Annotated in this window: 113 protein-coding genes, 1 tRNA gene, 5 pseudogenes and 1 riboswitch (2 of these 120 running past the window's edge); of the genes and pseudogenes, 63 read left to right on the top strand and 56 right to left on the bottom strand. The window is 72.8% G+C overall.

Translation table 11 applies throughout. The annotated features are described in order from the left end of the window. The 4 genes from cobA to FIV44_RS29285 all read left to right on the top strand — a co-directional run. On the top strand, positions 1-961 hold the 3' portion of the coding sequence (cobA, locus tag FIV44_RS29300; protein ID WP_246086707.1) for a uroporphyrinogen-III C-methyltransferase. It extends 266 nt beyond the left edge of the window; only the last 961 of its 1,227 coding nucleotides appear in the window; its start codon lies beyond the left edge, outside the window; its stop codon occupies positions 959-961. Between the two features lie 10 nt (positions 962-971). After that, entirely contained in the window at positions 972-1,787 is an 816-nt protein-coding gene (locus FIV44_RS29295; RefSeq protein WP_141007516.1) for a TrmH family RNA methyltransferase, read from the top strand. A gap of 171 nt (positions 1,788-1,958) precedes the next feature. Beyond that, a complete protein-coding gene (locus FIV44_RS29290; protein WP_141007515.1) occupies positions 1,959-3,083 on the top strand; it encodes an NAD(P)H-dependent amine dehydrogenase family protein in 1,125 nt (374 codons plus the stop codon). Beyond that, positions 3,083-3,574 carry a carboxymuconolactone decarboxylase family protein gene (locus FIV44_RS29285; RefSeq protein WP_141007514.1) on the top strand — a complete coding sequence of 164 codons (492 nt, stop codon included), beginning with the start codon at positions 3,083-3,085 and terminating at the stop codon, positions 3,572-3,574. Before FIV44_RS29290 ends, FIV44_RS29285 begins: the two co-directional genes overlap by 1 nt. 3 nt (positions 3,575-3,577) lie before the next feature. Here the strand turns inward: FIV44_RS29285 and FIV44_RS29280 are convergent, their stop codons facing one another. Both FIV44_RS29280 and def read right to left on the bottom strand, forming a co-directional pair. Beyond that, complete coding sequence (locus FIV44_RS29280) at positions 3,578-4,492, bottom strand: alpha/beta hydrolase (RefSeq protein ID WP_141007513.1); 915 nt, start codon at positions 4,490-4,492, stop codon at positions 3,578-3,580. A gap of 29 nt (positions 4,493-4,521) precedes the next feature. Beyond that, positions 4,522-5,112 (bottom strand): peptide deformylase, encoded by a 591-nt coding sequence (gene def / locus FIV44_RS29275; RefSeq protein WP_141007512.1) that lies wholly within the window; start codon positions 5,110-5,112, stop codon positions 4,522-4,524. An 85-nt stretch (positions 5,113-5,197) separates the two neighbouring features. On the opposite strand from def, the gene FIV44_RS29270 reads away from it, so the two are divergent. The 6 genes from FIV44_RS29270 to FIV44_RS29245 are packed head-to-tail and all read left to right on the top strand — an operon-like array spanning position 5,198 to position 9,858. Continuing rightward, positions 5,198-6,568, top strand: a complete 1,371-nt coding sequence (locus FIV44_RS29270) for an acyl-CoA dehydrogenase family protein (RefSeq protein ID WP_141007511.1) — start codon at positions 5,198-5,200, stop codon at positions 6,566-6,568. Next, positions 6,568-7,791, top strand: coding sequence for an acyl-CoA dehydrogenase family protein (locus tag FIV44_RS29265; protein ID WP_141007510.1), 1,224 nt, complete (start codon positions 6,568-6,570; stop codon positions 7,789-7,791). Before FIV44_RS29270 ends, FIV44_RS29265 begins: the two co-directional genes overlap by 1 nt. A gap of 49 nt (positions 7,792-7,840) precedes the next feature. Beyond that, on the top strand, positions 7,841-8,350 hold the full coding sequence (locus FIV44_RS29260) for an RNA polymerase sigma factor (protein ID WP_141007509.1): 510 nt from the start codon (positions 7,841-7,843) through the stop codon (positions 8,348-8,350). Further along, entirely contained in the window at positions 8,343-8,906 is a 564-nt protein-coding gene (locus FIV44_RS29255) for a hypothetical protein (protein ID WP_141007508.1), read from the top strand. Before FIV44_RS29260 ends, FIV44_RS29255 begins: the two co-directional genes overlap by 8 nt. After that, positions 8,903-9,334 carry a hypothetical protein gene (locus tag FIV44_RS29250; protein WP_141007507.1) on the top strand — a complete coding sequence of 144 codons (432 nt, stop codon included), beginning with the start codon at positions 8,903-8,905 and terminating at the stop codon, positions 9,332-9,334. The genes FIV44_RS29255 and FIV44_RS29250 overlap by 4 nt, the downstream gene beginning before the upstream one ends. Then, positions 9,322-9,858: a carboxymuconolactone decarboxylase family protein gene (locus FIV44_RS29245; protein WP_141007506.1), complete on the top strand. Its 537-nt coding sequence runs from the start codon at positions 9,322-9,324 to the stop codon at positions 9,856-9,858. Before FIV44_RS29250 ends, FIV44_RS29245 begins: the two co-directional genes overlap by 13 nt. Here FIV44_RS29245 and FIV44_RS29240 read toward each other — a convergent pair. After that, entirely contained in the window at positions 9,842-10,855 is a 1,014-nt protein-coding gene (locus FIV44_RS29240) for a galactokinase (RefSeq protein ID WP_141007505.1), read from the bottom strand. The two genes, FIV44_RS29245 and FIV44_RS29240, sit on opposite strands and share 17 nt — an antisense overlap. Before the next feature lie 41 nt (positions 10,856-10,896). On the opposite strand from FIV44_RS29240, the gene FIV44_RS29235 reads away from it, so the two are divergent. After that, complete coding sequence (locus FIV44_RS29235; protein WP_141007504.1) at positions 10,897-11,454, top strand: nucleosidase; 558 nt, start codon at positions 10,897-10,899, stop codon at positions 11,452-11,454. A gap of 10 nt (positions 11,455-11,464) precedes the next feature. Here FIV44_RS29235 and FIV44_RS29230 read toward each other — a convergent pair whose 3' ends face one another. The 3 genes from FIV44_RS29230 to FIV44_RS29220 form a co-directional block, all read right to left on the bottom strand. Further along, the gene (locus tag FIV44_RS29230; RefSeq protein WP_141007503.1) at positions 11,465-12,058 is read right to left on the bottom strand and encodes a LysR family transcriptional regulator substrate-binding protein; all 594 of its coding nucleotides are present in this window, start codon (positions 12,056-12,058) and stop codon (positions 11,465-11,467) included. Positions 12,059-12,094: 36 nt separating this feature from the next. Then, complete coding sequence (locus tag FIV44_RS29225) at positions 12,095-12,370, bottom strand: Fe-S cluster assembly protein HesB (RefSeq protein WP_141007502.1); 276 nt, start codon at positions 12,368-12,370, stop codon at positions 12,095-12,097. Between the two features lie 62 nt (positions 12,371-12,432). Further along, a complete protein-coding gene (locus tag FIV44_RS29220) occupies positions 12,433-12,804 on the bottom strand; it encodes a hypothetical protein (protein ID WP_219996216.1) in 372 nt (123 codons plus the stop codon). A gap of 119 nt (positions 12,805-12,923) precedes the next feature. Between FIV44_RS29220 and FIV44_RS29215 the strand changes: the two genes are divergently transcribed. Together FIV44_RS29215 and FIV44_RS29210 are read left to right on the top strand one after the other, a co-directional pair. Continuing rightward, positions 12,924-13,012: transfer RNA gene (locus FIV44_RS29215), tRNA-Leu, on the top strand. 94 nt (positions 13,013-13,106) lie between these two features. Further along, the gene (locus tag FIV44_RS29210; protein ID WP_181410885.1) at positions 13,107-13,637 is read left to right on the top strand and encodes a DUF1990 domain-containing protein; all 531 of its coding nucleotides are present in this window, start codon (positions 13,107-13,109) and stop codon (positions 13,635-13,637) included. Positions 13,638-13,651: 14 nt separating this feature from the next. Here the strand turns inward: FIV44_RS29210 and FIV44_RS29205 are convergent, their stop codons facing one another. After that, complete coding sequence (locus FIV44_RS29205) at positions 13,652-14,275, bottom strand: hypothetical protein (RefSeq protein ID WP_141007501.1); 624 nt, start codon at positions 14,273-14,275, stop codon at positions 13,652-13,654. 41 nt (positions 14,276-14,316) lie between these two features. On the opposite strand from FIV44_RS29205, the gene FIV44_RS29200 reads away from it, so the two are divergent. Then, positions 14,317-15,690, top strand: a complete 1,374-nt coding sequence (locus FIV44_RS29200) for a M20/M25/M40 family metallo-hydrolase (protein ID WP_141007500.1) — start codon at positions 14,317-14,319, stop codon at positions 15,688-15,690. Between the two features lie 74 nt (positions 15,691-15,764). Here FIV44_RS29200 and FIV44_RS29195 read toward each other — a convergent pair whose 3' ends face one another. After that, positions 15,765-15,998 carry a DUF5703 family protein gene (locus tag FIV44_RS29195; protein WP_219996215.1) on the bottom strand — a complete coding sequence of 78 codons (234 nt, stop codon included), beginning with the start codon at positions 15,996-15,998 and terminating at the stop codon, positions 15,765-15,767. Beyond that, positions 15,995-16,948 carry an aldo/keto reductase gene (locus FIV44_RS29190; protein ID WP_141007499.1) on the bottom strand — a complete coding sequence of 318 codons (954 nt, stop codon included), beginning with the start codon at positions 16,946-16,948 and terminating at the stop codon, positions 15,995-15,997. The genes FIV44_RS29195 and FIV44_RS29190 overlap by 4 nt, the downstream gene beginning before the upstream one ends. Positions 16,949-17,035: 87 nt before the next feature. Between FIV44_RS29190 and FIV44_RS29185 the strand changes: the two genes are divergently transcribed. Continuing rightward, positions 17,036-17,878, top strand: a complete 843-nt coding sequence (locus tag FIV44_RS29185) for an undecaprenyl-diphosphate phosphatase (protein WP_141007498.1) — start codon at positions 17,036-17,038, stop codon at positions 17,876-17,878. Between the two features lie 126 nt (positions 17,879-18,004). Here FIV44_RS29185 and corA read toward each other — a convergent pair. Continuing rightward, positions 18,005-18,870, bottom strand: a pseudogene (gene corA / locus FIV44_RS29180) (magnesium/cobalt transporter CorA). 154 nt (positions 18,871-19,024) lie between these two features. Between corA and FIV44_RS29175 the strand changes: the two are divergent. From FIV44_RS29175 to mshC, 4 genes are read left to right on the top strand one after another with little or no spacing between them, the layout of a single operon-like run. Then, positions 19,025-19,741, top strand: coding sequence for a histidine phosphatase family protein (locus FIV44_RS29175; RefSeq protein ID WP_141007497.1), 717 nt, complete (start codon positions 19,025-19,027; stop codon positions 19,739-19,741). A 24-nt stretch (positions 19,742-19,765) separates the two neighbouring features. Further along, positions 19,766-20,320: a DUF3090 domain-containing protein gene (locus tag FIV44_RS29170; RefSeq protein WP_141007496.1), complete on the top strand. Its 555-nt coding sequence runs from the start codon at positions 19,766-19,768 to the stop codon at positions 20,318-20,320. A gap of 8 nt (positions 20,321-20,328) precedes the next feature. Then, the gene (locus FIV44_RS29165) at positions 20,329-21,069 is read left to right on the top strand and encodes an SCO1664 family protein (protein WP_246086706.1); all 741 of its coding nucleotides are present in this window, start codon (positions 20,329-20,331) and stop codon (positions 21,067-21,069) included. A 24-nt stretch (positions 21,070-21,093) separates the two neighbouring features. Further along, positions 21,094-22,329 (top strand): cysteine--1-D-myo-inosityl 2-amino-2-deoxy-alpha-D-glucopyranoside ligase, encoded by a 1,236-nt coding sequence (gene mshC / locus FIV44_RS29160; RefSeq protein ID WP_141007495.1) that lies wholly within the window; start codon positions 21,094-21,096, stop codon positions 22,327-22,329. A 138-nt stretch (positions 22,330-22,467) separates the two neighbouring features. Here mshC and FIV44_RS29155 read toward each other — a convergent pair whose 3' ends face one another. Next, positions 22,468-23,313: a PAC2 family protein gene (locus tag FIV44_RS29155; RefSeq protein ID WP_425465141.1), complete on the bottom strand. Its 846-nt coding sequence runs from the start codon at positions 23,311-23,313 to the stop codon at positions 22,468-22,470. A gap of 144 nt (positions 23,314-23,457) precedes the next feature. Between FIV44_RS29155 and metH the strand changes: the two genes are divergently transcribed. Continuing rightward, complete coding sequence (metH, locus tag FIV44_RS29150) at positions 23,458-27,225, top strand: methionine synthase (protein ID WP_141007493.1); 3,768 nt, start codon at positions 23,458-23,460, stop codon at positions 27,223-27,225. A gap of 13 nt (positions 27,226-27,238) precedes the next feature. Here the strand turns inward: metH and FIV44_RS29145 are convergent, their stop codons facing one another. Next, complete coding sequence (locus FIV44_RS29145) at positions 27,239-27,868, bottom strand: TetR/AcrR family transcriptional regulator (protein ID WP_141007492.1); 630 nt, start codon at positions 27,866-27,868, stop codon at positions 27,239-27,241. A 77-nt stretch (positions 27,869-27,945) separates the two neighbouring features. Between FIV44_RS29145 and FIV44_RS29140 the strand changes: the two genes are divergently transcribed. Both FIV44_RS29140 and FIV44_RS29135 read left to right on the top strand, forming a co-directional pair. Continuing rightward, entirely contained in the window at positions 27,946-28,416 is a 471-nt protein-coding gene (locus tag FIV44_RS29140; RefSeq protein ID WP_141007491.1) for a cupin domain-containing protein, read from the top strand. A gap of 49 nt (positions 28,417-28,465) precedes the next feature. After that, positions 28,466-29,152: an HAD family hydrolase gene (locus tag FIV44_RS29135; RefSeq protein WP_342778921.1), complete on the top strand. Its 687-nt coding sequence runs from the start codon at positions 28,466-28,468 to the stop codon at positions 29,150-29,152. On the opposite strand, the gene FIV44_RS29130 is transcribed toward FIV44_RS29135, so the two are convergent. Beyond that, positions 29,112-31,181 (bottom strand): PD-(D/E)XK nuclease family protein, encoded by a 2,070-nt coding sequence (locus tag FIV44_RS29130; RefSeq protein ID WP_141007489.1) that lies wholly within the window; start codon positions 31,179-31,181, stop codon positions 29,112-29,114. The two genes, FIV44_RS29135 and FIV44_RS29130, sit on opposite strands and share 41 nt — an antisense overlap. Before the next feature lie 50 nt (positions 31,182-31,231). Between FIV44_RS29130 and FIV44_RS29125 the strand changes: the two genes are divergently transcribed. The 4 genes from FIV44_RS29125 to FIV44_RS29110 all read left to right on the top strand — a co-directional run bounded on the left by FIV44_RS29125 (position 31,232) and on the right by FIV44_RS29110 (position 38,268). Next, entirely contained in the window at positions 31,232-32,362 is a 1,131-nt protein-coding gene (locus tag FIV44_RS29125) for a site-2 protease family protein (RefSeq protein WP_141007488.1), read from the top strand. A gap of 82 nt (positions 32,363-32,444) precedes the next feature. After that, positions 32,445-33,326 (top strand): tRNA (adenine-N1)-methyltransferase, encoded by an 882-nt coding sequence (locus FIV44_RS29120; RefSeq protein ID WP_141007487.1) that lies wholly within the window; start codon positions 32,445-32,447, stop codon positions 33,324-33,326. Positions 33,327-33,453: 127 nt separating this feature from the next. Further along, a complete protein-coding gene (arc, locus tag FIV44_RS29115) occupies positions 33,454-35,217 on the top strand; it encodes a proteasome ATPase (protein WP_141007486.1) in 1,764 nt (587 codons plus the stop codon). A gap of 6 nt (positions 35,218-35,223) precedes the next feature. Further along, positions 35,224-38,268, top strand: a complete 3,045-nt coding sequence (locus tag FIV44_RS29110; RefSeq protein WP_141007485.1) for an AfsR/SARP family transcriptional regulator — start codon at positions 35,224-35,226, stop codon at positions 38,266-38,268. A 48-nt stretch (positions 38,269-38,316) separates the two neighbouring features. On the opposite strand, the gene FIV44_RS29105 is transcribed toward FIV44_RS29110, so the two are convergent. After that, positions 38,317-39,534 carry a serine protease gene (locus FIV44_RS29105; protein WP_141007484.1) on the bottom strand — a complete coding sequence of 406 codons (1,218 nt, stop codon included), beginning with the start codon at positions 39,532-39,534 and terminating at the stop codon, positions 38,317-38,319. A 323-nt stretch (positions 39,535-39,857) separates the two neighbouring features. Here FIV44_RS29105 and dop point away from each other — a divergent pair, with 323 nt between their 5' ends. The 14 genes from dop to tatC all read left to right on the top strand — a co-directional run bounded on the left by dop (position 39,858) and on the right by tatC (position 50,236). Further along, positions 39,858-41,366, top strand: coding sequence for a depupylase/deamidase Dop (dop, locus tag FIV44_RS29100; RefSeq protein ID WP_141007483.1), 1,509 nt, complete (start codon positions 39,858-39,860; stop codon positions 41,364-41,366). Between the two features lie 33 nt (positions 41,367-41,399). Further along, the gene (locus FIV44_RS29095; RefSeq protein ID WP_141007482.1) at positions 41,400-41,597 is read left to right on the top strand and encodes a ubiquitin-like protein Pup; all 198 of its coding nucleotides are present in this window, start codon (positions 41,400-41,402) and stop codon (positions 41,595-41,597) included. Between the two features lie 5 nt (positions 41,598-41,602). Beyond that, positions 41,603-42,463: a proteasome subunit beta gene (prcB, locus tag FIV44_RS29090; RefSeq protein WP_141007481.1), complete on the top strand. Its 861-nt coding sequence runs from the start codon at positions 41,603-41,605 to the stop codon at positions 42,461-42,463. Beyond that, complete coding sequence (gene prcA / locus FIV44_RS29085) at positions 42,460-43,272, top strand: proteasome subunit alpha (protein WP_141007480.1); 813 nt, start codon at positions 42,460-42,462, stop codon at positions 43,270-43,272. Before prcB ends, prcA begins: the two co-directional genes overlap by 4 nt. 184 nt (positions 43,273-43,456) lie before the next feature. Continuing rightward, entirely contained in the window at positions 43,457-44,419 is a 963-nt protein-coding gene (locus tag FIV44_RS29080; protein WP_141007479.1) for an acetate and sugar kinases/Hsc70/actin family protein, read from the top strand. Positions 44,420-44,512: 93 nt separating this feature from the next. Beyond that, entirely contained in the window at positions 44,513-45,874 is a 1,362-nt protein-coding gene (gene pafA / locus FIV44_RS29075; RefSeq protein WP_141007478.1) for a Pup--protein ligase, read from the top strand. Positions 45,875-45,907: 33 nt separating this feature from the next. Next, positions 45,908-46,081: a hypothetical protein gene (locus FIV44_RS30965; RefSeq protein ID WP_181410883.1), complete on the top strand. Its 174-nt coding sequence runs from the start codon at positions 45,908-45,910 to the stop codon at positions 46,079-46,081. Then, complete coding sequence (locus FIV44_RS29070; protein WP_141007477.1) at positions 46,078-47,013, top strand: FKBP-type peptidyl-prolyl cis-trans isomerase; 936 nt, start codon at positions 46,078-46,080, stop codon at positions 47,011-47,013. The genes FIV44_RS30965 and FIV44_RS29070 overlap by 4 nt, the downstream gene beginning before the upstream one ends. Further along, on the top strand, positions 46,994-47,350 hold the full coding sequence (locus tag FIV44_RS32940; protein ID WP_246086705.1) for a hypothetical protein: 357 nt from the start codon (positions 46,994-46,996) through the stop codon (positions 47,348-47,350). Before FIV44_RS29070 ends, FIV44_RS32940 begins: the two co-directional genes overlap by 20 nt. After that, a complete protein-coding gene (locus FIV44_RS29065) occupies positions 47,314-47,955 on the top strand; it encodes a WYL domain-containing protein (protein WP_246086704.1) in 642 nt (213 codons plus the stop codon). Before FIV44_RS32940 ends, FIV44_RS29065 begins: the two co-directional genes overlap by 37 nt. Positions 47,956-48,061: 106 nt before the next feature. Beyond that, positions 48,062-48,502, top strand: a complete 441-nt coding sequence (locus tag FIV44_RS32935; RefSeq protein WP_246086703.1) for a hypothetical protein — start codon at positions 48,062-48,064, stop codon at positions 48,500-48,502. After that, positions 48,451-49,068 (top strand): helix-turn-helix transcriptional regulator, encoded by a 618-nt coding sequence (locus FIV44_RS32930; protein WP_246086702.1) that lies wholly within the window; start codon positions 48,451-48,453, stop codon positions 49,066-49,068. Before FIV44_RS32935 ends, FIV44_RS32930 begins: the two co-directional genes overlap by 52 nt. Before the next feature lie 77 nt (positions 49,069-49,145). Then, a complete protein-coding gene (gene tatA / locus FIV44_RS32925) occupies positions 49,146-49,397 on the top strand; it encodes a twin-arginine translocase TatA/TatE family subunit (protein WP_425465140.1) in 252 nt (83 codons plus the stop codon). A 2-nt stretch (positions 49,398-49,399) separates the two neighbouring features. Beyond that, positions 49,400-50,236, top strand: a complete 837-nt coding sequence (tatC, locus tag FIV44_RS29050; RefSeq protein ID WP_141007475.1) for a twin-arginine translocase subunit TatC — start codon at positions 49,400-49,402, stop codon at positions 50,234-50,236. Between the two features lie 21 nt (positions 50,237-50,257). Here tatC and FIV44_RS29045 read toward each other — a convergent pair whose 3' ends face one another. Continuing rightward, on the bottom strand, positions 50,258-50,992 hold the full coding sequence (locus FIV44_RS29045; protein WP_141007474.1) for a hypothetical protein: 735 nt from the start codon (positions 50,990-50,992) through the stop codon (positions 50,258-50,260). A 395-nt stretch (positions 50,993-51,387) separates the two neighbouring features. On the opposite strand from FIV44_RS29045, the gene FIV44_RS32920 reads away from it, so the two are divergent. Continuing rightward, positions 51,388-51,609: a hypothetical protein gene (locus FIV44_RS32920; RefSeq protein WP_246086701.1), complete on the top strand. Its 222-nt coding sequence runs from the start codon at positions 51,388-51,390 to the stop codon at positions 51,607-51,609. 175 nt (positions 51,610-51,784) lie between these two features. On the opposite strand, the gene FIV44_RS32915 is transcribed toward FIV44_RS32920, so the two are convergent. The 4 genes and pseudogenes from FIV44_RS32915 to FIV44_RS29030 all read right to left on the bottom strand — a co-directional run bounded on the left by FIV44_RS32915 (position 51,785) and on the right by FIV44_RS29030 (position 56,109). After that, a complete protein-coding gene (locus FIV44_RS32915) occupies positions 51,785-52,030 on the bottom strand; it encodes a hypothetical protein (RefSeq protein WP_246086700.1) in 246 nt (81 codons plus the stop codon). Positions 52,031-52,407: 377 nt separating this feature from the next. Further along, positions 52,408-52,773: pseudogene (locus tag FIV44_RS34255) on the bottom strand (hypothetical protein); the annotation flags it as partial. An 81-nt stretch (positions 52,774-52,854) separates the two neighbouring features. Beyond that, a complete protein-coding gene (locus tag FIV44_RS29035) occupies positions 52,855-54,732 on the bottom strand; it encodes a purple acid phosphatase family protein (protein ID WP_219996214.1) in 1,878 nt (625 codons plus the stop codon). A 162-nt stretch (positions 54,733-54,894) separates the two neighbouring features. Continuing rightward, positions 54,895-56,109 carry a HupE/UreJ family protein gene (locus FIV44_RS29030; protein ID WP_141007472.1) on the bottom strand — a complete coding sequence of 405 codons (1,215 nt, stop codon included), beginning with the start codon at positions 56,107-56,109 and terminating at the stop codon, positions 54,895-54,897. A gap of 143 nt (positions 56,110-56,252) precedes the next feature. Here FIV44_RS29030 and FIV44_RS29025 point away from each other — a divergent pair, with 143 nt between their 5' ends. The 3 genes from FIV44_RS29025 to FIV44_RS29015 are packed head-to-tail and all read left to right on the top strand — an operon-like array spanning position 56,253 to position 60,611. Continuing rightward, positions 56,253-56,945: a type 1 periplasmic-binding domain-containing protein gene (locus FIV44_RS29025; protein WP_219996213.1), complete on the top strand. Its 693-nt coding sequence runs from the start codon at positions 56,253-56,255 to the stop codon at positions 56,943-56,945. 10 nt (positions 56,946-56,955) lie between these two features. After that, entirely contained in the window at positions 56,956-57,825 is an 870-nt protein-coding gene (locus FIV44_RS29020; RefSeq protein WP_141007471.1) for a diacylglycerol kinase, read from the top strand. Further along, positions 57,822-60,611 (top strand): DEAD/DEAH box helicase, encoded by a 2,790-nt coding sequence (locus tag FIV44_RS29015; RefSeq protein WP_141007470.1) that lies wholly within the window; start codon positions 57,822-57,824, stop codon positions 60,609-60,611. Before FIV44_RS29020 ends, FIV44_RS29015 begins: the two co-directional genes overlap by 4 nt. On the opposite strand, the gene FIV44_RS29010 is transcribed toward FIV44_RS29015, so the two are convergent. Next, entirely contained in the window at positions 60,566-60,955 is a 390-nt protein-coding gene (locus FIV44_RS29010; RefSeq protein ID WP_141007469.1) for a MarR family winged helix-turn-helix transcriptional regulator, read from the bottom strand. The genes FIV44_RS29015 and FIV44_RS29010 overlap by 46 nt on opposite strands. A gap of 122 nt (positions 60,956-61,077) precedes the next feature. Between FIV44_RS29010 and FIV44_RS29005 the strand changes: the two genes are divergently transcribed. Further along, positions 61,078-62,154, top strand: coding sequence for a substrate-binding domain-containing protein (locus tag FIV44_RS29005; RefSeq protein ID WP_141007468.1), 1,077 nt, complete (start codon positions 61,078-61,080; stop codon positions 62,152-62,154). Positions 62,155-62,257: 103 nt separating this feature from the next. Here the strand turns inward: FIV44_RS29005 and FIV44_RS29000 are convergent, their stop codons facing one another. The 12 genes and pseudogenes from FIV44_RS29000 to FIV44_RS28945 form a co-directional block, all read right to left on the bottom strand. Continuing rightward, positions 62,258-63,004: an urease accessory protein UreD gene (locus tag FIV44_RS29000; RefSeq protein ID WP_141007467.1), complete on the bottom strand. Its 747-nt coding sequence runs from the start codon at positions 63,002-63,004 to the stop codon at positions 62,258-62,260. Next, positions 62,988-63,686, bottom strand: coding sequence for an urease accessory protein UreG (gene ureG, locus FIV44_RS28995; RefSeq protein ID WP_141007466.1), 699 nt, complete (start codon positions 63,684-63,686; stop codon positions 62,988-62,990). Before ureG ends, FIV44_RS29000 begins: the two co-directional genes overlap by 17 nt. Beyond that, positions 63,679-64,338 carry an urease accessory protein UreF gene (locus FIV44_RS28990; RefSeq protein ID WP_141007465.1) on the bottom strand — a complete coding sequence of 220 codons (660 nt, stop codon included), beginning with the start codon at positions 64,336-64,338 and terminating at the stop codon, positions 63,679-63,681. The genes ureG and FIV44_RS28990 overlap by 8 nt, the downstream gene beginning before the upstream one ends. Next, positions 64,338-66,043 (bottom strand): annotated as a pseudogene (locus tag FIV44_RS28985) (urease subunit alpha). The gene FIV44_RS28990 and the pseudogene FIV44_RS28985 overlap by 1 nt, the downstream one beginning before the upstream one ends. A gap of 90 nt (positions 66,044-66,133) precedes the next feature. After that, on the bottom strand, positions 66,134-66,535 hold the full coding sequence (ureB, locus tag FIV44_RS28980; protein WP_141007464.1) for an urease subunit beta: 402 nt from the start codon (positions 66,533-66,535) through the stop codon (positions 66,134-66,136). Positions 66,536-66,554: 19 nt separating this feature from the next. Next, complete coding sequence (locus FIV44_RS28975) at positions 66,555-66,857, bottom strand: urease subunit gamma (protein WP_141007463.1); 303 nt, start codon at positions 66,855-66,857, stop codon at positions 66,555-66,557. Position 66,858: 1 nt separating this feature from the next. Further along, the gene (locus tag FIV44_RS28970) at positions 66,859-67,539 is read right to left on the bottom strand and encodes an ATP-binding cassette domain-containing protein (protein WP_141007462.1); all 681 of its coding nucleotides are present in this window, start codon (positions 67,537-67,539) and stop codon (positions 66,859-66,861) included. Next, entirely contained in the window at positions 67,532-68,332 is an 801-nt protein-coding gene (urtD, locus tag FIV44_RS28965; RefSeq protein ID WP_141007461.1) for an urea ABC transporter ATP-binding protein UrtD, read from the bottom strand. Before urtD ends, FIV44_RS28970 begins: the two co-directional genes overlap by 8 nt. Further along, positions 68,329-69,402, bottom strand: a complete 1,074-nt coding sequence (urtC, locus tag FIV44_RS28960) for an urea ABC transporter permease subunit UrtC (protein WP_141007460.1) — start codon at positions 69,400-69,402, stop codon at positions 68,329-68,331. The genes urtD and urtC overlap by 4 nt, the downstream gene beginning before the upstream one ends. After that, positions 69,399-70,283 carry an urea ABC transporter permease subunit UrtB gene (gene urtB / locus FIV44_RS28955; RefSeq protein WP_141007459.1) on the bottom strand — a complete coding sequence of 295 codons (885 nt, stop codon included), beginning with the start codon at positions 70,281-70,283 and terminating at the stop codon, positions 69,399-69,401. Before urtB ends, urtC begins: the two co-directional genes overlap by 4 nt. A gap of 89 nt (positions 70,284-70,372) precedes the next feature. Beyond that, the gene (gene urtA, locus FIV44_RS28950) at positions 70,373-71,593 is read right to left on the bottom strand and encodes an urea ABC transporter substrate-binding protein (protein WP_246086698.1); all 1,221 of its coding nucleotides are present in this window, start codon (positions 71,591-71,593) and stop codon (positions 70,373-70,375) included. Positions 71,594-71,756: 163 nt separating this feature from the next. Further along, positions 71,757-72,686 (bottom strand): 5'-3' exonuclease, encoded by a 930-nt coding sequence (locus tag FIV44_RS28945; RefSeq protein ID WP_141007457.1) that lies wholly within the window; start codon positions 72,684-72,686, stop codon positions 71,757-71,759. A 27-nt stretch (positions 72,687-72,713) separates the two neighbouring features. Between FIV44_RS28945 and FIV44_RS28940 the strand changes: the two genes are divergently transcribed. The 4 genes and pseudogenes from FIV44_RS28940 to FIV44_RS28925 all read left to right on the top strand — a co-directional run bounded on the left by FIV44_RS28940 (position 72,714) and on the right by FIV44_RS28925 (position 76,639). Continuing rightward, positions 72,714-73,178 carry an Lrp/AsnC family transcriptional regulator gene (locus tag FIV44_RS28940; RefSeq protein WP_246086697.1) on the top strand — a complete coding sequence of 155 codons (465 nt, stop codon included), beginning with the start codon at positions 72,714-72,716 and terminating at the stop codon, positions 73,176-73,178. Positions 73,179-73,826: 648 nt separating this feature from the next. Then, positions 73,827-75,395, top strand: coding sequence for an apolipoprotein N-acyltransferase (lnt, locus tag FIV44_RS28935; RefSeq protein WP_141007456.1), 1,569 nt, complete (start codon positions 73,827-73,829; stop codon positions 75,393-75,395). A 28-nt stretch (positions 75,396-75,423) separates the two neighbouring features. Continuing rightward, positions 75,424-76,172 (top strand): annotated as a pseudogene (locus FIV44_RS28930) (polyprenol monophosphomannose synthase). Then, the gene (locus tag FIV44_RS28925; protein ID WP_141007455.1) at positions 76,169-76,639 is read left to right on the top strand and encodes an FxsA family protein; all 471 of its coding nucleotides are present in this window, start codon (positions 76,169-76,171) and stop codon (positions 76,637-76,639) included. The pseudogene FIV44_RS28930 and the gene FIV44_RS28925 overlap by 4 nt, the downstream one beginning before the upstream one ends. Positions 76,640-76,650: 11 nt before the next feature. Here FIV44_RS28925 and FIV44_RS28920 read toward each other — a convergent pair whose 3' ends face one another. The 4 genes from FIV44_RS28920 to FIV44_RS28905 all read right to left on the bottom strand — a co-directional run bounded on the left by FIV44_RS28920 (position 76,651) and on the right by FIV44_RS28905 (position 80,810). Next, a complete protein-coding gene (locus FIV44_RS28920) occupies positions 76,651-77,040 on the bottom strand; it encodes an RNA polymerase-binding protein RbpA (RefSeq protein ID WP_141007454.1) in 390 nt (129 codons plus the stop codon). A 72-nt stretch (positions 77,041-77,112) separates the two neighbouring features. Then, complete coding sequence (locus tag FIV44_RS28915; protein WP_141007453.1) at positions 77,113-78,468, bottom strand: MFS transporter; 1,356 nt, start codon at positions 78,466-78,468, stop codon at positions 77,113-77,115. Next, entirely contained in the window at positions 78,465-79,253 is a 789-nt protein-coding gene (locus FIV44_RS28910) for a glycerophosphodiester phosphodiesterase family protein (RefSeq protein ID WP_246086696.1), read from the bottom strand. The genes FIV44_RS28915 and FIV44_RS28910 overlap by 4 nt, the downstream gene beginning before the upstream one ends. Positions 79,254-79,268: 15 nt before the next feature. After that, entirely contained in the window at positions 79,269-80,810 is a 1,542-nt protein-coding gene (locus tag FIV44_RS28905) for a UDP-N-acetylglucosamine 1-carboxyvinyltransferase (RefSeq protein WP_141007452.1), read from the bottom strand. A 64-nt stretch (positions 80,811-80,874) separates the two neighbouring features. Here FIV44_RS28905 and FIV44_RS28900 point away from each other — a divergent pair, with 64 nt between their 5' ends. Beyond that, the gene (locus tag FIV44_RS28900; RefSeq protein WP_141007451.1) at positions 80,875-81,891 is read left to right on the top strand and encodes a zinc-binding dehydrogenase; all 1,017 of its coding nucleotides are present in this window, start codon (positions 80,875-80,877) and stop codon (positions 81,889-81,891) included. Between the two features lie 129 nt (positions 81,892-82,020). Here the strand turns inward: FIV44_RS28900 and FIV44_RS30960 are convergent, their stop codons facing one another. Next, on the bottom strand, positions 82,021-82,173 hold the full coding sequence (locus FIV44_RS30960; RefSeq protein WP_181410882.1) for a hypothetical protein: 153 nt from the start codon (positions 82,171-82,173) through the stop codon (positions 82,021-82,023). Positions 82,174-82,296: 123 nt separating this feature from the next. On the opposite strand from FIV44_RS30960, the gene FIV44_RS28895 reads away from it, so the two are divergent. Next, positions 82,297-83,145: an SDR family oxidoreductase gene (locus FIV44_RS28895; RefSeq protein ID WP_141007450.1), complete on the top strand. Its 849-nt coding sequence runs from the start codon at positions 82,297-82,299 to the stop codon at positions 83,143-83,145. Here FIV44_RS28895 and FIV44_RS28890 read toward each other — a convergent pair. Together FIV44_RS28890 and FIV44_RS28885 are read right to left on the bottom strand one after the other, a co-directional pair. Next, the gene (locus FIV44_RS28890) at positions 83,123-84,697 is read right to left on the bottom strand and encodes an FAD-binding oxidoreductase (RefSeq protein WP_141007449.1); all 1,575 of its coding nucleotides are present in this window, start codon (positions 84,695-84,697) and stop codon (positions 83,123-83,125) included. The two genes, FIV44_RS28895 and FIV44_RS28890, sit on opposite strands and share 23 nt — an antisense overlap. Beyond that, positions 84,697-85,092, bottom strand: a complete 396-nt coding sequence (locus FIV44_RS28885; RefSeq protein WP_141007448.1) for a hypothetical protein — start codon at positions 85,090-85,092, stop codon at positions 84,697-84,699. Before FIV44_RS28885 ends, FIV44_RS28890 begins: the two co-directional genes overlap by 1 nt. A 42-nt stretch (positions 85,093-85,134) precedes the next feature. Here FIV44_RS28885 and FIV44_RS28880 point away from each other — a divergent pair, with 42 nt between their 5' ends. From FIV44_RS28880 to FIV44_RS28870, 3 genes are read left to right on the top strand one after another with little or no spacing between them, the layout of a single operon-like run. Further along, positions 85,135-85,617, top strand: coding sequence for a helix-turn-helix transcriptional regulator (locus FIV44_RS28880; RefSeq protein WP_246086695.1), 483 nt, complete (start codon positions 85,135-85,137; stop codon positions 85,615-85,617). A 5-nt stretch (positions 85,618-85,622) separates the two neighbouring features. Beyond that, complete coding sequence (locus tag FIV44_RS28875; RefSeq protein WP_181410881.1) at positions 85,623-86,033, top strand: VOC family protein; 411 nt, start codon at positions 85,623-85,625, stop codon at positions 86,031-86,033. 7 nt (positions 86,034-86,040) lie between these two features. Continuing rightward, complete coding sequence (locus FIV44_RS28870; protein WP_141007446.1) at positions 86,041-86,493, top strand: pyridoxamine 5'-phosphate oxidase family protein; 453 nt, start codon at positions 86,041-86,043, stop codon at positions 86,491-86,493. Between the two features lie 141 nt (positions 86,494-86,634). On the opposite strand, the gene helR is transcribed toward FIV44_RS28870, so the two are convergent. Continuing rightward, complete coding sequence (helR, locus tag FIV44_RS28865; RefSeq protein WP_141007445.1) at positions 86,635-88,803, bottom strand: RNA polymerase recycling motor ATPase HelR; 2,169 nt, start codon at positions 88,801-88,803, stop codon at positions 86,635-86,637. Between the two features lie 135 nt (positions 88,804-88,938). On the opposite strand from helR, the gene FIV44_RS28860 reads away from it, so the two are divergent. The 3 genes from FIV44_RS28860 to FIV44_RS28850 all read left to right on the top strand — a co-directional run bounded on the left by FIV44_RS28860 (position 88,939) and on the right by FIV44_RS28850 (position 90,659). After that, positions 88,939-89,400 carry a VOC family protein gene (locus tag FIV44_RS28860; protein WP_141007444.1) on the top strand — a complete coding sequence of 154 codons (462 nt, stop codon included), beginning with the start codon at positions 88,939-88,941 and terminating at the stop codon, positions 89,398-89,400. A gap of 94 nt (positions 89,401-89,494) precedes the next feature. After that, on the top strand, positions 89,495-90,181 hold the full coding sequence (locus tag FIV44_RS28855; protein ID WP_141007443.1) for an SDR family oxidoreductase: 687 nt from the start codon (positions 89,495-89,497) through the stop codon (positions 90,179-90,181). Positions 90,182-90,236: 55 nt separating this feature from the next. Beyond that, the gene (locus FIV44_RS28850; protein WP_141007442.1) at positions 90,237-90,659 is read left to right on the top strand and encodes a DUF3224 domain-containing protein; all 423 of its coding nucleotides are present in this window, start codon (positions 90,237-90,239) and stop codon (positions 90,657-90,659) included. A gap of 55 nt (positions 90,660-90,714) precedes the next feature. On the opposite strand, the gene FIV44_RS32905 is transcribed toward FIV44_RS28850, so the two are convergent. The 8 genes from FIV44_RS32905 to FIV44_RS28815 all read right to left on the bottom strand — a co-directional run bounded on the left by FIV44_RS32905 (position 90,715) and on the right by FIV44_RS28815 (position 94,739). Further along, the gene (locus tag FIV44_RS32905; RefSeq protein ID WP_246086694.1) at positions 90,715-91,095 is read right to left on the bottom strand and encodes an LOG family protein; all 381 of its coding nucleotides are present in this window, start codon (positions 91,093-91,095) and stop codon (positions 90,715-90,717) included. Continuing rightward, a complete protein-coding gene (locus tag FIV44_RS32900) occupies positions 91,017-91,307 on the bottom strand; it encodes an LOG family protein (protein WP_246086693.1) in 291 nt (96 codons plus the stop codon). Before FIV44_RS32900 ends, FIV44_RS32905 begins: the two co-directional genes overlap by 79 nt. Positions 91,308-91,363: 56 nt before the next feature. Then, entirely contained in the window at positions 91,364-91,702 is a 339-nt protein-coding gene (locus tag FIV44_RS28840) for a type II toxin-antitoxin system PemK/MazF family toxin (RefSeq protein WP_141007441.1), read from the bottom strand. After that, positions 91,686-91,883 (bottom strand): hypothetical protein, encoded by a 198-nt coding sequence (locus FIV44_RS28835; RefSeq protein ID WP_141007440.1) that lies wholly within the window; start codon positions 91,881-91,883, stop codon positions 91,686-91,688. Before FIV44_RS28835 ends, FIV44_RS28840 begins: the two co-directional genes overlap by 17 nt. A gap of 471 nt (positions 91,884-92,354) precedes the next feature. Further along, entirely contained in the window at positions 92,355-92,912 is a 558-nt protein-coding gene (locus FIV44_RS28830) for a mycothiol transferase (protein WP_246086692.1), read from the bottom strand. Beyond that, the gene (locus tag FIV44_RS28825) at positions 92,909-93,544 is read right to left on the bottom strand and encodes an HD domain-containing protein (RefSeq protein ID WP_141007438.1); all 636 of its coding nucleotides are present in this window, start codon (positions 93,542-93,544) and stop codon (positions 92,909-92,911) included. Before FIV44_RS28825 ends, FIV44_RS28830 begins: the two co-directional genes overlap by 4 nt. A gap of 21 nt (positions 93,545-93,565) precedes the next feature. Continuing rightward, entirely contained in the window at positions 93,566-93,859 is a 294-nt protein-coding gene (locus FIV44_RS28820; RefSeq protein WP_141007437.1) for an antibiotic biosynthesis monooxygenase family protein, read from the bottom strand. Positions 93,860-93,872: 13 nt separating this feature from the next. Beyond that, the gene (locus FIV44_RS28815; RefSeq protein WP_141007436.1) at positions 93,873-94,739 is read right to left on the bottom strand and encodes an LLM class F420-dependent oxidoreductase; all 867 of its coding nucleotides are present in this window, start codon (positions 94,737-94,739) and stop codon (positions 93,873-93,875) included. Positions 94,740-94,790: 51 nt separating this feature from the next. On the opposite strand from FIV44_RS28815, the gene FIV44_RS28810 reads away from it, so the two are divergent. Continuing rightward, complete coding sequence (locus tag FIV44_RS28810) at positions 94,791-95,567, top strand: peptidylprolyl isomerase (protein ID WP_141007435.1); 777 nt, start codon at positions 94,791-94,793, stop codon at positions 95,565-95,567. Here the strand turns inward: FIV44_RS28810 and FIV44_RS28805 are convergent. Further along, positions 95,554-96,453, bottom strand: coding sequence for an SDR family NAD(P)-dependent oxidoreductase (locus FIV44_RS28805; RefSeq protein WP_141007434.1), 900 nt, complete (start codon positions 96,451-96,453; stop codon positions 95,554-95,556). The two genes, FIV44_RS28810 and FIV44_RS28805, sit on opposite strands and share 14 nt — an antisense overlap. A 72-nt stretch (positions 96,454-96,525) precedes the next feature. Here FIV44_RS28805 and pepN point away from each other — a divergent pair, with 72 nt between their 5' ends. From pepN to FIV44_RS28785, 4 genes are all read left to right on the top strand, one after another. Further along, the gene (pepN, locus tag FIV44_RS28800; protein WP_141007433.1) at positions 96,526-98,958 is read left to right on the top strand and encodes an aminopeptidase N; all 2,433 of its coding nucleotides are present in this window, start codon (positions 96,526-96,528) and stop codon (positions 98,956-98,958) included. Beyond that, the gene (locus FIV44_RS28795; protein ID WP_246086691.1) at positions 98,955-99,776 is read left to right on the top strand and encodes a formate dehydrogenase accessory sulfurtransferase FdhD; all 822 of its coding nucleotides are present in this window, start codon (positions 98,955-98,957) and stop codon (positions 99,774-99,776) included. Before pepN ends, FIV44_RS28795 begins: the two co-directional genes overlap by 4 nt. Before the next feature lie 319 nt (positions 99,777-100,095). Continuing rightward, positions 100,096-100,620 carry a hypothetical protein gene (locus FIV44_RS30955; protein ID WP_181411274.1) on the top strand — a complete coding sequence of 175 codons (525 nt, stop codon included), beginning with the start codon at positions 100,096-100,098 and terminating at the stop codon, positions 100,618-100,620. A gap of 223 nt (positions 100,621-100,843) precedes the next feature. Continuing rightward, positions 100,844-102,202, top strand: a complete 1,359-nt coding sequence (locus FIV44_RS28785; protein ID WP_141007431.1) for a DNA recombination protein RmuC — start codon at positions 100,844-100,846, stop codon at positions 102,200-102,202. Positions 102,203-102,457: 255 nt separating this feature from the next. On the opposite strand, the gene FIV44_RS32895 is transcribed toward FIV44_RS28785, so the two are convergent. Continuing rightward, positions 102,458-102,772, bottom strand: coding sequence for a thioesterase family protein (locus tag FIV44_RS32895; RefSeq protein ID WP_246086690.1), 315 nt, complete (start codon positions 102,770-102,772; stop codon positions 102,458-102,460). A gap of 27 nt (positions 102,773-102,799) precedes the next feature. Here FIV44_RS32895 and FIV44_RS32890 point away from each other — a divergent pair, with 27 nt between their 5' ends. Next, positions 102,800-103,111, top strand: a complete 312-nt coding sequence (locus FIV44_RS32890) for a hypothetical protein (protein WP_246086689.1) — start codon at positions 102,800-102,802, stop codon at positions 103,109-103,111. Here FIV44_RS32890 and FIV44_RS33750 read toward each other — a convergent pair. The 6 genes and pseudogenes from FIV44_RS33750 to ftsR form a co-directional block, all read right to left on the bottom strand. Continuing rightward, positions 103,030-103,203: pseudogene (locus FIV44_RS33750) on the bottom strand (acyl-CoA thioesterase domain-containing protein); the annotation flags it as partial. The gene FIV44_RS32890 and the pseudogene FIV44_RS33750 sit on opposite strands and share 82 nt — an antisense overlap. A 103-nt stretch (positions 103,204-103,306) precedes the next feature. Further along, on the bottom strand, positions 103,307-104,620 hold the full coding sequence (locus tag FIV44_RS28775; protein WP_141007430.1) for a serine hydrolase domain-containing protein: 1,314 nt from the start codon (positions 104,618-104,620) through the stop codon (positions 103,307-103,309). Beyond that, entirely contained in the window at positions 104,617-107,454 is a 2,838-nt protein-coding gene (gene gcvP, locus FIV44_RS28770; protein WP_141007429.1) for an aminomethyl-transferring glycine dehydrogenase, read from the bottom strand. Before gcvP ends, FIV44_RS28775 begins: the two co-directional genes overlap by 4 nt. An 80-nt stretch (positions 107,455-107,534) precedes the next feature. Then, positions 107,535-107,625, bottom strand: a riboswitch (glycine riboswitch). 24 nt (positions 107,626-107,649) lie between these two features. Then, positions 107,650-108,249, bottom strand: a complete 600-nt coding sequence (locus FIV44_RS28765) for a MerR family transcriptional regulator (protein ID WP_246086688.1) — start codon at positions 108,247-108,249, stop codon at positions 107,650-107,652. Positions 108,250-108,390: 141 nt separating this feature from the next. After that, on the bottom strand, positions 108,391-108,861 hold the full coding sequence (locus tag FIV44_RS28760; RefSeq protein WP_141007427.1) for a bifunctional nuclease family protein: 471 nt from the start codon (positions 108,859-108,861) through the stop codon (positions 108,391-108,393). Between the two features lie 58 nt (positions 108,862-108,919). After that, positions 108,920-109,546: the 3' portion of a transcriptional regulator FtsR gene (ftsR, locus tag FIV44_RS28755; protein ID WP_141007426.1), read on the bottom strand. It continues 60 nt past the right edge of the window; 627 of the gene's 687 nt are visible here — the last part of the coding sequence; the start codon falls outside the window, past its right edge; the stop codon is at positions 108,920-108,922.

Here is a 109,546-nt window from a genome sequence, read left to right as displayed (position 1 = left end):
CGATCACATCTCGGAGCTCTGCGAGCGGCAGCGCGTGTTCTGCGTCCGCTCCGACGACGCGACCCTCGGCACGGCCTGGACCCCGGCGGTCGGTCGCGAGGCCGGCATCACCGTCGCCGTGGTGGGCAACCGTGACCCGCGGCGCTCCGCCTCGGTGCGCGACGAGATCGTCGCCGGGCTGCGCGACGGCACCATCGCCGCGCCCCACCACCGCGACCGAACGCCGGGTGTCACGCTCGTGGGCGGCGGTCCGGGCGACCCGGAGCTGATCTCGATCGCCGGCCGCAAGGCGCTGATGTCCGCCGACGTCGTGGTGGCGGACCGGCTGGCGCCGCGCGAGCTGCTGGGCGACCTGCCGAGCGACGTGGAGCTGGTGGACGTCGCGAAGCTGCCCCGCGGCCGCTCGGCCATGCAGGAGGAGATCAACCGCGTCATCGTCGACCGTGCCCTCGCCGGCAAGCGGGTGGTGCGCTTCAAGGGCGGCGACAACTTCGTCTTCGGCCGCGGCTACGAGGAGATCATCGCCTGCCGCGAGGCCGGCGTACCCGTCACCGTGATCCCCGGCCTCACCTCGCCCGTGGCCGTGCCCGGCATCGCCGGCATCCCGGTCACCCACCGCGGCGTCACGCACGAGTTCACCGTGGTGTCCGGCCACCTGCCGCCCGGCCATGCCGAGTCGCTGGTCGACTACGACGCGCTCGCCCGCATGCGGGGGACCGTCGTGGTGATGATGGGCGTCGAGAACGCGCCGCACATCGCCACCGCGCTGGTGGAAGGCGGCCGCGACACCGGCACCCCGGTCGCCGTCGTCTGCGACGGCACCATGCCGACCCAGCGGACCGTGCTCGCGACGCTCGGCACCCTCGCCGAACGCCTCGCCGCCGAGGACGTGAAGCCGCCCGCGATCATCGTGGTCGGCGACGTCGTCGCCATCGCCCACCCGGACGCCTTCCCGGGCTGAGCCCAGGACGATGGCCGAGCTCGTCGAGATCACCGACCCCGCCGATCCCCGGCTGGGCGACTACCGCGACCTGCGCGACGTCGAGCTCCGCAAGCACCTCGAGGCCGAGCACGGGCTCTTCCTCGCCGAGGGCGAGAAGGTCGTACGCCGCGCCGTCGAGGCCGGCTTCGCTCCGCGCTCGTTCCTGATGGCCCCGCGTTGGCTCGACGGCCTGGCCGACGTCCTCGACCGCTCGCCTGCGCCCTGCTACGTCCTCTCCGAGGAGCTGGCCGAGCAGGTCACCGGCTTCCACGTCCACCGCGGTGCCCTCGCCTCGCTGGAGCGCCGCCCGCTGCCCTCGCTCGACGAGGTCCTGGACGGCGCCCGGTCGGTGCTCGTGCTCGAGGACATCGTCGACCACACCAACGTCGGCGCCATCCTGCGCTCCGGGGCCGCTCTCGGCTTCGACGCCGTCCTCCTCGCCCCGCGCTGCGCCGACCCGCTCTACCGCCGGGCGATCAAGGTCGCCATGGGCGCGGTCTTCGCGCTGCCCTGGACCCGCCTCCCGGACTGGCACGACGCCCTGCCCGCACTCAGCGGGCGCGGGTTCACCACCGTGGCGCTGACGCTCGCGCCGGACGCCGTACCGATCGAGGAGGCGGTGGCGGACGTCGACAGGGTGGCCCTGGTCCTGGGCTCCGAGGGCCACGGCCTCTCCGCGCGCTGGGAGCAGGCCGCCGACCGCCGGGCGATCATCCCGATGGCCCGCACCATCGAGCACGGCGTCGACTCGCTCAACGTGGCCGCGGCGACCGCCGTCGCCTGCTACGTCGCCGCCCGCCGCTGACCCGCCCGGCAGCGTCGCGATGTTGCGGTTTGGTCCCAAACCGCATGCGACACGCCGGAGGAGCATGCAGTCTCTGCCCAATCGACGCGTCCGTCGCCGCACGGGACGACCCGCGAAATCGGACACGCTGTCGCACTACCGCAACGGCGCCGGGCCGCCTAACCTCCCCCCATGGCGGATGAGAACACGTTCTACCCAACCGTCCCGGTCGTGGTCTGGGGCACCGGCAACATGGGCCGCGCGTCCATCCGGGCGGTCGCGGCGCACCCGGGGCTGAGCCTGGCGGCGGTCGTGGTCAACGACCCGGCGAAGGCCGGCCGCGACGCCGGCGACCTGGCGGGCCTGGGCCGCTCCCTCGGGGTGAGCGCCACCGACGACGTCGAGGCGGCGCTGGCGACGCTGGCGGCGCTCGAGGGCGGGGGAGCGGTGGCGTACGCCGCGTCCGGCGAGCTGCGGCCCGACGAGGCCGTGGCGGACATCGCCCGGGCGCTCGCGCAGGGCGCCGTCGTCGTGACGCCGTCCGTGTACGCGCTCTACGACCACCGCAGCGCGCCGGCCGAGATGCGCGACCCGCTCGAGAAGGCGTGCGCCGAGGGCGGCAGCGCGCTGTTCGTCAGCGGCATCGACCCGGGCTGGGGCAACGACCTGCTGCCCGCCCTGGTCAGCGGCCTGGCCTCGGAGATCGAGCAGGTCCGCTGCCAGGAGATCTTCGACTACTCGACGTACGACGCCGAGGACTCGGTCCGCTACATCGTCGGCATGGGCCAGCCGATGGACTACGAGCCGCCGATGGTCGCGGCCGGCATCCCCTCGATGGTCTGGGGCGGCCAGGTCCGGCTGATCGCCCGGGCCCTCGGCGTCGAGCTCGACGAGCTGCGCGAGACCGTCGAGCGGCGCGCCCTCGACAGCACCGTCACCACCGCGCTCGGGGCGTTCGAGGCGGGCACCCAGGGCGCGCTGCGCTTCGAGGTGCAGGGCATCGTCGCCGGCGAGCCGAGGATCGTGATCGAGCACGTCACCCGGATCAGCGCGTCCTGCGCCTACGACTGGCCGATGCCGCCCGACGGCGGCGACGGCGCCCACCGCGTCATCGTCGAGGGCCGGCCCCGGATCGAGATCAACGTCGAGGCCACCGACGAGGGCGGCAACCGCGCCGCGGGCGGCAACGCCACCGCCGCCAACCGGCTCGTCAACGCCATCCCGTGGCTGCGTACCGCCACCCCGGGCCTGTACGACGGCCTCGACGTGCCGCTCGTCCCGTCCACCTACCTGCGCACCGTCGCCGAGGAGGCGTGATGTTCATCGAGATCCCCGAGGGCACGGACCCGATCATCCACGTCTGGGGGGAGCTGGTGCCCGGCATCGGCCCCGCCGCGTCGGCGCTGGCCATGAGCGTCTACGAGCACAGCACGCTCGGCCTGCGCGAGTTCGAGGCCGCCCGGCTGCGGATCGCGCAGATCAACGGCTGCCTGTTCTGCCAGGACTGGCGCACCGAGCGGGACGGGCAGAAGGTCGAGGAGACCTTCGACCGCGCCGTCCAGGACTGGCGCACCACGCGGGACTTCGACGACCGGACCCGCCTCGCCGCGGAGTACGCCGAGCGCTACGCCCTCGACCACCACGGCATCGACGACGGCTTCTGGCAGCGGATGCGCACCCACTACTCCGACCGGGAGATCGTCGAGCTGTCGATGTGCCTGGGCTCGTGGCTCTCCTTCGGGCGCCTCAACCGGGTGCTCGGCCTCGACGCCGCCTGCGTCCTGCCGAACCACGCCGCCCGGGCCTGACGGTCACCCGCGCAGGAGATCCGCGAACTGTGCGACCGTGTCGTCGACCGCGTCCTGGCACGCCGTCGACCACGGGCCCATGTCGAAGAACCCGTGGATCAGGCCCGGGTACGTCGTCTGCCGCACCGGCACGCCCGCGGCGGCCAGCGCGTCGGCGTAGGCGATGCCCTCGTCGCGCAGCGGGTCGAACTCGGCCGTGACCACGACCGCCGGCGGCAGGCCGGCCAGCTCGCCCCGCAGCGGCGAGATCCGCGGGTCGGCGAGGTCGGTGTCGGCGGTGGCGTAGCTGCCGAGGAACCAGGCCATCGTGGGCTCGTCGAGGAAGTAGCCGTGCGCGTTCTCGGTGCGCGAGGGGAAGTCGCCGAGGACGTCGGTGGCCGGGTAGACCAGCAGCTGGGCGGCCAGGCCGGGCACCTGCTGGGCGACCACGGCGGAGAGGTTGCCGCCCGCGGAGTCGCCGGCGACGGCGAGCACGTCGCTGCCGCCGTACGCCGCCAGCCGCGACTGCACGTCGCGCACCGCCGCGATCGCGTCGTCCGCGGCGGCAGGGAACCTCGCCTCCGGCGCGAGCCGGTACTCGACCGCCACCACGACGGCGCCCGCGCCCGCGCAGATGGCGCGGGCCATGGCGTCGTGGGTGTCGAGGTCGCCGATCACCCAGCCGCCGCCGTGGAGGAGGACGACGGTCGGGAACGGGCCGGTGCCGTCGGGCCGGTACACGCGCGCGGCGAGCGGACCGTCACCGCCGGCCACCTTGTCGTCCTCGACCGACGCGACCGGCGGCAGGGTGCCCGGCGGCCGGCCGTCCACGGTCATCGCCCGGAACATCGCGCGGGCGTCGGCGGGGGAGAGCTCGCACAGCGGCGTACCGGCCTCGATCGCCTCGAGGAGGCCGGCCAGGGAGGGGTCGACGGGCATGCGCCGACGCTAGCCGAAGACCACGGTCCTCAGGTCGGCCACTCCGGCGGATAGTCCTCGGCAGCCGCGTCGTGCTGCTTGCGCAGCCGCTTCATCGCCTTGGCCGAGATCCGGTCGCCGAAGACGGTGCCGAGCGTGTGGTCGGTCTCGTGCTGCAGGCACTTGGCGAGCAGGCCGTCGCCCTCGAAGCGCACCGGCGCGCCGTCGAGCCCGGTGCCCTCGACCACGGCGTAGTCGGGCCGGGCGCAGTCGACGAACGCGCCGGGGTACGACAGGCAGCCCTCGGGGCTGTCGTCGAGGTGCCGCTCGACGCCCTCCGGCTCGACGAGGACCGGGTTGCACACCACCCCGACCATCCGCCGGCCCTCGGCGTCGGGGCAGTCGAAGACGAACATCGCCACGTCCTCGCCGATCTGGCAGGCGGCGAGGCCGACGCCGTCGGCGGCGTACATGCTGGCGACCATGTCGGCCGCGAGGGCGCGGAGCGCGTCGTCGTACACCTCGACCCTGGCCTGCGGCCGGTGCATGACCGGCGTGCCCCAGCGCGTCATCGGCCGGACGCTCCCGTTGCGGGGCAGGGGGCCGTACGGCGCATGCACGGTCTCGGTCGGCTCGTCCATGCCGCGCATCGTAGGGGTGGGGATCACAGTGGGCCGATTCGGCCAAGATGTAGCGCCGTGTGTAACTCACGGTTACAGTTGCCGCATGTCCCTGATCAGCAACCTCAAGCCGGGCGGCAAGCACGGGGTTCCGAGCAGCGAGAGCCGCGACCCGATCGGCTACCTCGTCGCCGGCCTCAACCGGCTCGCCCAGACCGACCTCCTCGACAAGGTTCGCCTCCGCAAGCCGGCCGAGCAGGCGGTGTTCTCCGTGACCCGGAGCGGGTTCAAGACCATCACCAACGCCAGCCGCACCTTCGCCAAGGCCGGCAAGAAGGGCCAGCCGGGCACCCGGCCGACCCCCGCCGCCGCGAGCGGCGTCTTCGACCTCACCCCGGGCGAGGACGAGCAGATGCTCGTCGACGTCGTCACGGAGTACGCCGAGGAGCTCGTCCGGCCCGCCGCGGCCGAGGCCGACAAGGCCTGCGCCGCGCCCGACGAGCTGCTCAAGGCGAGCCTCGAGATCGGCCTGCCGATCCTCGGCCTGCCCGAGGCGCTCGGCGGCGTCTCCGAGGAGCGCTCGGCCATGGCCGGCACGCTGGTCGCCGAGGCGCTCGCCAAGGGCGACATGGGTCTCGCCGTCGCGACGCTCGCGCCGGGCTCGGTCGCTACCGCGATCGGACTGTGGGGCACCGACGCGCAGCAGCAGACCTACCTCCCGGCGTTCAGCGCCGAGGACGGCACGGTGCCCGCCGCCGCGCTCGCGCTCAACGAGCCCACCGTGCTCTTCGACGTGCTCAGCCCGTCGACCACCGCCGGGAGGACCGCTGACGGGTACGTGCTCAACGGCGCGAAGAGCCTGGTCGCCCGGGGCGACAGCGCCGAGCTGTTCGTCGTCGGCGCCGAGCTCGACGGGGCGCCGGTCCTGTTCCTCGTGGAGTCCTCGACCGAGGGCCTCTCCGTCGAGGGCGACCCGGCCATGGGCGTGCGCGCCGCCTCGATGACCAAGCTCGTCCTGGAGGACGTGAAGGTCTCGGCCGACGCGGTGCTCGGCGAGACCGACGGTTCGACGTACACCGAGTGCGTCCGCCTCTCCCGCCTCGCCTGGTGCGCGCTCGCGGTCGGCACCGGCCAGGCCGTGCTCGACTACGTCACGCCGTACGTCAAGGAGCGCGAGGCCTTCGGCGAGCCGATCGCCAACCGCCAGTCGGTGGCCTTCATGGTCGCCAACATCGCGATCGAGCTGCAGGGCATGCGCCTGCTGACCTACCGTGCCGCCTCGCGCGCCGCGGCCGGCAAGGACTTCTCCCGCGAGGTCGCGCTCGCCCGCAAGGCGTGCACCGACAAGGGCATGCAGATCGGCCTCGACGGCGTCCAGCTGCTCGGCGGCCACGGGTTCGTCAAGGAGCACCCGGTCGAGCGGTGGTACCGCGACCTGCGTGCCATCGGGATCATGGAAGGGACGGTGCTCGTCTGATGGCGATCAACCTGGAAGTTCCGAAGAAGCACCGGGCGCTGGTCGACCAGGCCCACCAGGTCGCGATGAACATGCTGCGGCCGATCTCCCGCAAGTACGACATCGCCGAGCACGAGTACCCCAAGGAGCTCGACATGCTCGCGGCGATGATCGACGGGCTCTCCGAGTCCGGCGCGAGCGAGGGTGCCGGCGCGACCGGCGTACGACGTGACAACGGCGACGACGACCGCGCCAAGGACGCCGTCAAGAACGGCGCCAACCTCGCGTCCGTGACGTCCGTGGCCGAGATGTGCTGGGGCGACACCGGGCTGCTGCTCTCGATGCCGCGCCAGGGCCTCGGCAACTCCGCGATCGCCTCGGTCGCCAACGACGAGCAGTTGGAGCGGTTCAAGGGCCGGTGGGCCTCGATGGCGATCACCGAGCCGTCCTTCGGCTCGGACTCCGCCGCCATCTCCACCACCGCGGTGCTCGACGGCGACGAGTACGTCATCAACGGCGAGAAGATCTTCGTCACCTCCGGCGAGCGCTCCGACTGCATCGTGGTGTGGGCGACCCTCGACAAGTCCCTCGGCCGGGCGGCGATCAAGTCGTTCGTGGTCGAGAAGGACACGCCGGGTGTGAAGGTCGAGCGGCTGGAGGAGAAGCTCGGCATCCGCGCCTCCGACACCGCCGTCATCACCTTCACCGACGCCCGGGTGCCCAAGGAGAACCTCCTCGGCAGCCCGGAGATCAACGTCGAGCAGGGCTTCGCCGGCGCGATGGCGACCTTCGACAACACCCGGCCGCTGGTGGCCGCGATGGCGGTCGGCTGTGCTCGCGCGTCGCTCGACCTGACCCGCGACCTGCTCAAGGAGGCGGGGATCGAGGTCGACTACGACCGGCCGGCGATCCTCCAGCACGCCGCCGCGGCGAGGTTCCTGCAGCTCGAGGCGGACTGGGAGGCCGGGCGCCTGCTCACCCTCCAGGCCGCGTGGATGGCCGACAACCGCAAGCCGAACTCGCTCGAGGCCTCGATGGCCAAGGCGAAGGCCGGTCGCGTGGGCTCCGACGTGACGCTGTCCTGCGTCGAGCTGTGCGCCTCGGTGGGCTACAGCGAGGAGGAGCTGCTCGAGAAGTGGGCGCGCGATTCCAAGATCCTCGACATCTTCGAGGGCACCCAGCAGATTCAGCAACTGATCGTCGCCCGCCGGATCCTGGGGCTGTCGAGCGCGGAGCTCAAGTGATCCGAACCCGGGCGTGACACCTCGGCGATCCCGTGCGAAGAAGGTCGGGATGCAACCAGGGACCGGCGGGTTCGCCGAGGTGTACGCCGAGCACGTGACGCCCGTGTGGCGCTACGTGCGCCTGCGCGTGCCCGCGGATGCGGATGCGGAGGACGTCACGAGCCAGGTGTTCGAGCGCGCGATGCGCTCCTGGGACCGGTACGACGGCACCCGGGGCGCCGTCGGCGCGTGGCTGATGGGCATCGCCCGGCACACGGTCGCCGACTGGTGGCGCCGCCACGGCCGGGAGCTGCCGACCGACCCGGCGTCGCCGGGCCTGTCCGGCGGCGTCGCGGAGGACGACCCGGAGGGGGAGGCGCTGCGGAGGATCGGCGCCGACGAGGTACGCCGCCGGCTGGGCCACCTCACCGCCCGGGAGCGCGAGGCGGTGGCGCTGCGCTTCGGCGGCGAGCTGACCTCGGCCGAGGTCGCCGCGGTGCTGGGTGTGACGCCCAGCGCGGCCCGGATGCTGGTGCACCGGGCGATCGGCCGGCTGCGGGAGGTGATCGGCGATGAGTGAGGACGAGCCGCTCGGCGCCGAGGTCGACGCCGAGGTCGACGCCGAGGTCGACATCGTGCTCTGGCTGGCGGCGAGCGCGCGGCCGGATCCGCCGGCGAGGCTGCGAGGGCGGATCGACGCCGTCGTCGCCCCGGCTCGGGCGCCCGAGCCCGTGGCCCGGGACCGCCCGGGCCGTCTCCTCGGCGCGGTGGCGCTGGCGCTGTGCGGCGCCTTCCTGTTCCAGGGGGTCGGCAACCTGGTCGCCGGCGACTGGATCGCGGACAACCTCGGCGAGCCGTTCAGCGGCCATGCCTACCGGGAGGGCGCCATCGCGCTGATCGCGGCCGCCGTCTGCGCGGCCGCCGGCGCCGTACGCCGCTCGTGGTCGGGGGTGTCCGTGCTGGCCTGCGTGCCGCTCGCGGTGAGCCTCGGCGTGCACGGCGTCGGCGAGATCGGGGTGTTTGCCGCGGGCGTCGCGCTGCACCTGACCCAGGGCCTGCTGGGTCTGCTTCTGGTCGCCGCCTGGTGGCGGGACCGACGTGACACCCCGGGTCGCTCGCGCGAAGAGGGGGCATGAGCAACCTGCCCGCGGTGCGGGCCTTCGGCGTCGCCGTCGCGGCCCCCCAGGCCGCGATCGGCGCGTGGGCGGTGCTGACGCCGCGTGGCTGGTACGACGACTTCCCCGGGATCGGGCCGGCGCTCGCCGCAGCGGAGCCGCCCTTCAACGCCCACCTGGTCACCGACGCCGGCGCCGGGTTCCTGGCGACCGGCCTGCTGCTGCTCGGCGCCTGCCTGCTCGGCGGGCTCGTGGAGATCCGGGTGGCGGCGATCGGGTACCTGCTGTTCACCGTGCCGCATCTCGTCTACCACGCGGCGCACCCGTCGCCGCTGCCGCCGGCGCTCAACGACGTCCTCAATGTCGTCCTGCTCGGCGCCGAGGCGGCGGCCGGGCTCACCCTCGTCGTCCTCACCACCCACCGGAAGGCAGTCGCATGGGCATCCTGAAGCGGATCTGGGTCCATCTCCGCGTCCTGGGCAAGGCGAAGCGCCACCGTGGCGACCTGCTCGGCTGGCTGGTCCGCCGCCCGCAGCTGCTGGTCGCCCAGGGCGCCTACGAGTCGTCGATGCTGCTCATGGGGCGGCTGCCGGCGCAGCTGAAGACCCTCGCGGTCGCGAAGGCGGCGATGGTCGTCCACTGCGAGTTCTGCCTCGACATCGGCGCCGAGATGGCCCGCACCGAGGGCATCCCGGAGGACAAGCTGCTCGCCCTGCTGGAGCCGGACGGCAACCAGGCGCTGAGCGCGGACGAGCAGCTCGTGGTGGCCTTCGCGGCGGCGATCAGCGGCTCGCCCGCGGTCGTGCCGGACGAGCTGCGGTCCCGCCTGGAGGCGCGGTTCACCCGTGCGCAGCTCGCGGAGCTGGCGGCCGAGGTGGCGTGGGAGAACCAGCGAGCCCGGCTCAACCAGGCGCTCGGCGTGCGACCGGCCGGGTTCTCCGACGGGTCCTTCTGCCTCATCCCGCAGCGCTGAGCACCTGCGCGCCGGGTCCCGGCTCGACGAGGTGGTGGACCGGCGCGGTCCACCCGCGGTCGCGATAGGCGGCGTCGACGGCCGCCCGTACGGCGGCGACCCGCTCGGCGCGGAGGAGGGTGATCGTGCAGCCGCCGAACCCGCCGCCGGTCATCCGGGAGCCGAGGGCGCCGGCGCCGATCGCGGTCCCGGCCGCGACGTCGAGCTGCGGTACCGACACCTCGTAGTCGTCGCGCAGCGAGGCGTGGGAGGCGGTCATCAGCGCGCCCAGCCCCGGCCAATCGCGCGCCGTGATGGCCGCGATCGCGGCGCGGACCCGGTCGTTCTCGGTCTGCACATGCCGGAGGCGGCGCGGGTCGCCTGCGTCGCACTCGCGCCGGCGCTGGGCATAGCCGCCGTCGCCGGCGGCCAGCGCGTGCCGCACCCGGGTGTCGGTGACCAGCAGAGCCAGTCCGTCCTCGGTCACCGGGAGCGGGACCGGTGTGGTCGCGGGCGCCGCCGGGTCGGCGAAGTCGAGGAGCAGCGCGTGGCCGTCGGCACCGAGCATGCTGGCGAGCTGGTCCATCCCGCCGGTCGGCGCGCCGACGTGGTCGGTCTCGGCGCGGCGGCAGGCCGCGGCGAGGGTGCGGCGCGCGGCGTCGTCGAGGGGTACGCCGAGCAGGCCGGCGATCGCCGTCGCCACCGCGCACTCCAGGGCGGCCGAGCTGGACAGGCCGCCCCCGAGCGGGACCGTCGAGGTGAGCTCGATGTCGAGGCCGGGCACCTCCCAGCCGAGCCGGCGGAGCTCCTCGACCACGCCCACGACGTACTCGCGCCAGTGGGGGTCGCGGTCGTCCGCCTCCCGGCTGGCGATGCGGAGCGCGTCGTCCGGACGGACGGTCACCCGGGCGGTGGTGGCCAGCCGGATCGCGAACGGCAGGCAGAGGCCGCCGTTGTAGTCGGTGTGCTCGCCGATCAGGTTGACCCGGCCGGGGGCGCGGGCGACGACGGTGACCACGGGTCCATCCTGCCCGGTCGCCGCGGACTAGGGTGACGGCCGTGCCCCGCCCCCTCATCGTCGCCGCCACCCGCGCCGAGGCCGCCCACGTGCCCGCCGGGCTCGAGGTGCTGGTGACCGGCATCGGCAAGACCGCCGCCGCGACCGCGCTGGCCCGTCACCTCGCCGGCCGCGGCGATCTCGCCGATCTCGAGGTGGTCAACCTCGGCACCGCCGGGGGTCTGCACGACGGGCTGGACGCCGAGCAGGGGCTGTACGAGATCGGCACCGTGCTCAACCACGACATCAACGCCGACGCGATCCGCGCCCTCGGGTACGACCCGCGCGAGCGGCTCGTCGTCGGTCCGGCGGAGACCGTGCTGGCGACCGGCGACGTGTTCGTCACGGACCCGGCCGTGCGATCCCGGCTGGCCCGGCGGGCGCAGCTGGTCGACATGGAGGGCTACGCCGTCGCATACGTCGCGCAGGAGCTCGGCGTACCCGTCCGGCTGGTCAAGCACGTCTCCGACAACGCCGACGAGGGTGCCCTGGAGTGGGTGGCTCTGGTCGACCGCAGCGCCCGGATCCTGGGGGAGTGGGCGGCCACCCACCTCGGCTGACCGCGGGCGCTCAGCGGCTGCTGCTCGCCCGGCGGCCGCGGACCACGCCCACGAAGTCCTGGTGGACCGGGCCGTCGGCCTCGCGCAGCCAGACCAGCGCGACGGTCGTCGGCTCCATCTCGACCGGACGGTGCACGACGTCCTTGCGGCGGTGCAGCCGGGCCAGCGACATCGGGACGATCACGATCCCGGTCCCGGCGGCGGCGACCTCGATCGCGTCCTTGACCGTCATCCCGGGGAAGGGGAGCTGCTCGGTCGCCGGCGTCCACCCGGACGGATGCGGCAGCACCAGCTGCTCGTCGGCGAGGTCCGCGAGCGGGATCGGGCTGTCCGGGTCGGCGGCCGCCACGAAGTGGTCCCGGCTCGCCACGACGACCGGCACCTCGTCGTACAGGCGGACGCAGTGCAGCGGCGCCGGCGACTCGAGGTCGACCGGCAGCCGGGCCAGCGCCATGTCGGCGGTGCCGTCGTCGAGGACGGCGCGCTGCCGCTCCTCCTCGACGGGGAGGAGGCGGAGCCGGATCCGGGGGTTGCGCTCGCGCCAGACCCGGGCCCACTTGTCGGGGGTCACTCCGGGAACGAAGGCGACACGCAGCTCCTGCATGCGCCCACGATCCCAGAGTGGACCCCGTCGGGCGTCCTAGGCCTGGGCGACCAGGCCGAACTGGAGCGTGCCGGTGTCGTCGACGCCCGCGTCGAGGACCATCGCGTCGAGCTTCTGGGCGGAGTCCTGGTCGAGGTAGACCGTGGCGCCGTCCTGCTCGACGACCTGGTCGCCGGGTTCGGCCTGTTCGGCCGCGGACACGGCGAAGCCGGCCTCGGCCTGGGTGATGCGCAGTCCCGCAGAGTCGGGTACGTCGGGCGCGTCGGTCATCTGCTTGACGATCGTGCAGGCGTTCTCGGTGAGGGTGAGCATGGCTTGCCTTCTCGGTTCGAGGTCAGAGACCTTTCCCACCGTTGCAGGTGGGCCGACCTCGTTCAAGGCTGCCGGGCGTGTCGCCGGAGCGCCCGCACCGCGCCGACCGCCGCATAGCTCCCGGTCAGCACCGTGACCATCACCATGCCCCGCAGGCTGCTGTCGCGCCGTACGAGATGGCCCAGCCCGGTCACCGTGTCGGAGACGTCGACGCCCAGCGAGAGCAGCTGGAGCCGGTCGCGCTCCGCGGGACCGGCCAGGAGGTACGCCGTACCGAGGGCGAGGGCTCGGCCGCCGTAGATCCGGGTGAGGTAGCCGACCTCCGGCGAGTGCGCGACCCCGAACGCCCGGCTGGTCGCCGCCGGCGACACCAGCGACGCCGCCCCCAGCCCGATCCGTCCCCATGCCAGTACCTCGAGGCTGTCTGTGCTCATGGCGCCATGCTCCTGCGGCACGGGACCGTCGGCCATGACCCGGGAGGTCATGGCGCCCGCGAAAACGGGGCGCCGATGCGGTGTCTACGCGCAGCCTTTGCTACGGTTTCTCCGCACTCGTCCGGGTGGCGGAATTGGCAGACGCGCTAGCTTGAGGTGCTAGTGCCCGTATTAGGGCGTGGGGGTTCAAGTCCCCCCTCGGACACCAGCACGGCCCCGAGTTCCTGCAGGTCAGGAGCGCGGGGCCTGTTCTCATTCGGTGCCGGGCACGACGAAGGGGTAGCGCCGGATACCGTCGGACGGTGCGGATCACCACGCTCGACCCGGCACGCGCGGCGAGGCTCGGCGCCGCCGAGCTGACCTACCGGCCGGCGGGCGGCACGCCGCACCCCCGCCCCGGGTACGACGCCTTCAGCCGGTCCCGGCGGCTGGGCCGGCGCGACTTGGAGGGTGCGGCGGCCGAGCTGCTCGGGTGGGAGGTGCATGCGCGGGCGGGGCTCGCGGTCGCGGCGTCGGCGCCGCGGGCCGAGGTCGGCGTGGTGGTGGAGATGCGCCTGGGGGTCGGTCCGCTGGGGATCCGGATCCCGTGCCGGGTGGTGCGGGTGGTGGACGAGCCCGATCGGAGGGGCTTCGCCTACGGGACGCTGCCGGGGCATCCCGAGGCCGGGGAGGAGCTCTTCGTGATCGAGCGCGGTTCGGACGGCGCGCTGACCTTCACGGTGGCGGCGTTCTCCCGGCCGGCGTCGCTCCTGGCGCGGGCGGGCGGGCCGCTCACCCGGTGGGTGCAGGCGGCGATGACGGGCCGCTACCTCCGCGCGCTCGACGCACCCTGAGCCCGCGGCGGGGCTCAGGGGGTGTGGCGCTCGACCTCGGCCCCGTCGAGGTCGTACTCGATGTAGCTGCTCTGGCCGAACTCGTTGCTCGTGTACGCCGAGATCCAGCCCGGCGTCTCGTCGTCATCGTCGGGGCGCCGGATGCTGAGGTAGCACTTCCCGGGGTCGTCGACCGTCGCGAGGACCTCCTCGCACATGCGCTCGAACTGGCTGCTGTCGGCACCGGCCAGGTCAAAGGACGGGTCGTCGTTGGTCGTCTTGTTCCACTCGTCGAGACCGCCGTCCCAGCGATAGCTGATCACCCGCTCGTCGCCCTCGGCGACCGCGACGTCCACGATGGCGTAGCCGGGGTAGATCACGGCGCTGAGCACGGTCGTGCCGCCGGTCTCGTCCGCCAGGTCCTCGAGCAGGGCGGCGAAGCCCTCCGCCGTCTGCGGGTCGTCCGGGCCGGCCAGGCTGCGCGCGGCGACCGCCACGCCCACCCCGACGACGGCGACCGCGCCCGCCACGGCCAGGAGGACCACGCCTCGTCCCCGGCCGGCCCGGGCGCTGGGCGGGGTGTACCGCTGGATCGTCTCCCTGGGCTCGTCGGCCGGGGACGGGTCGGGGTCGTAGTTCTTCCAGTCGGGAGGGGCCACGGTGAGAACGCTAGTCCCGAGCGGCGTGCGACGATGGCGACATGCCCGATTCCAGCACCCCCGAGACCAGCTCTGAGACCGGTGCCGAGACCACGCGCGGCGCCGCGGTCGACGTCGCCGGCGAGGTGGTCGAGCTGTGCCGCGAGCTGATCCGGATCGACACCTCCAACTACGGCGGCGGCGAGGGCCCGGGGGAGCGGAAGGCGGCCGAGCACGTCGCGGGACTGCTCGACGAGGTCGGGATCGCCGCCGAGGTGGTCGAGACCCGGCCGGGTCGGGCGAACGTGCTGGCCCGCTGGGGCGGCAGCGGCACGCCGGCGACGACGGAGCGCGGCGCGCTGCTGCTGCACGGCCACCTGGACGTCGTACCGGCTGCGGCGGAGGACTGGCAGGTGCACCCGTTCAGCGGCGAGGTCCAGGACGGCTACGTCTGGGGCCGGGGCGCGGTCGACATGAAGGACTTCGACGCGATGCTGCTCTCGGTCGTCCGCGCGCGTCAGCGTGCCGGCCGGGTCCCCGAGCGGGAGGTCGTGCTCTGCTTCACCGCCGACGAGGAGGCCGGCGGCCACGAGGGCGCCCAGCTGCTCGTCGAGGACCATGCGGAGTGGTTCGACGGCTGCACCGAGGCGGTCGGCGAGGTCGGCGGCTTCAGTACGACGATCCGCGGGCGCCGCTTGTACCTCATCGAGGCGGCCGAGAAGGGCATGGCCTGGATGCGCCTGAGCGCCCGCGGCCGCGCTGGTCACGGCTCGATGCTCAACGACGACAACGCGGTGACCCGCCTCGCGGCCGCGGTCGCGAGGATCGGCGCCCACGACTGGCCGGTCCGGCTCACGCCCACCATGCGGACCCTGCTCGCGACCGTCGGCGAGCTGGCCGGCGTCGAGGCGACCCCGGAGAACGCCCCCGCGCTGGTGGAGGAGTTCGGCGGCGCCGCGCGGATGCTCGGCGCCGTGCTGCGCAACTCGACCAACCCGACCATGCTGGAGGCCGGCTACAAGGTCAACGTCATCCCCACCGACGCGACCGCCCACGTCGACGGCCGGTTCCTGCCGGGATTCGAGGACGAGTTCTTCGCGACCCTGGCGGAGCTGACCGGCGAGGGCATCGACATCGACTTCGTCTCCAACCAGCCGCCCTGGGAGACGCCGTACGACGGCGCGCTGGTCGACGCGATGACCCGAAGCCTGCTGGCGGTGGACCCCGGCGCGCTGGTCGCGCCGTACCTGATGAGCGGCGGCACCGACGCCAAGCACTTCACCAAGCTCGGCATGCGCTCCTACGGCTTCGCGCCGCTGCGGCTGCCCGACGACCTCGACTTCACCGCGCTCTTCCACGGCGTCGACGAGCGGGTCCCGGTCGACGCGCTGGAGTTCGGGGCGCGGGTGATGGACAGGTTCCTCGACCAGGTCTGACCAGTTCGGGATTGGGCACAAACCGCACGTCCCGGGCCCGAATTGTTGCGGTTTGGGACCAAACCGCAACAATTTCAGGCGGTGCGGACGGCCCGGATGATCTTGCGCCGGAGCACGACGCGGCGACGTCCGTCCGGCCCGATCTGCACCCGGTCGAGCTCCCAGCCGCCGTGCTCGGCGCGCTCGGTGAGCAGCTTGGCGACCGTGTTGCGGGAGAACTCCCGGTCGAAGGTCACCCGGTCGAACTCCCACTCCACCCCGCGACCCAGGCCGCGCATCACGCCGGGACGCAGCAGGGACCGGCTCATGCCGCACCTCCCGAGACGTCGTCCAGCGCCGCCCGGATCTCCGGTGGCAGCACCTTCTCCTCCGAGCCCAGCGCGCCCACGAGCTGGGCGGCGGTCCGGGCGCCGACGACCGGCGCGGTGACCCCGGGGGAGTCGCGGACCCACACCAGCGCCACCTCGAGCGGCGTCCAGCCGAGGCCGTCGGCCGCCCGCGCGACGGCCTCGACGATGCCGCGGCTGTCGTCGTCGAGATAGGCGTCGACGAAGCCGGCGAAGACCGGCGAGGCGGCGCGGGAGTCCGACGGCGTGCCGGTGCGGTACTTGCCGGTCAGCACCCCGCGGCCCAGCGGCGACCACGGGAACAGGCCCAGGCCGAGCGCCTCGGCGGCCGGCAGCACCTCCCGCTCGACGCGCCGGTTGACCAGGGAGTACTCCATCTGCGTCGACGCGATCCGTGCCCGTCCCGCGGCGGCCTCCTGCAGGGTCACCGCGCGGGCGGTCTGCCAGCCGTTGAAGTTCGAGATGCCGACGTACGTCGCCCGGCCGCTGGCGACCGCGTGGTCGAGGGCCCCCAGCGTCTCCTCGAGCGGTACGTCGTCGCTCCAGATGTGCACCTGCCACAGGTCGACGTGGTCGGTGCCGAGCCGCTTGAGGGACGTGTCGAGCCCCCGCAGCATCGCCCCGCGGGAGGTGTCGGTCACCCGCTCGGAGCCGCGGCGCCAGATCCCCGCCTTCGTGGCCAGCACCAGCTCGTCGCGGCGTACGACATCGCCCAGCAGCGACCCGAGCAGCGCCTCGGAGCGGCCGTCGGTGTACCCGGCGGCGGTGTCGACCGTCGTCCCCCCGGCCGCGACGAACGCCGTGAGCTGGTCGCGGGCCTCGTGCTCGTCGGTGTCCTTGCCCCAGGTCATCGTGCCGAGGGCGAGGCGCGAGACCCGGAGGCCGCTGGCGCCGACGTACCGCTGCTGCATGGGGCACAACGTAGCCGCCCGGCCGAGCGGGACGCGCCGGGCACGCCGATGACGGACGTGACCGCCGACTCCCTAGGATGGCGCGTCGTGGCGGACTTCCTGCAGGCGGTGTTCCTCGGCGTGCTCCAGGGGCTGACCGAGTTCCTGCCGATCTCGAGCAGCGCGCACCTGCGGATCTTCCCGGAGCTGTTCGGCTGGGGTGACCCGGGCGCCGCCTTCACCGCGGTGATCCAGATCGGCACCGAGCTGGCGGTGCTCGTCTACTTCCGCAAGGACATCTGGCGGATCGCCCGGGCGTGGGTGCTGTCGCTGTTCAAGCCGGAGTACCGCGGCGCCCTCGACGCCCGGCTGGGCTGGTACATCATCGTCGGCTCGCTGCCGATCGTGATCCTCGGCGTGCTCCTCAAGGACGTCATCGAGCGCGACTTCCGCAACCTGTGGATCATCGGCTGCACCCTCATCGTGCTCGGCCTGGTCCTCGGGCTCGCCGACCGGGTCGGGAAGAACGAGCGCGCGATCAAGCAGATGACGCTGCGCGACGCGGCCCTGATGGGCGGCGCCCAGGCCCTCGCCCTCGTGCCCGGTGTCTCACGCTCCGGCGCGACCCTGTCGATGGGCCGCTTCCTCGGCTACGAGCGCGAGGCGGCCACCCGGTTCGCCTTCCTGCTCGCCATCCCCGCCGTGGTCGGCGCCGGGCTCTTCGAGCTCAAGGAGATCGCGAACGTCGGCAAGGCCCACCCCGGCGAGGCCGACTACGGCTGGGGTCCGACCATCACCGCCACGGTCGTCTCCTTCGTCGTCGGGTACGCCGCCATCGCCTGGCTGCTGCGCTGGGTCAGCACCCGCTCGTACACGCCGTTCGTCGTCTACCGGGTGCTGCTCGGCGGGGCCGTGCTGGTCCTGCTCGGCGCGGGAGTGCTGAGCTCGTGATGCTCGTCGATTGGGCAGAAACTGCATGCTCGTGCGGCGTGTCGTTGCGGTTTGGGACCAAACCGCAACATTCAGCGGTCCACGATCCGAGCCGGCCGTCCACGATGTGGAAACATCCCACCCTCGTCAGAACCAGCCCGACTTCTTGAACAGCACCCACAGCCCGCCGACGGCGGCGGCCATCAGCAGCAGCGCGAACGGGTAGCCGAAGGTCCAGTCCAGCTCGGGCATGTGCGTGAAGTTCATGCCGTAGACCCCGCGATCAGCGTGGGGACGACGACCAGCGCGGCGCCGGCCGAGATCTTGCGCATGTCGTCGTTCTGCTGCATCGCGATCCGCGACACGTGGGCGTCGAACGCCGACGACAGCAGCGAGTCGAGGGTGTCGATCTCCTCGGCGGCCTGGGCGAGGTGGTCGCTGACGTCGCGGAAGAACGGGCCGGCCTCGGCCTCGACCAGGTCGACCGAGGCGGTGGCGAAGCGGCGCATCGGCTCGCGCAGCGGGAGCACGGCGCGTCGTACCTCGGACAGCTCGCGCTTGAGGACGTAGATCCGGTCGCCGTCCTGGGTGCGGCGGTCGGAGAAGACGGACTCCTCGACCTCGTCGACGTCGACCTGCAGCTCGGCGACGACCGCGGTGTAGCCGTCGACGACGGCGTCGCACACGGCGTAGACGACGGCGGACGGGCCGTGGTCGAGCACGGACTGCTTCTGCTCGAGGGCGTGCCGGGCGTCGCTGAGGGCGGAGCCTCGGCCGTGGCGGACGGTGACCACGAAGTCGGCGCCGATGAAGACGTTGATCTCGCCGGTCTCGACGGCGTCGTCCGCGTCGACGTACCAGAGGGTCTTGAGGACGAGGAACAGGCTGTTCTCGTACCTCTCCAGCTTCGGCCGCTGGTGCGCCACGACCGCGTCCTCGACCGCCAGCGGGTGGAGGTCGAAGGCCTGGGCGATCTCGCCGAGCTCGACGTGGCTCGGCTCGTAGAGCCCCACCCAGACGAAGTCGTGCTCCTTGCTGGCCGCGGCCCGGAGGGCGGCGTAGTCGTGCAGGTGGCAGTCCACCGGGAGGCGGACGCCGTGCCGGTAGACGGCGCTGTCGACGATCACGCTCCCACGCTAGTGCGTACGGCTGGCTAGGCTCGCGCCCATGGCCACTCTGCTGCTGGTCCGCCACGGCCGGACCACCGCGAACGCCTCCGGCCTGCTCGCCGGCCGCACCCCCGGCGTCCGGCTCGACGAGCTCGGCACCCAGCAGGCGGCGCGGGCCGCGACGCGGATCGCCACCCTCCCGGTCGCCGCGCTCGTCACCAGCCCTCAGGAGCGCTGTCGCCAGACCGCGAAGGCGGTCGCCGAGGGCCAGCGGGACGCCGGGCACCCGGCGACGAAGGCGGTCACCGAGCGGGCCCTCGCCGAGTGCGACTACGGCGAGTGGCAGGGCCGGCCGATCAAGGAGCTGCTCCGCGAGCCGCTGTGGAAGACGGTCCAGCGGCAGCCGTCCGCGGCGGTGTTCCCCGGCGGCGAGTCGATGGTCGCGATGCAGCACCGCGCCGTGGCCGCCGTACGACGCCTCGACGCGGCGGTCACCCGCGAGCACGGCCCCGACGCCGTGTGGGTGGCGGTCAGCCACGGCGACATCATCAAGTCGGTGTTGGCCGACGCGCTGGGCATGCACCTCGACCTGTTCCAGCGGATCAGCGTCGACCCGGCGTCGGTGTCGATCATCCGGTACGCCCCCGACCGGCCCTACGTGCTCGCCAGCAACACGCACGACGGCGACCTCTCCTGGCTCGCCCCGAAGCCCGGCCGCCGGCGGCGGACCCGCGGCGAGGGCGCCGTGGTCGGTGGTGGCGCCGGGCCGGCCTGACGGAGCGCCGATAGGCTCAGGACCATGCCGATCGTCCACGGATTCGACCCGCCCGAGCGCTTCGTCGCCGGCACCGTCGGCGAGCCCGGCAGCCGTACCTTCTTCCTCCAGGCCCGGGCCGGCTCCCGGATCGTCTCGGTCGCCCTGGAGAAGCAGCAGGTCACCGCGCTGGCTGAGCGCATCGACGAACTGCTCGACGAGGTGATCGCCGACGGGCGCGCCCGCGGCGTCGTACCGGCGATGGCGCCGTTCGGGATGACCGACGACCAGCCGCTGGAGCTGCCCATCGAGGAGGAGTTCCGCGCCGGGACCATGACCCTGTCGTGGGACCCCGACGACGAGCGGGTGGTCGTGGAGGTGTTCCCCGTCGGCGAGGAGCCGGTGGAGCTGACCGACGGCGAGGACCCGGCCGAGCTGCTCCTGGTCCGCCTCGAGCCCGGCCAGGCCCGGGCATTCGTACGCCGCGCCGAGCACGTCGTCGGCGCCGGCCGGCCGAGCTGCCCGTTCTGCGGCCAGCCGATCGACCCCGACGGCCACCTGTGCGTGCGCGCCAACGGGTTCCGCCGCCGCGACCCGTGATCCGGCCCGTGAGCCTGGAGATCAAGGGCCGGATCATGCCCGCGTCCAACGCGACCTTCCTCGCCGAGCTCGACGGGCGCGAGGTCGTCTACAAGCCGGTGGCGGGGGAGCGGCCGCTGTGGGACTTCCCCGACGGCACCCTCGCCGACCGCGAGGTCAGCGCCTACCTGGTCTCCGAGGCGACCGGCTGGGACCTGGTGCCGCGCACCTGGTGGGGCGACGGTCCCCACGGCCCCGGCATGGTCCAGGAGTGGCAGGAGGTCGACCCCGAGGACGAGGCGGTCACCCTGGTCCGCACCGGCGACGCCCCCGCGGGCTGGCTGGAGGTCGTCGAGGGTCTCGACGAGCGCGACCACCCGGTCGTCCTGGTCCACGAGGACTCCCTCGCGCTGCGCCGGATCGCGGTCTACGACGTGCTGGTCAACAACGCCGACCGCAAGGGCGGCCACGTGCTCGCCATGCCCGGCGGCCACCGGTACGGCGTCGACCACGGCGTCGCGTTCCACCACGAGGCCAAGCTCCGCACCGTCCTGTGGGGCTGGGCCGGCAGCCCGCTGACGACGGAGGAGGTCGAGGTCGTCTCCGCCGTGCTGTCCGCGGTCCGCGGCGAGCTCGGCGAGCGGCTGACCACCCATCTCGCCGAGCACGAGATCCGGGCGCTGGAGCGCCGTACCGAACGGCTGCTGGCCGCCGGCGAGCTCCCCGGGCCGTCGGGCGGGTGGCCGCCCATCCCGTGGCCGCCGTTCTGACGGCCGGTCGATAGCATCACCTGCATGCGCGCATGGAACGCACCGGGCCTCCCGGTGCTCCCGGTCTCCGGCCCCCCGGTCGTCCTCCACGACACCGCCTCCGGCGGCAGGGTCGCGAGCCGTCCGGAAGGCACTGCGCGCCTCTACGTCTGCGGCATCACGCCGTACGACGCCACGCACATCGGCCACGCCAACACCTATGTCGCCTTCGACCTGCTCAACCGCGCGTGGCGCAACGCGGGCCACGACGTCCGCTACGTCCAGAACGTCACCGACGTCGACGACCCGCTGCTGGAGCGCGCCGCCAAGGTCGGCGTCGACTGGGTGGAGCTCGCCGAGCGCGAGACCGAGCTGTTCCGCAAGGACATGGAGGCGCTGCGGGTCCTCCCGCCGGTCGAGTACGTCGGCGCAGTCGAGTCGATCCCGCTGGTGATCGAGCTCATCGAGCGCCTCGAGGCCGCCGGCTCGATCTACCGGGTCGAGCAGGACCTCTACTTCTCGGTCGCGGCCGACCCCGCCTTCGGCGAGGAGTCCAACTACGACCGCGAGACGATGCTCCGGCTGTTCGGCGAGCGCGGCGGCGACCCGGACCGCGCCGGCAAGAAGGACCCGCTCGACTGCGTCGTCTGGCGTGGCGAGCGCGACGGCGAGCCCTCCTGGGAGAGCCCGTTCGGCCCTGGCCGCCCCGGCTGGCACATCGAGTGCGCCGCGATCGCGCTGACCCACCTCGGCGGCGCCTTCGAGGTCCAGGCCGGCGGCAGCGACCTGGTCTTCCCGCACCACGAGATGTGCGCCGGCCACGTCCAGGTCGCCACGGGCGAGCCCTTCGCGCAGGCCTACGCCCACGCCGGCATGGTCGCCTACGACGGTGAGAAGATGTCGAAGTCCCTGGGCAACCTGGTCTTCGTCTCCGCCCTGCGCAACAGCGACATCGACCCGATGGCGATCCGGCTCGCCCTGCTCCGCCACCACTACCGCACCGACTGGGAGTGGACCGACGCCCACCTGTGGCAGGCGGTCGACGACGTCGCCGACTGGCGCCGTGCACTCGCCCTCGGCGCCGGCGCCCCGGCCGGCCCCGTGGTCGAGGAGGTCCTCGCGGCCCTCGCCGACGACCTCGACGCCCCCCGCGCCACCGCCGCCGTCGACGCCTGGGTCCGCGCCACGCTCGGCACCGACGGCCTCGCCGACACCAGCGACGACCACGCCGCGGTCACGCTGCTGCCGGTGCTGGACGCCGCGCTGGGGCTGGCGCTCTAGCGGCCGTCGTACCGGTCGGTCTGCCGGACGCAGGGTGGTCGAGACCTGCGTCGATTGGGCAGAGACTGCATCCGATCGGCCCGAATTGTTGCGGTTTGGGACCAAACCGCAACAATTTCACGCGGCCTCGGGGCCGGCTCAGGTGTCCTCGCCGCGCCGCTTGAGGTACCGCTCGAACTCCCGGGCGATCGCCTCGCCGGAGGCCTCGGGCAGGTCGGCGGTGTCGCGCGACTCCTCCAGCGAGCGCACGTAGTCGGCGATGTCCTCGTCCTCCTCGGCGAGCTCGTCCACCCCGCGCTCCCAGGCGCGGGCCTCGTCGGGGAGGTCGCCGAGGGGGATCGACGCCTCGAGCAGGTCCTCGAGCCGGGTGAGCAGGGCGAGGGTGGCCTTGGGGCACGGGGGCTGCGCGACGTAGTGGGGGACGGCGGCCCAGTACGACACGGCCGGGATGTCGACCCGGCTGCACGCGTCCTGCAGGACGCCGACGATGCCGGTCGGGCCCTCGTACGTCGACTGCTCCAGCACCAGCCGGTCCATCAGGTCGGCCTCCGTGGTGGAGCCGGACACTGGGATCGGTCGCGTGTGGGGGCTGTCGGAGAGCAGCGCGCCCAGGGTGACGAACAGCTCGGCGCCGAGGTCGTCGATCGTCGCCAGCAGCTCGGCGGTGAACTGCCGCCACCGCATGTTGGGCTCGATGCCGCGCACCAGCACGACGTCGCGGTCCAGTCCCGGGGGAGAGGCGACGGCGACGTGCGTGCTCGGCCAGGTGAGCTTGCGGAACCCGTTCTCGTCGATGCCCACCGTCGGGCGGTTGACCTGGAAGTCGTAGTACTCCTCGGGGTCGATCGCCGCGACCACGGTGGCGTCCCACACCTTCGTCAGGTGGTCCACGACCGCGGTCGCCGACTCGGCGGCGTCGTTCCAGCCCTCGAACGCAGCGATCACCACGGGCCGGACCAGCTCGGGGACCGTCTCGATCTCCATCACTCCTCCAGCCTAGTCACGCGAACACGGGTAACATCGGCCGCAGCCGAGAGGCGTTGCAACGGACGCGGTCCCCCACGGTCGCGTCCGCCACGCTCGGCCGAGACACCAAGGGCGCCTTCCACACTCTGGAAGGATGGGTTCATGGCTCAGGACAGGCCACACGACGTGGCGTGGCAGCCCGACGCGACCGCCGAGCTCACGCGGCTGATGGGCGAGCGCATCGTCATCCTCGACGGCGCCATGGGCACCGCCATCCAGCGCGACCGGCCCGACGAGGCCGGCTACCGCGGCGAGCGGTTCGCCGACTGGGAGTCCGATCTGATCGGCAACAACGACCTGCTCTCGATCACCCAGCCCGACATCATCGGCGGCATCCACCGCGAGTACCTCCAGGCCGGCGCCGACATCATCGAGACCAACACGTTCAGCTCCAACGCGATCGCGCTGGCCGACTACGGCATGGAGGAGCTCGCCTACGAGCTCAGCCTCGAGTCGGCGCGGCTGGCCCGTGGCGTCGCCGACGAGGTCGCGGCCGAGACGGGCCGCGCGCGGTACGTCGCCGGCGCGATCGGCCCCACCACGCGCACCGCGTCCATCAGCCCCGACGTCAACGACCCCGGCGCCCGCAACGTCTCCTACGAGCAGCTCGCCGAGGCCTACCTCACGTCCGCGCGCGGCCTCGTCGACGGCGGCGCCGACCTGCTGATGATCGAGACCATCTTCGACACCCTCAACGCCAAGGCCGCGATCTTCGCCGTCGAGACGCTCTTCGAGGAGACCGGCCGGCGCTGGCCGGTCATCATCTCCGGCACGATCACCGACGCGTCCGGCCGCACCCTGTCCGGCCAGGTCACCGAGGCGTTCTGGGACTCCATCCGCCACGCCCGCCCGCTCGCGGTCGGCCTCAACTGCGCCCTCGGCGCCGCGGAGATGCGCCCCTACGTCGCCGAGCTCTCCCGGCTGGCCGACTCCTTCGTCTCGGTCTACCCCAACGCCGGCCTGCCCAACGCGTTCGGCGAGTACGACGAGGCGCCGGCCGACACCGCGAAGGTCCTCATCGAGTTCGCCGACGCGGGCTTCCTCAACATCGTGGGCGGCTGCTGCGGTACCACGCCGGATCACATCGCCGAGATCGCCCGGGTGATGGACGGCCGCGCCGTCCGCCGGCCGGTCGAGGTCGAGCCCGCCATGCGGCTCTCCGGCCTGGAGCCGTTCACCGTCACCGACGACACCCTGTTCGTCAACGTCGGCGAGCGCACCAACATCACCGGCTCGGCCCGGTTCCGCAACCTGATCAAGGACGGCGACTACGACACCGCCCTGTCCGTCGCCGCGCAGCAGGTCGAGGCCGGCGCCCAGGTCATCGACGTCAACATGGACGAGGGCATGATCGACGGCGTCGCCGCGATGGACCGCTTCCTCAAGCTGATCGCGAGCGAGCCCGACATCAGCCGGGTGCCGCTGATGATCGACTCCTCCAAGTGGGAGGTCATCGAGGCGGGCCTGCGCTGCGTGCAGGGCAAGCCGATCGTCAACTCGATCTCCATGAAGGAGGGCGAGGAGAAGTTCGTCGAGCAGGCCCGGCTGTGCAAGAAGTACGGCGCCGCCGCGGTCGTGATGGCCTTCGACGAGGACGGCCAGGCCGACAACCTCGAGCGCCGCAAGCAGATCTGCGAGCGCGCCTACCGGATCCTGGTCGACGAGGTGGACTTCCCGCCCGAGGACATCATCTTCGACCCCAACGTCTTCGCGGTCGCCACCGGCATCGAGGAGCACGCGACGTACGGCGTGGACTTCATCGAGGGCACCCGCTGGATCAAGCAGAACCTCCCCGGCGCCAAGGTCTCCGGCGGCATCTCCAATGTGAGCTTCAGCTTCCGGGGCAACAACCCGGTGCGCGAGGCGATCCACGCGGTCTTCCTGTTCCACGCCATCGAGGCGGGACTCGACATGGGCATCGTGAACGCGGGTGCCCTGGTGCCGTACGACACGATCGACCCCGAGCTGCGCGACGCGATCGAGGACGTCGTCCTCAACCGCACCGACGACTCGCTGGCCGCCACCGAGCGGCTGCTCGAGCTCGCCGAGGCCCACCGGGGGAGCGGCGAGAAGGTCGAGGCGGCCGAGGAGGAGTGGCGCGCGCTGCCGGTCGGCGAGCGGATCACGCACGCCCTGGTGAAGGGCATCGACGGGTTCGTGGAGGCCGACACCGAGGAGCTGCGCCAGGAGATCGCCGCGCGCGGCGGCCGCCCGATCGAGGTGATCGAGGGCCCGCTGATGGACGGCATGAACGTCGTCGGCGACCTCTTCGGCGCCGGCAAGATGTTCCTCCCGCAGGTGGTGAAGTCCGCCCGCGTGATGAAGAAGGCCGTGGCCTACCTCATCCCGTTCATCGAGGAGGAGAAGGCCAGCAACCCCGAGCTGGCGAGCCAGAAGGACACCAACGGCACCATCGTCCTCGCCACGGTCAAGGGCGACGTCCACGACATCGGCAAGAACATCGTCGGCGTCGTGCTGTCCTGCAACAACTACGAGGTGATCGACCTCGGCGTGATGGTGCCGGCGCAGAAGATCCTCGACACGGCCAAGGAGGTCGGCGCCGACATCATCGGCCTGTCCGGCCTGATCACGCCCAGCCTCGACGAGATGGTCGGCTTCGCCTCCGAGATGCAGCGCCTCGGGCTCGAGATCCCGCTGCTGATCGGCGGCGCCACCACCTCCCGCGCCCACACGGCGGTCAAGATCGACCGGAAGTACGACGGCCCGGTGGTCTGGGTGAAGGACGCGTCCCGCTCGGTGCCGACCGCCGCCGCGCTGCTCGACGACCGCCAGCGTCCCGCCCTGCTGGAGTCGACGAAGGCCGACTACGACTCGCTGCGCGCCCGGCACTCCCAGAAGTCCGAGCGCCCGCAGCTGTCCTTCGCCGCCGCGCAGGACAACAAGTCGCCGATCTCGTGGGACGGCTACGCGCCGCCGCAGCCGCGCACCCCCGGCGTCCAGGTCCTCGCCGACTACGACCTCACCGAGCTGCGCGAGTTCATCGACTGGCAGCCGTTCTTCAACGCGTGGGAGATGAAGGGCAAGTTCCCCGACATCCTCAACAGCCCGACGCACGGCGAGACCGCCCGCAAGCTGTACGACGACGCGCAGGCCATGCTCGACAAGCTGGTCGCCGACAAGTGGCTCACCGCCAACGGCGTCTACGGCCTGTTCCCGGCCGCGAGCACCGGCGAGGACGTCCTCGTGTACGCCGACGAGTCGCGCTCCGCCGTACGCGCCACGCTGCACCAGCTGCGCCAGCAGGGCCAGCACCGTGCGGGCGTGCCCAACCGCTCGCTCGCCGACTACGTCGCGCCCATCGGCGCGGACCTCGCGACCGGTGGCGGCGACTGGGTGGGCGCGTTCGCGGTGACCGCCGGTCTCGGCACGACCGAGCGGATCATGGCGTTCAAGGAGGAGCTCGACGACTACTCCGCGATCCTGCTCGAGGCGCTGGCCGACCGGCTCGCCGAGGCCTTCGCCGAGCGGCTGCACCAGCGGGTGCGCACCGAGTTCTGGGCGCACGTCCCCGAGGAGCAGCTGTCCAACGAGGACCTGATCGCGGAGAAGTACACCGGCATCCGGCCCGCCCCCGGCTATCCCGCCTGCCCCGACCACACCGAGAAGCGCACCATCTGGGAGCTCCTCGACGTCCAGGCGAACACCGGCATCGAGCTCACCGAGTCGATGGCCATGTGGCCCGGCGCGTCCGTCTCCGGCATCTACTACAGCCACCCCGAGGCGCAGTACTTCGTCGTCGGGCGGCTCGGCCGCGACCAGATCGAGGACTACGCCGCCCGGAAGGGCTGGACCGTCGCCGAGACGGAGCGGTGGCTGTCCCCGAACCTCGGCTACGACCCGGACGACTGAGCCGACCGGACGCTCACGGGGCGAACAGCGCCCTGATCTCGGCGGCGAGCCAGCGTTCGTACGCCGGTCGCGACCACCCCTGGCGCGCCACCAGCCGGTGGTAGTTGTCGGGCGCCATGAGGAGCCACAGGCGATCATGGGCCTGCGGCGGCGGGACGGCCGGCTCGGCGCGCAGCCGGGCGAGGAGGTGACCGGCGCCCACGTGCCGCTCCGCCTCGGCCGTCTCCCACAGCTCGGCGACGACCGGGTCGGTGCCCGACGCGCCGCGGATGACCTCGTGGACCGCGTGGTAGCGGGCGTTGACGGCGGCGATGTGCCCGGCGGTGAGCGCGACCGCCCGGTCCAGGTCGCCCGCCTCGGCGATCGCGGCGACGTCCTCGCGTGCCGTGACGGTGCGCGGCTCGTCGTCCCCGGCCATCGCGACGTCGCGGACCACCTTGAGCAGGGTCGCCTTGTTGCCGACCGCGGTGAACACGGTGGGCTTGCTGACGCCCGCGCGGTCCGCCACCTGCGCGATCGTCGTGCCGCCGTACCCCTGCTCGACGAAGAGCTCGTGGGCCGCCCGCAGGACCGCCGCGCGCGAGGCCTCGGCCTGGCCGGCGCGCAGCGGCGAGTGGTAGCTGCGCTTGTTGACGTCGGGCACGTCGGCAGTCTACCGTCGTCATATTCATTAGATGCGTGGTAGATGAACTGCCGAGCGCGCCCGACAGGGGGAGTCCGATGAGCCTCGCGTACATCGCCCAGGCGGCCGACCACGACCGGCTCGAGTGGATCGACGGCAAGGAGCTGCAGATCCTGCTGGACGGGTCGCAGACCCGGAACCAGGTCACCGTCGTGCGCAGCAGCCTCGGCGCGGGCTCGGCGTCGCCGCTGCACCTGCACCGCCAAGAGGACGAGATGTTCGTCATCCTCAAGGGACACGGCATCTTCTGGGTCGGCGACGAGTGCCACGAGGTGGGCGAGGGCGGTGCGATGTTCCTCCCTCGGGGCATCCCGCACGCGTACCGCTTCACCTCCCCGGAGGTCGACCTGCTGACGATCTGCACGCCGAGCGGCATGGAGGACTTCTTCCGGGGTGCCGGGCGCCGCGTCGGCGACCCCCGCCCCGACGGCTGGGAGGTGACCATGGAGGCGCTGGTCACAGCGGCCGCCGCAGGAGGGCAGGAGATGCTGGGACCTCCGCCGTCCTGACCTAGGCTGGCCCGGCCGTACCGAGCGCACCGAGCACACCGATCGACCGCTGGACCGACCCCGGAGGACCACCCTGAGCACGCCGCTTCCCGCTGCCGTCCTGTGGGACATGGACGGCACGCTCGTCGACACCGAGCCCTACTGGATGGCGACAGAGTCGGCCATCGCCGAGGAGTACGGCGGCACCTGGACCCATGCGGACGCCATGCACCTCGTCGGCAACGAGCTGATCGCGTCGGGGGAGTACATCAAGACCAAGCTCGGCCTCGCCCAGTCCGCCGAGGAGGTCGTCGAGATGCTGCTCGACGGGGTCGTCGCCCACGTCCGGCACGCCGTCCCCTGGTGCGCGGGCGCCCGCGAGCTGCTGCTCGCCCTGCACGACGCCGGGGTGCCGTGCGCGCTCGTGACGATGTCCTACCAGCGCTTCGTCGCGCCGATCCTGGAGCACCTGCCGCCCGAGACCTTCCGGGTGATCGTCACCGGCGACATGGTCGACAACGGCAAGCCGCATCCCGAGGCCTATCTCACCGCGGCCGCCGCGCTCGGCGTCGACCCCGCCAACTGCGTGGCGATCGAGGACTCACCGACCGGCGCCACGTCGGCCGCGGCGGCGGGCTGCCGGGTGCTGGTGGTCCCGAACCACGTCCCGGTCCCGCCCGGCCCGGGACGGGTGTTCCGCGACACGCTCGAGGGTCTCACTCCGATTCAGTTGTCCCAGCTGTCGCACCGGGGCTGACCACCTCCACTCCCTCGCGCTCTCCCTCGCGCTCCGGGAACGGCGGCGGCGTGCCGCCGTACGACGGGCAGATCGCCCGGTGCGCGCACCACTGGCACAGCGCGCCCGGCCGCGACTGGAACTCGCGCCGCTCCGTCGCCTGCCGGATGGCGTCCCAGACCGCCTGGACCTTCCGCTCCACGGCGAGCAGCTCGTGCTCGTCGGGCTCGTAGCGCAGCACCTCGCTGTTGCCGAGGTAGATGAGCTGCAGCATCTTCGGCACGACGCCGCGCATCCGCCACAGCACGAGGGCGTAGAACTTGAGCTGGAAGAGCGCCCTGCCCTCGAACATCTCGCCGGGCGAGGCCCCGGTGTTGTGGGTCGGGATGAAGCCCTCCCCACAGAGATAGAGCGAGTCCGGCGCATCGACGCCCACGCACTGGGTCGGGACCGGCTCGACAGGCTGGACGGACGCCACGACGAGGCGCCGGGACAGGTGCCGCTGCAGCTCGGTTACGGCGCCATCGACCGAGGCGGCCTTGCGCGGCAACGAGAACGGGTTGAAGCCATACGGGGTGAACTCGATGACGTGCCAGTTGCGCCCGGCACGACGAGGATTCTCGTACGGCTTGACGAAATGCTGCGGATGGATGCCGAGCGAGCGGAGGAGTTCGAGCATGTCGCGTGCGAGACGGTCGCTCGTCGTCGTGAAGCCCGCACGACGGCGGATCTTGTTCCACCAGCCGTCGGTGTCCATGAGACCTCGGACCAGGGCGACGCGCTGCTCGATCCCGGAGCGGAGGTACCTCGTTGGGATGTGCTTGTCGTGGAGGAGTCCCCATCGACGCAGCTCGACCGTCAGCGACACGTTCGTCGGGGAGAGCGTGGCGTGCTGGGCCTCGTGGGCACAGCGTCGCGTCGGATGGCCAGGCATCGGCGGATTGAACTCGGTGTGCCCGAAGGCGCATGCGGTGCCTAGTCTCACTGGCGCGACCGTGTGGTTGCGTCGGTCGTCGGAGACGGCGACATCACGCGGCCAGTGCTCCTTGATCAACGCCAGCATGTCGGGAAGGTCGTCGTGGCCGACCGCGATCCGGCCATCCCGGCTGTGACCGTCGCCCAGCCAGGCGCCGAGTAGCCAGGGGGAGATGGAGAGCTCCGTCTGATCGGGCAGCTCCAGGGCGGCACCCGACTCGATCCACAGGGATCTGCCCCTCCCCTCCGCGACGAGATTCCGGTGAAGGGTGTGGAGCTGATCACTGTCGACCACGGACGACGTCGTCTCCTGGCGACGGGTGGTGACCACCCGCCAGAGGTGCACGTTGTCGGCGACGACCGAGCTGCCATCGGCGAAGGTCACGCGGTAGCAGGGTCGGTGGTGGATCTCCGACTTGCGTACGACGGTCGTCGCGCGGCCGTCGGCGCCGATCAGCAGATCGCCCACCCCGACCTCGCCCATCGTGGTCCAACCGGTCGGTGTCGGCAGCGGGGTGTCGAGCGCCAGGCCCTTGTAGTCCACCACTCGGATGGCACCATCGGGCGCCACGTCCACCCGGTCGACCACGCCCCGCAGCAGCAGCCGGGAGTCGGTGAGGGTCTCGACGTACAGCTCCCGCTCGGCCGGCTCGAGGCGCCGGGGGTCCTCGAGGTCGAAGTAGCGCCGCAGCGTCTCCCGGCACGACAGCAGCCAGGCCGCGATCTCGGGGCCGTCGTCGGGGAACATCGTGGTCAGCGCCGGCTCCGCCTCCTGCAGCTCGGCCCAGGCGGGGTCGATCATGGTCGCCGCCTGCTCGGGCGTCCGGGAGGCGGCCGGGAGGTCGAAGAGCTGCTCGAGGACGCGGTGGACGACGGTGCCGCGGACGGCCGCGGGGGAGGGCGGCTCCGGCAGGCGGTCGATCGTGCGGAGCCGGAACAGCAGGGGGCAGGAGAGGAAGTCGCCGACGCGGGACGGGGACAGGGCGCCCAGCACCTCGACGCCGTCGACGACCCGGCCGCCCCGCTCGGCGGGATCGGCCGGCTCGAGGCCGGTGCGCTCGGTCGACGTCGTCATGTGCTCGACACTAGGACAGCCCTCCGACACCAGCCGGATAGCCTCGACATATGTCCGGCCACGAACGACCCGCCCCCGAGAGCGACCCCGTGCCCCGGGGCATGTTCCGGATCGGCCGGATCGCGGGCAGCGACGTGCTGGTCTCCAGCTCGTGGTTCCTCATCGCCGGACTGATCGCGATCGTGATGGGCCCGCGGGTCGACCAGGTCCAGCCGGGCCTCGGCGGGTGGAAGTACGTCGTCGGCGTGGCGTTCGCGATCGCCCTCTACTTCGCGGTCCTGCTGCACGAGGCGTCACACGCCGTCGTGGCCCGCCGGTTCGGGTTCAAGGTGCACTCGATCACGCTGCACTTCCTCGGGGGCGCGACCGCCATCGAGGGGGAGGCCCGGCGCCCGCGCCAGGAGTTCTGGATCGCCGTGGTCGGCCCGATCACCTCGATCGCGGTCGGTGCGGCCGCGCTCGCCCTGTGGTTCGTGACCCCGGACGGGCTGCTGCTCCTCGTCATCGAGGGGCTCGCGGGGGCGAACCTGATGATCGGCGTCCTCAACCTGGTGCCCGGCCTGCCACTCGACGGCGGCCGGGTCCTCAAGGCCGGCATCTGGGCGATCACCGGGCGGGTGCACACCGGCACCACGGTGGCCGCCTGGACCGGCCGCGGGATCGCCGTCCTCGTCGCCGTCTGGGCGCTGTGGGTCTCCCGCCACGGCGCCGTCCTGAACCCGCTCATCCTGCTGGTCGTCGCGCTGTTCCTCTGGACGGGCGCGAGCCAGGCGCTCACCGTGGCCGGGATCACCCGGCAGTTCTCCGGCCTCGTGGCCAGCGACCTGGCCCGGCGAGCGCTCACCGTGCCCGACGACGTACCGCTCGCCGAGGCGATGCGCCGGGCGCGGGAGGCGGGCGCCGGCAGCATCGTGACCACGACCGCCGACGGGCGACCGGTCGGCGTCGTGGACGAGACCGCCGCCCGCGCCGTACCCGCCGAGCGAGCGCCCTGGGTGGCGGTGTCGACGGTGGCCCGCACCCTGGAGCCCGGCCTGACCCTGCCGGTGCGGATCTCGGGGAGCGACCTGCTCGACACGGTCCGGGCGACGCCGGCCTCGGAGTACGTCCTGCTCGACGACGAGGGCCGGGTGTACGGCGTGCTCGCCGCCGCCGACCTGCTCCGGGCGGTACGCCGCTGAGCCGGTAGATTGCGCCGGTGACCGATGCGCCCCTCACGCCCGACGTTCCCCCGACGCCTGGTCCGGCGTCCACCGCGGCCCGCTGCGCCCCGGGGAGTGGGTCCGCCTGGTGGACGGCAAGGGCCGCAAGCACAACTTCGAGCTCGTCGCGGGCAAGCGCTTCTTCTCCAACAAGGGCCACCTCGAGCACGACGAGTTGATCGGCCGCGAGGAGGGCTTCACCGTCACCTCCTCCGCCGGGGGCGAGTACCTCGTGTTCCGCCCGCTGCTCTCGGAGTTCGTCGTCTCCATGCCCCGCGGCGCCGCCGTGGTGTACCCGAAGGACTCCGCCCAGATCGTGGCGATGGCCGACATCTTCCCCGGCGCCCACGTCGTCGAGGCCGGCGTCGGCTCCGGGGCGCTGACCTGCTCGCTGCTGCGCGCCGTCGGGCCGCACGGCCGGGTGTCGTCGTACGAGCGCCGGGAGGAGTTCGCCGACGTCGCCCGGCGCAACGTCACCCAGTTCTTCGGCGGCGAGCACCCCGCGTGGCGGCTCACCATTGGCGACCTGGCCGAGGAGCTCCCGGCGTCGGGGGAGCGCTGCGACCGGATCATCCTCGACATGCTCGCCCCCTGGGACTGCCTCGCCGCCGCCGCCGACGCGCTGCTGCCCGGCGGCATCGTCTGCGCGTACGTCGCCACGACCACCCAGCTCTCGAAGTTCGTCGAGGCGCTGCGGGTCCACGGCGGGTTCACCGAGCCCTCGCCGTGGGAGTCGCTCGTGCGCGACTGGCACGTCGAGGGCCTCGCTGTCCGGCCCGGGCACAAGATGATCGGCCACACGGCGTTCCTGGTGACGGCTCGCCGGATGGCGCCCGGCGAGCGCGCGCCGCTGAAGAAGCGGCGTCCCGCGCCCGGCGCCTACGGCCCTGACTACACCGGGCCCCGGCCGCCCGGCGTACCGGACACCCTTTCCGAGGACTGAGACGGAGGGTGCGGTTTGGTCCCAAACCGCATCATTTCCGCCCCGAAGCATGCGGTTTGTGACCAAACCGCGTTAATCACTTCCCTGTAACACCGGCCCGAGTAATGTCGGAGCAAGGAGGTGTGCCATGACGAGCATGGGAGAAGGCACGACCGGCGGACACCGCTCTCCGAGCCGTGAGGAGCTCGAGGACCAGGTGCGCTACCTCGAGGAGGAGGTCCACGACCTGCGCCGCCGTCTGGTCGACAGCCCGACGGGGGCGGCCCGGTCGCTGGAGGCGCGGCTGGGCGAGGCCCAGCGGTCCCTCGCTGCGGTGACGGCCCAGAACGAGCGGCTCGCGGGCACGCTGCGCGACGCCCGCGACCAGATCCTCAAGCTGAAGGAGGAGGTCGACCGGCTAGCCCAGCCGCCGGCGGGCTTCGGCACCTTCCTGCAGCGCAACGAGGACGACACCGTCGACGTCTTCACCGGCGGCCGCAAGCTCCGGGTCACCGTGAGCCCCGCCGTCGACCTCGACGCGCTGCGGCGCGGCCAGGAGGTCATGCTCAACGAGGCCCTCAACGTCGTCGCCGCGTTCGAGTACGAGACGGTCGGCGAGGTCGTCATGTTCAAGGAGCTGCTCGCCGACGGCGAGCGGGTCCTGGTGATCGCCAACGCCGACGAGGAGCGCGTGGTCCGCCTCGCCGACCCGCTGATGGGTACGACGCTGCGCGCCGGCGACTCGCTCCTCCTCGACTCCCGGGCGGGCTACGTCTACGAGCGGGTGCCGAAGTCGGAGGTCGAGGAGCTGGTCCTCGAGGAGGTGCCCGACATCACCTACGAGACGATCGGCGGCCTCGGCAACCAGATCGAGATGATCCAGGACGCGGTCGAGCTGCCGTACCTCTACCCGGAGCTGTTCGCCGAGCACGAGCTCAAGCCGCCGAAGGGGATCCTGCTCTACGGCCCTCCCGGCTGCGGCAAGACGCTCATCGCGAAGGCCGTCGCCAACTCGCTGGCCAAGAAGGTCGCGGCGAAGACCGGCCAGGAGGGGAAGTCGTACTTCCTCAACATCAAGGGCCCCGAGCTGCTCAACAAGTACGTCGGCGAGACCGAGCGGCACATCCGGCTGGTGTTCCAGCGGGCCCGGGAGAAGGCGAGCACCGGTACGCCGGTCATCGTGTTCTTCGACGAGATGGACTCCCTGTTCCGCACCCGCGGCTCGGGCGTGTCCAGCGACGTCGAGAACACCATCGTCCCGCAGCTGCTCAGCGAGATCGACGGCGTCGAGCTGCTGGAGAACGTGCTGGTCATCGGCGCCTCCAACCGCGAGGACATGATCGACCCGGCGATCCTGCGGCCCGGCCGCCTCGACGTGAAGATCAAGATCGAGCGGCCCGACGCGGAGTCGGCGCGCGACATCTTCAGCAAGTACCTCACCACCACCCTGCCGCTGCACCCCGACGACCTGCGGGAGTTCGGCGAGGACCGGCAGGCGACGGTCGGCGGGATGATCCGGGCGACGGTCGAGCGGATGTACTCCGAGACCGAGGAGAACCGCTTCCTCGAGGTCACCTACGCCAACGGCGACAAGGAGGTCCTGTACTTCAAGGACTTCAACTCCGGCGCGATGATCCAGAACATCGTCGACCGCGCCAAGAAGATGGCGATCAAGGACTTCCTCGAGCACGACCAGAAGGGCCTGCGGGTCTCCCACCTGCTCCAGGCGTGCGTCGACGAGTTCAAGGAGAACGAGGACCTGCCCAACACCACCAACCCCGACGACTGGGCGCGGATCTCGGGCAAGAAGGGCGAGCGGATCGTGTTCATCCGCACGCTCATCACGGGCAAGCAGGGCACCGAGCCCGGCCGCTCCATCGACACGGTCAGCGACACGGGTCAGTACCTGTAGCCGGTTGTGCCCGACATCGAGCTGCGCGTGCTCTGCCCGTGCACGCTCGTCGGCCCTGAGGGGGAGTCCCTGGGGAGCCCGACGCTCGCCCAGCGCCGGCTCCTGGAGCGGCTCGCGCTGGCCTCCCCCTCGCCGGTGCCGGTCGAGGTGCTGGCCGAGGCGATCTGGGAGGGGGAGCCCCCGCGCCACCTGCGCGCCACGATCCAGAACCAGGTGAGCCGGGTCCGGGCGGCGTACGGCGACGCCGTGGTCGCGACGACCCCGACCGGCTACCGGCTCGGCGTACCGACGGACGTCGCGCGGCTGGGCGCCCTCGCCGCGGAGGCCGAGCTCCTGCTGGAGCGCGGCGACCCGCGGGCCTGCTTCCAGCTGGCCGACACCGTCCTGCCGGAGTGGGGCGAGCGACCCTACGACGCCCTCGACCACCTGCCGGCGGTGAGCGCCGCGCGCCGCTCCCACGCGGCCACCCGGCGCGGCGTCGAGAACATCCGGCTGGCTGCGGCGATCGCGCTGCCGCGACCCGCGTGGGCGCTGACCGAGGCGGAGCGGCTGGCCGCGGAGTCGCCGTACGACGAGTGGCGGCAGGCGATGCTGGCCGAGGCGCTCGCCCTCGCCGGGCGGCGCGGCGAGGCGCTGGCCGCGGTCTCCGCGGCCCGTCGACGGCTGCGCGGCGACCTCGGGCTGGAGGCGGGTCCGCTGCTGGAGGCGGTCGAAGCCCGGCTGCTCAACCCGGTCGCCACGACGGCGGGAGGCGCGCCTCGGCACGGCGGCACGACGGAGTACGTCGGCCGCGAGCAGGAGCTCCGCGCGGTCCTGGCCGGGGTGGCCCGCGGCGGCGTCGTCCAGGTCCACGGCGAGCCCGGGTCCGGCGTCACCCGGCTGCTCGTCGAGACCGGGGGCCACCTCCGGGCCCTCGGGATCCGCGTGGTCCACGTCGCCGCGCCGGACCACCTCGACTCCGCTGTGGGCGTGCTGCGGGCGGTGCTGGAGGAGCTGGGTGCGGATCCCGGTCCGGCCGGCGTCCTCGCTGGGTTCGCCGGTGCGGTCGCCGCCGCGGCCGCCACGGTGCCGATCGCGGTCGTCGTCGACGACTCCGACGCGCTCGGGCCGTCGGCGCTCGCCGCACTGGTCGAGGCCGCCCGCGCCGAGCGCGTGCTGCTGATCCACGGTGGCCACGGCCGATCGGACCAGTCGGTCGCCGTTGACCCGCCCGCGGAGCACGTGGCGCTCGACGGCCTCGGCCGCGACGCGGTGGGGCACATCGCCGTGGAACGCACGGGCGGAGAGGCCACGGCCGCCGCCATCGACCGGCTGCTGTCGTACACGGGCGGCAACCCGCTCATCCTCGGACTGGTGCTCGCCAGCGCCGACCCTCTCCTGGAGGGCGCGGAGCGCCGGGGCCTGGTCGCCGAGCTCGGTCAGCTCGCCGTCGCCCTGCTGCGCGACCTCGACCGTGACGGCCGGCGGATGGTGGTCCGCGCCGCCGTCGCCGGGGACGGGTTCCCTGCCGCCGCCCTCGGCGAGGGCGAGCTGCCCGGTCACATCGTGACGGTGACCGCGGGCGGCGGCATCCAGTTCCGCCATGGTGCGCTCGGCGACGCGGTGTACGCCGAGCAGCCGCCGTCGCTGCGCCAGGAGCTCCACGCCGAGCTGGGCCGCGCGGCCCGGGAGGCGGGCGCGGCGCCCTTGGTGGTGGCGCGCCAGCTCCTCGCTGCCGGGCCGCTGGCGACCGGCGAGGCGGTCGAGGCCTGCCGGGCCGCGGCGGCCGACGCCGCGCGCGACGGCGCCCACCGCGACGCGGTCGAGTGGCTGGAGCGGGCGCTGGCGACCGGGGTCTCCGATGCACGGCTGGTGCTCGCCCTCCGGATCTGGCTGGGCGACGAGCGGCGCCTCGCGGGCGACCCGGACCACCTGCCCACCCTCGTGGAGGCGCTGCGGGAGGCCCTGCTCCTCGGCGACGAGGAGCTCGTCTCGGACGCCTGCTTCGCGCTGCTCCAGCTCGGGGGCACCACCGCCAGCGGCATGCCGCCCGACGGCGTACCGGAGCTGCTGGACCAGGTGCTCGCCGTGCTCCGCACACCGGCCCTGCGCGCCCCGGTCTGCGGCGCGGCCAGCCTCGCCTGGTCCCACACCCCGGAGGCGCCGCGCGGTCGCGCGCTGTTCGAGGAGGCGGAGCGGCTGGCGACGACCCACGCCGACCGGGCCCGGGTGCTGCCGTTCACCTACATGTCGCTGGGGATGCCCGGCGACCTCGACCGGCGGCGCGCGCTGACCGAGGAGCTGCTCGACATCGGCGAGCGCACCGGGGAGCCCGTCGCGCGGTTCGAGGCGTGGCACCTGATGTTCTCGGTGCGGATGCAGGAGGGCGACGGCATCGGGCTCCGGGAGGCCGTGGACCGGATGGCCGCCCTGGTGGACCAGGTGGGCGATGTCGGCCGGCGGTGGGCGCTCACCTACGCCCGCGCGGCCGTCGCCCACCTCGACGGCGACGACGCCGCGGCCGAGCGCATCGCGGCGGAGGCCGGGGCCTTCTTCGGGCCGGTCTCCGCGTCGCGGGCCTTCGCCGCGGAGGCCGGCCAGCTGCTCGGCCTGCGCCTGACGCAGGGCCGCCTCGAGGAGCTCACCGAGACGCTGGAGCTGCTGGTGGCGGGACAGCCCGGCGTACCGGCCTGGCACGCCGCGCTGGCGCTCGCGGCGATGGCCGCGGGGCGGCCGGCGTCGCTGGTCCGTCGGCACGCGACGCTCGCCCTGGAGGAGGTGCCGGAGGACTCCACCTGGCTCGCCACGCATGTCATCGGCGCCCGTGCGGCGGCGACGGCCGGCGACCGGGAGCTGGCGCGGCGCTACCTCGAGCGGCTCAGGCCGTGGACGGACCGGGCGGTGTGGCAGGGCACCTGCTGCTACGGGCCCGTCGACACCGCCCTGGCGGTGCTGCACCGCGCGCTCGGCGACCCTGCGGCGACCGCCGAGCACGCCGCGCGTGCCCGCGCCACGACCTCCCGGCTGCGCGCCGCGCCGTACGCCGTGGAGCTCGACCGCCTCGGTCTGTGAGGGGCCGGGCCGTCCGGGCCGGAGGCGCGCAGCCGGGAGATCCCCGGCTCAGGTGCAGGCCGAGGCCCGCTGGCTGTTCGCTGCGCTGGCGGCCGCCTGCGCGGCGTTGTTGCCCTTCTTGGCCTTGGTGGCCTTCTTCTTGGCCTTCTTCGCCTTCGGCGAGGAGCTGCCGAACCTCTTCTTCGCCTTCTTGAGCTTCTTCTTGGCCTTGGTGAGCGCGGACTTGGTCGCGCCGGCCGTCGCGTTGGCCACGTTCGCCTCGTTGGTGGCGGCGGTACAGCCGAACGGAACGGCCCCGGAGCCGACGACGGTGACGATGCTCTCCTGGCCCGGGAAGTTGGCCGGGTTGTCGATCCGAGCCTGGGTGGCCATGGCCTGGATGATGGTGCTGACGCTCGGCGAGCCGGCCTTGGTGTAGACCCCGGGCTTGTCCGGCCGGGCGCAGCCCTGTCCGAAGCTCACGATGCCGACCAGCCGCCACCCGCCGTCGGTGCGGGCCACCAGCGGGCCGCCGCTGTCGCCCTGGCAGGCGTCGCGGCCGCCGCCGCTCACGCCGGCGCAGAGCATCACCGCTGCGGCGTAGTCGGCGCCGTAGGCGGTCGGCGCCTGGCAGGCGGCGTCACCGAGCACCGACACGGCCGCCTCACGCAGCTGCGGGCTCAGCGACCCGCCCTCCGAGGTCAGGCCGTAGCCGGTGACCACCGCGGGGCGTCCCTGGCGCCACAGCGCCTCCTCACCCGGACCTGCGACGCGGATGGGGGTGTACGCGCTGGGCGCCGCCGCGCCCAGGACGATCACGGCGTAGTCGTTGCGGCGGCCGTCGAAGGCCGTCGGATAGTAGAAGGTGTTGACCGGAACTTCGACGCCGCCGGAGTTCGTCTGGGTGGCGCCCAGCACGACCCTGGGATTGGGGACCGTGAGGAAGCAGTGGGCGGCGGTCAGCACCAGCCGGGTGTGGATGAGAGTGCCGCCGCAGTGGTGTTGGCCGGCCGGTGTGAGGAGCTGGGCCTGCCACGGGTACTTGGAGTGGCTGACCTCGGTGCCGCCGACGATCCGCAGGTCCGGGTCGGACGGGGAGGTCGCGGCGGCCAGAACCTCCGCGGGCGGCGGGTCACCCGGGCGCCACGATACGAACGGTGGGGCGTCGGCCTCCGTCCCGCCCCCGTCGGCCCGAGCGGCACCGGTCGGCGCCGCGAGGGCGGTGAGCAGGCCGAGCAGCAGCGCCAGCAGCGCGAGCACGGCGGTCGGTCGATGGGCACGAAGCATGGCGGTAACCCCCGGAAGATGAGAGAACTCCCGAGACGGAACCTGTCGGCACGACGCTAGGGCTCCGCGCCAACGGCTCACTAACAGCAACGACACGGGCGGTACCGGTCGTGCCGGTTGCCCCGCTCGCCTAGGGTGGCCCTGTCCACATCCGTCACATCCCTGAGGAGCCCCCGTGGTCAAGAAGCTCGTCATCGTCGCCCTCGTCGCGCTCGGCATCACCGCCGCCGTCAAGGTCGCCAAGAGTCGCTGACTCCGTCACGACGTACGCCGCCCCGGCACGGTCCCGTGTCGGGGCGACGTCGTACCCGTAGGCTGGACGCATGAGCGTGCGCCGCGTGATGGGCACCGAGGTCGAGTACGGCATCTCGGTCCAGGGCCAGCCGACGGCCAACCCGATGGTGGCGTCGTCGCAGGTCGTCAACGCCTACGCGACGGCCACCGTGCGGGCCCGGCGAGCGCGCTGGGACTTCGAGGAGGAGTCGCCGCTGCGCGACGCCCGCGGCTTCGACATGTCGCGGCAGATCGCCGACCCGAGCCAGCTCACCGACGAGGACCTCGGCCTCGCCAACGTGATCCTGACCAACGGCGCCCGGCTGTACGTCGACCACGCCCACCCGGAGTACTCCACGCCGGAGGTCGTCACCCCGCTCGACGTCGTCCGGTGGGACAAGGCGGGGGAGCAGGTCATGCTCGACGCTGCTCGGCGCGCCCAGCAGCTGCCCGGCAACCCGGCGATCGTCCTCTACAAGAACAACACCGACAACAAGGGCGCCTCCTACGGCGCGCACGAGAACTACCTCATGCGCCGCTCCACGCCCTTCGCCGACATCGTCCGCCACCTCACGCCGTTCTTCGTCAGCCGCCAGGTCTTCTGCGGTGCCGGGCGGGTCGGCAAGGGTCAGGACGGGCGCGATCACGGCTTCCAGATCAGCCAGCGCGCGGACTTCTTCGAGGTCGAGGTCGGCCTGGAGACCACGCTCAAGCGGCCGATCATCAACACCCGCGACGAGCCCCACGCGGACCCCGAGCGCTACCGGCGGCTCCACGTGATCATCGGCGACGCGAACCTGGCCGAGGTGGCGACGTACCTCAAGGTCGGCACGACCTCCCTCGTCCTCGCGATGATCGAGGACCGGTTCATCAGCCGCGACCTGGCCGTCGACACGCCGGTCGCCGCGCTGCGGGCGGTCTCCCACGACCCGACGCTGAAGCAGACGGTCACCCTGGCCGACGGGCGCCGGCTCACCGGCGTCCAGCTCCAGCTGGAGTACCTCGACCTGGCGAGGAAGTACGTCGAGGACCGCTACGGCGCCGACGCGGACGCCCAGACCGTCGACGTGCTCGCCCGCTGGGACGACGTGCTCGCCCGGCTGGAGTCCGACCCGATGTCGCTCGCCGACCAGCTCGACTGGCTCGCCAAGCTCCGGCTGATCGAGCAGTACCGCTCCCGCGACGGACTCGCGTGGGACGACGCGAAGCTGCAGCTGATCGACTACCAGTACTCCGACATCCGGCCCGAGAAGGGCCTCTACCACCGCCTGGTCGGCGCCGGGCGGATCCAGCGGCTGCTCACCGACACCGAGGTCGAGCAGGCGATGACGAACCCGCCCGACGAGACCCGCGCCTACTTCCGTGGCCGGTGCCTGGAGAAGTACGCCCCCGACATCGCCGCCGCGTCCTGGGACTCGGTCATCTTCGACCTGCCCGGCCGCGAGTCCCTCCAGCGGGTCCCCACCATCGACCCGCTGCGCGGCAGCAAGGCGCACGTCGGCGAGCTGATCGACCGGTGCGCGAACGCCGAGGAGCTGGTCCGCGCGCTCAGCCGCTGACGCGTGTCGGGGCCGGGTGGATAGGCTGGACCCATGGCTCAGGAGCAGAAGCAGCCGCGCAAGTCCGACGAGACGGAGGAGACGACCGAGGTCGCCCCCGAGACCGACGTCGCCGAGCGCAAGGAGGCCCTCGACGACGACGTCGACGCGATCCTCGACGAGATCGACGACGTCCTCGAGACCAACGCCGAGGACTTCGTGAAGTCGTTCATCCAGAAGGGCGGCGAGTAGCCCCCGTGAGCGACGCGCGCATCCCGGGCGCCTTCCTGCGCCCCGGGACCTCTTCCTTCAGCGACTTCCTGGCCGACAACGCCCCCGACCTGCTGCCGGCGCGGCGCTCGCTGCCCGCCGGCGCGACCGGTGCCGGCGACCTCGCGCCCCACGGCACGACGATCGTCGCGGTGACCTTCCCCGGCGGCCTGGTGATGGCCGGCGACCGCCGCGCCACGATGGGCAACGTCATCGCCCAGCGCGACATCCAGAAGGTGTTCCCGGCCGACGAGTACTCCGTGGTCGGCATCGCCGGGACCGCCGGCCTCGCCGTGGAGATGGTGCGGCTGTTCCAGGTCGAGCTCGAGCACTACGAGAAGATCGAGGGCTCGATCCTCTCCCTCGACGGCAAGGCCAATCGGCTCTCGGCACTCATCCGCGCCAACCTCGGCATGGCGATGCAGGGCCTGGCCGTCGTACCCATGTTCGCGGGCTACGACCTCGACAGCGGCACCGGCCGGATCTTCGGGTACGACGTCACGGGCGGCCGGCACGAGGAGGCCTCCTTCTTCACCGTCGGCTCGGGCTCGCTGTTCGCGCGCGGGGCGCTGAAGAAGCTCTACCGCGACGACCTGTCCTCCGACGACGCCGTCCGGGTCTGCCTGCAGGCGCTCTACGACGCCGCCGACGACGACTCCGCCACCGGCGGCCCCGACCTGACCCGGCGGATCTTCCCTGTCGTGTGGGTCGTCACCGCCGACGGCGCCGTCCAGCTCGACGAGGCCGCCATCGGCGCGCTCGCCGACCAGGTCGTCGGCGCCCGGATGGACCGACCCGACGGACCGCTCGCGCCCCTGCCCGGCGGGGGAGAGGAGGCGCAGGCATGAGCACCCCGTTCTACGTCTCGCCCGAGCAGCTGATGAAGGACCGGGCGGACTTCGCCCGCAAGGGCATCGCCCGCGGCCGGTCCCTCGCCGCGGTCCAGTACGCCGACGGCGTACTGCTCGTCACCGAGAACCCCTCCCAGGCCCTGCACAAGGTCTCCGAGCTCTACGACCGCCTCGCGTTCGCCGCGGTCGGCCGCTACAACGAGTTCGAGAACCTCCGCATCGCCGGAGTCCGGCTCGCCGACATGCGCGGCTACGCCTACGACCGGCGCGACGTCACCGGCCGCGGCCTGGCCAACGCCTACGCCCAGACCCTCGGCACCATCTTCTCCTCCGGCGGCGAGAAGCCCTACGAGGTCGAGATCTTCGTCGCCGAGGTCGGCGCCACCGCCGCCGACGACCAGATCTACCGGCTCACCTACGAGGGCCGGGTCGCCGACGAGCACGGCTTCGCCGTGATGGGTGGCGACGCGGAGACCGTGTCGTCGTACCTCAAGGAGCACTACACCGAGGGCGCCCCGCTCGACGCCGCGCTGGCCGTTGCCGTGGCCGCGCTCGGGCACTCCTCCGACGGCGGGCAGGTGCAGGACCGGGTCATCCCCGTCGGCGACCTCGAGGTCGCCGTCCTCGACCGCACCCGCACCCAGCCCCGCAAGTTCCGGCGGATCCTCCCTGCCCGGCTCGCCGAGCTCCTGGGCGACCGCGGACCTGCCGAGACGGCGCCCGAGGTGCACAGCTCCGAGACGCCGGCCGTGGAGGCGTCCGAGTCCGACGGCGCCGACGAGCCTCCTGTCGCTCCGCCGCTCTGACCCCCGGCCGCGGGTCGATATTGATGCGGTTTGGTCCCAAACCGCATCAATATCGGCCTCAGGCATGCGGTTTCTGCCCAATCGACGTGCCGGGTGAGGCCGATCGCGACCTCCTCCAGGCGGCTATCCACAGCTGAGCAGATGGCACTTGCTCCTGCTTGGACGTACGTCGAGTCTGGGCGTCATGCAGATCGGACCGGACGGCGCCATCCGTGGCGAGGTGCGTACGGCTGGGCATCAGCGTGTCGCGCACGGCGTGTACCGGCTGGAGACCCCGGAGCTCGAACCGTGGGAGAACTTCCTCCGCGATCTGAGCGCGCTGCGTCTGGTGCTCCCGGCCGACGCGGTCTTCACGCATGTGACCGGTGCACGCCTCCTCGGATGGCGGCTGCCCGCACTGCCGGAGCAGGTCCCGCACTTCGCCGCCGTACGAGGCGCGAACCGCCCCCGAAGGCCCGGTCTGATCTGCTCGCGACTGGTCCATGACTCGAAGGTGCGTGTCGCCCACGACCTGCCCGTGGACGAGCCGGCAGAGATCCTGCTGCGCGCCGCGCGGGACCTCGGTGATCTGGATCTGGCGATCATGGTCGACTCGGCCGCGCAGCTCGGGCACGTGAGCGACAGCGACATCGAGCGGGTTCTGGCGTCCAGACGGCCAGGGACTCGACGCCTCCGGGACGTGTGGCAGAGCCGCAACGAGCGCGCCGAGTCCGCCGGCGAGACGCTTCTCCACAGGTTCCACCAGGTCCTGGAGGTCCCGACCGAGCCACAGGTCGAGATCTTCGACGACGAGGGGCTCTTCATCTGTCGTGCCGACCTGCTCGTCGTCGGCACGCAGAGCCTCCACGAGTACGACGGCGCGGTCCACCGGGACAAGTCGGTTCATCGCCGGGATCTGCGACGCGAGCGGGCACTCACCCGCACGCCGTATGTGCGGCGCGGCTACACCCTGGACGACCTGCTCAACCATCCCGCCATCCTCATGCACGAGCTCGACCGGCTCCTCGGACGCCCGCACAAGGCCCGGCGGCTCCGTGCCTGGCGCGCGCTGATCGGTGATTCTCTCTATTCGGAGGCGGGCCGGTCGCGGGTGATGAACCGCTGGTACCGCTCGACGAACCCCGTCGATTGGGCAAGAACCGCATGACTTTGGCTCGGAATGTTGCGGTTTGGGACCAAACCGCAGCCACCGACCACGCAACCACCGCCGGGATGCCCACGGCAGCAGTAATGTGCCTTCATGGACCGTCGGATCTTCGGGATCGAGAACGAGTACGGCGTGACGTGCACGTTCCGGGGGCAGCGGCGGCTCAGCCCGGACGAGGTGGCGCGCTACCTGTTCCGGAAGGTGGTGAGCTGGGGGCGCAGCAGCAACGTGTTCCTGCGCAACGGGGCGCGGCTGTACCTCGACGTCGGCAGCCACCCGGAGTACGCCACGCCCGAGTGCGACGACGTCACGGAGCTGGTGACGCACGACAAGGCCGGCGAGCGGGTGCTGGAGGGGCTGCTCCTCGATGCCGAGCAGCGGCTCCACGACGAGGGGATCGCGGGCGAGATCTACCTGTTCAAGAACAACACCGACTCCGCCGGGAACTCCTACGGCTGCCACGAGAACTATCTCGTCAGCCGCGCTGGCGAGTTCTCGCGGCTGGCGGACGTGCTGATCCCGTTCCTGGTGACCCGGCAGATCATCGTGGGTGCCGGGAAGGTGACCCAGACCCCGCGCGGGACCAACTACTCGGTGAGCCAGCGTGCCGAGCACATCTGGGAGGGCGTCTCCAGCGCCACGACCCGGAGCCGGCCCATCATCAACACCCGCGACGAGCCGCACGCCGACGCCGAGAAGTACCGCCGCCTGCACGTGATCGTCGGCGACTCCAACATGAGCGAGACGACCACGATGCTCAAGGTCGCCTCCTGCGACCTGGTGCTGCGGATGATCGAGGAGGGCGTGGTGATGCGCGACCTCACGATGGAGAACCCGATCCGGGCGATCCGCGAGATCTCCCACGACGTCACGGGACGGCGCAAGGTGCGGCTGGCCAACGGACGCGAGGCGAGCGCGCTGGAGATCCAGGGGGAGTACCTCGCCAAGGCCCGCGACTTCGTCGACCGGCGCGGGATCTCGACGCCGGTCATCGAGCGTGCCCTGGACCTGTGGGAGCGGGGCCTGAAGGCGGTCGAGTCCGACGACCTCGGCCTGGTCGACCGCGAGATCGACTGGGTCATCAAGTGGAAGCTGATCGACCGCTACCGCGCCAAGCACGGTCTGCCGCTCAGCCACCCCCGGGTCGCCCAGCTCGACCTCGCCTACCACGACATCCACCGCAGCCGCGGTCTCTACTACCTGCTGGAGAAGCGGGGAGCGGTCGCCCGGGTCACCAGCGACCTGCGGATCTTCGAGGCCAAGTCGGTGCCGCCGCAGAACACCCGCGCCCGGCTGCGGGGCGAGTTCATCCGCCGCGCGCAGGAGCGCCGCCGCGACTTCACGGTCGACTGGGTGCACCTGAAGCTCAACGACCAGGCGCAGCGGACGGTGCTGTGCAAGGACCCGTTCCGGGCGTACGACGAGCGGGTGCAGCGCCTGATCGACGGCATGTGACACCTGTCTTCGGACAGTCGGTAGGGTTTGCGCGTGCTGATGCGCCTGCGACGTCCCTCGATGCTGCTCCTCTCGACCCTGCTGCCCGCCAGCCTGGCTCTGGCCGCCTGCGGCGGATCCGACTCCGACGAGGTCAAGGGCCTCGACGCGGTCGCGATCAGCGGTCCTGTCGGTGAGTCCCCCAGCTGGACTGGAAGGCGGTCATGACCGCCGATGAGCCGGCGACGAAGGTCCTCACGGAGGGCGACGGCGCCGCGCTGAAGAAGGGCGACGTCGTCCGCGTGGAGTTCACCCTCGCCGACGGCTGGACCCACAAGGTCAACTTCGACAGCTACGCCGCCACCTCGCTCAGCACGCTGGTCAAGGTGGGCACCGAGAAGGAGCCGCAGACCCTCACCGACCTGCTCTCCCTCGGCTTCGCCGACCAGATCAAGGCCGGCCAGAAGGTCGGCAGCCGGATCGCGGTCACCGTCGGCAGCGACGTGGCCTTCGGCGGCTACCTCGGCAGCCAGGCCGCCGGCCTGCTCGCGGCGCTCGACATCGGCAACGAGGACGGCCTGCTGTTCGTGGCCGACATCGCCGGCGTCGCCGGCCCCGAGGGCAGCGAGGAGGCCGCCCCGGGCTGGGCGCCCACGATCGTCGAGGACGCCGGCGTCCCGGCGAGCCTGGACTTCTCCGATGCCCCCAAGCCCAGCGGCAAGCTCGAGGTCGCGACCCTGGTCAAGGGCACCGGCCCCGAGGTGACCAAGGGCCAGACGATCCTGGCGAGCTACCTCGGCCAGATCCCGGGCGGCGAGCAGCCGTTCGACTCCAGCTACGCCGACGGCCGCGGCCTGGAGGCCGTCGTCGGCGGCAAGGACGCCTCCGTCGTCAAGGGCTGGTCGAAGGCCCTCGTCGGCCTGCCCGTGGGCAGCCGGGTCCTGATCCAGATCCCGCCGAAGCTCGGGTACGGCGACGAGGCGCAGGGCGAGGACATCCCCGCGAACTCGACGCTCTACTTCGTCGTCGACATCCTCGACGCCGCCGACCCGGAGCCGAAGCCCGAGCCTGAGCCCGAGGCGACGCCCGAGACCCCCGAGTCGGAGGCGACGCCCGGTGCGAACGACGAGCCGAGCCCGGATGCCAGCACCGAAGAGTGAGCGCCTCCTCAACCTGCTGATCATGCTCCTGGTGCAGCGCAGGCCGATCGCCAAGGAGCGGATCCGCGAGCTGCTGTACCCGGACTCCCGCGCGGACGCGTTCGAGAAGATGTTCGAGCGCGACAAGGACGAGCTGCGTAGTCTCGGCGTCCCGGTGGAGGTCGCGGCCGTGGACCCGCTCTTCGAGGACGAGGTCGGCTACCGGATCCCGCCGGAGGCGTTCGCGCTGCCCGATGTGGAGCTGACCCCGAGGAGGCCGCGGTCGTCGGCATCGCGTCGCGGGTGTGGCAGCACGCCACCATGGCGCAGGCGACCACGGACGCCGTACGGAAGCTGAGCGCGGCGGGGATCGACGTCGACCTCGACGCGCTCGAGATCGCCCGGCCACTGCTCACCGCCGAGGAGCCCGCCTTCGAGAAGTGCTGGGTCGCGGTCTGCGAGCGCAACGCGATCGAGTTCGACTACCAGCGTCCCGGCGCCGACACCCCGATGCGGCGGCGGGTGCAGCCGTGGGGGGTCGTCCGGTACGCCGGCCGGTGGTACCTCGTCGGCCACGACGCCGACCGAGAGGCGGAGCGCGTGTTCCGGCTGTCCCGGGTGCAGGGCGAGGTGCGCCTGGTCGGCCCGCCCGGCGCGTACGACGTACCCCCGGAGACCGACGTCCGCGCGATCGCCCGCCGGATGGCGCCGCCGACCCCCACCACCACGGCGGTGGTGCTCGTCCGGGAGGACACCGGCCACGGCCTGCGGCGCTCCGCCGAGCGGGTGGAGGTCGGCGTGGCCGGACCCGACGACCGGACCGGCTGGGACCGTCTGGTCCTGGTGCGCCCGACCCAGGGCCTGGCCGACGAGGTGCTCTCCCACGGCCCCGACGCAGTGCTCGTCGAGCCGGCGGAGGTCCGCGAGCAGGTAGTCGCCCGGCTGGCGGAGGTGGTCCGGTGAGTGGTCCGGCGAGTGCTCCGAAGGTTGCGGTTTGGTCCCAAACCGCAACGACACGCCGCACAGACCTGCGGTTTCTGCCCAATCGGCGTGGTTCAGGAGCGGTCCGGTGAGCAGGACACCCACGCCGGGGGCGCGGGACCAGGTGGCGCGGCTGCTGACGCTGGTGCCGTTCCTGCACCACCGCGACGGCGTGCGCCTGGAGGAGGCCGCCACGCTGCTGGGTACGACGCCGCAGCAGGTGGTGCGCGACCTCAAGGTGCTCTTCATGTGCGGCCTGCCGGGCGGTCTGCCCGACGACCTCATCGACGTCGACCTCGACGCGATCGTCACCGAGGAGGGGAGCCCGGTCACCGAGGGCGTGATCCGGGTCGAGAACGCCGACTACCTCGCGCGGCCGCTGCGGCTGACGGCGACGGAGGCGTCGGCGGTGATCGTGGCGCTGCGGATGCTGCGGGACACCGCGTCCGCGGGGCGACGCCGGAGCTGGTCGACCGGGTGCTGGCGAAGCTGGAGGCCGCGGCGACGGGTGCGCCGCACGTGGAGGTGACGCCGTCGCCCCGGGACGCCCAGCAGGTCGTGGTGGCGCAGCTGACGGCGCTCGTGGACGAGGCGGTGGCGAGCGGGCGGCAGCTGCGGCTGCTGTACTTCGTGCCGTCCCGCGACGAGGAGTCGGAGCGGGTCGTCGACCCGTACGGCGTGGTCGCGCACGGGGTCTTCTCCTATCTCGACGCCTTCTGCCACCGGGCCGGGGGCGACCGGCTGTTCCGGCTGGACCGGATCACGAAGGCCGAGCTCCTGCCGAGCGCCCCGACGACGGCGGCCCGGCCGCCGCGGGACCTGAGCGAGGGGCTGTTCAGTGACGACGTCCCCGACGCGACGCTGGTGACGCTGCGGCTGGAGCCGCCGGCCCGGTGGGCGACCGACTACTACCCGGTCCGCGAGGTCCGGGCGCACGACGACGGCTCGGCCGAGGTCGACCTGGTCGTGGTCGACCGGAGGTGGCTGACCCGGCTGCTGCTGCGCCTGGCACCGCATGCCACCGTGATCCGCCCGGCCGAGCTCACCGCGACGTTCACGGCCCGCGCACAGGAGACCCTCAGCCTGTACCGCTGACGGGGGCGTAGCATGGGAGCAGTCCCGCAGAACCCGACGATCGAGAGTTGGTCCCACCGATGTTTCCCCTGATCGGAATGCCCCAGGGCGCCGAGTGGCTCGTCATCCTGGCGATCGTGGTGCTGGTGTTCGGAGCCGCGAAGCTCCCCGACCTCGCGCGTGGCACCGGCCAGGCGCTGCGGATCTTCAAGGCCGAGACCAAGGGCCTGCGCGACGACGACGAGACGCCGGCCAAGCCCGCCCCGCCGGTGCAGCCCGGTGAGCTGAACGCCGCCGACGACGTCGCCGAGGGCGAGATCGTCGACGAGCGGCGCGAGAACAACGCCTGACCTTGGCCGTCTCCGGTCTCCTCAAGCTCTTCATCGGAAAGCCGGTCCATCCCGTCGGCGACGACGGGCGGATGGCGCTGTCCGACCACCTGCGTGAGCTGCGCGCCCGCATCCTGAAGTCCGGGTTCGCGGTCCTCGTGGCCTTCGGCGTCGCGCTGTTCTTCTTCGACCCGCTGTTCCAGCTGGTCCTCGAGCCCTATCTCGCCGCGCAGGCGAAGCTGCCCGACGGCTCCACCGAGGCCACGACCTCGGGCGCGGCCGGCGGCTTCCTGCTCTACCTCAAGCTCTGCGGCCTCGCGGCGCTGATCGGCTCCAGCCCGGTCTGGCTCTACCAGATCTGGGCGTTCATCCTCCCGGGCCTGCACCGCAACGAGAAGCGCTGGACCGGGATCTTCGCCGCCATCGCCGGGCCGCTGTTCATCGTCGGCGTCGTGCTCGGCTACGTCACGCTCCCCAAGGGCCTGGAGATCCTGATCGGGCTCAACCCCGAGGAGCTGACGAACCTCGTCGAGTTCAACGACTACCTCACCTTCTTCAGCCGCACGCTGCTCGGCTTCGGCATCGCGTTCGAGATCCCGGTGTTCGTCGTGCTGCTCAACATGGCCGGCATCCTCAAGGGCAAGACGCTCGGCGCCCACCGGCCGTGGATGATCGTCGGCACCTTCATCTTCGCGGCGATCATGACGCCGTCGGGCGACCCGTTCACGATGACCTTCATGGCCGTTCCGATGGTCGTGCTGTTCCTGATCTCCGAGGTGATCGCCCGGCTCAACGACCGGCGGCGCGCGGGCCGGACGATCAACGCCGGCCTCTCGCCCGACGAGCCGAGCCCGCTCTGACCCGGCCCGGGGAGGGCCGGCTCAGCGGACCCGGACGGTCCTCCTGCTGACGCGCTCGACCTTCGGGTAGCCGGGCTTCTTGCCCACGACGACCACCCGGATCCGCTTGCCCCGCTCGGCGGGGGTCAGCCGGAGCCGGGTGTGCCCGGTGCCGCGCCGGATCAGCTTGCCGCCGGCGTACCACCGCACCGTGAGCGTCGTGCCCGCCGTCCAGCGGCCGGGGCGGAGCTTGGCGACCAGCCGGCGGCCGACCCGCGGCGTCCCCACGAGACGCGGCCGGTGCGAGTCCAGCTGGGCCGCGACGACCGGCCCGGGATCGACGACCTCGGCGGGGCCGGTGGGATCGGTGGGTACGTCGATCGGCTCGCCCGGGACCGGCCCGACCGGGTCGGAGACCACCACGCCGGGGAGATGGCCGGCGAGCTCGCCGGTGACCCGCACCGCGATCATCGCTCCCGCCTGCGCCGGCGTCAGGACGACGGCGCCGACCGTGCCGGCGAACGGCTCGCCGTCGGCCAGCCAGGTCCAGGTCAGCGCCGTGCCCTCCGTCCAGCTGCCCGTCACCACGGCGCTGAGCCGCTGGCCGACCTCGGGGGAGCCGTCGACGCGGACCGCGTCGGGCGTGCGCAGGACGGCGCGCGCGACGGGCCCGACGCCGGGCGACGCGGCGGACCACGCGGAGGTGGCGCGGCCGGGGGCGCTGACCTGCACCTGGGCGGTGACGACGGCCCCCACCTGCGCAGCGGCGAGGCTCACCTGGGGACCGGAGGCGAACACCGTCCCGTCCGCGAGCCACCGGTAGTGGTACGCCGTCCCCTCGGGCAGGCCGGCGTCGTCCGCGTGCTGGGCGACGAGGACGCCGGCCGTCTCGGTGACGCCGCTGATCGTGGGCGCGCCGGGCGTCGCGAGCCGCTCGGCGCCGACGACCCCCGGGGCCCGCCGGCGCGGACCACGCGGAGTCCCGGTAGCCGATCGCGGTCGCCATCGCCTTGACGGTGAGCTCCCGGCCCACCATCGCCGGCGTGACGTCGACCTCCGGGCCGGTCGCGAAGGCGCTCGGCGCGTCGGCGAGGAACCACTCGTAGTGGTACGCGGCCCCGGGCGGCGGAGGCGCCGGTACGGCGGCGCGCAGCCTGCCGCCGGCCTCGGCCGTGCCGGAGAGCTCCGGCTCGGGCGGCGCGGCCAGGCGTCCCCAGTCGATGCGCGGCAGGACGCAGTCGGCGCGGAACCCGGTCGCGGGCGCGTGGACGGTCAGCCGCACATCGGCGCCGACCATGTCGGGGCGCGGGGTGAAGGAGCGGGTGCGGAAGGAGGCGCCGTACCCGGTGCCGGTCCAGCTCCAGGTCAGGCCGCCGTCGGCGCCGCCGTGGTAGGTCGCGGTGATCGTCTCGCCGACCCGCGGCTCCCCGTCGACGCTGACCGTGCCGGTGCCGGTGCCGGCGTACGTGCAGGACGCGACCGGCGCGGCGGTCGCGGTGGCGGCCGGACCGGCGACCAGCGCCGGAACGGCGACGGCCAGCAGCGCGAGGCGGGGCAGCGCGCGTCCCATCAGGCGCTCGCGCTTGCGGTCTCGCGCACCGCGGCCCGCAACCGGCGGTCGCGGACGACGAGCCCGGTCCCACCGCCGCCGACGAGGACGACGACGAGCAGGAGCGTCCAGGGCACCGCCCAGCCGTGACCGGTCTCCTCGACGGCGTCGAGGGTGCTCGTGGACCCGGCGGCGTCGTTGAGCAGCGGCACCAGCCGCACCTGCGCGGAGAGGCGCACCAGCGGGGGGACGCCGTCGACGGGCACGGAGACCGTCCACCTCTCGCCGGGCAGCAGCTCGGGGTGTCGGGGAGGTCGGGCGCGTCCCGGCCGGCCCAGCCGAAGGGCCCGGTGACCCGGACCTCCTGGCGCGCGGCGAGGATCGCGTTCCCGGTGTTGTGGATCGTGTACTCGACGGTCGCCTCACCCGTGCCGAGCGGGTTGGCGGTGCCGTCGTAGTCGACGTGCGGGTCCTCGACGGTGAGCTGGGGCGCGAGCTCGCCGCTGACGCGCACCCGGATCCGCATCGCCAGGCGCCGGTCGACGGCGATGCCGGCGTCGTTCGCCTCGGACGTCAGCGAGGTGACGATGCCGCCGAGGTGGTCGCCGGGCGTCGCGTTGTCGGGGACCGCGAGGGCGAACGGGACCTGCTTCTCCCTGCCGGGCTTGATCTTGACGGTGCTCCGGCCGGCCGTGACCCAGACGCCGACGCCGTGGGACTCCTGGTCGGTGCGGAGCAGGTCGAGCTGGCCGTCGGTGGTGGTGAACCCGTCGGCGGCGTACACCGCGAGGGTGATCGGCTCCGTGCCGTCGTTGTGGACCACCAGCGCGTCCTCGACCGTGGCGCCGGGGTTGAGCGTGTAGCTGAAGTTCTGGCGGGCGTCGCCATAGGTGTTCGACGCGGTCCGGATCGCCCAGGAGGCCTCGCCCTCCGCGGCCTGCGCGGGCGCGGGGGCGACGAGGACGGAGAGGAGCAGGGCGGCCAGCAGGGCCAGCGGGCGGGAGAGCATCGGGTTCACCTTCGGGAGGGGTACGGCGGGCGCGGGTACAGGCCGGTGCCCGAGCACCGGCCTGCCGGGTGGAGGAGCGGGTCAGCTCACCGCGGTGATGGTGAGCGTGGCCCGGTAGCTGCCCTTCGGGACCGAGGTCGGCAGCTTGAGGGTCAGGTCCGCACCGAGGTCCGCCGAGCCGAGCGGGTGGCCGGTGGTGGCGGAGCTGAGCGTGCGCGAGTCGGCGAGACCGTTGCCGGCGGTGTAGCCGGACTCGATCGGCGCGCCGGCGGTCGCGCCCACGCCCTCGGCGAGGACGTGCGGCTGCCAGCCCAGGTACTTCGCCGCGAACGACTTGGTGCCGTCGGCGAAGTCGCTGATCTGGCCGCTGATCGCCCAGGGGGAGGCGCTCGGCCGCGTGTCGGTCACGGTGAGCGGGTTGATCGCGCCGTCGGCGAGGAAGAAGCCGGTCTGCTCCTCGGCCTCGCCGAGGTCGACGAGCTTGTTCCGGCCGTCGATCTTCCAGCCGAACTCACCCGGGCCGGCCTGCGGCACGTCGACCGCGACCTCCTGGCCGTCGCCGTGGTTGGGCTTGATCACGACCTTGTCGATCGTCGAGCCGACCGCGCCGTTCGCGGAGGCCTCGCTGCGGATGTCCTCGACGGTCAGCGCGTCGCGACCGACGGAGACCTTCACGTACGAGCGGCGGTTCTCCTGGTTCTCCACCGAGTTGTACCAGCGCTGCGACGGGTGCGCCGGGTCGGCGTACGAGCCGGGCGCGGTGATCCCGTAGTACTTCGAGCCGGACGCCGAGTTGCCCGTCACGTAGACCACGCCGCCGGGACCCTGGAACACCTCGTTGGCGCCGGCCGCCTCGTCGGCGTTCGCCTTCTCGCCGTTCTTCAGCAGGTAGCTGCGCGAGTAGGCGTGGTCGTGGCCCTGCAGGACGAGGTCGACGCCGAGGTTCGAGAACGCCGTCGGGAAGTCCTGGCGGCGGATCTTGGCGTCCGCGTCCTGCGCGTGCGAGGCCGGGGAGTAGATCGCGTGGTGGTAGACGAGGACGGTGTACTTCGCCTCGGCGCCGTGGGCGTTGACGACCGAGGTGATGTAGTTGACGTGGGCCGCGTCCGCGCCGTTGTTGTAGGCGTTGCTGTTGATGTCGATGAACAGCACGTCCTTGTAGATGAACCAGTAGTCGCCGCCGGACGCGGTGCTGGGGTTCGTGTACAGCGCCGCCGAGCGGTCGGTGTTCGGCGTCCAGAAGTGCTGCTCGTAGGCCTTGCTGCCGACGTCGTGGTTGCCGATGGTCGGCACCCAGGGGTACTGCCGGAGCTTGTCGGGGGAGAGGAAAGCGTTCCACTGGGACTCGGTGCCCGCCGTCTCGACCTGGTCGCCACCGGAGACGAACAGCTCGACGTCCGGGTGCGCCGCCGTCGCCACGTCGAGCGTGGCGGCCCAGCCGGCGGTGTCGTTGGCGACATTGCCCGAGGCGCCGATCTGCGGGTCGCCGAAGAACAGGAAGTCGAAGTCGCCCTCGAAGTCCTGGGTCTTGAACGAGTAGGTGGGGGACCAGGCGCCCTCGGCGCCGACGCGGTAGGAGTACGCCGTGTGCTCCTGGAGCCCGCTGAGGGTGGCGTGGCCGTTGTAGCCGCCGCTGACCGTGTTGGCGGCGACGGTGGCGGAGTAGGTCGTGGCGGTCGTGGGGAACTCGCCGTTGACGAGTGCGGAGGTCGGGGCGACCTGGACGCTCTGGGCGGTGTTGGCCGAGGCGTACCAGGAGACCACGCGCTGGTTCTCGGAACCACCGACGCTGAGGACGATGCCGGTGATCGCGGCAGGGTCCTCGGCATGCGCCGCGTCCAGGGCGCCGGCGCCGAGCACCGCCGACACGCTGAGAGCAGCGATCGTGACGCCCGAGGCGACCCGCCGACGCAGGGTGCCGCGGGCGGGCGCAGGGTTCTTCGACTTCATCGAGTTCATCCGTCCATTTCTGGCTTGGAGGGGATAGGGAGCCGTGCTGGGAGATGCAGGTGGAGCTCGCTCGATGTGCTGAGCCCTAGGAGGCTGTCGGTCGCGGGTGAAGGCTCGGTGAATCGTGCGGATCGGCCGGGCGACCGGCGCCGGAAGACGCGGCGCTCGCGCTCAGCCCGTCGCGACCCGCTGCACGAACCACACCAGGCCCATCACGGCGACGCCGGCGGTGATCAGGCCGGTCACGACGATGCCGGCGGCAGGTGCTCGGTGGCGCAGCAGGGCCAGCGCCGGGAAGAGCAGCGCGATGATGCCGAGCTGGACCGCCTCGATGCCCAGGTTGAAGACGAGCAGCGACCAGAGCAGGGTCCAGGACCAGGAGGCGTCGATGCCCAGCGCGCCGGCGAAGCCGAGGCCGTGGACCAGTCCGAAGCAGAAGACCACCGCCAGCCGGGTCCAGCCCGCCGGGTCGAGCGCGAGGTGGCTGTCGGTGCCGGTCTCGAGGTCCATCGCGTGCTCGCGCAGCCGCACCAGGCGCCACAGGTACCAGCCGGCCACCACGGCGATCGAGAGCGCGATGACCGGCTCGACGACCGCGCCCGGCACCGTGTCCAGGCCGAGGGCCGCCAGCACGAAGGTGACGGAGTGGGCGAGGGTGAACGTGGTGGCGACCAGGACGACCTCGCGCAGCCGGCGGGAGCCGGCGATCAGGGCGAGCAGGAACAGGATGTGGTCGAGCCCGGTGAGCAGGTGCTCGGCGCCGAGCCGGAAGAACTCGACGAAGCGCTCGGAGGCCGACTGCGTCGTGTCGAAGGTCGGCCGGCCGGCGTCGAGCGCGGCGCTGCCGTGACGCAGGTCGAGCTCGTAGGTGACGATCGTCTTCGTGTCGCGGACGTAGCCCTCGTCGTCGGGGAACAGACGGCTGGTGACCTGGTGTGCGTCCGCCCGGGGACAGGCGTAGTCGAGGACCAGGAAGGCGTACGGCACGCCCTCGCGCTGGGCGATCGTCACCTGGTCCGCCACCGACGGCGTGCAGGCGCTGCCGCCGGCGCCGACCTCGAACCGCTTCGTGACGTACGCCGTCACGGTGGCGAGGTGCCGTTCGAGGGCGTCGGCCTGCTCGCCGGCGTCGCCGCCCTCGAAGGCCGCCGTGCCGTCCTGGAACACGTCGTCGGCCCGCTCGGTGTCGGCCGTGGACACGACGAGGAGGTCGTACTCCAGGCCGAGCTCCACCCGGACGTGACCGGGCTCCGGCGCCGTCACGTCGGCGTAGACCACGGACGAGAAGCCGTGGGCGCCGGCGCCGGGCGCGGGACCGAGGGTGAGGACCGCGACGACCGCGGCCACGAGGACGGCGACGGGCAGCCGTCGTACGGGGTTGGGCATCGTGCTCCTTCTCGGGTGGGCGAGCGAACCGTCCACGGCCCCGGTGAACGACCGGCGCTGCGCAGGTGACGGGTCGGGGAAGACGCGGTGGCCAGGCCGTCGGCGAGGCCGGAACCGCCGCGGCGGTGGGGTAGTAAGGGCGCGTGCGCTCTCCTGCCGCCGGCCCGGTCGCCCCGCTCCCCGCCCTGCTCGCCCTGCTGCTCGGCGTCCTCGGGGCGCTCCTCGCCGGGTGCGGCGACGACGACCCCTGGGCGCTCGACCGGCCGGTCCCGGCGGCCTCGGGCACCGTCGCTCCCGGCTTCCTCGGCGGGGTGGCCGCGCCGCACCCGGAGTCGACGGTCACGCCGCGGGCCGGGACATGGGACGCCGTGTCCCCGGGGCCGGGCTACCGCGTGGTCCTGCTGTCGTACGGCGACGACGAGCCGAGCCGCGTCCTCGCCTCCGCCGTGCGGGCCTGGGCCGCGGACGAGGACGTCGCGCTGAAGGAGATCACCCCGGACGACGCCCACGACGTCGTCCCGAGCATCACCGAGGCGATGGACCTGCGTCCCGACCTGATCGTCAGCGCCGGCAACGACCTGATCGAGGCGCTCGCCGTGGTCAGCGCCCACCACCTCGACCAGCAGTTCCTCGTGGTCGGCGCGGAGCTGCCCGAGCCGACCGGCAACGTCACGGCCGCGGACTGGGCGGGCGCGTCCTTCCGGGGTCGGGGCGTGGGCGCGTCATCGGTCTACGACCCGGCGACCTTCACCCCCGAGCGGGCCGCCCGGGCGGTGCGGGCCGGGGTCGCCGCGGTCCTCAGCGGCCACACCGGCATCGTGATCTGGCTCGACTAGCCTTCAGGGCGTGCCCCGCGCGATCGTCCTCACCAATCCCACCTCGGGCAAGGGACGCGGCGCGCGGATGCGGGACGAGGCGCTGCCGCGCTTCCACGGTGCCGGCTGGCGGACCACGGCCCTGACCGGCCGCGACGCCGACGAGACGCTCGACCTGGCCCGGGTGGCCGCGGCGGAGGAGCCCGACGCGCTCGTCGTGTGCGGGGGCGACGGCATGGTCAACCTCGGACTCCAGGCGGTCGCCGGCACGGACGTCCCGCTCGGGATCCTGCCGGCGGGGACCGGCAACGACTTCGCCCGCTACTTCGACCTGCCGCTGCGCGACGGGGCGGCGGCCGCCGTACGGATCCTGGAGGGCACGGCGCGCACCGTCGACCTGGCCCGGGTGGGAGACCGGTACTTCGGCGGGGTCCTCGCGGCCGGCTTCGACGCCGTCGTCAACGAGCGCGCCAACCGGATGCGCTGGCCGCGCGGGCAGATGCGCTACAACCTCGCCACCGTGGCGGAGCTGCGGGTCTTCCGGCCGCTGCGCTACCTCCTCGACCTCGACGGCACCGAGCACGAGCTCGAGGCGATGCTGGTGGCCGTCGGCAACGGCCCCTCGTTCGGCGGCGGACTGCGGATCGCGCACGGCGCCGAGCTCGACGACGGCCTCCTCGATGTGGTGCTCATCAAGCCGGTCGGCAGGATGGAGCTGATCCGCACCTTCCCCAAGCTGTTCGACGGGAGCCACGTGACCCATCCCCAGTACGAGCACCACCGCGTCCGCCGCGTCACCGTGGCGAGCGCGGGCATCGTCGGCTACGCCGACGGCGAGCGGTTCGGGCCGCTCCCGCTGACCGTCGAGTGCGTTCCCGGTGCGGTCCGGGTGATCGCGTGAGCGCCCGCGACGACGAGGCGCGGACGCCCGCGGAGCGGTACGCGTCGTACCGCAAGGACCGGGGCCACCCGGTCTTCCGCGACTTCGCGGCCGGCTTCCCGTTCCCGCTCGACGACTTCCAGGTCGAGGGCTGCAAGGCGGTCGAGGACGGCGACGGCGTGCTCGTGGCCGCGCCCACCGGCGCCGGCAAGACGGTGGTGGGGGAGTTCGCGGTCCACCTGGCGCTCGAGACCGGCCGGAAGTGCTTCTACACGACGCCGATCAAGGCGCTGTCGAACCAGAAGTACGCCGACCTGGCCGCCCGCTACGGCAAGGACCGGGTGGGCCTGCTCACCGGCGACACGACGATCAACGGCGAGGCGCCGGTGGTCGTGATGACCACCGAGGTGCTGCGCAACATGCTCTACGCGCGCTCCCGCACGCTCGTCGGGCTCGGCTTCGTGGTGATGGACGAGGTGCACTACCTCGCGGACCGCTCCCGGGGGGCGGTGTGGGAGGAGGTCATCATCCACCTGCCGGAGTCGGTGTCGGTGATCTCGCTGTCGGCGACGGTGTCGAACGCCGAGGAGTTCGGCGAGTGGCTGGAGACGGTGCGCGGCTCGACCCGGACGATCGTGGCCGAGCGCCGGCCGGTGCCGCTGTTCCAGCACGTGATGGTCGGGCGCCGGCTCCTCGACCTGTTCGCGTCCTCCGACGTCGACGCGGCCGCGGGCTTCGTCCGTGAGGGCGCGCCGGTCAACGACGAGCTGATGAGGCTGGCCCGCGACGACTGGGCGTCCTCCCGGCTCAAGGGGCACCGCACGCCCAAGGGAGCCCGGGGCCGCCAGGGCGGACCGGGGAGCCGCAATGTCGGCAGCGGGCGGCGGATCTGGATCCCCGGCCGCCTCGACGTGGTCGACCAGCTGCAGCGCAAGAGCATGCTGCCCGCGATCGACTTCATCTTCAGCCGCGCGGGCTGCGACGCCGCCGTGCAGCAGTGCCTCGACGCCAACCTGCGCCTGACCACGCCGGAGGAGCGCGACGAGGTCATCGCCCACGTCGAGAGCACGCTCGGCGGCCTGCCCTCGGCCGACCTGCAGGTGCTCGGCTACCACGACTTCCTCGACGCCGCCTCGCGCGGTGTCGCCGCCCACCACGCCGGGATGCTGCCGGCGTTCAAGGAGTGCGTCGAGGAGCTCTACCTGCGCGGGCTGATCAAGATCGTCTTCGCCACCGAGACCCTGGCGCTCGGCATCAACATGCCCGCCCGGACGGTGGTGCTGGAGAAGCTGAGCAAGTGGAACGGCGAGACCCACGCCGACATCACGCCGGGGGAGTACACCCAGCTGACCGGCCGGGCCGGCCGCCGCGGGCTCGACGTCGAGGGCCATGCGGTGGTGCTCTGGCAGCCGGGGATGAACCCCCGCGAGCTCGCGGGACTCGCCTCCACCCGCACCTATCCGCTGCGGAGCAGCTTCCGGCCGTCGTACAACATGGCGGTCAACCTGGTGCACTCCTACGGCCGCCACCAGGCCCGCGAGCTGCTGGAGCAGTCCTTCGCGCAGTTCCAGGCCGACCGCGCCGTCGTCGGGCTGGCCCGCCAGCTGCGCAAGGCCGAGGACGCGCTCGCCGGCTACGCCGAGGCCGCCCAGTGCCATCTCGGCGACTTCATGGAGTACGCCGCGCTGCGCCGTGGGGTCTCGGAGCTGGAGAAGGAGGCGAGCAAGGTGCGCCGGCAGGACCGCCGCGGCGAGGCGATGGCCTCCCTGGAGCGGCTCACGCCCGGCGACGTGATCGTCGTACCCGTCGGGAAGTTCGCCGGTCCCGCGGTCGTGGTGGACCCCGGGCTGTCCGAGCACGGCCACCGGCCGCTGGTCATCACCGCCGAGCGGCAGGGCCGGCGGCTGGCGATGATGGACTTCCCGACGCCGGTCGAGCCGGTCGCCCACATCCGGCTCCCGAAGCGGGTCGACGCCCGCAACCCCCAGCAGCGCAAGGACATCGCGCAGGCGGTCCGCGAGGCGGTCCGCGCGCTGCCGCTGTCCGCCACGCGTCCCCGGGCCGAGCGCGGCCCGGTGGACGAGGCCACCGCGCGCGAGATCCAGGCGCTGCGCGCCCGGATCCGCGAGCATCCCTGCCACGGCTGCGCGGAGCGGGAGGACCACGCCCGGTGGGCCGAGCGGTACGCCAAGCTCGAGAAGGACACCCAGACGCTGTCCCAGCGCATCGAGCGGCGCACCAACACCGTCGCGCGGACCTTCGACCGGGTCTGCGAGGTGCTGGAGGCGCTCGACTACCTCCGCGAGGACGAGGTCACCGAGCGCGGCCGCGGGCTGATGCGGATCTACTCCGAGCTCGACCTGGTCGCCGCCGAGTCGCTGCGCACCGGCCTGTGGGACGACCTGTCGCCCTCCCAGCTCGGCGCCGTGCTCTCCGCGCTGGTCTACGAGGCCCGCCGTCCCGACGAGGGCCCGCCGAACGTCCCCGGCGGCGCCATCCAGGTCACCATCGACGCGATGACCCGGCTCTGGGGCGACCTGGAGCGGCTGGAGCGCGAGCACCGCCTCGACTTCCTCCGCAAGCCCGACGCCGGCTTCGCCTGGACCGCCTGGCGGTGGGCGGAGGGCCAGGACCTCGACGAGATCATCACCCGCAACGACCAGACGGCCGGCGACTTCGTGCGCCAGATGAAGCAGCTGATCGACTTCGCGGGCCAGATCGCGGACGCCGCGGCCGGTACGCCGGTCCGCGACACCGCGCGTCAGCTGGTCAGGCTGCTGCGCAGGGGGATCGTCGCGACCGAGTAATCCGGCACCGCGGCGGTGCGCTCGGCGGCGAGCAGCCGGCCGGCGTACGCCTGGCCGAGGGGTGAGAGCGCCACGACGGCCCGGCGCCGGTCGGCGGGATCGACCCGCCGGACGAGGAGACCGCGCTCGACCAGGCGGTCGGCATGGCGGGTGAGGGTAGCGGCGGGCACCGCGGCGGCCGTCGCGACCTCGCCCATGCCCAGGCCGGGGGCGTCCGCGACGACGGCGAGGATCCGCCAGTGCTCGAGGGTGAGCCCGTGCTCGTCGAGCAGCGGCTGCAGCGCCCGGCGCAGCGCGGCCTCGACCCGGCCGACCCGGACGGCGAGGCTGGGCGGGTGGCTCACGACGGCCTCCTCGGACGGGACGGCGATGGTGGCCCTATCCTAGGTCGCACACCGAGCACTCCGGTTGACCCGCCGCCCGCAGCGCCGCCGGCCGCGACAGCCGCGTCCCGCACGGAGGTGCCGTGCCCGCACCACGCTCCGACGACGTCCTGTCCGTCGCCTTCGTCGTCCCGCTCCAGGGACCCACGGGCATCTACGGGCCGTCGTGCCTCGCCTGCGGCGAGCTCGCGGTGGAGCAGCTCAACGCCGGCACCGGCATCGCCGGGCGCCGGGTGGAGCTGGTCGTGGTCGACGCCGGCCGGGACCCCCGATTGGTGGCGGACGAGGTCGGCGTGCTGGTCGACACGGGCCGGGTCCACGCGGTCGCGGGCTGGCACATCTCCGCGGTCCGGCAGGCGATCACCCGGCGCGTCGGCGGCCGCGTGGTCTACGCCTTCGCCGCGATGCACGAGGGCGGTGACGAGACGCCGGGTGTGTTCATGATCGGCGAGCGGCCGATCAACCAACTGCTGCCCGCGGCGCACTGGATGCGCGAGGAGCTCGGCGTGGGCCGCTGGGCCATCGTGGGCAACGACTACGTCTTCCCGCGCGTCACCGGCGCGACGGCCCGGCTCGCCCTGGAGGAGACCCCCTCGGAGATCGTCAGCGAGACCTACGTCCCCCTCGGCACGAGCGACTTCGGCACGGTGCTGCGCGACCTGGCCGGCCGGCCCGTCGACGGCGTGATCATGCTGCTGATGGGCCAGGACGCCGTCCACTTCAACCGGCAGTTCGCGCGCGCGGGGCTGACGGCCGCGCTGCCCCGACTGAGCCCCGCGGTCGAGGAGAACACCCTGCTCGCCGGCGGTGTGGCCGCGAACGACCGGCTGTACGCCGCGGCGGCGTACTTCGACGGGCTGGGCACCGCCGAGAGCTCCGCGCTCGCCCACGACTACTACGCCCGGTGGGGCCGCTGGGCGCCGGCGCTCAACGCGGTCGGCGAGTCCTGCTACGAGGCGATCTGGTTCCTCGCCCGGGTCGGAGCCGTGTGCGGCGACCTCACCGTCGACGCGGTGGCGGCGCTGCCCAGCGGCCACTTCTACGAGAGCCCGCGCGGCCTGGTGCGGCTGGCCGGCAACCTGCTCGACCAGGACGTGTACGTCGCCGCCGCGGACGGGCTCGAGTTCCGGGTGGAGGAGCGGATCGCGCGCGTGCACTAGTGGTCATCCCCGTCGATACGTCGGGGGGCTCCGCCGGCGTCTTCCGAGCGTCGCCTACGCGGCGACGTGCGTGCCCTGGGTGCGCAGACCCCTGATGCATCAATCATCGAGAGCGTGTCCCGTCGCGCACGGCCCGCCATACGGCGGACAGGTCGGTCTCGTGCGCCTGGGCGCCCAGCCGGCGCCACAGGGTGCCGCCGCCCTCCAGGTCGTACCGGTCGGCGTCGGTGCCGTCGGGCGCGGGCGCCCCGGCGACCAGCACGGAGCTGAGCACCCGGTGGCCGCCGAGCAGGGCCGGCGCCGTCGCCGGGTCGAGGTCGAGCTCCTCGACGAGCACGGGCTCCGTGCCGGCCAGCACCTCCGTGCGCTGGCGTACCCGTCCCGGGCCCTCGCCGTGACGGCCGAGGACGAGCGACTCGCGGATCGCGAGCACGGCGCCGGCGGCGAGCCGCACGCGCAGGGTCCGGTCGACCTCGGCGCCGGCGGCGACCACGAACGGCTCGCCGGCCCAGGCCAGCACGGCACCGGGGCCGAGCGTCGCCCGCACGTCCCAGGCCGCGCGGCCGCCGCGCATCGCGAACGCGACCGTGCCGCCCGGCTCGACCAGGTCGAGGCGGGCGCCGGCGTCGACGGCCAGGTCGAGCTCCACGCGGTCGCCGGCGAGGAGCAGCGCCCCGTCGGGAACGAGCGAGACCCGTGCCGTGCTCGCGTCGTGGTGGACCAGCACCGGTCGGAGCGACGACGCGGCCGGGTCCGAGAGGGTCACCGCGCTGCGCACCCGGCACCGCCCGGTGCCGGTCCGGGTCACCCGGAGTCTGGTCCGGGCGGTGCGCTCAGTGCTCGTGAGCATGGACGTGACGCGCCATCGGCCCGGGGTCCACCGGCACGAGGACGCCGGCGGCCTGGCTGCGCCGGACCTCCTCGACCCACGCCACGAGCGCGTCGATGCTGGACCGGTCCGTGCGGGAGAGCCCGATCACCGGCCGGTCCCCGCGCGCCGCGGCGGCGTCCGCGAGCATCCGCGGCACGTCCACGCCGACGTACGGCGCCAGGTCGGTCTTGTTGACGACCAGCAGGTCCGCCCGCTCGATGCCCGGGCCGCCCTTGCGGGCGACGTCCCCGCCACCCGCCACGTCGAGCACGAACACCTGGGCGTCGACGAGCGCGGGGGAGAAGGTCGCGGTCAGGTTGTCGCCGCCGGACTCGAGCAGGACCAGGTCCAGCGCGGGGTACTCCTCCTCGAGCTCCTCGACGGTCATCAGGTTGGCGCTGATGTCGTCGCGGATGGCGGTGTGCGGGCAGGCCCCGGTCTCGACGGCGCGGATCCGCTCGGGCGCGAGCACGCCGGCCGAGCGCAGGAAGCGGGCGTCCTCGTCGGTGTAGATGTCGTTGGTCACCACCGCGAGCTCGAGGCGTCCGGCCAGCTCGCGGCAGAGGAGGGCGATCAGCGAGCTCTTGCCGGTGCCGACCGGGCCGCACACGCCGAGCCGGAGCGGGCGCGACGGGGCGTGGGTGTGGGTGTGCTCAGGCACGGAACAACCTCCTCGTGGTGACGGCGTGGGCCTGTGCCCACGCCTCGATCTGGGGGGCGGCGCAGGCGGGGATGTCGGACGGCAACTCCGCGTCCGCGACGGCGCTCGCCACCTCCGCCACGCCGGGTAGGGCCTCGGCGACCCAGCCGGTCACGGCCGCCGGGTCCAGCGGCAGCAGCTTGAGGGCGGCGGCGCAGACGGTCTGCACGTCGTCGTACGCCACGAGCCGGGCCAGCGAGAGAGCGCTGATCCCGAGCCCGCCGGCGACGGCGCCGAGGACGGTGGCCCGGCCCGGCGCGGGCAGGTCGTCGAGCGGACGGGTCGCCTCGGGCCAGGTACGACGGGCCAGCCGCAGCAGCGCGCGCCCCTGCACCCGCGACGCCTCCCGCAGCGCCGGCGCGACGGTGCGGGCCGCCCAGGCGCGCTCGACCGGCTCGAGCGCTCCGCCGCGGGCGACCGTGGCCCGGGCGACCACCGCGGTGCCCGCCTCGACCCGGGTCGTGCTGAGCAGGCGGGTCCGCAGGTAGCCGGGCACGTCCGCGGCCCCCAGTCCCTGCGCCAGCGCTCCCTCGAGGGTGCCGGACTGGGTGTGCCCGCCGACCGGCAGCCGGGCGTCGGCGAGCAGCAGGACGAAGAGCTCGGGCGGGGTCATCAGAACATCGAGTACAGCCGGGCCAGGGGGACCTCCTCGGCGGGTGCCGGCACCACCCGCTCGCCGTCGACGTCGATCTCGAAGGTCTCCGGGTCGATGTCGATCCGGGGCAGCGCGGCGTTGTTGACCATCGACGCCTTCGTCACCTCCCGCGTCGGCCGGACCGCCGCCAGCCGGCGCCGCAGCCCCAGCCGGTCGGCGAGCCCGTCCTCCAGCGCCGCCGGCGCGACGAAGGTGACGGCGTGGGGGCTGCCGTCGTCGACCAGCGTCGGCCGCATCAGCACCGGCTGCGGCGTCGGGATGGAGGCGTTGGGGTCACCGAGTGCTCCCCACACGAGCGCTCCCGACTTCATCACCGCCTCCGGCCGGATGCCGAAGAACCGGGGGTCCCACAGCACGAGGTCGGCGAGCTTCCCGGGCTCCACCGACCCGACCTCGTGGTCGATGCCGTGCGCGATCGCGGGGTTGATCGTGTACTTGGCGACGTACCGCCGCGCCCGCAGGTTGTCCGCCGGCCCGGCGCCGAGGTCCGCGTGGTCGCCGTACCTGCGCTTCATGACGTGCGCGACCTGCCAGGTGCGGCACACCACCTCACCGATCCGGCCCATCGCCTGCGCGTCCGAGGAGGTGATCGACAGCGCGCCCAGGTCGTGCAGGAGGTCCTCGGCGGCGATGGTCGTGGCCCGGATCCGGGACTCCGCGAAGGCGAGGTCCTCGGGCACCTGCGGGTTGAGGTGATGACAGACCATGAGCATGTCGAGGTGCTCGGCGACGGTGTTGACGGTGTGCGGGAGGGTCGGGTTCGTCGACCCGGGATCACGTGGGGAAGTGCCGCGACAGTGAGGATGTCCGGGGCGTGCCCGCCGCCCGCTCCCTCGGCGTGGAAGGCGTGGATGCCGCGACCCGCGATCGCGCCGATGGTCGACTCGACGTACCCCGCCTCGTTGAGGCTGTCGGAGTGCAGCGCGACCTGCAGCCCGAACTCGTCGGCCGCTCGCAGCGCGGCGTCGATGGCGGCGGGGGTGGAGCCCCAGTCCTCGTGCACCTTGAAGCCCGCGGCGCCGCCGAGGGCCTGCTCGGCGAGCCCGGCCGCGCTGACGGTGTTCCCCTTGCCGAGGAGCAGGACGTTGAGCGGGACGGTGTCCAGCGCCCGGTGCACGGTCGCCAGGTGCCACGGCCCGGGCGTCACCGTCGTCGCCTTCGAGCCCTCCGAGGGCCCGGTGCCGCCCCCGCCCACCGTGGTGGTGCCGGTGGCGAGGGCCTCGACGAGCTGCGAGCGGGACAGGAAGTGGACGTGGACGTCGATCGCGCCGGCCGTCAGGATCCGGCCCTCCCCGGACACGACGTCGGTGCCGGGGCCGATCACGAGGTCGGGGTGGACGCCGTCCGCGATGTCCGGGTTGCCCGCGCGGCCGAGGGCGACGATGCGGCCGCCGCGGATGCCCACGTCGGCGCGGACGACGCCCCAGTGGTCCAGGACGACGGCGCCGGTGATGACGGTGTCCAGGGCTCCCTCGGCGGAGCTGCGCGTCGACTGGGCCATCGACTCCCGGATCGACTTGCCGCCGCCGAAGACGGCCTCCTCGCCGCCGACGACGAGGTCCTGCTCGACCTCGAGCCACAGGTCGGTGTCGCCGAGGCGCACCTGGTCGCCCGTCGTGGGGCCGTAGAGCGCGGCGTACGCCGCCCGGCTGATCTCAGCCATCAGGTCCTGTCTCCCGTTCCTCGGTGGATGTCCAGGTCGTCCAGCGCGTGCGATGGCAAGGCGCCGGTGCGCGGGCAGACTGGGCGTCTTTCAAGCATCGGCAACGCCGCCGGCGTGCGTACTGGGCGGCCTGGGCGCCGTCGGGGAACGGGAGACACGACCCAGCCCACGGCCGTCGGTCTTGACCTGGATGCCCGGCACCGCCCGGGCGCCGCGCAGCGCCACGACCGCGACCTCCTGCGAGGCGCCCGGCTCGAAGCGGCGCGACGTGCCGGCCGGGATGTCGAGGCGGAACCCGCGCGCGGCCGCGCGGTCGAGGTCCAGCGCGGCGTTGACCTCCGCCAGGTGGATGTGCGAGCCCACCTGCACCGGCCGGTCGCCGGTGTTGGTGACGACCAGCACGCCCCGCTCCTCGGGGCCGCGGTCCCCGTTGAGCACGACGGTGCCGGCCCCGGTCCGGGTCGCCCCGGGACCCTCGGTCACGATGCCCATGGCTGTCTCCCCTCGGTGGTCAGGCGATCGGGTGGTGCAGGGTGACGAGCTTGCGCCCGTCCTGGAAGGTGGCCTCGACCTGGACGTCGACGATCATCTCCGCGACGCCCGGCAGCACCTGGCTCCGGTCGAGGACCTCGCGGCCGCGGGTCATCAGGTCGCTGACGAGGGCGCCCGCCCGCGCCTCCTCGATGACCCAGCACGACAGCAGCGCCACCGCTTCCGGGTAGTTGAGCAGCACGCCGCGGGCGAGCCGGTCCCGGGCGACCATGCCCGCGACGCTGAGCAGCAGCTTCTCGGTGTCGGCAGGGGTCAGGTGCATCTCAGACCGCCATGGCCGCGCGGACGGCGTCGAGGGCGTCCGGTCCGCCCGCGCCCGAGGAGGTGATCCGACCCGACTCCAGGACGTAGTAGGAGCCGGTGCTGCGCAGCGCGAACCCGACGTGCTGCTCGACCAGCAGCACCGACAGGTCGCCCCGCGCCGTCAGCGCGGTCACCACGGACTCGATCTCGGCGACGACATTGGGCTGGATGCCCTCCGTGGGCTCGTCGAGGATCAGCATCCGCGGCCCGGTCAGCAGGGTACGGGCGATGGCGAGCTGCTGGCGCTGGCCTCCGGAGAGCAGCCCGGCCCGCCGTGCCAGCAGGCCCCGCAGCGCCGGGAAGGTGTCGAGCACACCGTCGATGGCCGCGCGGTCGGTGCTGACCAGCTGGAGGTTCTCCAGCGTGGTCATCTGCGGGAACGAGAGCTGTCCCTGCGGCACGTAGCCGAGGCCCCGGGCCACCCGTCTGTTGGGCCGCAGCCGGGTCACGTCCGCGCCGTCGAGGAGCACCTGGCCGCTCATCACCGGCAGCAGGCCGACGGCCACGCGCAGCAGTGTGGTCTTCCCGGCGCCGTTGTGGCCCATGATCGCCACCGCGCCGCCCCGGGGGACCTCCACAGTGACGTCCGCCAGCACCCGGGTCCGGCCGTACCCGGCCGTCACTCCCCGCAGCTCAAGCATGCTCGGTCCCCTCCAGTGTCTCGTCCAGCGTCTCCTCGAGCGTCCCCTCCGGCGTCTCGTCCGCGGTGCGGCCCAGGTAGACCTCCTGGACCCGGGGGTCGGCCTGGATCTCCGCGACACTGCCCTCGGCCAGCACCCGGCCGGCGTGCATCACGGTGACGACGTCGGCGTAGCTGCGGACGAAGTCCATGTCGTGCTCGATGACGACGATGGTGCGCTCGGTCCCGATCCGCCGGAGCAGGTCGCCGGTGTCCTCGCGCTCCTCGGCGCTCATGCCGGCCACCGGCTCGTCGAGCAGCATCACCCGGGCGTCCTGGACCAGCAGCATGCCGATCTCCAGCCACTGCTTCTGGCCGTGGGCGAGGATGCCCGCCGGGCGGTCCCGCAGGTCCGCCAGGCCGATGGTCTCGAGCGCCTCCTCGACGTACGACGGCGTCCCGCGCCGGGCGAGCAGCATCGACCACGGGGAGCGGTGGACGCCGCCGGCGATGTCGAGGTTCTGCAGCACCGACAGACCCTCGAACACCGTCGCGGTCTGGAAGGTGCGGCCGATCCCGGCCCGCACGATCCGGTGCGGCCTCATCTGCAGCAGGTCCTGATGGTGGTAGCGGGCCAGGCCGGTGCCCGGGACCAGGCCGGTGACGGCGTCCACGAGCGTGGTCTTGCCGGCGCCGTTGGGGCCGATCAGGAAGTGCAGCCGGCCCTGCAGGAGGGTGAGGTCCACGCCGTCCACCGCCCTGAAGCCGTCGAATTCGACGCTCAGCCCGCGGACCTCGAGGTAGTCGTCGTTCATGCCGCTCCCTCCCGGCGCAGCCGGCTGGTGATCTGGGACCAGGCGCTGCCCAGCCCGGAGGGGAAGAACAGGATGACCACGACGAACAGCAGGCCCAGGAAGTAGGTCCACTGGTCGGGGAAGGACTCGGAGAGCGTGGTGCGGCCGTAGCCGACGGCGATCGCCCCGAGCGCGGGGCCCAGCAGCAGTGCCCGGCCGCCGAGGGCCACCCCCGCGATGAGGAGGATCGAGGCGGTCGCATCGACGTCCGAGGGCGAGATGATCCCGGTGATCGGGGCGAACAGCGCCCCGCCGATGCTCGCCATGACCGCGGCGAGGACGAACGCGACCAGCTTGACGTTGGCCGGGTCGTGGCCCAGGAAGCGGACCCGCTCCTCGGCGTCCCGGGTCGCGACGAGGAGCTCCCCGAAGCGGCTGCGGTAGAGCTGCCACACCACGAGCAGGCAGACCACGAGGACCACGGCGGCGATCGAGTAGATCATCTGCTTGTTGACCGGGTCGTAGAGGTTGTAGCCGAAGAACTGGGTGAACTGGTTGAGCCCGTTGAAGCCGCCGGTCTGCTTGATCGTGGCGATGAGCAGGGTCGCGAAGGCCACGGCGAGCGCCTGGCTGAGGATCGCGAAGTAGGCGCCCTTGACCCGCCGCTTGAAGATCGCGTAGCCGAGCACGGTGGCGACGACGGCCGGGAGGGCGACGATCGCGAACACCGTGAACGTCCCGCTGCGGAACGGCTCCCACCAGCCGGGCATCGTCGCGTCGCCGTACAGGACCATGAAGTCGGGGATCGCGGCCGGGCCGCCGGTGGCCATCGCCGCCTCGAGCTTGAGATGCATCGCCATCGCGTAGCCGCCCAGCCCGAAGAAGACGCCCTGACCCATGACGAGCATGCCGCCGCGCCCCCAGGCGAGGCCGATGCCGACGCCCGCGATGGCCCAGCAGACGTACTTGCCGAGGTTGTTGAGCCGGAACGGGCTGAGCACGGCGGGCGCCACGACCAGCAGCGCGATCGCGACGAGCGCGATGCCCAGCAGCGGGCCCCACGTCCTGCTCCATCTCCGCAGGCTGCTCATGCCAGCCCCCTCGTGCGCACGGTGAACAGGCCCTGCGGGCGGGCCTGCAGGAAGACGACGACGAGCGCGAACGTGAGGACCTGCGCCATGCTCGAGCTGAGCCAGTCGGTGAAGAAGGCCGTCACGATGCCGACGGTGAACGCCGCGATCACCGTGCCCCGCAGCTGGCCGAGCCCGCCGGCGACCACGACGAGGAACGCCGAGATGATGTACGTCGTCCCGAGGTTCGGGTTCGTCCCGGAGATGAGCGACACGGCGACCCCGCCGATCCCGGCGAGGCCGGAGCCGACGAAGAAGGTCACCCGGTCCACGCTGCGGGTCGAGACGCCCATGGTCTCGGCCAGGTCGCGGTTCTGGACGGTGGCGCGGATCCGCCGGCCGTACGACGTGTACTTCAGCAGCGCGCCGAGCCCGGCGAGGGCCGCGAGCGCCAGCAGGATGGTGAACATCTGCCGGTAGGGCCAGTGGTAGCCGAAGACCAGGATGTTGCCGTCGAGCCAGCCCGGCGTGTGGACCGGGTCGCCCTGGGCGCCGAACACGTCCTTGGCCAGCTGCCGCAGCAGGAGGCCGACGCCGACCGTGACCAGCAGCGTGTCGAGGGGCCGGCGGTACATCCAGGCGATGATCGAGACCTCGAGCAGCAGCCCCAGGCAGCCGGCGACGAGGAAGGCCGCGGGGAGCGCGACCAGGATCGACAGGTCGGTGTTGGTCACGACCTGCTGAGTCAGGTAGGCGGTGTACGCGCCGGCCATCAGGAACTCGCCGTGCGCCATGTTGATCACGCCCATCTGGCCGAAGGTGAGGGCGAGGCCGAGCGCGGCGATGAGGAGGAGGGCACCGGTCGCCGTACCGGCGAGCAGCGGAGTGGTGAGGGCGTCCAAGACTCGGATCTCCTGACTGCCCGGGGTGCCGCGGCGTGGCCGCGGCACCCCGGGACGGGTGGGCTGGGATCGGGCGGGGCCGGCTCAGCTCACTCCTTGCTCGGGTCCCACCAGTCGTAGCCCTTCAGGAACGGGTCCGGCTCGATCGGGCCGTCGGAGGACCAGACCACGTCGAACTGGTTGTCGGCGTTGATCCGGCCGATCAGGCCGGTCTTGGCGATGTGGTGGTTCTCGCCGTCGATGGTGACCGTGCCCTCCGGGGCGTCGAAGGAGACGCCGTCGGCGGCCGCGTTGATCTTGTCGACGTCGAAGGAGTCGGCCTTCTCGACGAGGCTCTTGTAGAGGTACAGCGAGGTGTAGGCGGCCTCCATCGGGTCGGAGGTCGGCCGCTTCTTGCCGTACTTGTCCTGGAACGCCTTGATGAACGTCGCGTTGGCGGGGCTGTCGACCGACTGGAAGTAGTTCCAGGCGGCGTACTGGCCGGTGACGTCCTTGCCCATCGCCGGCGCCTCCTCCTCGGCGATCGACACCGAGATGATCGGCGAGACGGCCGGGCTCAGGCCCTGCTCGTAGTAGGCCTTGATGAAGCCGACGTTGGACGAGCCGTTGATGGTGTTGAACACGAAGTCCGGCTTGGCCGCGACGATCTTGGCGACCTGGGTGGTCCAGTCGTCGTCGTCCAGCGGGACGTACTCCTCGCCGACGATCTCGATGCCCAGGTCGGCGGCGTACTGCTTGATGATCTTGTTGGCCGTGCGCGGGAAGACGTAGTCGGAGCCGGCGAGGAACAGGGTCTTGACGCCCTGCGACTTCAAGAAGTCCATCGCCGGGATGATCTGCTGGTTGGTGGTCGCGCCGGTGTAGTAGATGTTCTTCGAGGCCTCCAGGCCCTCGTACTGGACCGGGTAGAAGAGCAGCCCGTTGTCGGCCTCGACGACCGGCAGCATCGCCTTGCGGGACGCCGACGTCCAGCCGCCGAAGACCGCGGCCACGCAGTCGCCGGTCAGCAGCTTCTCGATCTTCTCGGCGAAGGTCGCGGGATCGCTGGCGCCGTCCTCGACGACCGGCTCGATCTGCTTGCCGAGGATGCCGCCCGAGGCGTTGATCTCCTCCGCGGCCAGGGCGAGGGAGTCGCGGACGGTCTGCTCGCTGATCGCCATCGCACCCGAGGTGGAGTTGAGGAACCCCAGCTTGACGGTGTCGCCGGAGGTGTCGACGCAGCTCTCGGCCGCACTGCTCTCTCCGGACTTGGATCCACCGCAGGCGCTGAGGCCCAGCGTCGCGGTGAGTGCGAGGACGGTGCCCGTCACAAGGCGGGCGCGGGATGGGAACACAGTGGGACAACCCTCTCGGTCATCGGCCTGCGGCTCGGGACCGCAGGCTCGGGGCCAGGGGGCGCGGCGTCGGGCCCCGGTGGCGATGAACCTAGGAAGGGCTGATTTCCAACTAGTACCAAGTGGAATGAAATCGGTGTTACATGGCCGCGCCGCCGGCCAGCACCCTGGTGAGCCGCTCGACCGGGCTCGTGAGCGACCACCGCTCCACCAGGACGCCGAGCTCGTCGGGGTCGGCAGGAGCGCCGGGCAGGGCGAGGTGGTCGCGGGGGAGGTCGAGGTCGCGGGCGACCGCGACGACCTGCGGGGCGACCGCGAGGTAGTCGGCGGCCTCGCGGATCCGCACCCGCGGGCCCGGGCCCAGGTCGCTGGCCGGGTCCGCGACCGCGGCGAGGACGCCGGGGAGGTCGTCGTACTTCTGCAGCATGCTGGCGGCCGTCTTCTCCCCGACGCCCTTGACGCCGGGCAGGCCGTCGGAGGCGTCGCCGCGCAGGGTGGCGAAGTCGGCGTACTGGTCGGCGCGCACGCCGTACTTGTCGAGGACCCAGGCCTCGTCGACCCGCTCGTGGCGGCCGACGCCGCGGCCGACGTACAGGATCCGGACCTGGGCCGCGTCGTCGACCAGCTGGAACAGGTCGCGGTCCCCGGTGACGACGTCGACCGGCATGCCCGCGCCGGTGGCGAGGGTGCCGATGACGTCGTCGGCCTCGTAGCCCGGCGCGCCGACCACGGCGATGCCGAAGGCGGCCAGGACGTCGCGGATGACCGGCACCTGCGCCTCGAGCGGGTCCGGCACCTCCTCGACGTCGGGGGCGCCCGCGACCTCCTCGACCACGCGGTGCGCCTTGTAGGTCGGGATCAGGTCGACGCGCCACTGCGGTCGCCAGTCGTCGTCCCAGCAGCAGGCCAGGTGGGTCGGCCGGTACTGCTCGGTCAGCTGGGAGATGTAGCCGAGCAGCCCGCGCACCGCGTTCACGTTGGTGCCGTCGGGTGCGAGGATCTCCGGCGAGCCGAAGTACGCCCGGAAGTACAGGCTGGCCGTATCGAGGAGTAGAAGGCGCTCAGTCATCACGGCGCAGCCTATTAGGGTGAGCCCGTGAGTCAGAGCAGCAATCCAGCGGTCGAGGCCACCGACCGGCAGATCCTGGAGCTCCTGGCCAAGGACGGACGGATGTCCTACACCGACCTCGGGCGGGCCACGGGACTGTCGACCTCGGCGGTGCACCAGCGGGTCAAGCGCCTCGAGCAGCGCGGCCTGATCCTCGGCTACGGCGCGACCGTCAACTACGCCGAGATCGGCGTCCCGCTGACGGCGTTCATCGCGATCCGCCCGATCGACCCCTCCCAGCCCGACGACTGCCCCGACCGGCTGGTGGGGATCCCCGAGATCGAGTCGTGCTGGTCCGTCGCGGGGGAGGAGTCCTACCTCCTCAAGGTCCGCACCACCACTCCCGCCGAGCTCGAGCTGCTGCTCGGCCGGATCCGCTCCGCGGCCAATGTGTCGACCCGGACCACCATCGTGCTCTCGACCTACTACGAGAGCCGTCCCGTCGGCCACTGACGCCGCCGCACCGCCCACGCGACGCACTCTCTCGGCGCGTCGTCGCGCGACACGCCGGTGAGGACCAGATTTTTCCTGGTTTCTTGGCCCGCCGACGGGCCGTCCTGACCTGCGGGAACACGTGTCTGCGCAGGTCAGGGGACGGTTGACAGGACCGATGAGGGTTACCAAAGTACGGAGACGTTCGCTCGTGCAGGTCGTGGCCGGCGGACCGACGTCCGAGTGGCCGTATGTCGGCGGAGTAGCACCAGCTCCGTACGAGCACGGTTCGCGGAGGTCGGTTCGCTCCTCGAGAGCGAGCCGGAAGGGTCCGGGGTCCCCTAGACAACGTCGCGTGCGTCGGCAGCCAGTCGGGAGCCGGGATGGTCCGAAGGCACCCCGGACCCTTTCGTGCCTGAGTTGATGGCGCGAGCACGTGGTCGCTTCGCTCCGCCGCGCTGCCGCGCACGCAGTCGACGTAGGCGTGGTGCGAGGTCCGTTGGCGGCCAGACGACGGCACGGCGGAAAGCGCCGCCCTCGTCGTCTCCGGTCGCTCGTTCCTCGCTCCCTGCGCCTCCTTGTGCGGCGTTCCCGCCGTTTCCTCGATCGTGGTCGGGCGGCGCGACCCCGGTCCGTCGTGGGTGGACATCCCGCGACTAGGCTCGGGCCGTGGTGCAGCGCCTCCTCCTCGCAGCCGTCGGCGGCGCGCTGCTCACCGCGTCCTTCGAGCCCGTGGCGATCGCGTGGCTGCTGCCCTTCGGGGTCGCGTGCTACGCGCTCGCCACCCGCGACCTCGCCGTACGCCGGGCGGGGCTGGTGGGCCTGGTCTTCGGGATCGTCTTCTACTTCAGCCACATCTCCTGGATGCGCGCCTCGATCGGCCCCGACGCGTGGCTGGCGCTGGCGAGCGTGGAGGCGCTCTTCTACGGCCTGCTCGGGCTGGCCGTGCCGCTGCTGCGCCGGCTGCCCGCCTGGCCGCTGTGGCTGGCCGCGGCATGGACCACGATGGAGACGGTCCGCAGCGGCTGGCCGTTCAGCGGCATGCCGTGGGGCCGGCTCGCGTTCGCCGCGATCGACACGCCCGCCGCCCCCGCGGTCGCGTACGCCGGCATGACCGGCCTCTCCTTCCTGCTCGCGCTCGCCGGCTTCTGCCTGGCCCGGCTCGCCGAGGCGCTGCTCACCCGCGAGCGGCGGCGGGTGTGGGCGGCGGTCGCCGTCGGGGTGCTGGCGGCGCTGGTGACCCCCGCCGTCGTCCCCTACGACGTCGCGGAGTCCGGCACCACGACGGTGGCGGTCGTGCAGGGCGACGTCCCCGGGCCGGGCAACGACATCCTCTGGGACCACCGGGGCGTGACCCGCAACCACGTGGACGCGACCGTCGGGCTGGCCGCGGACGTGGCCGCGGGGCGGGCGCCGCGGCCGGACTTCGTGCTGTGGCCGGAGAACTCCACCGCCGTCGACCCGTTCGAGCGCGGCGCGGTCAACGCCGGCATCCGCGAGGCCGTGGCCGCGGTGCAGGTGCCGGTGGTGGTCGGGGGGATCGTCGACGACGGGCCCGACCACGTCCTCAACCAGGGCGTGGTGTGGGACCCGGTCACCGGGCCGGGGGACCGCTACACCAAGCACCACCCGGTGCCGTACGGCGAGTACATCCCGTTCCGCGACATCTGGGACCCCAAGTTCGGCCAGCTCGCCCTCATCAGCCGCGACATGAAGAGCGGCACCCGCACCCAGCCGCTGCGCGTCGCCGGGGTCCGGGTCGGCGACGCCATCTGCTTCGACGTGGCCTACGACGACGTGATGCCTCCGCAGGTCCGCGACGGCGCCGAGCTGCTGACCGTGCAGACCAGCAACGCCAGCTTCATCTTCACCCACCAGATCGAGCAGCAGTTCGCGATCACCCGGCTGCGCGCGATCGAGGCCGGCCGCTGGCTCGCGGTGGCGTCCACGAACGGACAGACCGGTGTGATCGCCTCCGACGGCACCGTCGTGGCGTCCGCCCAGCCGCGGACCACCGCCGTGCTCGTCGAGGAGGTCGGGCTCAGCACCGCGCTGACGCCCGCCATGCGCCTGGGGCCGTGGCCGTCACGGTTGTTCACCCTCCTGACGCTCGCCGCTCTCGTGTCAGGTGCCGTCACGTACCGTCGAGGACGAGAGTTCGATGGCCCTGCGCAGGATGTCCCCGCCGTGGAGCCGCCTGCGCCGTCCCCGACCCCGAGTGAGGCACCCGTTGTCTGAGCAGCACTCCACGCTGGGCCGCACGGTGATGGTCGTCCCGACCTACAACGAGGCCGGCAACATCGCGTGGATCATCGACCGCGTCCGCGCCGCCCAGCCCCATGTCGACGTCCTCGTCGTCGACGACGGCTCGCCCGACGGCACCGGCGCCATCGCCGACGGGATCGCCGCGACCGACCCGCAGGTCCACGTGCTCCACCGCACGACCAAGGACGGCCTCGGCGCGGCGTACCTCGCCGGCTTCGCCTGGGCACTCGACCGCGGGTACGACGTGATCGGCGAGATGGACGCCGACGGCTCCCACCAGCCCGAGCAGCTCCAGCGGCTGCTCACCGGCCTGCTGGACGCCGACCTGGTCATCGGGTCGCGGTGGGTCCCCGGCGGCTCCGTGGTCAACTGGCCACTGGAGCGCGAGCTGCTCTCCCGGGGGGCAACCTCTACGTCCGGCTGCTGCTCGGCATCTCCGTGCGCGACGCGACCGCCGGCTTCCGGCTCTTCCGCCGGTCCACGCTGGAGAAGATCCGCCTCGACGAGGTGCGCTCCGCCGGCTACGTCTTCCAGACCGACCTGGTCACCCGCACGCTGCGCGCCGGGCTGACCGTCCGCGAGGTTCCGATCGAGTTCGTCGAGCGGGTCCGCGGCGAGTCCAAGATGAGCGGGCAGGTCGCGCTGGAGTCGCTCAAGCGGATCACCTGGTGGGGCCTGCGCGAGCGCTGGGAGCAGATGAAGGGCCGGCGGCGGATCGCGGCGGGCAGACAGCTGCAGACCACGCGATGAGCCCGGCGACGCGGAGGAGCAGGAGGGCGCGCCGGATCACCGCGCTGGTGCTCCTCGCCGTCGTCGCGCTGGTCGTCCTCGAGCTGGCGGTGCTGGTCGGGGTCGCCCGGCTGATCGGCCCGTGGTGGACCGTGCTCCTCCTCGTCCTCGACACCCTGCTCGGCGCCTGGCTGGTCAAGCGCGAGGGACGCCGGGCCTGGCGGGCGCTGCGCGAGCGGGTGGAGACCGGCCGCGTGCCGGGCCGAGAGCTGGCCGACAGCGTCCTGGTCCTCCTCGGCGGCGTCCTGCTGATCAGCCCGGGCTTCCTCAGTGACGCGCTCGGCCTCCTGCTGGTCCTGCCCGTCACCCGGCCGCTGTTCCGCGGCCTCCTCGTCGCGTACGCCGGCCGGCAGGTCGTGCGCCGTACCAATGTCGCTCGCCCCGGACCGACCGTGGTCCGGGGCGAGGTGATCGACGAGGGGGAGTGACCCCCGGTCGCTCAGGCCTTCGCGGGCTTCTTCTTCCGGGCGTTGGCGCGGTGCAGGTGCGCCGGCCCGATCTCGCCGCCGCGGAGCAGCTCGAGGCGCTCGGTGAGGATCTCCTCGAGCTCCTTCTCGGAGCGGCGCTCCAGCAGCATGTCCCAGTGGGTGCGCTGCGGCTTCTCGGCCTTCACCTCGCGCTCGATGCCGGCGGTGGACTCGGCCTCCAGGCCGCATCGCGGGCACTCCCAGACGGCAGGGACCTCGGCCTCGATCGACATGGTGATCTCGAACTCGTGCCCCTGCGGGCACTTGTAGCCGACCTGCTGCCGGGCAGCGAACTCGATACCCCGCTCGTCCTCGAAGGACTGGCCCCCCAGTCGGGCGCCGCGCAGTGTGCGCTCAGCCATCAGACTCCACCTCCCGTGTTCCGTCCTCGATCTCTACAACGCTACCCAGCGGTAAAAGGTTCCAATCGGGACCTAGATCACCGCCGGCCGGGCGTTGCCGGCGTCGCGGATGCCACGCTCGGTGTCGACCCGCAGGAGCAGCAGCCCGCCGAGGACGAAGAACGCGATGAGCGCGAAGATGGCCGGACGGTAGGAGTCGGTGAGCTGGTAGACCAGCCCGAAGGTGAGCGTGCCGAACCACGAGGTGCCGCGGTCCATGGCGTGGTAGAGGCTGAAGTACTCCGCCTCCTTGCCGCGCGGGATGAACAGCGAGAAGTACGACCGGGCCAGCGCCTGGGTGCCGCCGAGCACGACGCCGATCGCGACGCCCATGAGCAGGAAGGGGACGAGCCGGTCCGCCGGGACGACCAGGGCGACGGTGACGATCGCCATCCAGCCGACGATGCCGGCGAGCACGACCCGCTTGGCGCCGTACCGGTGGGCGGCGCGGCCGAAGCCGACCGCGCCGAACATGGCGACGAACTGCACGAGCAGGTAGGTCCCCAGCACGGTGCCCTCGGCGAAGCCCAGCTCCTTGGTCCCGAAGGTCGACGCCGAGGCGATCACGGTCTGGATGCCGTCGTTGAAGAACAGGTAGGCGACGAGGAAGGAGAGCGCGACGGGGTAGTTGCGCAGGTCCTTCAGGGTGGCCCACAACTGCCCGAACGACCGGGTGAGCAGGCTGCCCTCGACCTGCTCGACGTCGAGCGGCGCGCGCCGCTCGATCCGCAGCCACGGGATGACCATCCAGGCGGCCCACCACAGCCCGGCCGAGAGCATGCTCAGCCGGACGGCGAGCTCGGTGCTCATGCCGAGCGAGTCGTGCAGGCTCACCATGGCGAAGTTGACCGCGAGCAGCAGCCCGCCGCCGGCGTACCCGTAGGCCCAGCCGACCGAGGACACCCGATCTCGCTCGGACTCGGTGGAGATCTGGGGCAGGATCGAGTCCGCCATCACGACCGCCGCGCCGCCGCAGAGGTTGGCGACGATGAAGACCAGGCTGCCGTAGAGCCAGTTCTCGCCGTCGAGGAAGAACAGCAGCGCGGTCGCCAGCGCGCCGACGCCGGCGAACCCGGCCAGCAGGTCGGGCTTGCGCGAGGTGCGGTCGGCCATCGCCCCGATGAGCGGGTAGAGCACCGCGCTGAGCACCGTCGAGAGCGTGATGACGTACGACGGCAGCGAGCCCGGCGCGATCGAGAGCCCGAGCACGTGGATCCGCCCGTGCTCGCCGACCGCGTTCTCCGCGATCGAGATCAGGTAGGGCGCGAACAGCACGCCGGCCACGGTGGTCTGGAAGGCCGAGACCGCCCAGTCGGTGAAGTACCAGGCCCGCTGCTCCCGTGCGCGGTTCAGCGGTCCCAGGTCGGCGATGCTCCCGGATTCGGTCATGCTGTCGTCCCTCCCTGCTCCGACCACCATTGGCCGCGCTCCAGGAGGACATCCTTGAGCAGATCGGTGCGGTCCGTGAAGAGCCCGTCGACGCCGCGGTCGAGCAGCGCGTTCATCTCGGCCGGGTCGTCGACGGTCCAGACGTGGACGTGCCGGCCCGTGGCGTGCGCGCGCCGGACCAGGCCGGGGGTCGCCACCACCAGCCCTTTGCGCCGGTGCGGGATCTGGAGCGCCGCGAAGGAGGTGCCGGCCAGCAGCCGGGCGATGCCGGCGGTGGGGGCCAGACGGTAGGCCAGCACCTGCCACAGGTCGGCCGAGGTCGGCACCCGGCCCTCGGTGAGGAGCCGGAACCGGCGGATCGAGCGTCGCGAGAAGGAGCCGATGAGCACCCGGTCCCAGAGGTCCCGCTCGCGGATCAGGGTCGCCAGCGGCTCGACCGCGTCGTCGGCCTTGAGGTCGATGTTGAACCGGGCCGCGGGGAAGGCGTCGAGCAGCTCGACCAGGGTCGGCACCTGCTCGCGACCGCCGATCCGCGCCCGGCGTACGTCGGCCAGGGTGAGGTCGCGGATCGCCCCCTTCTGGTCGGTGACCCGGTCCAGCACCTCGTCGTGGAAGGCCAGCAGGACGCCGTCGGCGGTCAGGTGGACGTCGGTCTCGAGATAGTCGTAGCCGAGTGCGGCGGCGTGCCGGAACGCGGCGAGGGTGTTCTCGAGGCCCTCGATCTCGGGGTGGTAGGCGCCGCCGCGATGGGCGAACGCCAGCACCTTGCCGGGCGGCAGGTACACGGCGCGGCTCCGGGTCTAGATATCGCGGAACGTTTCGATGTCGGCGCCGAGATCGCTCAGCCGTTCGGCGAGGTCCTCGTAGCCGCGGTGGATGACGTAGGTGCTGCGCAGCACCGAGGTGCCCTTGCTGGCCAGCATGGCGAGCAGGACGACGACGGCGGGCCGCAGCGCCGGCGGGCAGACCAGCTCGGTGCCGGTCCACGACGTCGGGCCGTCGATCTGGACCCGGTGGGGGTCGAGCAGGGTGACCCGGCCGCCGAGCTTGTTGAGCTCGGTGAGGTAGATCGCGCGGTTGTCGTAGACCCAGTCGTGGAGGTACGTCGTGCCCTCGGCGACCGCGGCGATCACCGCGAAGAACGGCAGGTTGTCGATGTTGAGGCCGGGGAACGGCATCGGGTGGATCTTGTCGCGCGGCGCGGCCAGCTCCGAGGGGTGCGTCGTGATGTCGACGAGGCGGGTGCGGCCGTTGGCGGCGAGGTACTCCTCGGACAGGTCGTAGCGGAAGCCCATCTCCTCGAGCACGGCGAGCTCGATCTCGAGGAACTCGATCGGCGCCCGGCGGATGGTGATCTCGGAGCGGGTCACGATCGCGGCGGCGAGCAGCGACATGGCCTCGATCGGGTCCTCGCTGGGGGAGTAGTCGACGTCCACGTCGATGGACTCGCGTCCGGTGACGGTCAGCGTCGTCGTACCGATGCCCTCGACCTCGACGCCGAGCGCCTGGAGGTAGAAGCACAGGTCCTGGACCATGTAGTTGGACGAGGCGTTGCGGATGACGGTGGTGCCCGGGTGCAGGGCGGCGGCCATGAGGGCGTTCTCGGTGACCGTGTCGCCGCGCTCGGTGAGCACGATCGGGCGGCCGGGCACGATCGCGCGGTTGAGCTGGGCGTGGTACCAGCCGTCGGTGGCCTTGACCTCCAGTCCGAACGGCCGCAGGGCGGACATGTGCGGCTCGACGGTGCGGGTGCCGAGGTTGCAGCCGCCGGCGTACGGCAGCTCGAAGGTGTCGGTGCGGTGGAGCAGCGGGCCGAGGAACATGATGACCGAGCGGGTACGGCGCGCGGCCTCCTCGTCGATCCGGGTCAGGTCGAGGTCCTTGGGCGGGACGATCTCGAGGTCGTTGTCGGCGTTGATCCAGCGGGTCTGCACGCCGATGCTCGTGAGGACCTCGAGCAGCCGGTTGACCTCCTCGATCCGGGCGACCTTGCGCAGGGTGGTGCGGCCCCGGTTGAGCAGGGACGCGCACAGCAGCGCGACGCCGGCGTTCTTGGAGGTCTTGACGTCGATGCTGCCGGCCAGCGTGGTGGGGCCCTTGACCCGCAGGTGGGTGGGGCCGGCGCCCAGCGCGACGATCTCGGAGTCCAGCGCGGCGCCGATCCGGGCGAGCATCTCCAGGGAGAGGTTCTGGTGGCCCTTCTCGATCCGATTGATCGCGCTCTGGCTGGTGCCGAGCCGGTCGGCGAGCTGGGCCTGGGTGAGCCCGCGGTGCTTGCGGGCGTCGCGGATGAGGTTGCCGATCCGGCCCTTGTAGTCCTCGTGGGGCGCCTCGAGCGTCATGACTCGACGGTAACTCACATATGAGATAACGCAAGTCGCCACGACCATCTGGAAGGATCCTCGCATGCGCGCGACGACCATCCACGGAGCCCGGGACATCCGGGTCGAAGAGGTTCCCGAGCCCCGGATCAAGCGGCCCACCGACGCGATCGTGAAGGTCGCCGCCGGCTGCATCTGCGGCTCGGACCTGTGGCCCTACCGGGGCGAGAACCCGATCCGCCCGGGCGCCACCATCGGCCACGAGTGCATCGGCGTCGTGGAGGAGGTCGGCGGCGAGGTGAGCGAGGTGAGTGTCGGCGACTTCGTCGTCGTCCCGTTCTGCCACTGCGACAACACCTGCGCGCACTGCCGCCACGGCGCCCAGTCGGCGTGCGTCAACCTCGGCGTGACGACGAGCGGACAGGCGGAGTACGCCCGGGTCTCGCAGGCCGACGGCAGCCTGGTCGCGACCGGGGGAGTGCCGGACGACGACCTGCTCGCCTCGGTGCTCGCCCTCACCGACGTGATGCCCACCGGCTGGCATGCCGCGGTCTCCGCCGGCGTCGCGGCCGGGGACACGGTCGTGGTCGTCGGCGACGGCGCGGTGGGCCTGTGCGGCGTCCTCGCCGCCTCGGTCCTCGGCGCCGAGCGGATCGTGGCGATGTCGCGGCACACGCCGCGCCAGGAGCTCGCGCGGGCGTTCGGCGCCACCCACGTCGTGGCCACCCGCGGCGAGGAGGGCATCGCCGAGGTCCGCGAGCTGACCGACGGGGTCGGTGCCGACGCCGTCCTCGAGTGCGTCGGCACCGGCGACGCGATGACCACCGCCATCGGCGTGGCCCGGCCGGGCGGCGGCGTCGGCTTCGTCGGCGTGCCCCACGGGGTCGAGCTGCCCGTGCGGACGTTGTTCGAGAAGAACATCGGGGTGCGCGGCGGGATGGCCCCGGTCCGCCGCTACCTGCCCGAGCTCCTCGCGCTGGTCCAGGACCGCCGGATCGAGCCGGGCCGGGTCTTCGACCTCACGCTCCCGCTGGACGAGGCGCCCGAGGGCTACCGCGCGATGGACGAGCGGCGGGCGATCAAGGTGATGCTGCGCCCGTGACCCGGCTCGCGGCTGGTGGAACGTGTTCCAATCGGGCAGAAACTGCACGATCTCACAGCGTGTCGTTGCGGTTTGGGACCAAACCGCAACATTTTCGGCCCCACCGATTAGCCGATCCGTACCCCTCGGTCAGGCGATCGACCGACCCCGCGGGTCGTGGGCCTGAGCCTGGGCCTTGCGGCCGGACCGGCCGGCGACCAGCACCACGCCGAACAGCGCGCCGATCCCGAGGACGAACAGCAGGACGAGCACCAGCAGGACGACGACGGCGAGGAGGCTCATGGGACCCACCCTCGCATGACGCAGGTCACATCCCCAAGGGTGATGCGGGTCACACCGAGCGGTGCGGGATCTGCGACCGGGGGAGGACGACAGCGGTCCGCGTCGTCCGCGAGGATCGCCGGCATGGGCGACCTCAGCGGCAAGACCTTCCTCGTGACGGGGGCCAACACCGGCATCGGCAAGGAGACGGTGCGCGGGCTGGCCGGGCGCGGCGCGCGGGTGGTGCTCGCCGGCCGCTCCGAGGAGAGGACGAGGGCGGCGATCCGGGAGGTCGCGGCCGAGACCGGCAACACCGACCTGGACTTCCTGCCCCTCGATCTGGGCGACCTGGCGTCGGTGCGAGCGACCGCCGCGACCTTCCTGGACTCCGGCGAGCGGCTCGACGTCCTGGTCAACAACGCCGGCCTGGCCGGCAAGCGGGGGATGACGGCGAGCGGGTTCGAGCTCGCCTTCGGCACCAACCACGTCGGCCCGTTCCTGCTCACCGAGCTGCTCCGCGATCGCATCGCCGAGACCGGCCCCGGCCGGATCGTGAACGTCGCGAGCACCGGGCACTACCGGGCGAAGGGCATCGACTGGGACGCCGTACGACGGCCGACGGTCACCCGCACCGCCTTCGACGAGTACTGCGTCTCGAAGCTGGCCAACATCCTCCACGCCCGCGAGCTCGGCCGGCGGCTGGAGGGCACCGGCGTGACGACGTACTCGCTGCACCCGGGCGCGATCGCGTCCGACGTCTGGCGGGAGGTGCCGTTCGGCGTGCGCCACGTCATGAAGCTGTTCATGAGGTCGCCGGAGGAGGGCGCGCGGACCTCGCTGTACTGCGCCACCTCGCCGGACGTCGCCGGCCACACCGGCCGCTACTACGACGAGCAGCGCGAGAAGCAGCCGTCGGCCGTGGCGACCGACGAGCTCGCCGCCGAGCTCTGGGCCCGCAGCGAGGAGTGGGTCACACCAGCACCCCGGGGTTGAGTACGCCGGCCGGGTCCAGCGCCGCCTTGGCCGCGCGCAGCGCGGCCGCGAAGGGCTCGGGCCGCTGCTCGTCGTACCAGGGACGGTGATCGCGCCCGACCGCGTGGTGGTGGGTGATCGTGCCGCCGTGGGCGGCGATCGCGGAGGAGACCGCCGCCTTGATCTCGTCCCACTGGGCGAGGGTGCTGCCCCAGCGGCCGGCGGCGTAGATCCCGTAGTACGGCGCCGGGCCGTCCGGGTAGACGTGGGTGAACCGGCAGGTCGCCACGCCCCGCCCTCCGCAGACCTCGGCGATCGCCTGGTGCGCGGTGCCGGTGACGGCGGCGTGCAGGGCAGGGAAGGCGTCCCAGGTGCAGGCGGTCTCGAAGGTCTCCACGAGCATCGAGCGGCGGGCCAGCTCGTCGCGCTGGTAGGGCATCCGCAGGAACGCCGAGCGCCAGGCCTGGGCGGCGTCGGCCTCGCGCTCCCGGCGCGGGAGGACGCCGCCCCCGTGGTCGCGGGCGAGCTCCAGCGCCCGCTCCAACCACGGATCCACCGGGTGGTCGGCGGACTCGAAGGCGATGAGCAGCACGCCGCCCGTGGTCGTCGCGCCCGCGTTGATGAGGGCCTCGGCCGGGTCGAGCAGCCGACAGTTCGAGGGGTGGAGACCGGCCTGGGCCACCGCGCGGGTCGCGGCCACCGCGTCGTCGTACCGGTCGAAGTCGACGGTGGCGGTCTCGCGCCAGGTGGGCCGCTGCTGCAGGCGCATCCACGCCTCCGTGATGACGCCGAGCGCGCCCTCGGAGCCGAGGAGCATCCGGTCGGGGGAGGGGCCCGCGCCCGAGCCGGGCAGCCGCCGGGACTCCCCGACGCCGTACGGCGTGACGACGCGCAGCGACTCGGTGAGGTCGTCGATGTGGGTGGCGAGGGTCGCGAAGTGCCCGCCGGCGCGGGTGGCGAGCCAGCCGCCGAGCGTGGAGAACTCGAAGGACTGCGGGAAGTGGCGCAGGGTCAGGCCGTGCGGCCGGAGCTGGTCCTCGAGCGCCGGGCCGTACGCACCGGCCTGGATCCGGGCCGCCCGGCTCGTGGGATCGACCTCGAGGACCCGATCCAGGCGTCCGAGATCGAGGGTGACGGCGGGCCCGTCGAACCGGGGCTCGACGCCGCCGACGACGGAGCTGCCGCCGCCGTACGGGATGACGGGGGTGGCGGTCGTCGTGCACCAGTCGAGGACGTCGACCACGTCCTGCTCGGTGCGCGGGCGCACCACGAGGTCGGGCACGTGGGCGAGGTCGCCGTGCAGGTTGCGGATCACGTCGCGGAAGGCCTTGCCGCGGGCGTGGGCGAGCCGGTCGACGGGATCGGCGGAGCACAGGCCCGCGAGGCTCGCGGGTGGGGCGACCCGGGGCGCGGGTACGTCGAGCGTGTGCGGGTCCGGCGGCGTGTGGGCGGTGAGGTCGTGGCCGGGCAGCAGCGCGGCGACGCGCGCGACCAGCTCGCCGGCCTCGGCCTCGGTGAGCCGGCCGGCGTCGGTGCCCCAGCCCCACCAGGACCGGTCGCCCGGGACGGCCATCAGCTCGTGGCCAGGATCGCGGCGACCGGCAGGCCGATCACGATGAGCACGAGCACCACCAGCAGCAGGACGAAGGCGAGCATCCCCGGCGTCCGCTGCTTCGTGGGTCCCATCGCCCCGGCCATGAAGGTGAGCACCGGGACGGCGTAGAACACGTCGACGGTCTGCCCGGGCGCGAGCTGGACCTGCTGGCTCGCGCCGCCGTAGCGCCACATCCACTGCGCGTACGCGGAGACGGTGTGGACGCCCGGCGGCATCGGGTAGACGTTCGGGCCGTACCGGGCCGGCACCGGGTAGCCGTTGATCTGCACGCTGGGCGTGATCATGCTCAGCATCCGATTGCCCTGCAGGGTGATCCGCAGGTGGCCCGGAGGCGGTGGGGGTGGTTGGCTCATGGCAGCGACCCTAATGTCCGCGGAGTTTGCCAAGATGGAGCCGTGGCCCACGAGTCTGCACCCCCGGGGATCGATCCCGAGCGACTGCGCACCCTCACCCTGCTGCGGCGGGTGCGCGACCGGATCGACCGCGAGTACGCGCAGCCGCTCGACGTCGACGCGCTCGCCCGCGACGTGCACCTGTCGTCGGGACACCTGAGCCGCGAGTTCAAGAAGGCGTACGGCGAGCCGCCGTACTCCTATCTGATGACCCGGCGGATCGAGCGGGCCATGGCGCTGCTGCGCCGCGGCGACCTCAGCGTGACCGAGGTGTGCTTCGAGGTCGGCTGCTCGTCGCTGGGGACGTTCAGCACCCGGTTCACCGAGCTGGTGGGGATGTCGCCGAGCGCCTACCGCGACGAGGTCGCCGCGCGCGACGCCGCCCACGACGGGCCGCTCGGGGAGCCGCCGTCCTGCGTCACCAAGAAGGTCACCCGACCGGTCAGGAATCGAGAAGCCCACCCGTTCCCGACCCGGCTAGCGTGACGGGCATGGACATCAGCATTCACCACAGCTTCCTCCCACAGACCGACCCGGAGGCCTCGCTCGCGTTCTGGCGCGACGTGCTCGGCTTCGAGGTCCTCAACGACGTCGGGTACGGCGACATGCGCTGGATCACCGTCGCCCCCAAGGGCCAGCAGGCGCCATCGATCGTGCTCACGCCGCCGGCGGCCGACCCCGGCATCACCGACGACGAGAAGCGGGTCATCGCCGAGATGATGGCGAAGGGCACCTACGCGACGGTCGTGCTCAGCACGCCGGACCTCGACGCCACCTTCGACCGGATCCAGGCCACCGGCGCGGAGGTCGTCCAGGAGCCGGTCGACCAGCCGTACGGCGTGCGCGACTGCGCCTTCCGCGACCCGGCCGGCAACCACGTCCGCATCAACCAGGCGGCCTGAGACCTCCGTGCCTCCGCCGCCCCGCGACCGCGCCACCCGGCAGGCGGACGCCCGCGCCCTGTTGAGCACCCCGGCGATCGACGTCTGGGTCGCGACGGCGTCGGCGGCCGGCGTACCCCACCTGGTGCCGGTGTCCCTGGCCTGGGTGCAGGAGCGGGTGGTGGTCGCGGTGGAGTCCCGCTCGGTCACCGCGCGCAACCTGCTGGCCTCCGGCGTCGCGCGGCTGGGCGTCGGGCCGACCCGCGACGTCGTCATGATCGACGCCGTGCTGGAGCGGTCGGCGGGGGTCGACGAGGATCCGGCGCTGGGGGAGGCGTACGCCGCGCAGGCCGACTGGGATCCGCGCGGGCTGCCGGGGTACGTCTTCCTGGTGCTGCGGCCGGACCGGGTCCAGGCGTGGCGCGAGGCGAACGAGATCGACGGCCGCACGATCCTGCGTGACGGGGCCTGGCTCAGCTGAGAGGTTCCGCAGGTAGGCGACGGCGTCGCGAGCGTCGTGAGACGCGTGTGATGGCAAGGCGGCGGAGCGAAGTCGTGCTTGTCCGCCCATCGAGCGACGCCAACGCCGCCAGCGCGCGCGTATCGCGGCGCGCAGCGGGCGTCACCTACCTGCGGAATCTCTGAGCACCACCAGCTCCTGGGTGGCCCGGGTCATCGCGACATAGCGGTCGACCGCGCCCTCGATGCCGGTCCCGAGCGCGTCGGGGTCGACGAGCACCACCAGGTCGAACTCCAGTCCCTTCGCGTGGACCGGGTCGAGGGAGCGCACCCGGGCGGCGTTGGCGAAGGTGAGATCGCCGATCACGCAGACCGTGCCCTCGGCGTGCGCGGCCAGCCAGTCGTCGACGATCCCGGCGAGGTCGGCCCGGTCGCCGTACCGGACGGGGACGCCGGTGCTGCGCACCGAGGTCGGCACATTGGCGTCGGGCAGCACCGCGCGGATCACCGGCGCCGCGGCGTCCATCACCTCGGCGGGCGTGCGGTAGTTGATCGTCAGCTCGGCCCTGGTGATGTCGTGCAGACCGACCCGCTCCAGCCGCTCGGTCCAGGGCTCCGCGAAGCCGTGCCGGGCCTGCGCGCGGTCGCCGACGACGGTGAGGCTGCGCGACGGGCAGCGGCGCAGCAGCATCTGCCACTCCGCGTCGGTGAGCTCCTGGGCCTCGTCGACGACGACATGGGCGAACGGGCCGGCATACCGGTCCGGGTCGGCCGCGGGCACCCCGGCGTCGGTCGCGAGGGCGCCGCGCAGGTCGGCCCCGCGCAGCATCGACATGATCATCATGTCCGAGTCGTCGGTGGCGATCAGGTGGTCGACCACGCGGTCCATCTCCTCCCGCTCGGCCGCCGCGGCCGCGTCACGGCGGCGCCGGGTGCGCGCGACCTCCGGGTCGCCGAGGCGGGCCCGGGCGGCGTCGAGCAGGGGGAGGTCCGCGACGGTCCACGCCTGGGGAGCGGTACGCCGCAGCGCGCGCACGTCGTCGGGGGAGAGCCAGGGCGCGCAGTGGCGCAGGTACGCCGGCACCTCCCACAGGTCGCCGACCAGGTCGGTCGGCTCGATCATCGGCCAGGCCCGGTTCACGGCGTCCACGAGGTCGGCGTTGCGCCGCAGGGAGCGTCGTACCTGCTCGGGGCTCACGTCGGTCTCGTCGTGCTTGTCGACGAGGATGTCGAGCAGCGCGTCCCAGACCTGGTCCCGGGCCTCGTTGTGGGGCGTCCCGGGGTCCGGCGCCCCGAACGCCTCGGCCCAGTCGCTCGCGCTCAGCCAGACCTCCGACCAGTCGGTCTCGACCACCATGCCCTCCGTCGGCGGCTCCTCGTAGAGCCGCACCGCGGGCTCGATGGCGCCGACCATGGCCGCGTCCGTCTTCAGCCGGGTCACCTCGGGATCGGTCTCCTCGACCGCGCTCGCGCCCTCGGCGACGAGGTTGCGCACCGTGCAGGTCAGCACGCCCTCCTCGCCCAGGCTCGGCAGCACGTCGGCGACATAGGCGAGATAGGGCTCGTGCGGGCCGACGAAGAGCACGCCGCCGCGGCCGTCGGCGAGTCGCGGGTCGGCGTACAGCAGGTAGGCGGCGCGGTGCAGGGCGACGACCGTCTTGCCGGTTCCGGGGCCGCCGTCGACGACGAGGGTGCCGCGACTGCCCGCCCGGATGATGGCGTCCTGGTCGGCCTGGAGGGTGGCGAGCACGTCGCGCATCCGCTCCGAGCGGCTGCTGCCGAGGCTGGCGATGAACGCGGACTGGTCGTCGAGGGCGGGGCTGGCGGTGTCGGCTCCGGTGAAGACCTCGTCCCAGTAGTCGGTGACCCGGCCGGCGGTCCAGCGGTACCGGCGCCGGGCGGCCAGGCCCATCGGGTTGCCGTGGGTGGCGCCGAAGAAGGGCTCGGCGGCGGGGGAGCGCCAGTCGACGAGGAGCCGCCGGCCGTCGGCGTCGGTGAGGCCGAACCGGCCGATGTGGACCACCTCCCCGGTGCCGTCGTACGTCATCCGGCCGAGGCAGAGGTCGAGCCGGTAGCGGCGCAGCGCCCTCAGCCGGGTGCCGAGCCGGTGCACCTCGAGGTCGCGGTCCATCGCCTCCTGCCCGGTGCCGCCGGGCTGGCGTCGTACGTCGGCGAGCCGGTTCTCGAGCTCGGCGACGGTGCGCGCGAGGCTGGTCTCGATGGCGGCGAAGTGGGCCTCGTCGGCGGCGATGAGCGCCGGATCGGCCTTGGCGGGGTGGTCGTGGAGGTCGAACGCGCGGGACGTCGCGTGGGTCAAATCGTCAGCTCCCATGGGGTGTCTGCGGCCTGTCTCGTGGCCCGGAGCCCGGGATTCTGCCCCTCTCCGGGGCCTTGCCGCAAGACCCCCTGTGCGCTATACCTTGGAGAGGGAGGAGGAGTGTCGGTGCCTCCCGGTAGGAAGGTCGGCATGAGCCGAGACCTCCAGATCACCTTCGACTGCCACGACCCGCGCGCGTTGTCGTCCTTCTGGCGCGACGTGCTCGGCTACGTCCATCCCGGGCCGCCCGGTGTCGACCTGCCCGCCGGCGCAGACCCGCTCGCGGCGTGGGACGAGTTCCTCGCGCGGATCGGCGTCCCCGAGGAGGGGCGCAACGAGCGCTCCGCCATCGAGGACCCCGACGGCGGCGGGCCGCGGGTGTTCTTCCAGCGGGTCCCCGAGGACAAGGTCGCGAAGAACCGCGTCCACCTCGACATCCGGGCCGCGCCCGGGCTGGCGGGCGAGGAGCGGATGGCCGCCCTGGAGGCGGAGTGCGAGCGGCTGGTCGCGCTGGGCGCGCGCCGCCTCGAGCGGCACGATCCCGAGCCGCCGATGGGCGCCGGCCACCTCGTGATGGCCGACCCGGAGGGCAACGAGTTCTGTCTCGACTGAGGTGGGGAGCGAGGTCGGGATAGCGTCGCGGCATGGAGCGGCGACTGGCGGTGGTGACGGGAGGCAGCCGGGGATCGGCGCGGCGACGGCGCGGATGCTGGCCGAGGCCGGCTGGAGCGTGCTGGTGACCTACCGGACGGATCCCTCCGCCGCGCAGGCGGTGGTCGCCGACTGCTCGGCGGCGGGCGTGTGGGCCGGCGCGGCCGAGCTCGACGTGAGCGACGAGCACCAGGTCGAGCGGGTCTTCGGGTCGCTGCCGGCCGAGGCCGGCCCGCTGCGCGGCCTGGTCAACAACGCCGGGATCGTGGCGCCCACCTCCACGGTCGCCGACCTGCGCGCCGACCGGATCCGCCGGGTGCTGGAGGTCAATGTCCTCGGCGTGCTGCTCTGCGCCCGTGAGGCGGTGCGGCGGATGTCGACCGAGCGCGGGGGAGCGGGCGGTGCCGTCGTGAACGTCTCCTCCCGCGCCGCGGTGCTCGGCGCGCCGGGGGAGTACGTCGACTACGCCGGCGCCAAGGCCGCCGTCGACACGATCACGCGTGGTCTCGCCGTGGAGACCGCCGGGCAGGGCATCCGGGTCAACAGCGTCCGGCTCGGGCTGATCGACACCGAGATCCACGCCCGCAACGGCGAGCCGGACCGGCTGGCCCGGCTGGCGCCGTCGGTCCCGCTGGGGCGGCCGGGGACGCCCACCGAGGCGGCGGCGGCGATCTGCTGGCTGCTGGACGACCAGTCGTCGTACACGACCGGGGCGGCGCTGGACGTGTCCGGCGGACGCTGACCGGTGTCGGGTTCGTTCAATCGGCGCCGGCCCGGGCCTGCGTAGCCTGCGCTCCATGCGAGCCGCCGCCACCTTCACCGTCTCCGACTGGACGCCCGTCGAGCTGCCCGCCGTCGTGGGCGACCTGGCCGTTCCCGTGACCGCCGCGCCTACCGGCCTGGCCGCCATGGTGAAGACCTTCGCCGGCGACCTCGCCGGCCGCTCGGTCACCTGGTTCGTGGGCGGCCTCAACGAGGCGACCGGCGCCGGCTCGTACGCCGCCGTCGAGTCCTTCGAGGGCACCCTGGGCGAGCGCACCGGGACCTTCGGCTTCGTCCACGCCGCGTCCACCCGCGGCACCGACCGCTACGACGAGCACTTCGTGATCGTGCCGGACAGCGGCACCGGCGAGCTGGTCGGCATCACCGGCTCCGGGTCGCTCGTCGTCGACGCGGACGGCACGCACCACGTCGAGATCGAGTACACGCTGCCCGGCTGATCGCTACCCGACGGGCGCGATGCTGGTCTGGTGCCCAGCGTCGCGCCCCGTCGGCTCAGCTGCCGCCGCTCGGCAGCTTGTCCGCGATGGCGGCGCCCCGCCGGGCCGCGAGCCCGGCGAGCGCCTCGTCCAGATCGTCGGCCACCACGACGTCGTCGAGCACCTCACGGCGTACGAAGCCGGCGTCGACCAGGCCGCCGAGCGCATCGAGCAGGGGAGTCCAGAACCCCTCGACGTCGAGGAAGCCGACCGGGTCGTCGTTGAACCCGATGTGGCGCCAGCTCCAGACCTCGATGATCTCCTCCAGCGTGCCGAGGCCGCCCGGGAGGCACAGGAAGGCGTCGGCGAGCTCGGCCATCATCGCCTTGCGCTCGTGCATGGTGTCCACGATGTGCAGCTCGGTGAGGTCCGACCGCCCCCATTCCCGCTCGACCATCGACCGGGGATCACGCCGAGCACCTCGCCACCGGCGTCCAGCGCGCCCTGCGACACCTCCCGCATCAGGCCGTAGCCGCCCGCCCCGTAGACCAGCCCGATGCCGCGCTCGGCCAGCCCCCGGCCCACGTCGTACGACCGACGTGACCAAGTGGGGTCGATGCCCGGGCTGGAACCGCAGAAGACCGCGACGCGTCGGATGGCCTGGCTCACGCGGTGAGTCTAGGGAGTGGCGCTCGACCTTCTCCGTGGGGCAACACGCGGAGTCGTCACAGGTCCAGCAGCAGCGCGAGGGTCTCGCGCACCTCGCCGAGAAGCACCGGACCGACATTTCCCGTCCGCTCACGGATCCGGGTGGTGGCCACGGAGCGCACATGCTGGCACTGCGCCGACGACCTCGCATCGAGACGATTCAGCTCGTCGGGATCGATGATCACCTCGGCGCCGCTCGGGCGAACGGTGCGGGTCAATGGCACGACCTGAACCACGTTCGGCCCACCCCGTAAGACCCGCGCGGCCGTCACCACGACCGCTGGCCGACGGAGCCCTGCCTCGCTCCCGCTGGGTACACCGAGGTCGAGGTCGACGACGTCACCCGGCGTCAGCATCAAGCCACGCGGTCTCGTCGTCGGTGAGCTCGGTCGCGAGGTCGCGAGCCATGGAGTCCTGGCGGAGGGCGCGAATCGCTCGGCTCACCGTCTCGTCGATGGTCTCGTGGCGCTCGGTGGCCAGCCGGGTCACCGTCGCGTGCGTCTTCCTGCTGATGCGGATCGTCGTCGTCTCACCCATGACATCGATCGTACGAACTGTAGACAAGACCGTCTACAGCCGTGCTCGGGAGGCCCGTGAGATCCGTGGTGTCAAACCGCCGATAAGTGACATTATGTCATTACGCCTCAATGTCCCTGCTTCTTCGTGGGTCGCTCGATCGACATCTTCACATGGCCTGTCGGCCCGATCCGTGAGCACAATCCGCATTTCCGGGTCCTTCAGTGCGGCGCCCGCGGCAGCTGGAGACGTGTGGTCCTGTGCGTCGGTCGGCGGCTGGGCCGAGACGGACGGCCTGGAGGCGCTGGAGTCGCGCTTCGACGCGGTTGGCTTGCGGTACTGGCAGATCGACCGACCCTCTGTGGTCTAGCCAAAGCGTTCAATGGTCGTACGCAGAGCGTCACGCCGGGCCGCCCGAACGAGCAGGTCTGCAGGCGCCACCGCCGTGCCTCATGCTGGCACGATGCTGCCGACCTGAGTCACCCGCCGACGCTACTGCCCCACCCGCCCGTCGACGCACTCGCGCAGCAGGTCGGCGTGCCCGCAGTGCCGGGCGTACTCCTCGATCCGGTGCACCATCAGGTCCCGTACGGCGATCCGCTCGCGGCCGACGTGCTCGGACAGGTCCTCCCAGGCAGCAAGCGCAGCGTCGGTCGCGGCCTGCTCCCGGGCGAGGTCGGCGTAGGCCGCCGCGACGACGTCGTCCTCGCCGACCGCGCCGTCGAAGTCACCGTCGGGCTCGCCGTACAGGCCGGGCTCGGGGTCGCCGGTGGTGATCCAGTTGCGCCAGTCGCGCTCGACCTCGGCCAGGTGGCGGAGCAGGCCGAGCAGCGAGAGCGTCGACGGCGGGACCGAGCGGCGGGCCAGCTGCTCGGCGTCGAGGCCCTCGCACTTGAGGAGCAGGGTGAGCCGGTAGTTGCGCAGGTAGTCGACCAGGGTGGCCCGCTCCCCCTCGGCGCTCGGGCCGTCGACCTCGCGCGGGTCGTCGTCGGCGTCGAGCCACATGTCGGGGTGGACGGTGGCCTTGGTCCAGCGGTCGGGCGCGCTCACGGCCGGATCCATCCGCGGCGCAGGCCCTCGTCGACGAGGAGCCCGGCCACGTCGCCGAGCGAGGTCGACGCGGCGACGACGCCCGCCTCCCGGGCGCGCACGGCGGCCTCCGACGCACCGGGCATCCCCCACGTGCCGCCGCCGGCGAGCCAGTTCAGCAGCATCGGCTCGAGCCGGTCCATCGCCTTGCCGAACCGGGCCTCGGGGGTCAGGCCGGCCTCGAACTCGTCCCACAGGGCGCGCATCTCCCCCGCCTGGTCCGGCGGCAGCAGCCCGAACAGCCGGTCCGCGGCAGCGGCCTCCCGCTCCTGCTGGTCGCCGTCGGCGCCGGGCACGAACACCGGGCTGTCCCCCGCGTAGATCTCGACCAGGTCGTGGATCACGACGAGCCTCATGGCGTGGCCGACGTCGATCGGCTCGTCGGCGTACTCCGCGAGGAGGATCACCATGAGCGCGAGGTGCCAGGAGTGCTCGGCGTCGTTCTCGCGGCGCTCGGCGGCGGCCAGGGGCGAGGCGCGCAGCACGGTCTTGAGCTTGTCGGCCTCGGCGACGAAGCGCAGCTGGGCCGCGAGTCGCTCCGGGATGCCGGCGGGCAGGGGCTGGCGGTCGATGATCAGGGCGTCGTCGTCCATGGCCCCCACCCTGCCATCGACCTACAGGGGTACGTCGACGAAGTGCTCCACGACCGGGAACGGGTCGTAGAACCGGTGCAGCAGCGCCCGCCACTCGTCGTACTGCGGCGAGCCGCGGAAGCCCTCGGTGTGGTCCTCGAGGGTGTCCCACTCGACGAGCAGCAGGTAGTGGCTCGGCGTCTCGAGCGACCGGCGCAGGGCCAGGCTGCGGAAGCCCGGCATGGACGCGATGATCGGTCGCGCCTGGCGGAAGGCCGCCTCGAACTCCTCCTCCCGGCCGGGCAGGACGGGCAGGACGGCGTGCTCGAGGATCATTGCGCGACCCCGATCAACCGCTGACCCGCGGCAGCACCTGCTCGACGAGCGCCGCCGCCCACGCCTCGGGATCGTCGGTGGGCGGCATCAGCGCGGCCAGCGTGACACCGAGGGCGGCGTACTGCTCCATCTCGCGCTCGAACCGGTCCAGCTCGGCCACCGGGTCGCCGAACCACAGGATGGTCTTGCGGATCTCGTCGTAGTCGCGCCCGGCCTCGTCGCAGTGGCGGCGCAGCACCTCGAGCTTGCCGGCCACGCCGTCGACGCCCTCGCCGGTGAACAGGTTGCAGGCGTCGGCGTACTGGGCCACCAGGCGCAGGGTCTTGCGCTCCCCCTGCCCGCCGACCATCACCGGCACCCGGCCGCGGACCGGCGGTGGCACGCAGATCGTCTCGGCGAGGCGGTAGTGCTCGCCCTCGAACGGGCCGTCGTCGTCGCTCCACATCCGGTCGCAGATCCGCAGCGTCTCCTCGAGCCGCTCGAAGCGCTCGGCCACCGGCGGGAAGGGTACGCCGAGCCCGGCGTGCTCGCGGTCGTACCAGGCGGCGCCGATGCCGAGCCAGGCGCGGCCGCCGGACAGCACGTCGAGGGTCGTGACGATCTTCGCGAGCAGGCCGGGATGCCGGTAGGTCACCCCCGTGACGAGCAGGCCGAGGTCGATCCGCTCGGTGCGGCCGGCGAGGAAGCCGAGGGTCGTGTAGCCCTCCAGCATCGGCTCGGACGGCCCGCCCGAGACCTCCATCTGGAAGTAGTGGTCCATCACGGTGAACAGGGAGATGCCGCCCTCGTCCGCGATCCGCGCGGTGCCGGCCAGCCGGGCGGCGAGCCGCCGCTCCCGGTCGGGGTGACTGAAGCTCGCGTAGTGGATGCCCAGGTCCATGGCGCCAACCTACGCCCGGAGGGCTCGGGTGCGCTGCGTACCATGCGGCCCATGCGCTCTCGCCTGCTCGCCGGTGTCCCGGCCCTGCTGCTGCTCGCCTCCCTGTCCGCCTGCGGCGACGACTCCACCGCCGACGACACCGGGGCGGGCGACGCGACCACGCCCTCCGCGGACGCGACGACCACCGACGGCACCGACGGCACCGGCACGGACGGCTCGACCGACGCCGCCGGCGGCCAGTGCAACTACGTCGAGAACGGCGAGGCGGCGCGCGACGTCGACCCGCCGGCCGCCGCGCCGGCGTACACCGGCCAGGTCCCGGCCGTCCTCCAGACCTCGATCGGCGAGCTGACGCTGACCCTCGACGCCGACCGGGCGCCGTGCACCGTCCAGTCCTTCGCGTCGCTGGCCGAGCAGGGCTACTACGACGGCACGTCCTGCCACCGCCAGGGCAACGACCCGGGCTTCGAGTTCCTGCAGTGCGGCGATCCGTACTTCGACCCGGCCGCCGCCGAGGCCGACCCGAAGACGGGCACCGGCGGCCCCGGCTACACCATCCCGGACGAGCTCGACGGCACCGAGACCTACGAGGCCGGCACCCTCGCCATGGCCAAGACGAGCGCGCCCGACTCCGGCGGCGGCCAGTTCTTCATCGTCTTCGGCGACTCGCAGTTCCCGCCCGACTACACCGTCTGGGGACACCTCGACGCCGACTCCCTGGCGACCCTGAAGAAGGCGACCGCCAGCGGCAACGACGGCTACTGGGCGCAGAGCGGCGGCGGCCGCCCGAACACCCCGGTGACCTTCGAGAGCATCAAGGTCGGCTGAGGTCGGGGGCGCCGGTCAGCGCGACCGACCGCTCCCACAGCGCCCGCGCCAGCGCCTCGTCGTCGGCCCTCCGCGACATCCGGGCCGGCGCGGGCCAGCCCCACATCTCGGACCGGCCGTGCGGGCCGATGTACGTGCCCCCGGGGATGTCCATCGTCGCGGCGTAGACGGTGCAGAGGGCGCCGCGCCAGGCCGGCATGCCGACCAGCCGCTGCCCGTAGTGCCCGATCGCGGTGACCACCGGATGGCCGGAGCCGCTGGTGATGCCCGTCGCGGACGAGCCCGGGTGGGCGGCGACCGCCCGCAGCGGCGAGCCCTCCGCCCGCAGCCGCCGGTCCAGCTCGCGCATGAAGAGCAGGTCGGCGAGCTTCGAGTCGCCGTACGCCCGGAACGGGCGGTAGGGGCGGCGCTGCCAGCCGAGGTCGTCGAGGTCGAGCCGCCCGGAGCGGTGCTCGCGGGAGCTGACCACCACCACCCGGTCCGTCAGCAGCGGCAGCAGGGCCCGCGTGAGCAGGAAGTGGCCCAGGTAGTTGGTCGCGAAGTGCATCTCGACGCCCTCGGGCGTCACGGCGTGCGGGACGCCGAGGACGCCGGCGTTGTTGACCAGTACGTCGACCGGCCGGCCGTCGTCGAGGAGGCCGGCCGCGAACGCGCGGACCGAGGCGAGGTCGCTGACGTCGACCTGCCGGACCTCCACCCGGCCCCGGTCGTGGCCGGGCACCGTGCGGGCGGCCGTCTCCGCCTTCGCCACGCTGCGGCAAGCCAGCACCACCTCGGCGCCGCGGGAGCCCAGGATCCGAGCGGTCTCCAGGCCCAGGCCGCCGTTGGCCCCGGTGATGACGTACCGCCGACCGGCCTGGGGCCGCACCTGGATCCACGGGCGCATGCCCCGAACCATCCCACATCCGCTCGGGCGCCGGACTGCGTTCTAGCTGCGACGCGCTACTACGCTGGCCGGATGAGCCTCACCCGCGCAGAAGCCGAGCACCGGGCGGGCGTGCTCGCCGTGGCGTCGTACGACGTCGAGCTGGACCTGACGCTCGCCGACGACGTGTTCGCGTCCCGCACCACGATCCGGTTCCGCAGCGAGGGCACCGCCACCTTCGTCGACGTGAAGCCGCGCGCGCTGCACGCCGTCCGGCTCGACGGGCGGGCGATCGACCCCGCGCTGCTGGCCGACGGCCGGGTCCCGCTGGAGCTCGACGCCGGCGACCAGGAGCTGGTGGTCGAGGCGACGATGGGCTTCCGCAACGACGGCGAGGGGCTGCACCGGTCGGTGGACCCGGCCGACGGGCGGGCCTACGTCTACGGCATGTCGTTCATGGACGCGGCGCCGTCGGTCTTCGCGTGCTTCGACCAGCCGGACCTCAAGGCGCCGTACACGATGCGGGTGACGGCGCCGGCCGACTGGCTGGTCGTCGGCAACGCGCCCGCCCGCGAGACCGGGTCCGAGGGGGCGGCGCGGCAGTGGGAGCTCGGCCCGACGCCCCCGCTGGCGACGTACTTCGTCACGCTGGTCGCCGGTCCCTACCACCGGCTGAGCGCCGAGCACGACGGCATCCGGCTCGGTCTCAGCGCCCGGCAGAGCCTGGCCGCGACGCTGGAGCGGGAGGCCGACGAGCTGTTCACGCTGACCCGGCAGTCGTTCGACGAGCTGCACCGGCTGTTCGGGATCCGCTACCCCTTCGGCGACTACCACCAGGCGTTCGTGCCGGAGTTCAACGCCGGGGCGATGGAGAACCCGGGCTGCGTCACGGTCCGCGACCCGTTCCTGTTCGAGGGCAGCAGCACCCGCGCCGACCGCAGCTTCCGGGCCGCGCTGGTCGCGCACGAGATGGCGCACCAGTGGTTCGGCAACCTGGTCACGCCGCGGTGGTGGGACGACCTGTGGCTCAACGAGTCCTTCGCCGAGTACATGGGCTACCGGGTGATCGCCGACGCCACGGAGTACGACGACGCCTGGCTGCACCAGTCCTACGCCCGCCGCGCGTGGGGCATCACCGCCGACCAGCGCCCGACCACCCACCCGGTCGCGGGCAACGCCGCGGAGGACGCGCTCTCGGCGCTGCAGAACTTCGACGGCATCTCCTATGCCCGCGGCTGCAATGTGCTGCGCCAGCTGGCCCACCGGCTCGGCGACGACGCGTTCCTCGGCGGCGTGCGGGAGCACTTCGAGCTGCACCGGTTCGGCAACGCGACGATGCACGACCTGTTCGCCAGCTGGGAGCGGGCCGCGGGCGGCGGCGGCCTCGACGGGTTCGTCAAGGACTGGCTGCTCACCCCCGGTGCGGACCGGCTCGAGCTCGACCGCGCGGCCGGCGTGGTCCGTCGCACCTCTCCGGCGGCACATCCCGCCGACCGGCGCCACGAGATCGAGGTCGCCGTCCACGGGCCCGACGGCTGGACCCGGCAGGCGCTCGTCGTCGACGGCCCGGCGACGCCGCTCGCCGTCGGGGACGCGCCGGTGCTCCTCGACGCGACCGAGACGACCTGGGCGGTGAGCCCGCCGGACGCCGCGACCCTCGCCGCCCTGCCCGGGCTCGCGCCGACGATGACCGATCCGCAGCTGCGCGCCACGATGTGGAACAGCGTCCGGCTCGGTCTCTTCGAGGGGGTCGTCCCGCTCTCCCGGATCGCCGACCTGCTCGCGACCGCTCCCCCGGTCGAGGACACCTCCGACGGCGCCCGCAACCTGCTGCCGTGGGTGCTCGACACCGTGCTGCCGCTCGCCCCGGCCGGGACGACCGAGCGCTTCCATGCCGCCGTGCGTGCCGTCGCCGAGGCGGCGGAGCCGGCGTCCGAGCTCCAGCTGTCCGCCTTCCGGGCGACCGTGCTGTCCGCGGCCGATCCGGGCGAGCTGGAGCGCTGGGCGGCCGGCGCGGACCTGCCGGAGGGCGTCGCCGACGACAGCGACCTGCGCTGGAAGGCACGGCGCCGGCTGGCCGAGCTCGGCGCCACCGACCGGGCCGCCCTCGACGCCGCGCTCGAGGAGGAGCGCAGCGGGTCCACGACCGTGCACCACGCCCGGGCCGTCGCGTCGCTGCCGTCCAGTGAAGCCAAGGAGTTCGCCTGGGCCCGGGCGACCGGCGAGGTCTCGGTGCCCAACTACGAGGTCAAGGCGGCCGGCATCGGCATGTGGCAGGCGGGACAGCGCGCGGTCACCGCGCCCTTCGCCGAGGCCTACTTCGAGCGGCTCGGTGAGATCGTCGCCGCCCATCAGGGCTGGGTCCAGGGCGACGTCGTCGAGGCGTTCTTCCCGATCACCCACCTCGACGACGCGACCGAGGCGGCCGCGGCGGCCGCCCTGGAGCAGGACCTCCCCGGCGCCGTACGACGGCGGCTGGCCGACCGACTGGACGAGCTCCGCCGACGGCGGGCGGTGCTGCCGTGACGGAGGTGAAGGCCCGGCGGCCGGGACCGACCACGCGGCTGCGGGTCGAGGAGCACCGGGGCGACGACGTACGCCGGCACGAGGACCGGGTGCTCACCGAGGAGCCGCTCGAGATCCGGCTCGCCTGGCCCGGCTCCCCGGCGCGGCGGGTGTGGACGACGCTGCGCACCCCCGGCCACGACTTCGAGCTCGCCGCCGGCTGGGTGCACCACGAGGGGCTCGGCCGTCCCGCCGGCGTCGCCTACTGCACCGACGTGGAGCTGCGCCCCGAGCAGGAGTTCAACGTCGTCACGGTCACCCTGGCGGAGCCGCCGCCGCGGGTGCCGAGCCAGCTCGACGCGCTCAGCGCGGGCTCGGCGGCCTGCGGGGTGTGCGGCACCGACGAGGTGGACGAGGTGCTGGCCCGCCGGCCCTCGCTCCCCTGGTCGGGGCCGCTCCCCTCCGGCGACCTGGTCCGGGCGCTGCCGGACCTGATGCGCCCCCGCCAGCAGCTCTTCGAGCGGACCGGCAGCGCCCACGCGGCCGGACTGTTCACGGCGGACGGGTCGCTGGTCGCCGTCCGGGAGGACGTGGGCCGGCACAACGCCGTCGACAAGGTGGTCGGCTCCCGGCTGCTCGCCGGCGCGGCCCCCGCGGAGGCGGCGCTGGTCATCAGCGGCCGGGCCGGGTTCGAGCTGGTCCAGAAGGCGGTCGCCAGCGGCATCGGCGCCCTCGTCGCGGTCGGCGCCCCGACCGGTCTCTCGGTCCGGCTGGCCGAGGCCGGCGGGCTGGCACTCTACGGCTGGACCAAGGGCGAGCGGACCGTCCGCTACACCTGACGTCCTCTGGCTTGTGACCTATGTGCGTCGGTGGAAGCGGATGTCCGCTGGGCAGCATCCGGTGGTCGTGGGCGCGGTCGTGGATGCGGTGGTGATGGTGTGAGCAGAGGCTGATGGTTGGCGAGATCGGTGGACCCGCCGGTCGACCAGGGGTGGAGGTGGTGGGCCTCGGTCCAGGCGGCGGGAATCGTGCAGCCCTCGGCTCGGCACCGCCGGTCGCGTAGCCGTAGCGCCCGCCGCTGGGCCCGGGTGAACAGCCGCTGGGCCCGCCCGGCGTCGAGGATCTCTGCGTCTCCGCCGAGTACGACGGGGATGATCGATGCCTGACAGGCCACTCGGCGGCCTCGCACGCCAGTGCTGGGCCGAGGTCGGCGGGCAGCTCCTCGACGGCCGCAACGATCACCTGCGCCTGGGCTCGCGACACCCCGCCCGTCCGCATGCCGTCCGCCACGCCCGTCCGCCGTTCCAGGGCCTTGGCCAAGCGCAGCTCGGCACGGGTGGCCATGGGGTCGGCCTGGGTGACGTGGGCCAGCCAAGCCGCCACGTCCCGAGCGCCGTGGGCGTCGGCGACGTCATCGCTCGCAGCCAGGATCCGGGCCTTGAGTTCGGCGACCTGGGCCTCGATCCGACCGAGCTCGACCAGCGCAGTCTCCTTCTCCGCGACCGTCATGAACACCGGCTGCGTGTCTGCCAACCCGGCCAACGCGCCGCGCATCTCGGCCGCGGAGCCCACGATCGGATGCGGCGCAACCAGAGTGGCGACCGACACGACCGCCCTCCTTCGAGCAGCGCGGACCCAGGAACCTTCAACGGGTCCTCACGTCTCGTGGGCAGGCACCTGTGAGGAGAGGCGACCACGCCTGTGCGTGGTCGAGCCGGAGCCATCAGCCGCACGAGGAGTGTTGCTCCGGCCTCGTCTTATGGGAACATACGTTCGAAATATAGGTCAAGCGCGTCTCCGACAATCTCGGCAATCTCGGGAACGCGGCCCCTCTCCTCCGGCTGCGATTCCTCGCCCGACGGCGTGCCCGTCGGGTTCTGTCGCACCCTCCTGTTTGACTGCTCCCATGGCCATCCTCCTCGCGCTCCTCGTCGGTCTCCTGCTCGGCGCAGGGGTCGGCTGGGCGGTGCGCCAGGCCACCACGCCGGCGCCCGAGCCGGCCCCCGAGGTCGAGGACCCCGCGCTCGCCGAGGCCCGTCACGAGCTCGCCCTGTCCCGGCTGCGGGCCGAGGAGGCGGAGGCCCGTGCCGCTGTCGAGGCCGAGCTGGCCAGCGCCCAGGCGAGGGTCGACCAGCTCCGCGAGGCGGTCGAGGAGGCCCGCGGGCAGTACCGCGCCCTCGTCGAGCAGCAGCGCCAGGCGCAGCGTGAGCGGGAGCGCGGCGAGGCCGGGCAGACCCAGGTCCTCAAGACGCTCACGCCGGTGGTCGAGCACCTCCGCTCGATGCAGCAGAAGGTCGACGAGCTCGAGAAGGCGCGGGTGCGCCAGCACACCGAGCTCGCCACCCAGATCAAGCACACCCAGCGCTCGGTCGAGGACTCCCGCAAGGCGGCCGACACGCTCGCCTCGGTGCTGAAGAACAACGCGGTCCGCGGTGCCTGGGGCGAGACCCAGCTGCGCACCCTGGTCGAGACCGCCGGCCTGCTCAACCGGGTCGACTTCGACCTGCAGCACTCTGTCGAGGCCGACTCCGGCGCCCGCCGTCCCGACATGGTGATCAACCTGCCCGGCGGCAAGCAGATGGCGATCGACGCGAAGGTGCCCTACAACGCGTTCATGGACGCCCAGCGCGAGGGCATCGAGCCGGAGGTGCGCCAGCGGCTCCTCGAGGACCACGCCCGCAAGGTGCGCGGCCACGTCGACGCGCTGGCGCGCAAGGGCTACTGGACCGGCCTCGCGGTCAGCCCGGAGTTCACGGTCGCCTTCATCCCCAACGAGCAGCTCCTCAACGCCGCGCTCGAGGTCGACCCGTCCCTGATGGAGCACGCCTTCTCCCACGGCATCGTCCTCGCCACCCCCACCAACCTGTGGGGCATGCTGAAGACCGTGGCGTTCACCTGGAAGCAGGAGGCGCTCACCGAGGACGCCCAGGTGCTCTTCGAGCTCGGCCAGGTGCTCTACCGGCGCATCCTCAAGCTGTCCGAGCACGTCGACAAGCTCGGCCGCTCCCTGCAGCGCAGCGTGAAGGACTACAACGCCTTCACCGGCTCGCTGGAGCGCTCGGTCCTGCCCGCCGCCCGCAAGCTCAACGCGGCCGACCCGATCGCCACGATCCCCGCCCCGAAGGAGGTCGAGGAGTCCCCCAAGGCGCTCACCTCGAGCGAGTTCTCCGCGCTCGCCGACCTGGAGCGCGAGGAGCTCGCCTTCGACTTCGACCTGCCCGGCACCGTCGACGCCGAGATCGTGGACGACTCCCAGGCGGGCTGAATCGGCCCGGGTCCGAGGCGGGCTGAGTCACGCCCGGGCGATCTCGCCGACCCGCCTGTCCGCGCGGCACCGGGTCGGGCCGTCCGTCCGGCCGCCTCCGGCGCCTACCGGGACACCCCGCGCGGCTCGGAGCGAGGACCCCGCCGTCGGCGCCTCTCGGCCGCGGACACGGAATGCCCCGCAGACGCCGACGGCACCCCGACATCGCCGCGCGGGGTGTCCCGTCCGGCGCCTGCGGCGCCCGGCCGGACGGCCTCAGGCGGTGCCGCGCGGCTCCACGCCGGCGGAGAGGTCGACCGTGCGGCGGGTGTTGGCGAGCGAGGTGACCGTGGCGGTGCCGATCGGGCCGGTGCTGTCGAAGACCTCGGCGGTGCCGACCGCGATCCCGTCGGCCGCGACGTGGTCGGTCGCGCGCAGCCCGAGCCGGCTGCTGTCGGGGAGCCGGCACAGGGCGAGGTCGATGTCGGTGTTGATGTGCTCGACGCCGCGGTCGCCCCAGTTGGTGACCATGCTGGTGGCGTCGGCGATCGACGCCACGGCCTGGAACGGGGTGCACTCCTCGCCGTACACGATCGGGATGGCGGTCTGCCAGGTCTGGTGCCGGCCGGCGTTCTGGTGGTCGCCGAAGCTGTCCGACCAGGGGCGGCGCTGGCGAAGATCGGGACGTGGTGCTCGCCGGGCTCCGGCAGCAGGGCGGCGGGCGGAGGCGTGGGCCGCTCCCCCGGAGCCGACCACACCTGGCCCGGTGCCGCCGCGGAGGACGCCAGGAAGGTGGCGCCCGCCCGGGCGACGACCTCGCCGTCCTGCTCGACCACGGCGTCGAGCAGGACCAGCCGCGGTCCCTCGCGCACGATCCGGGCCGAGGCGGTGGTCGTGGTCATCCGGGCCGGCCGGAACAGGTCGACGTGATAGCGCGCCGGGACCAGCCCGGTCCGCCCGGCGTCGATGACGGCGTGCTCGAGCGCCCGGGCGAGCAGCCCGCTGACGGCCACGCCGTGCATCTGGTCGTCGCGCCACAGGCTCTGCGCGAGCGGCAGCGGGTCGAAGCCCGCCTCGGACAGCTGGAACCAGGCGAACTGGAACGTGTTCTCGTCCACGGGAGCATCATGCCCGGTCCGGTGGCGCCGCCGGCGCAGGACCCCCGGGGATCGGCGCGTCCGGGTCGTACGGGCTCCGGGTCCACACGAAGGTCGCGCACTCCAGGTGGCCGACGCTGCCGTCGGCACGTCGGCGCAGGTGCAGGCTCTCGCCACGGTGGTAGCCCACGGTGCCGACGAATCGGTCGCCGTCGAGGCGGAACCGGTCCTCGACCGCCCCGGTGCGCAGGTCCCGGACGACGAGCTCCGAGCGGACCCATTCCAGGCCGAGGGCGGTGTTGCCCCAGAACCACACACCCAGGACGTCCACGACCGGCGCCGGGAGCGGCCGGGCCGACGGCTGCCACGGCTCGTCGACCGGGACCGGCGACGACGGATCCAGCAGCACCCACGGCACGCCGTCGGTGTCGAGCCCGGTGGTGGCGTTCGCGAGCACGGCGACGGCGTCGCGGGTGTCGCGATCGACGAACAGCGACGCCTGGAAGCCGGGCATCGAGCCGGTGTGGCCGACCAGGGTGCGCCCACCGGAGCGCAGCACCCGGAGCCCGAGCCCGTAGTCGGCTGCGAGGGCGCTCGGCGTGGCCATCTCGGCCAGCGTCGCCGCGGCGAGGACGTCGGGATGGCCGGTCGCGAGGAGGTCCGCCCAGCGGAGCAGGTCGCCGACGGTGCTCCACAGCTGCCCGGCCGCCGCCATCGCGCCGGTGTCGGTGTGCGGCTCGGCGCTCAGGGTGTGGGCGAAGTGGTCGACGCTGCGGCCGGGCGCGTGGTCCTCCGGCGGCCGGTACGACGTCCGGGTCATGCCGAGCGGAGCGAGCAGCCGCTGCTGCACCACCTCCCACCACGACGCCCCGCGGAGCCGAGCGACCACCTCGCCCAGCAGCGCGAAGCCCAGGTTGGAGTAGTGGTAGTACTCCCCCGCCGCGGCCACCCGGCCGGAGCCGTCGTTGGCGGCCGTCAGCGCGGCGAAGGACCCGCCGTCGACCCGCTCCCACCACGGCCCGGCGGGCTCGCTCTGCAACCCGCCGGTGTGGGCAAGCAGCTCCCGCAAGGTGACCGACCGATAGCCCGTGTCCGGCACGAACCGCCCGATCGGGTCGTCGAGGCCGAGCCGGCCCTCGTCCCGCAGCTGCAGCACGAGCACCGCGGTCAGGGTCTTGGTGATCGAGCCGATCCGGTACGCCGAGTCCGCCGTGATCCCCGGCAGCACCGAGACGCAGCCCGACCAGACCGGCTCTCCGTCGCGGGCGACCGCCGCCGACACCGACGGCAGCCGGCCGGCGCCCTGGAGCGCGGCCAGCGCGTCGTCGTACGGAGCGCTCACTCGGCGTAGGCGTCCAGCGGTGGGCAGGCGCAGACCAGGTTGCGGTCGCCGTAGGCCTGGTCGATCCGGGCCACCGGCGGCCAGTACTTGTCCGGCGTGATGCCGGCCGGGAAGACCGCGATCTCGCGGGAGTACCCGCGGTCCCAGTCGCCGACGAGCGCGCGGGCGGTGTGCGGCGCGTGGCGCAGCGGCGAGGCGTCGACGTCCCACTCCCCCGCGGCGACCCGGTCGATCTCGCCCTTGATCGCGATCATCGCGTCGCAGAACCGGTCCAGCTCGGCCAGGTCCTCGGACTCGGTCGGCTCCACCATCAGGGTGCCGGCGACGGGGAAGGACATGGTCGGCGCGTGGAAGCCGTAGTCGATGAGCCGCTTGGCCACGTCGTCGACGGACACGCCGGTCGCGGCGGTGATCGGGCGCAGGTCGAGGATGCACTCGTGGGCGACCAGCCCGGAGTCGCCGCGGTAGAGCACCGGGAAGTGCTCGCCGAGCCGCGCGGCGACGTAGTTGGCCGACAGCACCGCGACCGCGGTGGCACGGGTCAGGCCCGCGCCGCCCATCATCCGGATGTAGGCCCACGAGATCGGCAGGATGCCGGCCGAGCCGAACGGTGCGGCGCTGATCGCGCCGGTGCCCTCGCGGCGGTCCGCGTCGGGGTGCAGCGGGTGCGTCGGCAGGTACGGCGCCAGGTGGGCGCGCACCGCGACCGGCCCGACGCCCGGGCCGCCGCCGCCGTGCGGGATGCAGAAGGTCTTGTGCAGGTTGAGGTGCGAGACGTCGCCGCCGAACCGGCCGGGCGCGGCGTAGCCGAGCAGCGCGTTGAAGTTCGCGCCGTCGATGTAGACCTGGCCGCCGTGCTCGTGGACGACATCGCACAGCTCGGTGATGGTCTCCTCGTAGACGCCGTGGGTCGACGGGTAGGTCACCATGATCGCGGCGAGGGTCTCGGCGTGCTGCGCGCACTTGGCGCGCAGGTCGTCGAGGTCGACGGTGCCGTCGTCGTTGGCCTTGACCACGACCACCTTCATGCCGGCCATCACCGCCGACGCCGGGTTGGTGCCGTGGGCCGAGGACGGGATCAGGCACACGTCGCGCTGGCCCTGGCCGTTGGCGCGGTGGTAGTTGCGGATGGCGAGCATGCCGGCGTACTCGCCCTGGGCGCCGGCGTTGGGCTGGATCGAGACCCGGTCGTAGCCGGTCACCTCGGCGAGCCAGCCCTCGAGCTGCTCGATCAGCTGCCGGTAGCCGTCGGCGTCCGCGGCGGGCACGAACGGGTGCAGGTTCGCGAACCCGGCCAGCGAGATGGGCTCCATCTCGGTGGTCGCGTTGAGCTTCATGGTGCACGAGCCGAGCGGGATCATCCCGCGGTCGAGCGCGTAGTCGCGGTTCGAGAGCCGCGCGAGATAGCGCAGCATCGAGGTCTCGTTGTGGTGGGTGTTGAACACCGGGTGGGTGAGGAAGTCGGTCGTCCGACGCTGCGCGTCCGGGATGCCGGCCAGCGGCTCGGTCGCGGCCGGCGCCACACCGAGGGCGGTGTGCAGCGCGCGCAGGGTCGGCGCGCCGGCGGTCTCCCCGAAGGAGATGCCGACGACGTCCTCGTCGACCTGCCGCAGGTGCACGCCCTCGGCCCGCGCGGCCGCCACGATCTCGCCGGCGCGCCCGGGGACCCGCACCTGCAGCGTGTCGAAGAAGGTGTCGCCGACCAGCTCGAAGCCGGCGCGGCTCAGTGACGCGGCGGCACGGCCGGCCAGCGTGTGGATGTCGCCCGCGATCGCCTTCAGCCCCTCGGGGCCGTGGTAGACGGCGTACATCCCGGCGGTCACGGCGAGCAGCACCTGCGCGGTGCAGATGTTGGACGTCGCCTTGTCGCGGCGGATGTGCTGCTCGCGGGTCTGCAGCGCGAGCCGGTACGCCGGGCGCCCCTCCGCGTCGACCGAGACGCCGACCAGGCGGCCGGGCAGCTGCCGCTCCAGGCCCTCGCGGACGGCGATGAAGCCGGCGTGCGGGCCACCGTAGAAGAGCGGGACGCCGAAGCGCTGCGCCGAGCCGACGACCACGTCGGCGCCGAGCGTGCCGGGCGCCTCGAGCAGGGTGAGCGCGAGCAGGTCCGCGGCGACGACCGCGAGGCCCCCGCGCTCGTGCACGGCCTCGACGACCGGCCGGATGTCGGCGACGCGGCCGGACGCCCCGGGGTACTGGACGAGCACACCGGACACCTCGCCGTCGGGCAGCCCGGCCGACAGGTCGGCGACGACGATCTCGATGCCGAGGCCCTCGGCGCGGGTGCGGACCACGTCGATGGTCTGCGGGAGCGCGTCGGCGTCGACGACGAACGGACCGGAGGCCTTCCGGTTGGCGCGGAAGGCCAGCGCGACCGCCTCGGCGGCCGCCGTACCCTCGTCGAGCAGCGACGAGCCGGCGGTGGTGAGCCCGGTCAGGTCGGCGACCATGGTCTGGAAGTTGATCAGCGCCTCGAGCCGGCCCTGCGAGATCTCCGGCTGGTACGGCGTGTAGGCGGTGTACCAGCTCGGGTCCTCCAGCAGGTTGCGGCGGATCACCGCGGGCGTCACGGTGGCGTGGTAGCCGAGCCCGATCATCGCCTCGCCGGGGACATTGGCCGCGGCCAGCGCCCGGAGCTCGGCGGCCGCGGTCTCCTCGTCGACGCCGGCGGGCAGGCCGAGCGGGTCGGTGGACCGGATGGACTTCGGCACGGCCGCCTCCATCAGCGCGTCCAGGGACGGGTGACCGAGGCGGTCGAGCATGGCCTCGACCTGGGCGTCGTCGGGACCGATGTGACGCCGGACGAAGGGGGCAGAGTCGAACGGTGCGCTCATGAGCAGGCAGGCTTCCTCAGGGATCGAAGACTTTCGAGCCCTCCCCCTCTGTCAGCGCGTCATCGCACCTTCAGAGTTGCCTGCTCCGCACGGTCCTGGCGCCTGAGAGGTTCCGGGGAGGGATTGCCCCTTCGGCGCAGGCACGGGGCCTGACTCTCCCGTGCAGCATCGACAGCGGGTACAGCCTACAGGCAATCAGCCGACACTGCGGGCGGCACGGCGCGCGGCGAGCTCGTCGCCGGCGACCGGGACGTCGGGGTCCGCCTCGTTGGCGTGCTCGCTCGGCAGCTGGGCCAGCGTGCCCTCGATCTCGCGCCAGACGCCGCCGATGGCGATGCCGAACACGCCCTGCCCGCCCTGGAGGAGGTCGATGACCTCGTCGTTGCTGGTGCACTCGTAGACCGAGGAGCCGTCGCTCATCAGGGTGACCTGGGTGAGGTCGTCGGTGCCCCGCTCGCGGAGGTGGCCGACGGCGGTGCGGATCTGCTGCAGCGAGATGCCGGCGTCGAGGAGCCGCTTGATGATCTTGAGGATCAGGATGTCGCGGAAGCTGTAGAGCCGCTGCGAGCCGGAGCCCTTGGCGCCCCGCACGCTCGGCTCGATCAGGCCGGTGCGGGCCCAGTAGTCGAGCTGGCGGTAGGTGATGCCGGCGGCGTTGCACGCGGTGGGGCCGCGGTACCCGAGGTCGCTGGGCAGCGGGGAGACGTCGTCGGTGAAGAGGAGGCCCTGCTCCTCGGCGGCAGCAGTCGCCGCGGTCGCGTCCTGACCGACCTTCTCGGGCTGCTGCTCGTTCACGGATCCTCCAGGTCGCGGCATTGCACTGCTGTGGTTTCGACTCCCTCACGGTACGGCCGCCGTGTCGGGCCGGTCAAAGACGTGGCCGGGCGTGTCGCCGAAAACCCTCATCCTCAACCTGAGGCTGAGGTCCGGTCCGGGTCAGCCCTCGGAGCCGAAGTCCTCCGGCGAGACATGGTCGAGGAACTCGCGGAACGCCTCGACCTCGTCCTCCTCCTCGGCCGGCGCCGCGAGCCCCGCCTCGGCGAGCACGTCGTCGGCGCAGTAGATGGTGGTGCCGGTCCGCAGCGCGAGCGCGATCGAGTCCGACGGCCGCGCGCTCACCTCCACCCCGGAGGCGAACACGAGCGTCGCGTAGAAGACGTTGTCGCGGACGTCGGTGATCCGGACCTCGCTCAGCTCGTTGCCGGTCGCGGTCAGCACGTCCTTCATCAGGTCGTGGGTCAGCGGCCGGGGAGGGACGACGCCCTGCTGGGCGAAGGCGATGGCGGTCGCCTCGACGGCGCCGATCCAGATCGGCAGGTAGCGCTCGCCCCCGACCTCGCGGAGCAGCACGATCGGCTGGTTGGACGGCATCTCCACCCGGACACCCATCACATCGACCTCGCGCATGGAGCCAGCCTACTTCGGTCCAGGTCGTCGAGGAGCCGAGGCCGGATCGGGACGCGGGTCAGATGCGCCGCAGCCCGGCCTTCACCAGGGTCGCGTGCAGGCGCACCGACAGCGCGGCGATCTCGCTGACCGCCTCCTCGGCACGCGCGCTGGCGCCGGCGTCGCGCCCCTTGCGCGGGGCGACGACCTGCTCGATCAGGCCGACCTCGCGGTCGGCGGCGGTCCGGAAGGCGCGCAGGTGCCGGGGCTCGATGCCGTAGTCGGCCAGCTCCCGCGCGGTCTGCGCGATCACCAGCGCGTCGGTGTCGTAGTGGCCCGTCGGGGACGGGCTGACGAGGGCGAAGGACTCGAGCTGCCCGAGGAGCTCCTCGTCGATCTCGGCCACCTTGACCAGCTCCTTGCGCGAGAGCCGCACCCGGTCGGTGCGACGGAACGACTCGGGGGCGGGCAGGCCGTCGGCGCCCAGGGCGACCGTGGGCACGGTCGGCACGACCGGCTCGGGCTCGGGCGGCGTCAGGCCGCGGTCGATGGCGTCGAGGTGCTCGCCGATCACCTTGAGCGGCAGGTAGTGGTCGCGCTGCATCCGCAGGATGTAGCGCAGCCGGTCGATGTCGCTCTCGGAGAACTTCCGGTAGCCGGCGGGCGTGCGCTCGGGCTTCACCAGCCCCTCCGCCTCGAGGAAGCG

This window comes from Nocardioides humi, assembly GCF_006494775.1.
Taxonomy (GTDB): Bacteria; Actinomycetota; Actinomycetes; order Propionibacteriales; family Nocardioidaceae; genus Nocardioides; species Nocardioides humi.
Note: the sequence above shows the minus strand (reverse complement) of the source record. Positions and strands in the feature narration are given on the sequence as shown.

What these genes read in the sequence shown, in the direction of transcription:
- FIV44_RS29295 (WP_141007516.1), top strand. Translation starts at nt 972, where the DNA reads ATGGCCGAGCTCGTCGAGATCACCGACCCCGCCGATCCCCGGCTGGGC.
- FIV44_RS29290 (WP_141007515.1), top strand. Translation starts at nt 1,959, where the DNA reads ATGGCGGATGAGAACACGTTCTACCCAACCGTCCCGGTCGTGGTCTGG.
- FIV44_RS29285 (WP_141007514.1), top strand. Translation starts at nt 3,083, where the DNA reads ATGTTCATCGAGATCCCCGAGGGCACGGACCCGATCATCCACGTCTGG.
- FIV44_RS29280 (WP_141007513.1), bottom strand. Translation starts at nt 4,492, where the DNA reads ATGCCCGTCGACCCCTCCCTGGCCGGCCTCCTCGAGGCGATCGAGGCC.
- def (WP_141007512.1), bottom strand. Translation starts at nt 5,112, where the DNA reads ATGGACGAGCCGACCGAGACCGTGCATGCGCCGTACGGCCCCCTGCCC.
- FIV44_RS29270 (WP_141007511.1), top strand. Translation starts at nt 5,198, where the DNA reads ATGTCCCTGATCAGCAACCTCAAGCCGGGCGGCAAGCACGGGGTTCCG.
- FIV44_RS29265 (WP_141007510.1), top strand. Translation starts at nt 6,568, where the DNA reads ATGGCGATCAACCTGGAAGTTCCGAAGAAGCACCGGGCGCTGGTCGAC.
- FIV44_RS29260 (WP_141007509.1), top strand. Translation starts at nt 7,841, where the DNA reads ATGCAACCAGGGACCGGCGGGTTCGCCGAGGTGTACGCCGAGCACGTG.
- FIV44_RS29255 (WP_141007508.1), top strand. Translation starts at nt 8,343, where the DNA reads ATGAGTGAGGACGAGCCGCTCGGCGCCGAGGTCGACGCCGAGGTCGAC.
- FIV44_RS29250 (WP_141007507.1), top strand. Translation starts at nt 8,903, where the DNA reads ATGAGCAACCTGCCCGCGGTGCGGGCCTTCGGCGTCGCCGTCGCGGCC.
- FIV44_RS29245 (WP_141007506.1), top strand. Translation starts at nt 9,322, where the DNA reads ATGGGCATCCTGAAGCGGATCTGGGTCCATCTCCGCGTCCTGGGCAAG.
- FIV44_RS29230 (WP_141007503.1), bottom strand. Translation starts at nt 12,058, where the DNA reads ATGCAGGAGCTGCGTGTCGCCTTCGTTCCCGGAGTGACCCCCGACAAG.
- FIV44_RS29225 (WP_141007502.1), bottom strand. Translation starts at nt 12,370, where the DNA reads ATGCTCACCCTCACCGAGAACGCCTGCACGATCGTCAAGCAGATGACC.
- FIV44_RS29220 (WP_219996216.1), bottom strand. Translation starts at nt 12,804, where the DNA reads ATGAGCACAGACAGCCTCGAGGTACTGGCATGGGGACGGATCGGGCTG.
- FIV44_RS29200 (WP_141007500.1), top strand. Translation starts at nt 14,317, where the DNA reads ATGCCCGATTCCAGCACCCCCGAGACCAGCTCTGAGACCGGTGCCGAG.
- FIV44_RS29195 (WP_219996215.1), bottom strand. Translation starts at nt 15,998, where the DNA reads ATGAGCCGGTCCCTGCTGCGTCCCGGCGTGATGCGCGGCCTGGGTCGC.
- FIV44_RS29190 (WP_141007499.1), bottom strand. Translation starts at nt 16,948, where the DNA reads ATGCAGCAGCGGTACGTCGGCGCCAGCGGCCTCCGGGTCTCGCGCCTC.
- FIV44_RS29175 (WP_141007497.1), top strand. Translation starts at nt 19,025, where the DNA reads ATGGCCACTCTGCTGCTGGTCCGCCACGGCCGGACCACCGCGAACGCC.
- FIV44_RS29170 (WP_141007496.1), top strand. Translation starts at nt 19,766, where the DNA reads ATGCCGATCGTCCACGGATTCGACCCGCCCGAGCGCTTCGTCGCCGGC.
- mshC (WP_141007495.1), top strand. Translation starts at nt 21,094, where the DNA reads ATGCGCGCATGGAACGCACCGGGCCTCCCGGTGCTCCCGGTCTCCGGC.
- FIV44_RS29155 (WP_425465141.1), bottom strand. Translation starts at nt 23,313, where the DNA reads ATGGAGATCGAGACGGTCCCCGAGCTGGTCCGGCCCGTGGTGATCGCT.
- metH (WP_141007493.1), top strand. Translation starts at nt 23,458, where the DNA reads ATGGCTCAGGACAGGCCACACGACGTGGCGTGGCAGCCCGACGCGACC.
- FIV44_RS29140 (WP_141007491.1), top strand. Translation starts at nt 27,946, where the DNA reads ATGAGCCTCGCGTACATCGCCCAGGCGGCCGACCACGACCGGCTCGAG.
- FIV44_RS29130 (WP_141007489.1), bottom strand. Translation starts at nt 31,181, where the DNA reads ATGACGACGTCGACCGAGCGCACCGGCCTCGAGCCGGCCGATCCCGCC.
- FIV44_RS29125 (WP_141007488.1), top strand. Translation starts at nt 31,232, where the DNA reads ATGTCCGGCCACGAACGACCCGCCCCCGAGAGCGACCCCGTGCCCCGG.
- arc (WP_141007486.1), top strand. Translation starts at nt 33,454, where the DNA reads ATGACGAGCATGGGAGAAGGCACGACCGGCGGACACCGCTCTCCGAGC.
- FIV44_RS29105 (WP_141007484.1), bottom strand. Translation starts at nt 39,534, where the DNA reads ATGCTTCGTGCCCATCGACCGACCGCCGTGCTCGCGCTGCTGGCGCTG.
- dop (WP_141007483.1), top strand. Translation starts at nt 39,858, where the DNA reads ATGAGCGTGCGCCGCGTGATGGGCACCGAGGTCGAGTACGGCATCTCG.
- FIV44_RS29095 (WP_141007482.1), top strand. Translation starts at nt 41,400, where the DNA reads ATGGCTCAGGAGCAGAAGCAGCCGCGCAAGTCCGACGAGACGGAGGAG.
- prcA (WP_141007480.1), top strand. Translation starts at nt 42,460, where the DNA reads ATGAGCACCCCGTTCTACGTCTCGCCCGAGCAGCTGATGAAGGACCGG.
- FIV44_RS29080 (WP_141007479.1), top strand. Translation starts at nt 43,457, where the DNA reads ATGCAGATCGGACCGGACGGCGCCATCCGTGGCGAGGTGCGTACGGCT.
- pafA (WP_141007478.1), top strand. Translation starts at nt 44,513, where the DNA reads ATGGACCGTCGGATCTTCGGGATCGAGAACGAGTACGGCGTGACGTGC.
- FIV44_RS29070 (WP_141007477.1), top strand. Translation starts at nt 46,078, where the DNA reads ATGACCGCCGATGAGCCGGCGACGAAGGTCCTCACGGAGGGCGACGGC.
- FIV44_RS32940 (WP_246086705.1), top strand. Translation starts at nt 46,994, where the DNA reads ATGCCAGCACCGAAGAGTGAGCGCCTCCTCAACCTGCTGATCATGCTC.
- FIV44_RS29065 (WP_246086704.1), top strand. Translation starts at nt 47,314, where the DNA reads ATGGCGCAGGCGACCACGGACGCCGTACGGAAGCTGAGCGCGGCGGGG.
- tatA (WP_425465140.1), top strand. Translation starts at nt 49,146, where the DNA reads ATGCCCCAGGGCGCCGAGTGGCTCGTCATCCTGGCGATCGTGGTGCTG.
- FIV44_RS29035 (WP_219996214.1), bottom strand. Translation starts at nt 54,732, where the DNA reads ATGAACTCGATGAAGTCGAAGAACCCTGCGCCCGCCCGCGGCACCCTG.
- FIV44_RS29030 (WP_141007472.1), bottom strand. Translation starts at nt 56,109, where the DNA reads ATGCCCAACCCCGTACGACGGCTGCCCGTCGCCGTCCTCGTGGCCGCG.
- FIV44_RS29000 (WP_141007467.1), bottom strand. Translation starts at nt 63,004, where the DNA reads ATGCTCACGAGCACTGAGCGCACCGCCCGGACCAGACTCCGGGTGACC.
- FIV44_RS28990 (WP_141007465.1), bottom strand. Translation starts at nt 64,338, where the DNA reads ATGACCCCGCCCGAGCTCTTCGTCCTGCTGCTCGCCGACGCCCGGCTG.
- ureB (WP_141007464.1), bottom strand. Translation starts at nt 66,535, where the DNA reads ATGGGCATCGTGACCGAGGGTCCCGGGGCGACCCGGACCGGGGCCGGC.
- FIV44_RS28975 (WP_141007463.1), bottom strand. Translation starts at nt 66,857, where the DNA reads ATGCACCTGACCCCTGCCGACACCGAGAAGCTGCTGCTCAGCGTCGCG.
- FIV44_RS28970 (WP_141007462.1), bottom strand. Translation starts at nt 67,539, where the DNA reads ATGCTTGAGCTGCGGGGAGTGACGGCCGGGTACGGCCGGACCCGGGTG.
- urtD (WP_141007461.1), bottom strand. Translation starts at nt 68,332, where the DNA reads ATGAACGACGACTACCTCGAGGTCCGCGGGCTGAGCGTCGAATTCGAC.
- urtC (WP_141007460.1), bottom strand. Translation starts at nt 69,402, where the DNA reads ATGAGCAGCCTGCGGAGATGGAGCAGGACGTGGGGCCCGCTGCTGGGC.
- FIV44_RS28945 (WP_141007457.1), bottom strand. Translation starts at nt 72,686, where the DNA reads ATGACTGAGCGCCTTCTACTCCTCGATACGGCCAGCCTGTACTTCCGG.
- FIV44_RS28925 (WP_141007455.1), top strand. Translation starts at nt 76,169, where the DNA reads ATGAGCCCGGCGACGCGGAGGAGCAGGAGGGCGCGCCGGATCACCGCG.
- FIV44_RS28920 (WP_141007454.1), bottom strand. Translation starts at nt 77,040, where the DNA reads ATGGCTGAGCGCACACTGCGCGGCGCCCGACTGGGGGGCCAGTCCTTC.
- FIV44_RS28915 (WP_141007453.1), bottom strand. Translation starts at nt 78,468, where the DNA reads ATGACCGAATCCGGGAGCATCGCCGACCTGGGACCGCTGAACCGCGCA.
- FIV44_RS28905 (WP_141007452.1), bottom strand. Translation starts at nt 80,810, where the DNA reads ATGACGCTCGAGGCGCCCCACGAGGACTACAAGGGCCGGATCGGCAAC.
- FIV44_RS28900 (WP_141007451.1), top strand. Translation starts at nt 80,875, where the DNA reads ATGCGCGCGACGACCATCCACGGAGCCCGGGACATCCGGGTCGAAGAG.
- FIV44_RS30960 (WP_181410882.1), bottom strand. Translation starts at nt 82,173, where the DNA reads ATGAGCCTCCTCGCCGTCGTCGTCCTGCTGGTGCTCGTCCTGCTGTTC.
- FIV44_RS28895 (WP_141007450.1), top strand. Translation starts at nt 82,297, where the DNA reads ATGGGCGACCTCAGCGGCAAGACCTTCCTCGTGACGGGGGCCAACACC.
- FIV44_RS28890 (WP_141007449.1), bottom strand. Translation starts at nt 84,697, where the DNA reads ATGGCCGTCCCGGGCGACCGGTCCTGGTGGGGCTGGGGCACCGACGCC.
- FIV44_RS28885 (WP_141007448.1), bottom strand. Translation starts at nt 85,092, where the DNA reads ATGAGCCAACCACCCCCACCGCCTCCGGGCCACCTGCGGATCACCCTG.
- FIV44_RS28875 (WP_181410881.1), top strand. Translation starts at nt 85,623, where the DNA reads ATGGACATCAGCATTCACCACAGCTTCCTCCCACAGACCGACCCGGAG.
- helR (WP_141007445.1), bottom strand. Translation starts at nt 88,803, where the DNA reads ATGGGAGCTGACGATTTGACCCACGCGACGTCCCGCGCGTTCGACCTC.
- FIV44_RS28860 (WP_141007444.1), top strand. Translation starts at nt 88,939, where the DNA reads ATGAGCCGAGACCTCCAGATCACCTTCGACTGCCACGACCCGCGCGCG.
- FIV44_RS28855 (WP_141007443.1), top strand. Translation starts at nt 89,495, where the DNA reads ATGCTGGCCGAGGCCGGCTGGAGCGTGCTGGTGACCTACCGGACGGAT.
- FIV44_RS28850 (WP_141007442.1), top strand. Translation starts at nt 90,237, where the DNA reads ATGCGAGCCGCCGCCACCTTCACCGTCTCCGACTGGACGCCCGTCGAG.
- FIV44_RS32905 (WP_246086694.1), bottom strand. Translation starts at nt 91,095, where the DNA reads ATGGTCGAGCGGGAATGGGGGCGGTCGGACCTCACCGAGCTGCACATC.
- FIV44_RS28840 (WP_141007441.1), bottom strand. Translation starts at nt 91,702, where the DNA reads ATGCTGACGCCGGGTGACGTCGTCGACCTCGACCTCGGTGTACCCAGC.
- FIV44_RS28835 (WP_141007440.1), bottom strand. Translation starts at nt 91,883, where the DNA reads ATGGGTGAGACGACGACGATCCGCATCAGCAGGAAGACGCACGCGACG.
- FIV44_RS28825 (WP_141007438.1), bottom strand. Translation starts at nt 93,544, where the DNA reads ATGGACGACGACGCCCTGATCATCGACCGCCAGCCCCTGCCCGCCGGC.
- FIV44_RS28820 (WP_141007437.1), bottom strand. Translation starts at nt 93,859, where the DNA reads ATGATCCTCGAGCACGCCGTCCTGCCCGTCCTGCCCGGCCGGGAGGAG.
- FIV44_RS28815 (WP_141007436.1), bottom strand. Translation starts at nt 94,739, where the DNA reads ATGGACCTGGGCATCCACTACGCGAGCTTCAGTCACCCCGACCGGGAG.
- FIV44_RS28810 (WP_141007435.1), top strand. Translation starts at nt 94,791, where the DNA reads ATGCGCTCTCGCCTGCTCGCCGGTGTCCCGGCCCTGCTGCTGCTCGCC.
- FIV44_RS28805 (WP_141007434.1), bottom strand. Translation starts at nt 96,453, where the DNA reads ATGCGCCCGTGGATCCAGGTGCGGCCCCAGGCCGGTCGGCGGTACGTC.
- pepN (WP_141007433.1), top strand. Translation starts at nt 96,526, where the DNA reads ATGAGCCTCACCCGCGCAGAAGCCGAGCACCGGGCGGGCGTGCTCGCC.
- FIV44_RS30955 (WP_181411274.1), top strand. Translation starts at nt 100,096, where the DNA reads ATGCCTGACAGGCCACTCGGCGGCCTCGCACGCCAGTGCTGGGCCGAG.
- FIV44_RS28785 (WP_141007431.1), top strand. Translation starts at nt 100,844, where the DNA reads ATGGCCATCCTCCTCGCGCTCCTCGTCGGTCTCCTGCTCGGCGCAGGG.
- gcvP (WP_141007429.1), bottom strand. Translation starts at nt 107,454, where the DNA reads ATGAGCGCACCGTTCGACTCTGCCCCCTTCGTCCGGCGTCACATCGGT.
- FIV44_RS28760 (WP_141007427.1), bottom strand. Translation starts at nt 108,861, where the DNA reads ATGCGCGAGGTCGATGTGATGGGTGTCCGGGTGGAGATGCCGTCCAAC.